Annotated in this window: 97 protein-coding genes and 1 tRNA gene (2 of these 98 only partly in view); 27 read left to right on the forward strand and 71 right to left on the reverse strand. The window is 70.5% G+C overall.

Annotation, left to right across the window (positions count from 1 at the left end):
* Window positions 1-638, forward strand: the 3' portion of a protein-coding gene (gene pgl / locus P2L57_RS14850) for a 6-phosphogluconolactonase (protein ID WP_275814101.1). Its footprint begins 169 nt before the window's first position; the window shows 638 of its 807 coding nt (coding positions 170-807); its start codon lies off the left edge, out of view; the stop codon is at window positions 636-638.
* A gap of 67 nt (window positions 639-705) precedes the next feature.
* On the opposite strand, the gene P2L57_RS14855 is transcribed toward pgl, so the two are convergent.
* From P2L57_RS14855 to P2L57_RS14905, 11 genes are all read right to left on the reverse strand, one after another.
* On the reverse strand, window positions 706-1,041 hold the full coding sequence (locus P2L57_RS14855) for an RNA polymerase-binding protein RbpA (protein ID WP_275814103.1): 336 nt from the start codon (window positions 1,039-1,041) through the stop codon (window positions 706-708).
* Between the two features lie 202 nt (window positions 1,042-1,243).
* A complete protein-coding gene (gene secG, locus P2L57_RS14860) occupies window positions 1,244-1,480 on the reverse strand; it encodes a preprotein translocase subunit SecG (RefSeq protein ID WP_275814105.1) in 237 nt (78 codons plus the stop codon).
* 106 nt (window positions 1,481-1,586) lie between these two features.
* A complete protein-coding gene (gene tpiA, locus P2L57_RS14865; protein WP_275814108.1) occupies window positions 1,587-2,372 on the reverse strand; it encodes a triose-phosphate isomerase in 786 nt (261 codons plus the stop codon).
* A 4-nt stretch (window positions 2,373-2,376) separates the two neighbouring features.
* Window positions 2,377-3,579, reverse strand: a complete 1,203-nt coding sequence (locus P2L57_RS14870) for a phosphoglycerate kinase (RefSeq protein WP_275814110.1) — start codon at window positions 3,577-3,579, stop codon at window positions 2,377-2,379.
* Window positions 3,580-3,671: 92 nt separating this feature from the next.
* Window positions 3,672-4,676, reverse strand: a complete 1,005-nt coding sequence (gap, locus tag P2L57_RS14875) for a type I glyceraldehyde-3-phosphate dehydrogenase (protein ID WP_275814113.1) — start codon at window positions 4,674-4,676, stop codon at window positions 3,672-3,674.
* A 482-nt stretch (window positions 4,677-5,158) separates the two neighbouring features.
* Window positions 5,159-6,136 carry a DNA-binding protein WhiA gene (gene whiA, locus P2L57_RS14880; RefSeq protein WP_109450922.1) on the reverse strand — a complete coding sequence of 326 codons (978 nt, stop codon included), beginning with the start codon at window positions 6,134-6,136 and terminating at the stop codon, window positions 5,159-5,161.
* Window positions 6,127-7,140 carry a gluconeogenesis factor YvcK family protein gene (locus P2L57_RS14885; protein WP_372515712.1) on the reverse strand — a complete coding sequence of 338 codons (1,014 nt, stop codon included), beginning with the start codon at window positions 7,138-7,140 and terminating at the stop codon, window positions 6,127-6,129. The genes whiA and P2L57_RS14885 overlap by 10 nt, the downstream gene beginning before the upstream one ends.
* The gene (gene rapZ / locus P2L57_RS14890) at window positions 7,137-8,078 is read right to left on the reverse strand and encodes an RNase adapter RapZ (RefSeq protein ID WP_275814118.1); all 942 of its coding nucleotides are present in this window, start codon (window positions 8,076-8,078) and stop codon (window positions 7,137-7,139) included. Before rapZ ends, P2L57_RS14885 begins: the two co-directional genes overlap by 4 nt.
* Window positions 8,075-10,144 carry an excinuclease ABC subunit UvrC gene (uvrC, locus tag P2L57_RS14895; protein WP_275814121.1) on the reverse strand — a complete coding sequence of 690 codons (2,070 nt, stop codon included), beginning with the start codon at window positions 10,142-10,144 and terminating at the stop codon, window positions 8,075-8,077. The genes rapZ and uvrC overlap by 4 nt, the downstream gene beginning before the upstream one ends.
* 90 nt (window positions 10,145-10,234) lie before the next feature.
* Entirely contained in the window at window positions 10,235-11,047 is an 813-nt protein-coding gene (locus P2L57_RS14900; RefSeq protein ID WP_275814615.1) for a hypothetical protein, read from the reverse strand.
* Window positions 11,048-11,052: 5 nt separating this feature from the next.
* Window positions 11,053-11,658: a papain-like cysteine protease family protein gene (locus tag P2L57_RS14905; protein WP_275814124.1), complete on the reverse strand. Its 606-nt coding sequence runs from the start codon at window positions 11,656-11,658 to the stop codon at window positions 11,053-11,055.
* A 270-nt stretch (window positions 11,659-11,928) separates the two neighbouring features.
* Here P2L57_RS14905 and P2L57_RS14910 point away from each other — a divergent pair, with 270 nt between their 5' ends.
* On the forward strand, window positions 11,929-12,921 hold the full coding sequence (locus P2L57_RS14910; protein ID WP_275814127.1) for a hypothetical protein: 993 nt from the start codon (window positions 11,929-11,931) through the stop codon (window positions 12,919-12,921).
* Window positions 12,922-13,122: 201 nt separating this feature from the next.
* Here the strand turns inward: P2L57_RS14910 and P2L57_RS14915 are convergent, their stop codons facing one another.
* Together P2L57_RS14915 and uvrA are read right to left on the reverse strand one after the other, a co-directional pair.
* The gene (locus P2L57_RS14915) at window positions 13,123-13,530 is read right to left on the reverse strand and encodes a Rieske (2Fe-2S) protein (RefSeq protein ID WP_275814130.1); all 408 of its coding nucleotides are present in this window, start codon (window positions 13,528-13,530) and stop codon (window positions 13,123-13,125) included.
* Between the two features lie 122 nt (window positions 13,531-13,652).
* On the reverse strand, window positions 13,653-16,706 hold the full coding sequence (uvrA, locus tag P2L57_RS14920; RefSeq protein ID WP_275814133.1) for an excinuclease ABC subunit UvrA: 3,054 nt from the start codon (window positions 16,704-16,706) through the stop codon (window positions 13,653-13,655).
* 288 nt (window positions 16,707-16,994) lie between these two features.
* Here uvrA and P2L57_RS14925 point away from each other — a divergent pair, with 288 nt between their 5' ends.
* Both P2L57_RS14925 and P2L57_RS14930 read left to right on the forward strand, forming a co-directional pair.
* Complete coding sequence (locus P2L57_RS14925) at window positions 16,995-17,726, forward strand: maleylpyruvate isomerase family mycothiol-dependent enzyme (RefSeq protein ID WP_275814136.1); 732 nt, start codon at window positions 16,995-16,997, stop codon at window positions 17,724-17,726.
* Between the two features lie 4 nt (window positions 17,727-17,730).
* A complete protein-coding gene (locus tag P2L57_RS14930; RefSeq protein WP_275814139.1) occupies window positions 17,731-18,387 on the forward strand; it encodes an MBL fold metallo-hydrolase in 657 nt (218 codons plus the stop codon).
* Between the two features lie 36 nt (window positions 18,388-18,423).
* Here P2L57_RS14930 and P2L57_RS14935 read toward each other — a convergent pair whose 3' ends face one another.
* The 4 genes from P2L57_RS14935 to uvrB all read right to left on the reverse strand — a co-directional run bounded on the left by P2L57_RS14935 (window position 18,424) and on the right by uvrB (window position 23,203).
* Window positions 18,424-18,759 (reverse strand): DUF3761 domain-containing protein, encoded by a 336-nt coding sequence (locus P2L57_RS14935; protein ID WP_275814143.1) that lies wholly within the window; start codon window positions 18,757-18,759, stop codon window positions 18,424-18,426.
* A gap of 175 nt (window positions 18,760-18,934) precedes the next feature.
* Entirely contained in the window at window positions 18,935-19,969 is a 1,035-nt protein-coding gene (locus P2L57_RS14940; protein WP_275814146.1) for a cytochrome c oxidase assembly protein, read from the reverse strand.
* A 94-nt stretch (window positions 19,970-20,063) separates the two neighbouring features.
* Window positions 20,064-21,026: a TerC family protein gene (locus P2L57_RS14945; protein ID WP_275814149.1), complete on the reverse strand. Its 963-nt coding sequence runs from the start codon at window positions 21,024-21,026 to the stop codon at window positions 20,064-20,066.
* 80 nt (window positions 21,027-21,106) lie between these two features.
* The gene (uvrB, locus tag P2L57_RS14950) at window positions 21,107-23,203 is read right to left on the reverse strand and encodes an excinuclease ABC subunit UvrB (RefSeq protein ID WP_275814152.1); all 2,097 of its coding nucleotides are present in this window, start codon (window positions 23,201-23,203) and stop codon (window positions 21,107-21,109) included.
* Window positions 23,204-23,331: 128 nt separating this feature from the next.
* Between uvrB and P2L57_RS14955 the strand changes: the two genes are divergently transcribed.
* The gene (locus tag P2L57_RS14955) at window positions 23,332-23,874 is read left to right on the forward strand and encodes a methylated-DNA--[protein]-cysteine S-methyltransferase (protein WP_275814156.1); all 543 of its coding nucleotides are present in this window, start codon (window positions 23,332-23,334) and stop codon (window positions 23,872-23,874) included.
* A gap of 77 nt (window positions 23,875-23,951) precedes the next feature.
* Window positions 23,952-25,388 carry a WGR domain-containing protein gene (locus tag P2L57_RS14960; protein WP_275814159.1) on the forward strand — a complete coding sequence of 479 codons (1,437 nt, stop codon included), beginning with the start codon at window positions 23,952-23,954 and terminating at the stop codon, window positions 25,386-25,388.
* A gap of 382 nt (window positions 25,389-25,770) precedes the next feature.
* On the opposite strand, the gene P2L57_RS14965 is transcribed toward P2L57_RS14960, so the two are convergent.
* On the reverse strand, window positions 25,771-26,502 hold the full coding sequence (locus P2L57_RS14965; RefSeq protein WP_275814162.1) for a DUF7873 family protein: 732 nt from the start codon (window positions 26,500-26,502) through the stop codon (window positions 25,771-25,773).
* Between the two features lie 115 nt (window positions 26,503-26,617).
* Window positions 26,618-27,010 carry a tetratricopeptide repeat protein gene (locus tag P2L57_RS14970; RefSeq protein ID WP_275814164.1) on the reverse strand — a complete coding sequence of 131 codons (393 nt, stop codon included), beginning with the start codon at window positions 27,008-27,010 and terminating at the stop codon, window positions 26,618-26,620.
* Window positions 27,011-27,389: 379 nt separating this feature from the next.
* Between P2L57_RS14970 and P2L57_RS14975 the strand changes: the two genes are divergently transcribed.
* Window positions 27,390-28,946, forward strand: coding sequence for a N,N-dimethylformamidase beta subunit family domain-containing protein (locus P2L57_RS14975; RefSeq protein WP_275814167.1), 1,557 nt, complete (start codon window positions 27,390-27,392; stop codon window positions 28,944-28,946).
* 169 nt (window positions 28,947-29,115) lie between these two features.
* Window positions 29,116-31,500 carry an alpha-L-fucosidase gene (locus tag P2L57_RS14980; RefSeq protein WP_275814170.1) on the forward strand — a complete coding sequence of 795 codons (2,385 nt, stop codon included), beginning with the start codon at window positions 29,116-29,118 and terminating at the stop codon, window positions 31,498-31,500.
* Here P2L57_RS14980 and coaE read toward each other — a convergent pair.
* Complete coding sequence (coaE, locus tag P2L57_RS14985; protein ID WP_275814172.1) at window positions 31,484-32,098, reverse strand: dephospho-CoA kinase; 615 nt, start codon at window positions 32,096-32,098, stop codon at window positions 31,484-31,486. The genes P2L57_RS14980 and coaE overlap by 17 nt on opposite strands.
* 170 nt (window positions 32,099-32,268) lie before the next feature.
* Window positions 32,269-33,201: a PAC2 family protein gene (locus P2L57_RS14990; RefSeq protein WP_275814175.1), complete on the reverse strand. Its 933-nt coding sequence runs from the start codon at window positions 33,199-33,201 to the stop codon at window positions 32,269-32,271.
* Between the two features lie 367 nt (window positions 33,202-33,568).
* Here P2L57_RS14990 and P2L57_RS14995 point away from each other — a divergent pair, with 367 nt between their 5' ends.
* The gene (locus tag P2L57_RS14995) at window positions 33,569-36,166 is read left to right on the forward strand and encodes a GH92 family glycosyl hydrolase (protein ID WP_275814178.1); all 2,598 of its coding nucleotides are present in this window, start codon (window positions 33,569-33,571) and stop codon (window positions 36,164-36,166) included.
* A 75-nt stretch (window positions 36,167-36,241) separates the two neighbouring features.
* Here the strand turns inward: P2L57_RS14995 and rpsA are convergent, their stop codons facing one another.
* The gene (gene rpsA, locus P2L57_RS15000; RefSeq protein ID WP_275814181.1) at window positions 36,242-37,741 is read right to left on the reverse strand and encodes a 30S ribosomal protein S1; all 1,500 of its coding nucleotides are present in this window, start codon (window positions 37,739-37,741) and stop codon (window positions 36,242-36,244) included.
* A gap of 360 nt (window positions 37,742-38,101) precedes the next feature.
* Here rpsA and P2L57_RS15005 point away from each other — a divergent pair, with 360 nt between their 5' ends.
* Window positions 38,102-38,935, forward strand: coding sequence for a class I SAM-dependent methyltransferase (locus tag P2L57_RS15005; RefSeq protein WP_275814184.1), 834 nt, complete (start codon window positions 38,102-38,104; stop codon window positions 38,933-38,935).
* Window positions 38,936-38,939: 4 nt separating this feature from the next.
* A complete protein-coding gene (gene hrpB / locus P2L57_RS15010) occupies window positions 38,940-41,498 on the forward strand; it encodes an ATP-dependent helicase HrpB (protein ID WP_275814187.1) in 2,559 nt (852 codons plus the stop codon).
* A 77-nt stretch (window positions 41,499-41,575) separates the two neighbouring features.
* Here hrpB and pgfA read toward each other — a convergent pair whose 3' ends face one another.
* The 3 genes from pgfA to P2L57_RS15025 form a co-directional block, all read right to left on the reverse strand.
* Window positions 41,576-42,568 (reverse strand): cell envelope lipid trafficking protein PgfA, encoded by a 993-nt coding sequence (pgfA, locus tag P2L57_RS15015; RefSeq protein WP_275814190.1) that lies wholly within the window; start codon window positions 42,566-42,568, stop codon window positions 41,576-41,578.
* A gap of 13 nt (window positions 42,569-42,581) precedes the next feature.
* Entirely contained in the window at window positions 42,582-42,716 is a 135-nt protein-coding gene (locus P2L57_RS15020) for an SPW_0924 family protein (RefSeq protein ID WP_275814192.1), read from the reverse strand.
* 146 nt (window positions 42,717-42,862) lie between these two features.
* Window positions 42,863-44,098, reverse strand: a complete 1,236-nt coding sequence (locus P2L57_RS15025; RefSeq protein ID WP_275814195.1) for a lytic transglycosylase domain-containing protein — start codon at window positions 44,096-44,098, stop codon at window positions 42,863-42,865.
* A 143-nt stretch (window positions 44,099-44,241) separates the two neighbouring features.
* Between P2L57_RS15025 and P2L57_RS15030 the strand changes: the two genes are divergently transcribed.
* The gene (locus P2L57_RS15030) at window positions 44,242-45,126 is read left to right on the forward strand and encodes a DUF4184 family protein (RefSeq protein ID WP_275814198.1); all 885 of its coding nucleotides are present in this window, start codon (window positions 44,242-44,244) and stop codon (window positions 45,124-45,126) included.
* On the opposite strand, the gene polA is transcribed toward P2L57_RS15030, so the two are convergent.
* Entirely contained in the window at window positions 45,057-47,861 is a 2,805-nt protein-coding gene (gene polA / locus P2L57_RS15035; protein ID WP_275814201.1) for a DNA polymerase I, read from the reverse strand. The two genes, P2L57_RS15030 and polA, sit on opposite strands and share 70 nt — an antisense overlap.
* Window positions 47,862-47,987: 126 nt before the next feature.
* Between polA and P2L57_RS15040 the strand changes: the two genes are divergently transcribed.
* Window positions 47,988-50,300 (forward strand): FdhF/YdeP family oxidoreductase, encoded by a 2,313-nt coding sequence (locus P2L57_RS15040; protein ID WP_275814204.1) that lies wholly within the window; start codon window positions 47,988-47,990, stop codon window positions 50,298-50,300.
* A 150-nt stretch (window positions 50,301-50,450) separates the two neighbouring features.
* Window positions 50,451-50,939, forward strand: a complete 489-nt coding sequence (locus P2L57_RS15045; RefSeq protein WP_275814207.1) for a PaaI family thioesterase — start codon at window positions 50,451-50,453, stop codon at window positions 50,937-50,939.
* 112 nt (window positions 50,940-51,051) lie between these two features.
* Here P2L57_RS15045 and P2L57_RS15050 read toward each other — a convergent pair whose 3' ends face one another.
* From P2L57_RS15050 to P2L57_RS15100, 11 genes are all read right to left on the reverse strand, one after another.
* Window positions 51,052-51,885, reverse strand: coding sequence for an inositol monophosphatase family protein (locus tag P2L57_RS15050; protein ID WP_275814210.1), 834 nt, complete (start codon window positions 51,883-51,885; stop codon window positions 51,052-51,054).
* Complete coding sequence (locus tag P2L57_RS15055; protein ID WP_275814213.1) at window positions 51,882-53,105, reverse strand: alpha-D-ribose 1-methylphosphonate 5-triphosphate diphosphatase; 1,224 nt, start codon at window positions 53,103-53,105, stop codon at window positions 51,882-51,884. The genes P2L57_RS15050 and P2L57_RS15055 overlap by 4 nt, the downstream gene beginning before the upstream one ends.
* Window positions 53,102-53,860 carry an ATP-binding cassette domain-containing protein gene (locus tag P2L57_RS15060; RefSeq protein ID WP_275814216.1) on the reverse strand — a complete coding sequence of 253 codons (759 nt, stop codon included), beginning with the start codon at window positions 53,858-53,860 and terminating at the stop codon, window positions 53,102-53,104. Before P2L57_RS15060 ends, P2L57_RS15055 begins: the two co-directional genes overlap by 4 nt.
* Window positions 53,861-53,867: 7 nt before the next feature.
* Window positions 53,868-55,727 (reverse strand): alpha-D-ribose 1-methylphosphonate 5-phosphate C-P-lyase PhnJ, encoded by a 1,860-nt coding sequence (locus P2L57_RS15065; RefSeq protein WP_275814218.1) that lies wholly within the window; start codon window positions 55,725-55,727, stop codon window positions 53,868-53,870.
* Window positions 55,727-56,845 (reverse strand): carbon-phosphorus lyase complex subunit PhnI, encoded by a 1,119-nt coding sequence (locus tag P2L57_RS15070; RefSeq protein WP_275814221.1) that lies wholly within the window; start codon window positions 56,843-56,845, stop codon window positions 55,727-55,729. The genes P2L57_RS15065 and P2L57_RS15070 overlap by 1 nt, the downstream gene beginning before the upstream one ends.
* A complete protein-coding gene (gene phnH / locus P2L57_RS15075) occupies window positions 56,845-57,474 on the reverse strand; it encodes a phosphonate C-P lyase system protein PhnH (RefSeq protein ID WP_275814224.1) in 630 nt (209 codons plus the stop codon). Before phnH ends, P2L57_RS15070 begins: the two co-directional genes overlap by 1 nt.
* Window positions 57,471-57,908, reverse strand: coding sequence for a phosphonate C-P lyase system protein PhnG (locus tag P2L57_RS15080; RefSeq protein ID WP_275814227.1), 438 nt, complete (start codon window positions 57,906-57,908; stop codon window positions 57,471-57,473). Before P2L57_RS15080 ends, phnH begins: the two co-directional genes overlap by 4 nt.
* Window positions 57,902-58,639, reverse strand: a complete 738-nt coding sequence (locus tag P2L57_RS15085) for a GntR family transcriptional regulator (protein ID WP_275814230.1) — start codon at window positions 58,637-58,639, stop codon at window positions 57,902-57,904. The genes P2L57_RS15080 and P2L57_RS15085 overlap by 7 nt, the downstream gene beginning before the upstream one ends.
* 171 nt (window positions 58,640-58,810) lie before the next feature.
* Window positions 58,811-60,247 (reverse strand): MFS transporter, encoded by a 1,437-nt coding sequence (locus tag P2L57_RS15090; protein ID WP_275814233.1) that lies wholly within the window; start codon window positions 60,245-60,247, stop codon window positions 58,811-58,813.
* A 191-nt stretch (window positions 60,248-60,438) separates the two neighbouring features.
* Window positions 60,439-61,605, reverse strand: a complete 1,167-nt coding sequence (locus tag P2L57_RS15095) for a PP2C family protein-serine/threonine phosphatase (protein ID WP_275814236.1) — start codon at window positions 61,603-61,605, stop codon at window positions 60,439-60,441.
* 417 nt (window positions 61,606-62,022) lie between these two features.
* Complete coding sequence (locus P2L57_RS15100) at window positions 62,023-62,715, reverse strand: ANTAR domain-containing response regulator (protein ID WP_275814239.1); 693 nt, start codon at window positions 62,713-62,715, stop codon at window positions 62,023-62,025.
* A 104-nt stretch (window positions 62,716-62,819) separates the two neighbouring features.
* On the opposite strand from P2L57_RS15100, the gene P2L57_RS15105 reads away from it, so the two are divergent.
* A tRNA-Leu gene (locus P2L57_RS15105) sits at window positions 62,820-62,894 on the forward strand.
* Window positions 62,895-63,002: 108 nt separating this feature from the next.
* Complete coding sequence (locus tag P2L57_RS15110) at window positions 63,003-63,761, forward strand: transcriptional regulator (protein WP_275814242.1); 759 nt, start codon at window positions 63,003-63,005, stop codon at window positions 63,759-63,761.
* Window positions 63,762-63,771: 10 nt separating this feature from the next.
* Here the strand turns inward: P2L57_RS15110 and pyk are convergent, their stop codons facing one another.
* Together pyk and P2L57_RS15120 are read right to left on the reverse strand one after the other, a co-directional pair.
* The gene (gene pyk / locus P2L57_RS15115; protein WP_275814245.1) at window positions 63,772-65,205 is read right to left on the reverse strand and encodes a pyruvate kinase; all 1,434 of its coding nucleotides are present in this window, start codon (window positions 65,203-65,205) and stop codon (window positions 63,772-63,774) included.
* A 129-nt stretch (window positions 65,206-65,334) separates the two neighbouring features.
* Window positions 65,335-66,048, reverse strand: coding sequence for an SIMPL domain-containing protein (locus P2L57_RS15120; protein ID WP_275814247.1), 714 nt, complete (start codon window positions 66,046-66,048; stop codon window positions 65,335-65,337).
* 160 nt (window positions 66,049-66,208) lie between these two features.
* Between P2L57_RS15120 and P2L57_RS15125 the strand changes: the two genes are divergently transcribed.
* Entirely contained in the window at window positions 66,209-68,026 is a 1,818-nt protein-coding gene (locus P2L57_RS15125; RefSeq protein ID WP_275814250.1) for a bifunctional metallophosphatase/5'-nucleotidase, read from the forward strand.
* Here the strand turns inward: P2L57_RS15125 and P2L57_RS15130 are convergent.
* The 3 genes from P2L57_RS15130 to P2L57_RS40200 form a co-directional block, all read right to left on the reverse strand.
* Window positions 67,998-69,467, reverse strand: a complete 1,470-nt coding sequence (locus tag P2L57_RS15130) for a lysine N(6)-hydroxylase/L-ornithine N(5)-oxygenase family protein (protein ID WP_275814253.1) — start codon at window positions 69,465-69,467, stop codon at window positions 67,998-68,000. The two genes, P2L57_RS15125 and P2L57_RS15130, sit on opposite strands and share 29 nt — an antisense overlap.
* Before the next feature lie 19 nt (window positions 69,468-69,486).
* Complete coding sequence (locus P2L57_RS15135) at window positions 69,487-70,989, reverse strand: pyridoxal phosphate-dependent decarboxylase family protein (RefSeq protein ID WP_275814256.1); 1,503 nt, start codon at window positions 70,987-70,989, stop codon at window positions 69,487-69,489.
* A gap of 176 nt (window positions 70,990-71,165) precedes the next feature.
* A complete protein-coding gene (locus tag P2L57_RS40200) occupies window positions 71,166-72,257 on the reverse strand; it encodes a response regulator (RefSeq protein WP_308292474.1) in 1,092 nt (363 codons plus the stop codon).
* Window positions 72,258-72,607: 350 nt separating this feature from the next.
* Between P2L57_RS40200 and P2L57_RS15145 the strand changes: the two genes are divergently transcribed.
* Entirely contained in the window at window positions 72,608-73,687 is a 1,080-nt protein-coding gene (locus P2L57_RS15145; protein WP_275814260.1) for a serpin family protein, read from the forward strand.
* Here P2L57_RS15145 and P2L57_RS15150 read toward each other — a convergent pair.
* A complete protein-coding gene (locus P2L57_RS15150; protein ID WP_275814263.1) occupies window positions 73,640-74,374 on the reverse strand; it encodes an MBL fold metallo-hydrolase in 735 nt (244 codons plus the stop codon). The two genes, P2L57_RS15145 and P2L57_RS15150, sit on opposite strands and share 48 nt — an antisense overlap.
* A 110-nt stretch (window positions 74,375-74,484) precedes the next feature.
* Between P2L57_RS15150 and P2L57_RS15155 the strand changes: the two genes are divergently transcribed.
* Window positions 74,485-75,438, forward strand: coding sequence for an RING finger protein (locus tag P2L57_RS15155; RefSeq protein WP_275814266.1), 954 nt, complete (start codon window positions 74,485-74,487; stop codon window positions 75,436-75,438).
* 30 nt (window positions 75,439-75,468) lie between these two features.
* Here the strand turns inward: P2L57_RS15155 and P2L57_RS15160 are convergent, their stop codons facing one another.
* The 13 genes from P2L57_RS15160 to P2L57_RS15215 all read right to left on the reverse strand — a co-directional run bounded on the left by P2L57_RS15160 (window position 75,469) and on the right by P2L57_RS15215 (window position 91,643).
* Window positions 75,469-76,428, reverse strand: a complete 960-nt coding sequence (locus tag P2L57_RS15160) for an alpha/beta fold hydrolase (RefSeq protein ID WP_275814269.1) — start codon at window positions 76,426-76,428, stop codon at window positions 75,469-75,471.
* A gap of 152 nt (window positions 76,429-76,580) precedes the next feature.
* Complete coding sequence (locus tag P2L57_RS15165) at window positions 76,581-78,059, reverse strand: glutamate synthase subunit beta (RefSeq protein ID WP_275814272.1); 1,479 nt, start codon at window positions 78,057-78,059, stop codon at window positions 76,581-76,583.
* A complete protein-coding gene (gene gltB, locus P2L57_RS15170) occupies window positions 78,052-82,626 on the reverse strand; it encodes a glutamate synthase large subunit (protein ID WP_275814275.1) in 4,575 nt (1,524 codons plus the stop codon). The genes P2L57_RS15165 and gltB overlap by 8 nt, the downstream gene beginning before the upstream one ends.
* Window positions 82,627-82,935: 309 nt before the next feature.
* Window positions 82,936-83,670: a VIT1/CCC1 transporter family protein gene (locus P2L57_RS15175; RefSeq protein ID WP_275814277.1), complete on the reverse strand. Its 735-nt coding sequence runs from the start codon at window positions 83,668-83,670 to the stop codon at window positions 82,936-82,938.
* Between the two features lie 228 nt (window positions 83,671-83,898).
* The gene (gene lgt, locus P2L57_RS15180; RefSeq protein WP_275814280.1) at window positions 83,899-84,930 is read right to left on the reverse strand and encodes a prolipoprotein diacylglyceryl transferase; all 1,032 of its coding nucleotides are present in this window, start codon (window positions 84,928-84,930) and stop codon (window positions 83,899-83,901) included.
* 74 nt (window positions 84,931-85,004) lie between these two features.
* Window positions 85,005-85,790 (reverse strand): DsbA family protein, encoded by a 786-nt coding sequence (locus P2L57_RS15185; RefSeq protein ID WP_275814283.1) that lies wholly within the window; start codon window positions 85,788-85,790, stop codon window positions 85,005-85,007.
* A 79-nt stretch (window positions 85,791-85,869) separates the two neighbouring features.
* A complete protein-coding gene (gene trpA, locus P2L57_RS15190; protein ID WP_275814286.1) occupies window positions 85,870-86,682 on the reverse strand; it encodes a tryptophan synthase subunit alpha in 813 nt (270 codons plus the stop codon).
* Complete coding sequence (trpB, locus tag P2L57_RS15195; protein WP_275814289.1) at window positions 86,679-87,923, reverse strand: tryptophan synthase subunit beta; 1,245 nt, start codon at window positions 87,921-87,923, stop codon at window positions 86,679-86,681. Before trpB ends, trpA begins: the two co-directional genes overlap by 4 nt.
* Before the next feature lie 763 nt (window positions 87,924-88,686).
* On the reverse strand, window positions 88,687-88,842 hold the full coding sequence (gene trpM, locus P2L57_RS40735; protein WP_372515715.1) for a tryptophan biosynthesis modulator TrpM: 156 nt from the start codon (window positions 88,840-88,842) through the stop codon (window positions 88,687-88,689).
* Window positions 88,843-88,848: 6 nt separating this feature from the next.
* Complete coding sequence (trpC, locus tag P2L57_RS15200) at window positions 88,849-89,658, reverse strand: indole-3-glycerol phosphate synthase TrpC (RefSeq protein ID WP_275814292.1); 810 nt, start codon at window positions 89,656-89,658, stop codon at window positions 88,849-88,851.
* Window positions 89,659-89,820: 162 nt separating this feature from the next.
* Window positions 89,821-90,408 carry a DUF2752 domain-containing protein gene (locus tag P2L57_RS15205; RefSeq protein WP_275814295.1) on the reverse strand — a complete coding sequence of 196 codons (588 nt, stop codon included), beginning with the start codon at window positions 90,406-90,408 and terminating at the stop codon, window positions 89,821-89,823.
* A gap of 260 nt (window positions 90,409-90,668) precedes the next feature.
* Entirely contained in the window at window positions 90,669-90,881 is a 213-nt protein-coding gene (locus P2L57_RS15210) for an HGxxPAAW family protein (protein ID WP_275814298.1), read from the reverse strand.
* A gap of 105 nt (window positions 90,882-90,986) precedes the next feature.
* Complete coding sequence (locus tag P2L57_RS15215; protein ID WP_372515717.1) at window positions 90,987-91,643, reverse strand: TIGR02234 family membrane protein; 657 nt, start codon at window positions 91,641-91,643, stop codon at window positions 90,987-90,989.
* 426 nt (window positions 91,644-92,069) lie between these two features.
* On the opposite strand from P2L57_RS15215, the gene P2L57_RS15220 reads away from it, so the two are divergent.
* Window positions 92,070-93,299: a S53 family peptidase gene (locus P2L57_RS15220; protein ID WP_275814304.1), complete on the forward strand. Its 1,230-nt coding sequence runs from the start codon at window positions 92,070-92,072 to the stop codon at window positions 93,297-93,299.
* A 55-nt stretch (window positions 93,300-93,354) separates the two neighbouring features.
* On the opposite strand, the gene P2L57_RS15225 is transcribed toward P2L57_RS15220, so the two are convergent.
* Complete coding sequence (locus tag P2L57_RS15225; protein ID WP_275814308.1) at window positions 93,355-94,863, reverse strand: anthranilate synthase component I; 1,509 nt, start codon at window positions 94,861-94,863, stop codon at window positions 93,355-93,357.
* A gap of 718 nt (window positions 94,864-95,581) precedes the next feature.
* Window positions 95,582-95,935: a phosphoribosyl-AMP cyclohydrolase gene (gene hisI, locus P2L57_RS15230; protein ID WP_275814312.1), complete on the reverse strand. Its 354-nt coding sequence runs from the start codon at window positions 95,933-95,935 to the stop codon at window positions 95,582-95,584.
* A 168-nt stretch (window positions 95,936-96,103) separates the two neighbouring features.
* On the opposite strand from hisI, the gene P2L57_RS15235 reads away from it, so the two are divergent.
* Complete coding sequence (locus tag P2L57_RS15235; protein WP_275814315.1) at window positions 96,104-96,973, forward strand: hypothetical protein; 870 nt, start codon at window positions 96,104-96,106, stop codon at window positions 96,971-96,973.
* Window positions 96,974-97,006: 33 nt separating this feature from the next.
* Entirely contained in the window at window positions 97,007-97,645 is a 639-nt protein-coding gene (locus tag P2L57_RS15240; RefSeq protein ID WP_275814317.1) for a TIGR03085 family metal-binding protein, read from the forward strand.
* A gap of 142 nt (window positions 97,646-97,787) precedes the next feature.
* Here the strand turns inward: P2L57_RS15240 and hisF are convergent, their stop codons facing one another.
* From hisF to hisD, 8 genes are all read right to left on the reverse strand, one after another.
* Window positions 97,788-98,558, reverse strand: a complete 771-nt coding sequence (gene hisF, locus P2L57_RS15245) for an imidazole glycerol phosphate synthase subunit HisF (RefSeq protein WP_275814320.1) — start codon at window positions 98,556-98,558, stop codon at window positions 97,788-97,790.
* Window positions 98,555-99,001, reverse strand: coding sequence for a RidA family protein (locus P2L57_RS15250; protein WP_275814323.1), 447 nt, complete (start codon window positions 98,999-99,001; stop codon window positions 98,555-98,557). Before P2L57_RS15250 ends, hisF begins: the two co-directional genes overlap by 4 nt.
* Window positions 98,998-99,723: a bifunctional 1-(5-phosphoribosyl)-5-((5-phosphoribosylamino)methylideneamino)imidazole-4-carboxamide isomerase/phosphoribosylanthranilate isomerase PriA gene (gene priA, locus P2L57_RS15255; RefSeq protein ID WP_275814618.1), complete on the reverse strand. Its 726-nt coding sequence runs from the start codon at window positions 99,721-99,723 to the stop codon at window positions 98,998-99,000. The genes P2L57_RS15250 and priA overlap by 4 nt, the downstream gene beginning before the upstream one ends.
* A gap of 8 nt (window positions 99,724-99,731) precedes the next feature.
* Window positions 99,732-100,367: an imidazole glycerol phosphate synthase subunit HisH gene (hisH, locus tag P2L57_RS15260; RefSeq protein ID WP_275814326.1), complete on the reverse strand. Its 636-nt coding sequence runs from the start codon at window positions 100,365-100,367 to the stop codon at window positions 99,732-99,734.
* Between the two features lie 63 nt (window positions 100,368-100,430).
* Complete coding sequence (locus P2L57_RS15265) at window positions 100,431-100,568, reverse strand: CG2302 family histidine operon protein (protein ID WP_504987177.1); 138 nt, start codon at window positions 100,566-100,568, stop codon at window positions 100,431-100,433.
* Window positions 100,569-100,579: 11 nt separating this feature from the next.
* Window positions 100,580-101,170, reverse strand: a complete 591-nt coding sequence (gene hisB / locus P2L57_RS15270) for an imidazoleglycerol-phosphate dehydratase HisB (protein WP_275814331.1) — start codon at window positions 101,168-101,170, stop codon at window positions 100,580-100,582.
* 158 nt (window positions 101,171-101,328) lie between these two features.
* The gene (locus P2L57_RS15275; protein WP_275814335.1) at window positions 101,329-102,435 is read right to left on the reverse strand and encodes a histidinol-phosphate transaminase; all 1,107 of its coding nucleotides are present in this window, start codon (window positions 102,433-102,435) and stop codon (window positions 101,329-101,331) included.
* Window positions 102,432-103,763, reverse strand: a complete 1,332-nt coding sequence (gene hisD / locus P2L57_RS15280; protein WP_275814338.1) for a histidinol dehydrogenase — start codon at window positions 103,761-103,763, stop codon at window positions 102,432-102,434. The genes P2L57_RS15275 and hisD overlap by 4 nt, the downstream gene beginning before the upstream one ends.
* Before the next feature lie 185 nt (window positions 103,764-103,948).
* Between hisD and P2L57_RS15285 the strand changes: the two genes are divergently transcribed.
* The 4 genes from P2L57_RS15285 (at window position 103,949) to P2L57_RS41245 (ending at window position 107,215) form a co-directional block, all read left to right on the forward strand.
* On the forward strand, window positions 103,949-105,736 hold the full coding sequence (locus tag P2L57_RS15285) for an oxidoreductase (RefSeq protein WP_275814341.1): 1,788 nt from the start codon (window positions 103,949-103,951) through the stop codon (window positions 105,734-105,736).
* Window positions 105,737-105,809: 73 nt separating this feature from the next.
* The gene (locus P2L57_RS15290) at window positions 105,810-106,529 is read left to right on the forward strand and encodes an LON peptidase substrate-binding domain-containing protein (RefSeq protein ID WP_275814344.1); all 720 of its coding nucleotides are present in this window, start codon (window positions 105,810-105,812) and stop codon (window positions 106,527-106,529) included.
* Between the two features lie 41 nt (window positions 106,530-106,570).
* Entirely contained in the window at window positions 106,571-107,038 is a 468-nt protein-coding gene (gene ybaK / locus P2L57_RS15295) for a Cys-tRNA(Pro) deacylase (protein ID WP_303656328.1), read from the forward strand.
* Window positions 107,039-107,140: 102 nt separating this feature from the next.
* A complete protein-coding gene (locus tag P2L57_RS41245; protein WP_442815729.1) occupies window positions 107,141-107,215 on the forward strand; it encodes a 50S ribosomal protein bL37 in 75 nt (24 codons plus the stop codon).
* 231 nt (window positions 107,216-107,446) lie between these two features.
* On the opposite strand, the gene P2L57_RS15300 is transcribed toward P2L57_RS41245, so the two are convergent.
* From P2L57_RS15300 to P2L57_RS15315, 4 genes are all read right to left on the reverse strand, one after another.
* The gene (locus tag P2L57_RS15300) at window positions 107,447-108,142 is read right to left on the reverse strand and encodes a DUF2567 domain-containing protein (RefSeq protein WP_275814349.1); all 696 of its coding nucleotides are present in this window, start codon (window positions 108,140-108,142) and stop codon (window positions 107,447-107,449) included.
* A 61-nt stretch (window positions 108,143-108,203) separates the two neighbouring features.
* Window positions 108,204-108,983, reverse strand: coding sequence for an ABC transporter permease (locus P2L57_RS15305; protein ID WP_275814621.1), 780 nt, complete (start codon window positions 108,981-108,983; stop codon window positions 108,204-108,206).
* 29 nt (window positions 108,984-109,012) lie between these two features.
* Window positions 109,013-110,053, reverse strand: a complete 1,041-nt coding sequence (locus P2L57_RS15310; protein WP_372515718.1) for an ABC transporter ATP-binding protein — start codon at window positions 110,051-110,053, stop codon at window positions 109,013-109,015.
* An 81-nt stretch (window positions 110,054-110,134) separates the two neighbouring features.
* Window positions 110,135-111,361 carry an NYN domain-containing protein gene (locus P2L57_RS15315; RefSeq protein WP_275814352.1) on the reverse strand — a complete coding sequence of 409 codons (1,227 nt, stop codon included), beginning with the start codon at window positions 111,359-111,361 and terminating at the stop codon, window positions 110,135-110,137.
* Window positions 111,362-111,616: 255 nt separating this feature from the next.
* Between P2L57_RS15315 and P2L57_RS15320 the strand changes: the two genes are divergently transcribed.
* Entirely contained in the window at window positions 111,617-111,790 is a 174-nt protein-coding gene (locus P2L57_RS15320; RefSeq protein ID WP_275814355.1) for a hypothetical protein, read from the forward strand.
* A 119-nt stretch (window positions 111,791-111,909) separates the two neighbouring features.
* Here the strand turns inward: P2L57_RS15320 and dnaE are convergent, their stop codons facing one another.
* A protein-coding gene (gene dnaE / locus P2L57_RS15325; protein ID WP_275814358.1) for a DNA polymerase III subunit alpha crosses the window boundary here: on the reverse strand, window positions 111,910-115,343 show its 3' portion. The gene runs 127 nt beyond the window's last position; 3,434 of the gene's 3,561 nt are visible here — the last part of the coding sequence; its start codon lies beyond the right edge, outside the window; the stop codon is at window positions 111,910-111,912.

Consider the following 115,343-nt stretch of genomic DNA (forward strand, 5'->3'; position numbering starts at 1 on the left):
CCCCGGCGCGGGACGCGGTGGACTGGTCGCGGCTCGACCTGTGGTGGGGCGACGAACGGTTCCTGCCGGAGGGCGACCCGGACCGCAATGTCACCCAGGCCCGTGCGGCGCTGCTCGACGCCGTCCCGCTGGACCCGGCCAGGGTGCACCCGATGCCCGCCTCAGACGGCCTGTTCGGCAACGACGTGGACGCCGCCGCGGAGGCGTACGCCGAGGAGTTGGCCACGGCGGCGGGCCCGCAGATCGCATCACCACCGGCTGGCGCCGGGGGCGGCCCGGTGCCGGCGTTCGACGTGCTGATGCTGGGCGTCGGCCCCGACACCCATGTCGCGTCGCTCTTTCCGGAGCACCCGGGCGTACGGGAGACCGAGCGGACCGTCATCGGGGTGCGCGGTGCGCCCAAGCCGCCGCCGACCCGTATCTCGCTGACGCTTCCGGCGATCCGGGCGGCGCGTGAGGTGTGGCTGCTGGCGGCCGGTGAGGACAAGGCGAACGCGGCGGCGATCGCCCTGTCGGGCGCGGGCGAGATCCAGGCCCCGGCCGCCGGGGCGTACGGCAGCAGCAGGACGCTGTGGCTACTGGACCGGGCCGCCGCGGCCCAACTGCCCAAGCAGCTCTACCCGCCGGCTTCCGCCTGACTTCTGCCGGAGGACGAGCCCGAAGAGAAGGGGTCCGGGGGGTATCACCCCCCGGACCCCTTCTGTGTCAGATCTCGCCGCGGAGCTTCGCGAGCGCTTCGGCGAGGATCGCCTCACCGTCCGCGTCGCTGCGCCGCTCCCGTACATAGGCCAGGTGGGTCTTGTACGGCTCGGTGCGCGGCGGGTCCGGCGGGCTGTTCTCGTCCTGCCCGGCCGGGAAGCCGCAGCGGGGGCAGTCCCAGGTGTCCGGGATCTGCGCGTCACTGGCGAAGCTCGGCTGGGTCTCGTGCCCGTTCGAGCACCAGAAGGAGATGCGAAGACGCGGCGCGGACTCACCGCGCTCTGCCTCCCCCATCGGCCCCGCTCCGACCCGACTACCACGGATCGCGTTGCCACTTGCCACGGTCGTAACTCCCTGCGTGATGGTGCTGCGAGGTCGTCCAGTTTACGGGGACCTTACGTCTCGTCCAGTGGCAGGCCTATGGCCGGGCGCCGCGAGGACGTCGTTCCATGATAAGCCGCCGAGGCGACGAGGCGTCAGTTATGCCCGAACGAGCGGGAGTAGGACGATCTGGGCGCTGTGTCCCCCAGCGGCCGCGGGCGGTTCAGTGCTGCAGCTTCAGCACCAGGCCGAGCCCGACAATGCACGCGAACCACAGCAAGCCGACGATGACGGTGATCCGGTCGAGGTTGCGCTCGGCCACCGAGGAACCGCCGACGGAGGACTGCATACCGCCACCGAACATATCGGAGAGGCCGCCGCCCTTGCCCTTGTGCATCAGGACCAGCAGCATCAGCAGCAGGCTGAAGACGATGAGGGCGATGGAGAACCCGATGACCACGGCTGGACCAACTCTCTCGGGGACGTAGAACGATGTAGAAGGGGCTCGGGGACCGGGCGGCGAGCTGCCGACCCAGTCCCCGACAGGGTACTTCGGAACGAGTCCGTCAGCCTACTGCCTGGTCACGGTAGCGGACGATCTTGACGAACTCCTCGGCGTCCAGCGAGGCACCGCCGACCAGCGCGCCGTCCACGTCGGGCTGCGCCATGATCGCGGCGATGTTGCCGGACTTCACCGAGCCGCCGTACTGGATGCGGACCTCGTCGGCCACCTCCTGGCCGTACAGCTCGGCCAGTCGGCCGCGGATCGCACCGCAGACCTCCTGCGCGTCCTCGGGCGTGGCGACCTCACCGGTGCCGATCGCCCACACCGGCTCGTACGCGATGACGATGGTGCGGGCCTGCTCGGCCGGGATGTCCTTCAACGCGCCGTCGACCTGGCCGAGGGTGTGGGAGACCTGGTTGCCCGCCTTGCGGACGTCCAGGCCCTCGCCCACGCACAGGATCGGGGTCAGCCCGTGCCGGTACGCGGCCTTCACCTTGGCGTTGACGAGTTCGTCGTCCTCGCGGTGGTACTGGCGGCGCTCGCTGTGGCCGATGACCACGAAAGCGCACTTGAGCTTGGCGAGCATGGCGCCGGAGATCTCACCGGTGTACGCGCCGGAGTCGTGCGCGGACAGGTCCTGCGCACCGTACTTGATCTTCAGCTTGTCACCGTCGACCAGCGTCTGCACGGACCGCAGGTCGGTGAACGGGGGCAGGACCGCGACCTCGACGGCCTCATAGTCCTTGTCCGCGAGGGCGAAGGCGAGCTTCTGGACGTGTGCGATGGCCTCAAGGTGGTTGAGGTTCATCTTCCAGTTGCCCGCCATGAGCGGAGTGCGAGTGCTCACTAGTTCAGTCCTCCAGTGCGGCGAGGCCGGGAAGCGTCTTGCCCTCGAGGTATTCGAGGCTGGCGCCGCCGCCGGTCGAGATGTGGCCGAAGGCGTTCTCGTCGAAGCCCAGGATGCGGACGGCGGCGGCCGAGTCGCCACCGCCGACGACGGTGAAGCCCTTGCTGTCCACCAGCGCCTGCGCGACGGCCTTGGTGCCTCCGGCGAAGTCGGGGTGCTCGAAGACGCCCATCGGACCGTTCCAGAACACGGTCTCGGCATCCGCGATCTTCGTCGCGAACAGCTCGCGGGTCCTCGGGCCGATGTCCAGGCCCTCCTTGTCGGAGGGGATCTGGTCGGCGTCGACCGTGATGAACTCCGCCGGGGCCTTGGTCTTCAGGTCCGGGAAGTCGTCCGCGGCCAGCACGTCGACCGGCAGGACCAGTTCGACGCCGTTCTTCTCCGCGCGCTCCAGGTACTCGTTGACGGCGGGGATCTGGTCTTCCTGCAGCAGGCTCCTGCCCACCTCGTAGCCCTTGGCCTTGAGGAAGGTGTACGCCATGCCGCCGCCGATCAGCAGGCGGTCCGCCTTGCCCAGCAGTTGGTCGATGACGGCGAGCTTGTCGGAGACCTTGGCGCCGCCGAGCACCACCACGTACGGGCGCCGCACGTCCTCGGTGAGCTTCTTCAGCACGTTGAGTTCGGTGGCGATCAGATCACCGGCGGCGTGCGGAAGGCGTGCCGGCAGGTCGTACACGGAGGCGTGCTTGCGGTGCACGGCGCCGAAGCCGTCGCCGACGTAGAGGTCGGCAAGCGCGGCCAACTTGTCGGCGAACTCGCCGCGTTCGGCGTCGTCCTTGCTGGTCTCGCCCGGGTTGAACCGGAGGTTCTCCAGCAGCGTGACCTCGCCGTCGGCCAGGGCGGCGACGGTGGCCTTCGCGCTGTCACCCACGGTGTCGGTCGCGAACGCGACCTGCTTGCCGAGGAGTTCACCGAGCCGCTTGGCGACCGGTGCGAGCGAGTACTGCGGGTCCGGCGCGCCCTTGGGGCGGCCGAGGTGGGAGGCGACGATCACCTTCGCGCCGCGCTCGGCGAGCTTGGTGATGGTCGGTACGGCGGCCCGGATCCGGCCGTCGTCGGTGATCACGTCACCGTCCAGCGGGACGTTGAGATCGGCGCGGACGAACACCCGCCGCCCTGCGACCTCAAGGTCGTCGATCGTCTTCATGGTGAAGGACTCCTAGGTCGTGGGACGGGGCCCGTACGACATACGCGTCGTTCGGGCCCCGTCTGTCACATCGCGGTGCGCCTACGTCTGCGTCAGAGCTGGCCGCCGATGAAGGTGGTCAGGTCCACCAGGCGGTTGGAGTAGCCCCACTCGTTGTCGTACCAGCCGACGACCTTGACGCTCTTGCCCTGGACCATGGTCAGGGAGGAGTCGAAGGTGCAGGAGGCCGGCCAGTTGACGATGTCCGAGGAGACGATCGGGTCCTCGGTGTACTCCAGGATGCCCTTGAGCTGGCCCTCGGCGGCCTTCTGGAACGCGGCGTTGACCTCGTCCTTGGTGACCTCGCGCTCCAGCTCGATGACGAGGTCGGTGACGGAGCCGGTGGGCACCGGAACGCGCATGGCGATGCCGTCCAGCTTGCCCTTGAGCTCCGGGATGACCAGGGCGGTCGCCTTCGCGGCACCCGTGGTGGTCGGGATGATGTTCTCGGCGGCGGCCCGGGCGCGGCGCAGGTCCTTGTGCGGGAAGTCCAGGATGCGCTGGTCGTTGGTGTAGGCGTGGACCGTGGTCATCAGGCCCTTGACGATGCCGAAGTTCTCCAGGAGCACCTTCGCCATCGGCGCCACGCAGTTGGTGGTGCAGGAGGCGTTCGAGATGACGTGGTGGTTGGCGGCGTCGTACTTGTCGTTGTTGACGCCCATCACGATGGTGACGTCCTCGTCCTTGGCCGGGGCCGAGATGATGACCTTCTTGGCGCCGGCGGCGAGGTGCTTGGCGGCGTCCTCACGCTTGGTGAAGATGCCGGTGGACTCGATCACGATGTCCGCGCCGAGCTCGCCCCACGGCAGGTTCGCCGGGTCGCGCTCGGCCATGGTCTTGAAGGTCTGACCGCCGACGGTGATGGTGTCGTCGGTGTGGCTGACCTCCTGCTTGAGGCGGCCAAGGATGGTGTCGTACTTGAGAAGGTGCACCAGGGTCGCGTTGTCGGTCAGGTCGTTGACACCGACGATCTCGAAGTCCGCACCCTGCTCAAGGGCGGCGCGGAAGAAGTTACGACCGATGCGGCCAAAGCCGTTGATGCCTACGCGGATCGTCACGAACCGATCTCCTCGTTGATGTACCGGATTAGACTCCGGCTGCGCCGTATGGGATGTCCCCGACCACCCACGACCCTACCTCGCCCCGGTGTCCCGGGTGACATCGAGCACGCCAGGAACGCGGCGCCGCAGCGCCGCGTGCTCGTTGCCCGGCCACCCGCGCGTGGGCGCGAGCCCGGGGCGCGCGGTCCGCGGCAAGCGCCGGTGTGTGGCCCGAGTTCCGGACCGGGCGGTGCGTGGCGGAGGCGCGCGGCCGGGCCCGCCTCGCGGGGCGGGTCGGCTTACGGCTGGTTCGAAACCACCCGCCAGCGCCGCGAGACGACTCGCCGCCGCGGCGGCAACAACCCCCGGCGCAAGGAAGGGGACCGGCGGTCAATCGACCACCGCGGCGGACCGCCCGTCCGGCGGATCGTCGTCGGCTTACGGCTGGTTCCAGACCACCGGTCACCGGATCCGGGGCGCCCTGGAGAGGACCACCCGGGCTAGCCGACCATCTCCTCGGTCAGGTTGGACTCCGTGCCGGGGATGCCCAGATCGGCGGCGCGCTTGTCGGCCATCGCGAGCAGCCGCCGGATGCGGCCGGCCACGGCGTCCTTGGTCAGCGGCGGGTCGGCCAGCGAACCCAGCTCCTCGAGCGACGCCTGCTTGTGGTCCATCCGCAGCCGCCCGGCCGCCGCCAGGTGCTCGGGCACCTCGTCGCCGAGGATCTCCAGCGCCCGCTGGACACGGGCGCCCGCGGCGACCGCGGCACGGGCGGAGCGGCGCAGGTTGGCGTCGTCGAAGTTGGCCAGCCGGTTGGCGGTGGCCCGCACCTCGCGGCGCATCCGGCGCTCTTCCCAGGCCAGTACCGACTCATGCGCCCCAAGCCGGGTCAGCAGCGCGCCGATCGCGTCACCATCGCGTACCACCACGCGGTCCACGCCGCGTACCTCGCGGGCCTTGGAGGGGATGCCGAGCCTGCGGGCCGCGCCGACCAGAGCGAGCGCCGCCTCCGGCCCCGGGCAGGTCACCTCCAGGGAGGACGAGCGGCCCGGCTCGGTCAGCGAACCGTGCGCCAGGAAGGCGCCGCGCCAGGCGGCCTCGGCGTCACAGGTGGCCCCGGACACGACCTGCGGCGGCAGCCCGCGGATCGGGCGGCCCCGTCCGTCCACCAGCCCGGTCTGCCGGGCCAACTGGTCACCCCCGGCGACCACCCGCACCACATAGCGGCTGCCCCTGCGCAGCCCGCCGGGAGCCATCACCACCAGGTCGGAGGGGTGGCCGAAGATCTCCAGGATGTCCTTGCGCAGGCGCCGGGCCGCGATACCGGTGTCCAGCTCCGCCTCGATCACGATGCGGCCGCTGACGAGGTGGAGCCCGCCCGCGAACCGCAGGATCGACGACACCTCCGCCTTGCGGCAGCAGGTACGGGTGACGGGGAGCCGGGAGATCTCGTCCTTCACCGCTGCCGTCATCGCCATGGGCCGATCCTTCCATGCATCCGAAAAATCCGGTCATACGCGGCGGCCAGCTGCTCGGGGTCGTGTCGCGGCCCGTCAGGGGCGGCGACCGCGGCCAGCTCGACCGTGCCGCCCAAGCGCGCGGCGGCCTGGTCGAGGCTCTCGCGGTCGGGTACGGCGGCCTCGTCGGCCAGCACCACGTCGATGGTGAGTTTAGGGGCGTGTCGGGCCAAAACCTCCAAGTGACGCTGCGGAGAAAAGCCTTCGGTTTCTCCGGGCTGCGGTGCGAGGTTGAGGGTGAGCACCCGGCGGGCGCGGGTCTGCATCAGCGCCTCGGCCAGCTCCGGCACCAGAAGGTGCGGTATGACCGAGGAGAACCACGAGCCCGGGCCGAGCACCACCCAGTCCGCGTCCAGCACGGCCTGTACGGCCTCCGGAACCGCCGGGGGGTCCGTCGGGACCACCTGTACCTCCTGCACCTCGCCCGGGGTGAGTGCGACCGTCGCCTGGCCGCGCACCGTGCTGGTGACATCGGGGTGCGCCGGGTCATGTCCGCGGACGGTCGCCTGAAGCTCCAGCGGCACTGCGGACATCGGCAGCACCCGGCCGTGCGCGCCCAGCAGCCGACCCACCCACTCCAGGGCGGCCACCGGATCGCCCAGCTGCTCCCACAGGGCGACGATCAGCAGATTGCCGACCGCGTGCCCGTGCATCTCACCCTTACTGGTGAACCGGTGCTGGATGACCTGTGACCAGGTACGCCCCCACTCGTCGTCCCCGCACAGTGCCGCGAGCGCCTTGCGCAGGTCTCCGGGGGGCAGCACGCCCAGCTCGTCGCGGAGCCTGCCGCTGGAGCCGCCGTCGTCGGCGACGGTGACCACGGCGGTCAGGTCCTGGGTGATACGGCGCAGCGCGGCGAGCGAGGCGGACAGACCGTGGCCGCCGCCGAGCGCCACCACCTTGGGGGTGGCGCCGGAGCGGCGGGTGGTGCGGCGCAGCCGTCTCGCGGTCCTGGATGTGATCACTCGCGCCCCATGTCGCGATGGACCACGACGGTCTCCACGCCGTCCGAGGACAGCCGTCGGGCAAGGCGCTCCGACATGGCGACGCTGCGGTGCTTGCCCCCGGTGCAACCCACCGCGATGGTCACATAGCGCTTGCCCTCGCGCCGGTATCCGGCGGCGATGATGTGCAGCAGCTCCGCGTAGCGGTCCAGGAACTCCTTGGCACCCGGCTGGTTGAAGACGTACGTGGCCACCTCGTCGTTGAGACCGGTGAACGGACGCAGCTCGGGAACCCAGTGCGGGTTGGGCAGGAAGCGGCAGTCCACCACAAGGTCGGCGTCGACCGGCAGCCCGTACTTGAAGCCGAACGACATCACGGTGGCCCGCAGCTCCGGCTCCTCCTCACCGGCGAACTGGGCGTCCATCTTGGCACGCAGTTCGTGCACGTTGAGGCTGGAGGTGTCGATGACCAGATCGGCCTCGCCGCGCAGCTCGCGCAGCAGGTCACGCTCCTGGGCGATGCCGTCGACGATCCGGCCGTCGCCCTGCAGCGGATGCGGGCGGCGGACCGACTCGAAACGGCGCACCAGTGCTTCGTCGGACGCCTCGAGGAACAGCACCCGGCGCTTGACGCTCTTGGTGTCCAGGTCGGCGAGCGACTCGCGCAGATTGTCGAAGAAGCGACGGCCACGCACGTCCACGACCACCGCGATCCGGGCCACGTTGCCCTGGGACCGGGCGCCCAGGTCGACCATGGTGGGGATCAGCGCGGGCGGCAGGTTGTCGACGACGAACCAGCCGAGGTCCTCCAGGCACTTGGCCGCGGTGCTGCGGCCCGCTCCGGACATGCCCGAGATGATCACCAGTTCGGGGATGGCCTCGGCAGCTTCGCCCGCTCCGCCCGTCGTCACCTGTGCTCCGTACGTGTCGTGGTCATCGGTGTGATTTACCTGGTTCATCTTTCCTGCCCCCGTTCCTCCCCCAGCTCCGCCGGGGGGACCCGCTGGGCGGTCCCCTGTCCGGCCGCCACCTCGTCTTCCATGATCTCTCCTGTGGCGGTGTTGACAGCGGGAACAGCGGGTGAAGCCTGGGCGAGCGTCGCGGCCACAGCTTCCGCCGTCTTGCGGCCTATGCCCGGTACCTCGCAGATCTGGTCAATGGTCGCCGAGCGCAGCCGTTTCAGCGAGCCGAAGTGTTTCAGCAGCGCCTGCTTGCGGCTCTCCCCGAGTCCGGCGACGGCGTCGAGGGCACCGGTCTTCATCGCCTTGCCGCGCTTGCTGCGCTGGTACCTGATGGCGAAACGGTGCGCCTCGTCACGTGCCCGCTGGAGCAGATACAGGCCCTCGCTGGTGCGCGGCAGGATCACCGGATCGTCCTCGCCCGGCAGCCAGACCTCCTCCAGGCGCTTGGCAAGGCCGCAGACCGCGACATCCTCGATGCCGAGCTCGTCCAGGGCCCGCTTCGCCGCCGCGACCTGCGGCTGGCCGCCGTCCACCACGAGCAGCTGCGGCGGGTAGGCGAACTTGCGGGGCCGACCCGTGTCGGGGTCGATCGGGCCGCCGACCGGTTCGTCCGAACCGTCGTGGGCATCCGCGGCGTCCTGCTCCTGCCACTCCCCCGCCTTCTGCATCTCCCGCAGATAGCGGCGGAAGCGCCGGGAGACCACCTCGTGCATGGACCGTACGTCGTCCTGCCCCTGGAACGTCTTGATCTGGAAGCGGCGGTACTCACTCTTACGAGCGAGCCCGTCCTCGAAGACGACCATGGACGCCACGACGTCGTCGCCGTGCAGATGCGAGATGTCGAAGCACTCGATGCGCAGCGGCGCCGAGTCGAGGTCCAGCGCCTCGGCGATCTCCTCCAGGGCGCGCGAACGGGTGGTCAGGTCGGAGGCGCGCTTGGTCTTGTGCAGCGCGAGCGCCTGCTGGGCGTTGCGCTGGACCGTGGCCATCAGGTCCTTCTTGTCGCCGCGTTGCGGTATGCGCAGGCTGACGTGGGATCCCCGGCGTTCGGTGAGCCACTGCGAGACCGGCTCGACGGGCTCTGGCAGCGCCGGGACCAGCACCTCCTTGGGCACCGCGTCGCCGCTCTCCTCACCGTAGAGCTGCTGGAGCGCGTGCTCGACGAGCCCCGCGGTGTCGACCGCCTCGACCTTGTCGGTGATCCAGCCGCGCTGGCCGCGTACCCGTCCGCCGCGTACGTGGAAGATCTGGACGGCGGCTTCGAGCTCGTCCTCGGCGACCGCGATCACATCGGCGTCGGTGGCGTCGGCGAGGACGACCGCGTTCTTCTCCATCGCTCGCTTGAGCGCCTCGATGTCATCGCGCAGCCGGGCCGCCTTCTCGTACTCCATCTCGGCCGCCGCGTCCTGCATCCGCCGCTCCAGGCGACGCAGATAGGCACCGGTGCGCCCGGCCATGAAGTCGCAGAACTCCTCGGCCAGTTCACGGTGCTCCTCGGCGCTGACCCGGCCGACACAGGGCGCGGAGCACTTGCCGATGTAGCCGAGCAGACAGGGGCGGCCGATCTGCTGCGAGCGCTTGAACACCCCAGCGGAGCAGGTGCGTACGGGGAAGACCCGCAGCAGCAGGTCGACGGTCTCCCGGATCGCCCAGGCATGCGCGTACGGACCGAAATAGCGCACGCCCTTGCGTTTGGGACCGCGCATCACCTGAACACGCGGGAATTCCTCGCCCATCGTGACGGCGAGCGACGGATAGCTCTTGTCGTCGCGGTACTTGACGTTGAACCGCGGATCGAACTCCTTGATCCACGAGTACTCCAGCTGCAGGGCCTCGACCTCGGTGGTGACCACGGTCCACTCCACGGAGGCGGCCGTGGTCACCATGGTCCGCGTGCGCGGGTGCAGGCCCGCGAGGTCCTGGAAGTACGAGGAAAGCCGCTGCCGCAGGCTCTTGGCCTTCCCGACGTAGATCACGCGGCCGTGCTCGTCCCGGAACTTGTACACCCCGGGGGAATCGGGGATCTGCCCCGGCTTCGGGCGGTAGCTGGAGGGGTCGGCCATGAGATCAACCCTACTGGCGACCGCCGACAATCCCGGCCCCGGCGGCGCGTGGGGGCGCCGCCGGGGCCGGGGTGCGGGGGTCGTACGTCGTCAGGCGGCGCGAGACCGGTGCCACCGGCGGACGCCCAGGGCGCCGGCCCCGGCGAGCAGCACACCCGCGACGGCGGCCATACCGGCCGTCGCCGCCGACGAGCCGGTGGAAGCCGCCCGTTCACGGACTGCCTCACGGCCCGCCGCCGTTGGCGCGGCCTGCCCGCCGTAGCCACCTGCCTTGCCCGCGCGGTCATACGCGGAACCGGGCAGCTTGTCGCCGTACTCGCGGTGCACCAGCTTCTGGTAGTCGGCAAGGGTGACGCCGTGGTTGCCCACGGCGCGCCGTGCCTCGGTGTCGAGCGGCCGGACCCGGCCGGAGCGCAGCACATACCACGCGTCGATCTGCGGCTCGCGGAACACGGTCCCGTCGCCGTGCGCCATGGCAACGTGATCGGTCTCGTCACCGCCGGTGGCGATGTTCACGACCTGCCAGCCGGACGCGGTGTGCACCGTCCAGAGGGAGGCGACCTGGCCGTCCGCGGAGACCGCCTTGCTGGCGAGGAAGTCCGGGTCGGCCACCGGGGCGCCCTTGCGTCCGGCGACGAATCCAGGATCGAGGGTGAACACGGTGACCGTCGGTCCCGTCAGGTGCGGCTCGGCGGCCGCCGGGTGCTTGCCGTCGCGGTTGAAGAAACGCGAGAGGGTGGCCAGCGTGGCCGGGGCGGACGCCGCCGCGCGCGCCTGGGCGGTCTGGGCGGCGGTGAACGGGGTCGGGACGGACGGGGAGTCGGCATGCGCACCGGAGGCGGCGCCGAGGGTGAGCGCGGTGGCCGCCAGCAGGCCCGCGGCGGACGCACGGATCGGGATCATGTCGGTCACGCTCCGATCCGGTAGAGCGAGTGGGTCCACGTGAACGAGTCATTGCTCACGTAGTAGTGGTAATCCGCCCAGTTGTAGCGGTCGTTGGACGGCCAGGGGTCGCCCCAGTACACCCAGTTGTTCGAGGGGTCGTAGCCGTACAGCACGTGCATGTGGCCGCCACCGGAACTCCACTCGATACGGGTCTCGATGGGGCGGCCGGCGTTGATTTCGCTCTGCACGGTGCTGTAGCCCAGATAGCCGCTCACATACGAACCGGAGTTGATGCCCATCCAGTTCAGGGCGTTCTGCACGTCGTCCAGCGCCGCCTGCCAGTTGCCGCACTGGGAGCCCTGCGGCTCGTTGAAGGCGGCGTCGCAGAACTGGTTCTGGGTGTAGTCGCGACCGAACCACGTGGCGATGGTGTTGCCGCTCGCGGCCCAGCACCAGTTGGACCGCTGCTGCGCCTGCATGGTGATGTCGAGCTGCTTCGAACCGTTGTCCGCACTGGCGCCAGGGGCCGTGGCGACGCCTGCGGTCAGCGCGGCGACAAGCGCCAGGGCCGCGGCCGCGAGGCGTCTGCGGCCTCGACCGCGCAGCCGGAGGTGGGGGGTTTTGAACATGGCGTTCCTCGCTGTCAGGGCTGATGGAGGAGCGCGTCCGGACGCTGCGACAGAGCATCAGGCAGTTGTCGGGGTCAGGTCAACGAGGTTATCCACAGGGGTGGCTGGGATGTGAACGCGAGCCGTACTTTGTGAACACCACCACCGATACCAGCAGTTACCCGCGACGCGGGATGTCGTCCTCATGCGTCCGGGAGTAAACGTTCACATCGCGCCAGTGCGGCCAATTGGCTGTCGGCGCAACGGAATTGACAGACGCGGGAAGGAACCATGGCAGCACAGGAAGGCTTACAACAAGAGAATCCAAAGGGCAATGCGGAGCGGCTGGGATCACGCCGGCCCACACGTCACACCAGCCGTCTGGAGGCCGAGTTGGCCGAGGCGCTGCGCACCGGGCCGTTCCCCGTCGCGCTGCGGGCCGCGCTCGCCGCCCGGGGGCTGGCCCTCAACCGAGTCCAACACCGGCTCGCGCAGCGCGGCGTACGGGTCGGGGTGACCAGCCTCAGCTACTGGCAGCGGGGCGTCCGGCGGCCGGACCGCCCCGAGTCGCTGCGCGCCGTCACAGCGCTGGAGGAGGTACTGGAGCTGCCCGCACACGCTTTGACCCGGCTGCTGGGACCGCGCACTGCCGAGCAGCCGGTCGCCCGCCCGTATCGCACCGTGCTGGAGTCCGCCTCGGCGCTCGAAGGCCTGCTGGCGGGCCTGGAGGCCCCGGCGGACGGCGGGCTGCACACCGTCGTCCACTACGAGCAGGTGCGCATCGGCGCCCATCGCGAGCTGCTGAACCGCGATTCGCACCATGTGGTGCGCGCCCACCGCGACGGTGTCGACCGCTACCTCGCCATCCACCAGGGCGACCCGGACTGCGACGTGGAGCGAATACGGGTCGCGGCAGTCGAGAACTGCCGCGTGGGACGGGTGCGGCGGCACGCCGACTCGGGGGTGATCGTCGCCGAGCTGCTCTTCGACGGCCGTCTGCGGTCCGGGGACACCGCGGTACTCGGGTACCGCTTCGAGGACGGCACGGGGTCGCTCTCGGACGAGTACGTTCGGGGGTTCACCTACGGGGGCGGCGGCTATGTGCTGCAGATCGCCTTCGACCGCGGTGCGCTGCCGGTCCGCTGCCGCCGCTTCACCCGGGCGTCGGCGGGGGCGCCCCGCACGGGGCTCGTTGAGCTGACGCTCAACGGCCATGGGACGGCGCATTTGGTTGAGCGGGAGGTGCGGGCGGGGGTGCTTGGCATTACGTGGGACTGGGATTAGCCCTTCCCCCGTTGCCGGGATCGTGATGGGTGCCGTTGCGCGCTGTGGGTTCGTGGGGCGGGGTCGGGGGCGGAGGGGTGGGGAAACCCCAAGCAAACCACCGCAAGCGAACCCCAAAGGGGGCCAGCGGACGAAAGAAAAAGGGAGAAGGAAAAAGGGAAAAGGGAAAGAGGAAGAGAAAGGGGAGGGGAAATTAACACCTTACCCCGTGATGATCTTGCCGCCCTGTATCCGTACCGGCACCTCCGCGAGGGGTGCCCCCGCTGGGCCCTGTTCAACCGCACCGGTCAAGGCGTTAAAGCGGCTGCCATGGCACGGGCAGGAGATCACCGCGCCCTCGACGTTGTCCACCACGCACCCCGCATGCGTGCAGACCGCGCTGAACCCCTTGTACGTCCCCTTCGACGGCTGAGCGACGACAACCTTGTCGTCGCGAAACAGCTTGGCCCCGCCGACCGGAATCTGATCAGCCGCCCCCAGATCGGTCGGCGAGCTCGGCGTCGCCGAAGACGTGCCGCCGCCGCCGCAAGCCGTAAGGCCAATACCGGCCACTCCGGCTAGGGCTGCTCCCTGGAGCAGGGTGCGGCGGCAGGTGGGCTGTTCAGTCATGGTGAAGCTCTCCGCGCTCGGTACCAGGGCGCGCGCGACAACGCGCGTCCGTACTCGCTGACGGGCGGGACCAGCCACGTCAGCGAGTCGTACCCTACGCCCCGCTCGGATGAGCTACCGGATCAGCCCTTACCGGTGCTACCGCCAGTCCGCTTGCGCGGCGCGGGCACCTTCTTGGCCGTGGCCACGGCGCGCCCGGCCGTCTTCTTGGGGGCGGCGGCGGTCTTGGCGGTGCTCGCGCGCTTGGTGGTCTTCGCGGCCTTGGCGGCGGGCGCCGTCGTCGCGGCCTTCCGCCTCGTGGCCGTGCCAGGCTGCGAGGCGCTCGCATCACTGACCCGGTCGCCCAGGATCTCCCTCAGGAACTTGCCGGTGTGGCTGGACGGAACACCCGCGACCTGCTCGGGGGTGCCCTCGGCGATCACCAGGCCGCCGCCGCTGCCGCCTTCGGGGCCCATGTCGACGACCCAGTCGGCGGTCTTGATCACATCGAGGTTGTGCTCGATGACGATGACCGAGTTGCCCTTCTCGACCAGCCCGGACAACACCCTGATGAGCTTGCTGATGTCCTCGAAGTGCAGACCGGTGGTGGGTTCGTCCAGTACGTAGACCGTGCGGCCGGTGGATCGCTTCTGCAGCTCGCTGGCGAGCTTGACCCGCTGCGCCTCGCCGCCGGAGAGCGTGGGTGCGCTCTGGCCGAGCCGAACGTATCCCAGACCCACATCGTTGAGCGTGCGCAGGTGCCGGGCGATGGCGGGCACGGCCTCGAAGAACTCCAGCGCCTCCTCGATCGGCATGTCCAGCACCTCGGCGATGGACTTGCCCTTGTAGTGCACCTCCAGCGTCTCGCGGTTGTAGCGAGCGCCATGGCAGACCTCGCACGGGACATAGACGTCCGGGAGGAAGTTCATCTCGATCTTGATGGTGCCGTCGCCCGAGCAGTTCTCGCAGCGGCCGCCCTTGACGTTGAAGGAGAAGCGTCCCGGCAGGTAGCCACGGACCTTGGCCTCCATCGTCTCCGCGAAGAGCCTGCGGACATGGTCGAAGACGCCGGTGTAGGTGGCCGGGTTGGAGCGCGGAGTGCGGCCGATCGGCGACTGGTCGACATGGACGACCTTGTCGACCAGGTGGTCACCGTCGACCCGGGTGTGCCGACCGGGCACCGCGCGGGCACCGTTCAGCTCGCGCGCCAGATGGGTGTACAGGATGTCGTTGACCAGCGTGGACTTGCCGGAACCGGAGACTCCGGTGACCGCCGTGAACACACCGAGCGGGAACGACACCGAGATGTCCCGCAGGTTGTTCTCCCGCGCGCCGTGAACCGTCAACTGCCGCTTGGGGTCTACCGGTCGACGGATCTCCGGCGTCGCGATCTCCCGCTTGCCGGACAGGTACTGGCCGGTCAGCGACTCCTTGTTGGTCAGCAGCTTGTCCAGCGATCCGGAGTGCACGACCTTGCCGCCGTGCTCGCCGGCGCCGGGACCGATGTCCACGACCCAGTCGGAGGTGCGGATGGTGTCCTCGTCGTGCTCGACCACGATGAGGGTGTTGCCCAGGTCGCGCAGCCGTACCAGGGTCTCGATCAGCCGGTGGTTGTCGCGCTGGTGCAGTCCGATCGACGGCTCGTCCAGCACGTACAGCACGCCCACCAGGCCGGAGCCGATCTGGGTGGCCAGCCGGATTCGCTGTGCCTCACCGCCGGAGAGGGTGCCGGCCGCACGGTTGAGCGAGAGGTAGTCCAGGCCGACGTCGACCAGGAACCGCAGCCGCTCGTTGACCTCCTTGAGCACCCGCTCGGCGATGGTCTTCTCACGCGCGGTGAGCTTGAGCGAGCGCAGGAACTCGGCGCAGTCGCTGATCGACATCCCCGAGACATCGGCGATCGACCGATCCGCGATGGTGACCGCCAGGACGATCGGCTTCAGCCGGGTGCCGTCGCAGGTGGGGCAGGGCACCTCGCGCATATAGCCCTCGAAACGCTCCCGGCTGGAGTCGGTCTCGGCTTCGGAGTGGCGCCGCCGGACGAACGGGATCACGCCCTCGAAGGACGTGGTGTAGGAACGCTCCCGGCCGTACCGGTTCTTGTAGCGCACCGCGATCTGGGTCTTGTGACCGTACAGCAGTGCCTTCTTGGCGCGCTGCGGCAGACCGGCCCAGGGGATGTCGGTACGGAAGCCGAGTTCGTCGGCGAGTGCGCCGACGAGCCGTGCGAAGTAGTCCCGGGTATGGCCGAGCGACCAGGGCGCGATCGCTCCGTCGTCGAGCGACTTCTCCTCGTCGGGGACGATCAGCTCCGGGTCGACCTCCATCCGGGTGCCGATGCCGGTGCAGTCCGGGCAGGCGCCGAACGGCGAGTTGAAGGAGAAGGAACGCGGTTCCAACTCCTCGAAGGACAGGTCGTCGTACGGGCAGTAGAGGTGCTCGGAGAACATCCGCTCGCGCTGCGGATCGTCTTCCGGCAGGTCGACGAAGTCCAGGATCACCATGCCGCCGGACAGGCCGAGCGCGGTCTCCACCGAGTCGGTCAGCCGCCGCTTGGCGCTCTCCTTGACGGTGAGGCGGTCGACGACCACCTCGATGGTGTGCTTCTCCTGCTTCTTGAGCTTGGGCGGGTCGGTGAGCTGGATCGTCACACCGTCTACCCTGGCCCGGCTGTATCCCTTGCTCTGCAGGTCGGCGAAGAGGTCGACGTACTCCCCCTTGCGCTCCCTGACCAGCGGCGAGAGGACCTGGAAGCGGCTGCCCTCCTCCAGCTCCAGCACCCGGTCGACGATCGCCTGCGGGGACTGCCGGGAGATCGGACGGCCGCACTCCGGGCAGTGCGGCTTGCCGATGCGGGCGAACAGCAGTCGCAGGTAGTCGTAGACCTCGGTGATGGTGCCCACGGTCGAGCGCGGGTTGCGCGAGGTGGACTTCTGGTCGATCGAGACAGCCGGGGAGAGCCCCTCGATGAAGTCCACGTCGGGTTTGTCCATCTGCCCCAGGAACTGCCTCGCGTAGGAGGAGAGCGACTCGACGTAGCGGCGCTGTCCCTCGGCGAAGATCGTGTCGAACGCCAGGGAGGACTTACCGGATCCGGAGAGTCCGGTGAAGACGATGAGCGAGTCCCGGGGAAGGTCCAGTGAGACGTTCTTGAGGTTGTGCTCGCGAGCGCCGCGGACAGTGAGTCGATCGGCCACGCCGGTCCGTACCTTTCGTAGAAACGGAGGGGCAGCACCCCCCGATCAGCGTAGCCGGGGCGCCATCCGTTCTTCCTGTCGAATGCTTCGAGTCTGTCATCTACGTGCTTCCACCGAGCCTATAGCACGCGCATTCGATTTACGGCCGCCGCATGCCATGTTCACCCGACCGAGTGAGCCGCGCTAGCGTCGTACGTGATCGGGACCGTTCCGCGCTGACCTTCCGCCGAAGATCGGCAGGGACGACGAAGATCGCCGAGCCAGAGAGCCGACGAGCAGGAGGCCTCCGTGTCCGTCCAACGACCTGATCCCGTCAGCGATGCGGCCGCCGTGCGCGAAGCCACACAGCAGCTGGTCGAGGCGGTTTCCGCGCTCGACCCCCCAGCGGTCGCCGAGCCCTCCCTCCTAGCGGGCTGGAGCCGCGGTCATGTACTGACCCACCTCGCCCGTAACGCCGACGCCATGGTCAACCTCCTCACCTGGGCACGCACCGGCGAGGAGACGCCGATGTACGTCAGCGACGAAGCGCGCGAGAAGGACATCGAGAACGGTGCGAGCCGGCCGCTGCCCGACCAACTGGACGATCTGCGGCAGAGCGCCGAGCGGTTCACCCAGGCCGTGGACGCGATGCCCCCGCAGGCCTGGGCGGCCCAGGTGCGCACCCGGCACGGCGGCGTCGTCCCGGCCGCCGAGCTCCCGGCGAAACGACTCGCCGAGATCCACCTGCACCATGTCGACCTCGGCATCGGCCGCAGCTGCGCCGATCTGCCCGCCGACTTCGCCGCCCGCGAACTCGCCGTGATCATCGACCGGCTGACCGGCCGCGAGGGCATCGCGGCGGTCCGCCTGCAGGACACCGAGACCGACGAGACCTGGGAGATCGGCGCGGCCGAGCACCCCGACCTCACCGTGAGCGGCACCACCCACGCCCTGCTCGCCTGGGTCAGCGGCCGCAGCGGCGGCGAGGAGCTGAGCCGCGAGCCTGGCCTGCCCCTGCCCACACTCCCACCGCTAGGGTGACGCCATGTCATACACCGGAGCAGTAAAGGTCGGCGGCCCGCCCGACGTGCACGAACTCACCGACCTCATAGTCTCCAAGGTCGCCGTGGGCCCGATGAACAACAACGCCTATCTGCTGCGCTGCCGCGCGACCGACGAGCAGTTGCTGATCGACGCCGCCGCCGAGCCGCACACCCTGTTGTCGATGTTCGGCGACAGCGGCATCTCGTCGGTGGTCACCACGCACCAGCACGCCGACCACTGGGGCGCGCTGCGCGAGGTCGTGGACGCCACCGGCGCCCGTACCTACGCGGGGCGCTACGACGCCGATGGCATCCCGGTGCCGACCGACGTCCTTGTCGAGGACGGTGACACAGTGCGCGTCGGGCAGGTCGAGCTCACCGCACGCCATCTGGTCGGGCACACCCCCGGCAGCATCGCCCTGGTCTACGACGATCCGCACGGCCACCCGCATGTCTTCACCGGCGACTGCCTGTTCCCCGGCGGTGTGGGCAACACCCACAACGATCCGGCGGCGTTCGCGCGTTTGATCGACGATGTCGAGACCAAGCTCTTCGGCGAACTCCCCGACGAGACCTGGGTCTACCCCGGCCACGGCGACGACACCACACTGGGCACGGAGCGCCCGCATCTGGCGGAGTGGCGCGCACGCGGCTGGTGATCCCGCCGCGCTCCGCGCCACCCCCGCCGCGGTGTCCTACTTGAACCAGTAGCGCACACCGCGGTGGTGCGAGCAGGTGCCCGAGAAGTGCGCGGAGTAGCTGAACGTGCCGTCCTTGCACTGCGCGGTGGCGCCGCGCGGGTGCCTGGCCCAGGGGGCGCAGACGCCGGTGGTGTGGTGCGCGCAGCGGGCCGCCGGGCGAGCGGTTGCCGCATGTGCTTCGCCCGCGGGTACGAGGAGGGCCGTCGCGACCAGGAGAGCCGCGGTGGCCCTCTTGACCTTCCGCGCCCTGTGGCGGGCGCCGCCGGGTACGGCGGTGGATATGGCGACGGGTCGCGGCACGGACTCGGACGGCAGGCTGGTGCGGCTCATGGGGTCCCCCTTCGGATGGTTCGATGGGGGCCCGATCCTCGCGCGGTGGGTGGCTGGGCCGCGGGCAAACGCATCACCTGTGATGGTTCGGTGATGAGGCTGCGACCGTGTTGTGGCTGATTGAAGATCGCCTTCCGTAACCAGCGCGCCCCGCCGCCCGCCCCATCGGGCTCGGTCAGCCGTTGCCGCGGCGGCCGGTGTTCCTGCGGACGCGTTCGGCCACCTCGCCGCCCTCGGTCTCCCACCAAGGACGGACCATCTCGGGCGCGGGTGCGGCAGCCGTCGGCAGCGGCGCGTCGGTGGCCGGGGCGGCCGCCGGAACGGGGACGGTGACCAGCTCACGGTCCAGCCGCGCGTCCAGTTCGGCGGTCTTGGCGCGTTCGGCGCGCCACCACTCCGCGAACACGGCGATGAGGAACGGCAGTCCGACCAGTTCGGCGATGGTCAGCATCAGCCCGCCGCCGATCTGCTGGTCCCGCTGCAGGCTGGGACCCCAGGTCCGGGGGTGGGTGGCGTACCAGTGGCCGGCCACCAGCGTGCCGCTGAGCATCACCACGATGCCGGGGACCGAGTCGAAGAGCCCGTCCAGGAACACCAGCACCGCCCGTACCGGATGGGTGCACCAGCGCGGCAGCATCTCCTGCCGGGTGAGCATCGGCAGCACGAACAGGCAGCCGGTGAGCAGCAGTTGCAGATGCATCAGCTGGCGCACGCCGCCGTTGCTCAGCGCTGTCTGGAAGTACGGCGTGAAGTAGATGGACAGTTCGGAGACCAGTACCAGCACCGAGCTGACGAACGGGAAGGTGAGCAGCCGGACCACCCGGCTGCCCATCACGGTGTCCAGCCGCCGTCGCGCCGGATCCGACAGCGCCCGCCCGGCCAGTGCCAGCGGGTCGCCGAGTGCGAGGCCGAGCGGCGCGATCAGGTCGAGCACGATGTTCTGCACCGCGGCGGGCCAGAACAGCACCCGGCTGTACACCGACAGGGCGGACATCGTGGCGAAGACGATCATGCCCAGGCCCAGTACCGCGAAGGTGAGCGTGCGGGCCACCGGCCATCGCTCGCCGCGCCCGCGCAGCCGCAGCACCGCCGTCGCGTACAGCGCGCAGAGCACCACGACGAACACGAGCGCCACCAGGTCCAGCTCCCAGCTGTCCAGGAAGCGGGAGCCCGTCAGTTCCGGCAGACCCTCCACCGCCAATGTGCGCACCGGTGTCCACCTGCCCTCTTGTCGGATGCCCTCATATCGGCTCGATTTGCCGCAACCACGTTAGACGCTCGGCGGTGCCGAACCGTACGCGGCCCTACCGCTGGGCGCCGGTGGCGGACTTCTTGGAGGCCAGCAGGCTGGTGGTGGTGGTCACCGCGAGGACGACGACGATGACGCCGAGCGAGACCGGGATGGAGATCTCGGGTACTGGTACGCCGGACTCGTGCAGGGCGTGCAGCACCAGCTTGACGCCGATGAAGCCGAGGATGACGGACAGCCCGTAGGACAGGTGCACCAGCCGCTGCAGCAGACCGCCGATGAGGAAGTACAGCTGGCGCAACCCCATCAGGGCGAAGGCGTTGGCGGTGAAGACGATGTAGGGGTCCTGGGTGAGGCCGAAGATGGCGGGGATGGAGTCGAGGGCGAACAGGACGTCGGTGCTGCCGATCGCCAGCATGACGATGAGCATCGGCGTCATCAGCCGCCTGCCGTGCTGGACGACGAAGAGCTTGGTGCCGTGGTACGTGTCGGTGGACGGCACCCGCTTCTCGATGGCCTTGAGGAGCTTGTTCTCCTCGTACTCCTCGTCGTGCTCATCCGCTCGGGCCTCCTGGATCAGCTTCCATGCGGTCCAGATGAGGAAGGCGCCGAAGATGAAGAAGACCCAGGAGAACGTCGAGATGATGGCGGCGCCCGCGGCGATGAAGGCCGCTCGCAGAACCAGCGCGATCAGAACACCGACGAGCAGCACGCGTTGCTGGTACATGCTCGGCACGGCGAACTTGGCCATGATCAGGACGAAGACGAAGAGGTTGTCGACGCTGAGCGACTTCTCGGTGATGAAGCCCGCGAAGAACTCTCCGGCCGGCTGTCCGCCCTTGAAGACCAGCAGGCCGATCCCGAAGAGTACGGCGAGCGCGATCCAGATGACCGTCCAGACCGCGGCTTCCTTGATCGAAACATCGTGCGGCTTACGGCCGCCGATGAAGAAGTCGACCGCGATCAGGACGCACAGCCCGAGGATGGTGGCAAGCCAGAGGGCGAGGGAGACGTCCATCCCGGAACAGTACAGGAATCACCAAGTACAGGTAAAACAAAAGCCAAATCCGCAGGTCGGCGTCGGCGTGTCGAGATCGGTCAGACCATCCCCGCCTCCTTCATCTGCCGAAGCTCCTTCTTCAGCTCCCCCACCTCGTCACGCAGCCGGGCCGCCACCTCGAACTGCAGGTCGGCGGCGGCGGTGTGCATCTGCTCGGTCAACTCGCCGATGAGGTCCGCGAGTTCTTCGGCGGGCAGGCTCTTGGCGGCACGCTTCTCGCCCGCCTTCGCCGACAGCCCGGGCACCGGGGCCTTGCCGCGCGAACGCTGCCGGCCGGATCCCAGCAGTTCCTCGGTGTCGGCGTCCTCGCGGGCGAAGGAGTCGAGGATGCCCGCGATCTTCTTCCGCAGCGGCTGCGGGTCGATGCCCTTCTCCTTGTTGTAGGCCATCTGCTTCTCGCGGCGGCGGTTGGTCTCCTCGATGGCCCGCTCCATACCGGGGGTGATCTTGTCCGCGTACATATGGACCTGGCCGGAGACGTTGCGCGCCGCGCGGCCGATGGTCTGGATCAGCGACGTGCCCGACCGCAGGAATCCCTCCTTGTCCGCGTCGAGGATCGCCACCAGCGACACCTCGGGAAGGTCCAGGCCCTCACGGAGCAGGTTGATACCGACCAGCACGTCGTACTCGCCCGCCCGCAGCTCACGCAGCAGCTCGACGCGGCGCAGGGTGTCGATGTCGCTGTGCAGGTACCGCACTTGGATACCCAGTTCGAGCATGTAGTCGGTGAGGTCCTCGGCCATCTTCTTGGTGAGCGTGGTGACCAGGACGCGCTCGTTCCGCTCCGCCCGCACCCGGATCTCGTGAACGAGGTCGTCGATCTGGCCCTCGGTCGGCTTGACGATGACCTCGGGGTCGACCAGACCCGTGGGGCGGATGATCTGCTCGACGACGCCGTCGGAGCGCGAGAGCTCGTAAGGCCCCGGGGTGGCCGACAGATAGACGGTCTGCCCGATCCGCCCCAGGAACTCCTCCCACTTCAGCGGCCGGTTGTCCAGCGCGGACGGCAGACGGAAGCCGTGGTCGATGAGGGTCCGCTTACGGGACGCGTCACCCTCGTACATCGCGCCGATCTGCGGCACGGTGACATGCGACTCATCGATGACCAGCAGGAAGTCCTCGGGGAAGTAGTCAAGGAGGGTGTTGGGCGCGGAGCCGGGGTCACGGCCGTCGATGTGCCGTGAGTAGTTCTCGATACCGGAGCAGGTGCCGATCTGCCGCATCATCTCGATGTCATACGTGGTGCGCATACGCAGCCGCTGGGCCTCCAGCAGCTTGCTCTGCTTCTCCATCGTCGCGAGCGTGGTCTCCAGCTCCTTCTCGATTCCGCCGATCGCCCGCTCCATGCGCTCCGGCCCCGCCACATAGTGCGTCGCGGGAAAGACGTAGAGCTCCTGGTCGTCGGTGATGACCTCACCGGTGAGCGGGTGCAGGGTGGAGAGCGCCTCGATCTCGTCGCCGAACATCTCGATACGCACGGCCAGTTCCTCGTAGACCGGGAAGATCTCGATCGTGTCGCCACGCACCCGGAAGGTGCCCCGGGTGAACGCCACGTCGTTGCGCGTGTACTGGATGTCGACGAAGCGGCGGAGCAACTGGTCACGGTCGGTCTCGTCGCCGACGCGCAGCCGCACCATCCGGTCCACGTACTCCTGCGGGGTGCCCAGGCCGTAGATGCAGGAGACCGAGGCGACCACGATCACATCGCGCCGGGTGAGCAGCGAGTTCGTGGCCGAGTGGCGCAGCCGCTCGACCTCCTCGTTGATCGAGGAGTCCTTCTCGATGTAGGTGTCCGTCTGCGGGACGTAGGCCTCTGGCTGGTAGTAGTCGTAGTAGGAGACGAAGTACTCGACCGCGTTGTTCGGCAGCAGCTCGCGGAACTCGTTGGCGAGCTGCGCGGCGAGCGTCTTGTTCGGCGCCATGACGAGGGTCGGCCGCTGCAGCTTCTCGATCATCCACGCGGTGGTCGCCGACTTGCCGGTGCCGGTGGCGCCGAGCAGCACGACATCCTTCTCCCCCGCGCGGATCCGCCGGTCCAGCTCGGCGATGGCCGCCGGCTGGTCCCCGTTGGGCTGGTAGGGGCTGACGACCTCGAAGGGCGCCACCTTGCGTTCGATATCAGATACGGGCCGCATGGAATCACCGTACGACCCGCCACTGACAATGGCCGGGCCAAGCCCATGCCTTGTGATGCTGGTGGGTCTGGAGTGACGAATGTGAATTCGGGCGGGCGGCTGTCGGTGCCCGGTCCTAGGCTGGCCGAGTGACGGAATCGAACCGGACCGTGAGCTGGTCCCTACAGGACACACCGATCGGGCCGCTGCTCCTCGCCGCGACGGAGGACGGCCTGGTCAACGTCGTCTTCCGGGCCGACGGGCGGACCGCGCGCGGCGCCGTGGCCCGGCTCGCCGCCCGCTTCGGCACCGAGCCGGTCCAGTCCGACACCCATCACCTGGCCCAGGCGATACGCGAGCTCGACGAGTACTTCGCCGGTACGCTGCGCGACTTCTCCATTCCCCTCGACTGGTCGCTGTCCACCGGCTTCAACCGCCGGGTGCTGCATGAGCTGACCGAAGGCGTCCCGTACGGCACGGTCGTCGGGTACCAGACGCTCGCCAACCGGGTGGGCGAGCCGGGAGCCGCCCGCGCGGTCGGAGTGGCGATGGGCTCCAACCCGCTTCCGGTGGTCGTGCCGTGCCACCGCGTCGTGGAGAGCGACGGCGGTATCGGCGGCTTCGGCGGCGGTCTGGAGATCAAGCGCACGTTGCTGGCGCTGGAAGGCGTACTGCCAGAGCCGCTGTTCTGATCGATTGTCAGTGGCAGGCCCTAGCGTTCCCGACCAGTGGGGGTGGGCCGCTGTGGCTCCCCGGAGAGGGGCTGGTCGTGTCGCGTACGCAGACGTATCTGGAGCTGTCCGAAACCGGCGGCGGAGCACACAAGTTCTACGAGGTGACGGTGGACGGCGTCACCGTCTCAGTGCGCTACGGACGCATCGGTGCCGCCGGGCAGGCGCAGACGTCCACGTTCCCGACGGTCGAGAAGGCGCAGGCAGCGGCGGCCAGGAAGATAGCCGAGAAGGTCCGCAAGGGATACGCGCCAGCCGTCCAGGGCCAGCGGGCAGCCCGCCCGGTGACCCGCCGCCAGGTGACGTCCGCGCCGTCCACGGCGCGTGCCGTGGCTCCCGTGCTGTGGCGGTTCCGCACCGGCGCCTCGGCGTTCGGCATCCACATCGGGGAGGACCGGTGCTGGGTGGGCAACCAGTCAGGTGACGTCTACACGTTGGGTCACGACGGCGAGGTGCTGGCCCGCTACCAGCTCCCGGACGGCGTCAAGTGCCTGGTCGCGGACGACTTCTGGATCTACGCGGGCTGCGACGACGGCGCCGTCTACGACCTGTCCGGCAAACTGCCCTTCGCCGCTTACGAGATCGCCTCGGATGTCGACATCTTCTGGCTGGACATCCACGAGGGCGTGCTCAACGTCGCTGACCGCAACGGCGGGTTGACGGTCATCGACCACGAGGACGAGTACCAGTGGTCGCGGAAGAGCTCCGGTGCCCACGCCTGGATGGTGCGGGCCGACGAGTCCGCGGTCTACCACGGGCACCAGCGCGGTGTGACCGCCTACGCGCCCGACGGCGGCGGGGAGCTGTGGCACACACCGACCACCGGCGCGGTGCTGTTCGGCTGGCAGGAGGACGAGTCGGTCTACGCGGGCACCGACCGCCATGTCGTACAGCGGCTGTCGAAGGCGACCGGCCAGGTACAGGCCAGGTACTCGTGCGACGCCGCGGTGTACTCGTGCGCCACCGCTCCCGGCGGGCGCCATGTCTTCGCGGGGGACTCGGCATCCTCCGTGTACTGCTTCGACCCGGACGGCAACCGGCTGTGGAAACTGGGCACCGGCGGCGGTTCGGCCCTGTCGATGCAGTACCTGGACGAGAAGCTCTACATGGTCACCACCGACGGCTCGCTCGTCTGCGTCGACGCCGGCGCCGGGGCGATCGCCGCCGCCCAGTCCGGCACGGTCCCGACCGCCGTGGACATCAAGTCGGCCGCCGCCCTGCCCACGTACACCCCGAGCACCACCGTGTCGACGGTTTCGGCCGCCGCCGGGGTGGGCGGCGGCGTCCTGGTCGAGTGCGTCCAGGACGGCGGACGGCTACGGGTGCACGTGGTCTCCGACGGCTACGACCCGGCCTGGAACGTGCAGTTCCCACGGCACATACGGCAAGCCGGAGCCCGCTATGTCGTCGACGCGGTCCACCCGTCCTCGGGCGGCTTCTACCGGGTCCGGGGGGACATCAGGCGGTTGGTGTGACCGCTGTCCGACGAGCGGCGCAAACGGGAGCGGGCCCGGGGGCGTAGCCTGCCCCCGAGCCCTGGAATGCCGCCGTCTTGGGCACGCCGGACCGGTTGAGAGCTCGGATCAGTCTTATGTCGTCGTGTTCTGCCTTTGAACTACCACGCATCGATCAGCTGCGCGGGCCGGACTTGAACCGGCATCCGACGACCAAGCCCGGCTCGGTCGGTTCGGCGATCGGCGGCGAATGCTGAGTCTGGAGCGAGAGTCTGAGATTGATCGCGATCCGGGTTCAGTGCCCGGACCGCGCCGTCACGACAAGCTTCAGATTCAGCTTGCGCTCCTCGCGCACCCCAACCGCACTCGGGCGGCCGGGGAGTTCACAACGGTATACGAGGCGCTACCCGAAGAGGTAGCCGAAGACCGCGTCGCCGACGTGCTGGTCGGTGACCTCGGTTCCGTTCGCCTCCTCGCGGGCGAACTTCACGGCCTGCTGCAGCTTCTCCACCCGGGCCAGCAGTTCGTTGACCCGCCGCGCGGGAAGTGCGCCGGAGAACTTCACGGTCGTCCAGTAGCCGACCGGCACGTCCTCGTAGTACACCTCGACCTGCGCGGGGTGCTTGTCGGTGGCCTCGGCCTTGACGTGGTTGCGCGGCACCTTCTTCGTACGCACCGTGCGGACCGGCTCGGTGCGCCACCAGTCGGTCGACGGGTCGAGGGACCAGGACTCGGCCCCGTCCAGCACCGGCAACTTGCGTACGAAGGCGCCCAGTTCGGCCAACTGCTTCTCCAGGAAGAGCAGATACGACACCGGGACCTCGCGCAGCAGAACACGGCCGTCGACCGTGATGTCGGCGCGCGCGGCGCAGTTCGCCCAGTCCTTGGTGGCGGTGACGTCAAACAGCCGGGTCAGCGTGGTAGCCGTGTCCCGGAGCACATCCTCGGCCTTGACCTGCACCCGGGTGGATTCCGGGGGCAGTTGCTCGCCTTCCTCGTCCTTCGGCTGGTAGGTGCGGGATATCCCGGCGAGCAGCGCGGGTTTGGACAGTCCGTGGTGAGCGGTGGTCAGGTCCTGGTGGGAGGTGGACTTGACGCCCTTCTCGACTGCGATGATCTGGTTGAGTTTCGCCACGGCATGGACGGTAGCAGCCGCGGCCGTTCCGCTTCGAATGGATATCCGTCCGATGATCGCGCAGGCCGCGCGCCCACCCAGGCTGCGGGGTCCCCGCCGCAGGTCCGGCGGCCGCTCAGCTCTCCTCGTCGAACCCGGCCGCGCCCTCGCCGTCGAACCCGGCCGCCTCGACGTACTCCGGCTTGGGGTCGAGCGCCGCGGCGAGGCGGAAGTGGCGTTTGGCCTCGTCGGCGCGGTTCGCCCGCTGCAGGGTGCGGGCCAGGGCGAAGTGTGCGAAGGCGTTGGCCGGTTCACGTTCCAGGACTATCTGGAACTCCAGCTCAGCGGCGCGCAGTTGGGCGGCCATGAAGAAGGCACGGGCGCGCATCAGGCGGGCCGAGGTGCTCTCCGGATGAACGGCGATCAGCGCGTCGAGCAGCTTCACCGCACCGCGGGGGTCGTTGGCAGCGAGTAGTTGTTCCGCGGCGCGGTAGTCGATGACGTTGGTCTCCGGGGTGCGCTCGGGCACGTCCGCCTCCTTCCAAGGGCGCGGTCTGTCTACGGCCGTCCACCGTCCCAGGAGTACCCAACATCGACCCGCGCAACCGCATTCCCGGCCCGGCATCGCCCCCGGCCTGGCCCCTCGATGGCATTGCCTATCTGGAGCAATGCCCATACCGCTCGCCCGGGACGGCCGCCGGAGCCGGAACGGGCCCGGTCGTGGCCGCACCGCGCCCGCCGCACGTCCGCTCAGCCGCTGCGAGCTGCGAGGAGCGCGCGCTCACTGCACGGTGGATCCCATGGGACGGAACCGAATTCATCACCGAGTGCACACGCCAGGGTGCACAGAGTGACCGATGGCCGGTGATGCGGTCGGTATCCGCCGGGCAACCGTTGAGGAGCGCCTCATGGACAACGCGGACTGGGACCGTCGGCACTTCCTCGGCACCACCGCGGGCGTGGGCGCGGGCGCGCTCGCGGCCGGATTCGCCTCGGGCAGCGGACGCACCGGTGCGCCGCGGCCGACCGCCCCGGCCCCGGTGGCCGCCGAGAACAACCTGCCCGGCGACCGCGACTGGGGGCTGAGGCACCGCGGCGCCGACCGGGCGGTGGAGGGCTACCCGGACCAGGTCAGCGTGCTCCCCGGCGAGACGTTCCATCTCCATGTCTCCACGATCGCCAAGGGCTTTCGCGCCGAGGCCTTCCGCCTGGGCTGGTACGGCGGCGCCCAGGCGCGCCAGGTGTGGTCCTCGGAGCGAACATCCGGCGGCGCCCAGCCGATTCCGGCGGCGCAGAGCGGTACCCGTACCGTCTTGGCGGGATGGCAGCCGTCCATGGCGATCAGTACCCGGGGATGGCCGGAGGGCGCCTATCTGATCCGGCTCACCGCCGACTCCGGAGAGCAGCGGTATGTGCCGATCACCGTCCGGTCCGCGTCCACCGCGGGCAAGCTGGTGCTGGTCAACGCGGTGGGCACCTGGCAGGCGTACAACACCTGGGGCGGCCGCAGCCTCTACCGGGGCCCCGGCGGCAAGTCCGACTACGACAACCGCTCGCTGGCGGTCAGTTGCGACCGTCCGTACGACAACAACGGCGCGCCGCTGTTCACCACCTACGAGCAGCCCGTCATAGCCCTCGCGGAGAAGCTGGGGCTGCCGCTCGGCTATGTGACGACCATGGACATCGACCGCGACCCCCAGCTGCTGCGCGGCGCCCATGCGATCGTCTCGCTCGGACATGACGAGTACTGGACCCCGGCGATGCGCGATCGGGTCACCGCCGCCCGGGACGCGGGATGCAACCTCGCCTTCCTGGGCGCGAACGCCTGCTTCCGCCGGATCCGCCTTGAGCCCACGCCGGGCGGCGATCGCCACCTGGTGGTCTGCTACAAGACCGACTGGCCGCACGACCCGATGAACGGGAGGGACGACGCGGCCGTCACCACCGACTGGCGCGAGGTGCCGCACGCCCGCCCGGAGAACTCGATGACCGGCACGTTGTACGAGTCGAATCCGACGTCCGCCCCGTATGTGGTGGCCGACCCGGGGCACTGGCTGTTCGAGGGGACCGGCGCCACCCGGGGGACGGCATTCCGCAACCTGGTCGGCACCGAATACGACCGGGTCAACGCCGGGCAGAACACTCCGCGTCCCATCGAGATCGTCGCCCACTCCAAGGTGGTGTGCCGGGGAGTGCGCTCCTTCGGGGACTCCGCTTACTACACCGCCGCCAGCGGTGCGGGGGTGTTCAACACCGGCACCATGCGATGGGTGGAGTCGCTCACCGACGATCCGGGGCACGGGATACCGCCGCACACCGCCGAGTTCACCTCACGGGTCACCGAGAACCTCTTCCGCGTCTTCGCGGCGGGCCCCGCCGGACGCACCCATCCGGCGAAGGACAACCTGGAGAACTTCCACCCGTACGACGGCGACCCGATCTGGGCCAAGCAGGACCTGTGGTGACACCTCCGATGTGAGGCCCTCACCAGCTTCATCAAACATCAGATCTCTGCGCCAACAATCGGTGCTGTTCGGTCTATTGACACCCCTTAGTGCCCTCCCAAAGATGAGTCATCGGATGAATCCATCCGGTTGAGCCACTCCATGCGACAACGCACCCATCGGAGGGCACATGAACGACTCCCCCGGACGCAATGACTCCGGCGGCCTTCCCCGGCGCCGACTGCTCGGCACGGCGTTGGGCGCGGCAGCCGCCGCCCCGTTCGCCACCTCCCTCGGCACCGCCGGAACCGCGTACGCCGCGGCCGCGCGGCCGACCGGTGCCGGTGACCTCTGGGTCACCGTTCCCGAAGCGATTCCGGTGCCCCTCGGCAGCTACTTCGACAACGACGGCATCGACACCGCGGCCGCTCGCGGCGGTGACTTCGACGGTTCCGGTTACACCTTTCCCGGCGAGCAGTTGCCACCCGCCGGGCGCACGGTGGTGGGCGGCGTACCGTTCCTGTTCCCCTCGTCGGCCGCGGGCGCCAAGAACAACCTGGTGGCGACGGGCCAGCGGATCACCCTGCCAGCGCCGGGCCCCTGTCTCTCGGCCCAGTTCCTGGTGGCGTGCAGCTACGGTGACGCGTCCGGCACCGCCACCGTGACGTACCAGGACGGCAGCACATCACAGGCCCAACTCGGCGGCACCGACTGGTACTCGGGCGGCAGCGGTGTGCTGACCACGGCGTTCCGCTACGCCCCGGGCGGCACCGACCAGCATCCGGTCTCCATCGGCACCGCGGAGCTCTGGCTGGACCCGGCCCGCCACGCGGTCGCGATCACCCTGCCCGTCATCGGTCCCGCCAAGGCCAACTCCCCGGCGCTGCACGTCTTCGCGCTGTCCCTGCAACCGGCCGCCCAAGGCCGGGCGTTGCAGCTGCGAACCGCCGCCTCCACCAACTCGCTGCTGGATCCCCGTACGCAGAGCGTCGAGGCGACCGTGGTCAACGCGGGCACGGTGTGGATCGGCGCCGCCGACGCGGTGACCGTGGGCGTCGAGGTGAACGGCGCCCGGACCGCGGCTCCGGCCCGGGTCACCACACTGGCCCCCGGCGAGCAGGCCCGGGTCCGGGTCGGCATCCGCAACTCCGCCGGCACGAAGCCGGGTACGGGCGGCACCGGCACGGTCACCGTCAACGGCAGGGGCGGGCAGGCCGCCGCCCGGCGCACGGATCTGACCCTCGGCACACCGGACTACCAGCCGACGGACCCATCCCTCGGCAGCCATCAGGCCCCTTACTGGTTCGACGACGCGAAGTTCGGGATCTTCATCCACTGGGGTGTCTACTCGGTGCCCGCCTGGGCGCCGGTGGGCGGCACCTACGCCGAGTGGTACTGGAACTCGCTGCAAAGTCCGTCGAATCCGGTGTACTCCTACCACGCGCAGAAGTACGGCGAGGGGTTCGCGTACGACGACTTCATTCCGATGTTCACCGCGCGGCGCTTCGACCCGCGCAGCTGGGTGGAGCTGTTCCGGGACGCGGGCGCCGAGTACTACGTACTGACCTCCAAGCACCACGAGGGCTTCGCGCTGTGGGACACCAAGGTCTCGGACCGCAACGCGGTACGCATGGGTCCGCACCGGGACCTGGTCAAGGAGTTGTTCACGGCCTCGCGTACGTACACTCCGCAGCTGCACAACGGGCTGTACTTCTCGATGCCGGAGTGGTTCAACCCGGACAACCCGTGGATGGGCCACGCACCGCGCAATCCGTACACCCTGGCACCGGTTCCCTACACCGGATACACCGCGGGCAAGGACTACGTGAAGGACTACCAGGCCCCGCAGATGCGGGAGTTGGTGCACGGCTACGACCCGGACATCATCTGGTGCGACATCGGTGGTGTGAACGACAGCCACGACGTGCTGGCGGAGTACTTCAACCACGCCAAGAACCGGCCGCACCCGAAGGACGTGACCGTCAACAACCGCTCCGGCATCGCCCCGCACGACTTCAGCACGCCCGAGTACACGACGTACAACAACACCGTGATCGCCAAATGGGAGGCGAGCCGGGGCCTGGATCCGCACTCCTACGGCTACAACCAGGCCACTCCCGACGACAAGTACATGACGGCCGAGGAGATCGTGCACACCCTCGTCGACATCGTCAGCAAGAACGGAAACTTCCTGCTGGACATCGGGCCGCGCTCGGACGGCACCATTCCGGAGATCATGCAGACCCGGCTCCGCCAGACCGGTCGCTGGCTGGCGGTCAACGGCGAGTCGGTGTACGGCACGACGTACTGGTCACGGATGGCGCAACTCGGGGACCTGCGGTTCTCCGTCAAGCAGAACCAGGCGTTCTACATCTCCTCGCTCACGGATCCGGGCAGCAAGCTGGTGGTCCAGGCGCCGGTGCCCATCCGCAAGGGCGACAAGGTGACCATGCTCGGCCACCACGCCGCCCTGGACTGGGAGTTCACCGGTGGCACGCTCACCGTCCAGGTCCCGGCGGCCGCGCGGGCGGCCGGGGAGTACGCCTGGGTGTTCAAGGTCAGTTGGGGCGGCTGATCCGGGAGGCCCGCTCCCGCAGCGCCTCCCAGACCTTCCGCACCTGCGGCTCCAGGGCTTCCAGCGGACCGTCGTTGTCGATCACCAGATCGGCGACGGCGAGCCTCTGCTCCCGGGTGGCCTGCGCGGCCATCCGGGAGCGCGCCTCGTCCTCGGCCATCCCGCGCAGCCGGACCAGCCGGTCGAGCTGGGTGCCCGGGGCGGCGTCCACCACGACCACCACGTCGTACAGCGGTGCCAGGCCGTTCTCGGTGAGCAGCGGTACGTCGTGGACGGTGATGGCATCGTCGGCCGCGGCGGCCTCCAGCTCCGCGGAGCGGCGGCCGACCAGTGGATGCACGATCGCGTTGAGCGCCCCCAGCCGGTCCGGGTCGGCGAAGACGATGCCGCCGAGCTTCGGCCGGTCCAGACTGCCGTCGGCGTTCAGCACCTCTTCCCCGAACTCGGCCACCACAGCGGCCAGCCCGGGCGTCCCCGGCTCCACCACCTCGTGGGCGATCCGGTCGGCGTCGATCACGACCGCGCCATAGGAGGCGAACAGCCGTGACACCTCACTCTTGCCGGCGCCGATACCGCCGGTCAGTCCCACCTTCAGCACGGGCTCAGCCTAGGACCCTTCCGGCGGATCTGTGCTTCGGGGTACGGCCGGTTCGGGATGCGCCGGGTTCGGCGCCACCGGGCGACCTCGGCGGCGAGCCACCGCGCCGGGGCGGAGCCGCGGCGCCAGGCCCGCCGCAACCCCGGCCACGATCGGCCGGACGGGCAGGCTCACCCCCCGTCGGCCTCGCGCTCGGCGAGGAAGCGCTCGAACTCGGCGCCCAGGTCATCGGCGGAGGGCAGGTCGACGGGCTCGGCGATGAGGTTCTCCCGGCCGCCGGCGCCCGCCAGGGCGTCGTACTGGTTCTCCAACCCGCGTACCACCGAGGTCAACTCGGCATCGCCTTCGGAGATCTGCCGCTCGATCTCGGACTGGACCGTGTACGCCTGCGCGCGCAGCTCGTGGGCGGGGCCGGGCAGCACCAGGCCGGTGGCGGCGGTGATCGCCTCCAGCACCGCGAGCGAGGCGTCCGGGTACGGAGAGCGGGCCAGATAGTGCGGCACATGGGCGGCGACGCCCAGCACATCGTGCCCCGCTTCCGCCAGCCGCAGTTCGATCAGCGAGTCCGCGCTTCCGGGGACCTGTGCCTCGTCGAACCAGCTGCGGTGGCCCGGCGTGAGGTCGGTGCGGTTGCCATGCGGCGTCAGCCCTACCGGGCGGGTGTGCGGCACGCCCATCGGGATGCCGTGGAAGTTGATCGACAGACGGACACCGAACCGCTCGACCAGCCCGCCGACCGCCTCGGCGAACCGCTCCCACTGCACATCCGGCTCCGGCCCGGACAGCAGCAGGAACGGGGTGCCCGTGGTGTCACTCATCAGACGCAGCGCGAGCTCGGGCGTCTCATAGCCCGACCAGTGGTCGCGGTGGAACGTCATGAGCGGGCGGCGAGCCCGGTAGTCGAGCAGCTGGTCCACCTCGAAGCGGGCCACGACCTGGTGTTCGAGATTCTCCAGGAGCTCGTCGACGAGTTGCTCGCCGGTGTCACCCGCGTCGATGAAGCCCTCCAGGTGGTAGAGCAGCACCAAGCCGCCGGCGTCCGCGGAATCGACCGCTTCGACGCCTTCCGGCTCCAACTCATACAAACCCTGCGGATCCAGCACCGTGACCGTCCCTTCCCACTCTCCCCTGCTACCAACGTACGGGTCCGCACCGACATTCCCGCGCCGTCAACCACAAGACCGTCACCTTGAGTTGACGCGACCTTGACAGTGCAGGCCGGCGAGGCCGAAGATCCACCGAGTTGCCGTGCGCAGCCCCCGGACTGACAACGATGTCATGATGAAGGGACGCCGAGCCTTGAGCCATCCACCGACGCATCGCGGCACAACGAAACCACCCAGAACACCACGTGGCAGAACCCCGCGCGGAGCGGCAGCTCTGCGCGGCGTGAGATCGCTCGGCCCGCGCCTGCGGGCACCTTTGGTCGCCGTCTTCGCGGCGGCCTTCTTCACGGGCACACTGACTTCCATGGCACACGCCTCCCCCACCTCAGGCGGCCAACTCACCGACCTGGTCAACCCGTTCATCGGGACGCAGAACGCGGGGAACACCTACCCCGGCGCCGCCGTGCCGTTCGGAATGGTGCAGCTCTCCCCCGACACCGGGCACGACACCGGCTACGACTACGACCAGAGCAGCATCCGCGGGTTCAGCGCGGTGCATCTGTCCGGGGTGGGCTGCGGGCTCGGCGGTGACCTGCCGGTGCTGCCCACCACCGGCGATATCTCCTCGACCGACTACGCGAAATACGCCGCCTCCTACTCGCACACCCAGGAGAAGGCATCGCCCGGCTACTACCGGGTGGGGCTGTCCTCCTACGGCGGCATTACCGCGGAGCTGACGGCCTCCACCCGCACCGGGTGGCAGCGCTACACCTTCCCGGCCACCACCAAGGCCAATGTGCTGCTCAACAGCGGCCAGGCGCTGCACAGCGTCACCTCCAGCACGGTCACCGTGCTGGACAACCGCACGGTGGCCACCGCGATCACCGGGCACGGCTTCTGCCAGGACACCAGGCCGTACACGGTGTACACGGTCACCCGCTTCGACCGGCCGTTCACCGAGCACGGCACCTGGACCGGCGGTACGGTCACCGCTGGATCCGGCTCCTCGTCCGGCGGCGGGCCGCGCGGCGCCTACGTCCGCTTCGACACCACGGCCCAGCGCACGGTCACCGCCACCACCGCGATCAGCTATGTGAGTATCGACGGGGCCAAGCGCAACCTCGCCCAGGAGGGGCGCGGAACCTTCGACAGCACCGCCCGGGCAGCCCAACAGGCCTGGGAGCGGCGGCTGGAGCAGGTACGGGTGCAGGGCGGAACCGATGAGCGCCGCCGCAGCTTCTACTCCTCGCTCTACCGCGCCCTGCTGTCACCCAACACGGGCAGCGACGTGGACGGCTCCTACACCGGTTGGGACGGCCGCGTACACAAGACCGACGGGTTCACCTACTACCAGAACTGGTCGCTGTGGGACACCTACCGCACCCAGGCGCAGCTGTTGTCCCTGCTCGCGCCCGCCGAGATGCGGGACATGGCGATATCGCTACTGAAGGTGAACGCACAGGGCGGCTGGCTGCCCAAGTGGGGCTACGCCACCGTCGAGACCAACATCATGACCGGCGACCCGGTCACCCCGTTCCTGGTGAACGCCTACAACCAGGGGCTGTTGGCCGGCCACGAGGACGAGGCGTACCAGGCGCTGAAGAGGAACGCCGACTCGGTGCCGCCCGCCGGCTCCCCCTATGAGGGACGCGGCGGCAATTCGCGCTATCTGGTGGACGGTTACGTACCGCTGGACCCCAACGCCCCGCACAAGCCGGGCGACTTCGACTACGACCACGGGCCGTCGGCCACGCTGGAGTACGCGCTGGCGGACGCCGCCCTGGGCACCATGGCGCACAAGCTCGGCCATGAGGCGGATGCCCGGCGCTACTTCGCGCGCGGTCAGAACTACCGCAACATCTTCGACCAGCGCACCGGGTTCTTCCGGGCGCGTGACCCGCAAGGGGTCTTCACCGGGCCGGCGGACCCCAAGAGCAGTGTCGGATTCCACGAGGGCACAGCCTGGCAGTACCTGTGGCTCGTCCCGCAGGACATGCCGGGACTGGTGAAACTGATCGGCGGCGCGGACGCCACCAACAAGCGGCTTGACTCCTTCTTCGCCTACCCGCAGTTGCTCCAGGACCCGGCCGGAACGGCCCGCAACGTCTGGGTGAACGGCCCGTACACCTACTACAACCAGGACAAGTACAACCCTGACAACGAGCCGGACCTTCTCGCCCCGTACGCGTATCTGTCCACCGGGCAGCCGTGGAAGACCACGGATGTGGTGCACGCGGCGCTGACGCTGTTCTCCAACTCCCCGGACGGCATCACCGGAAACGACGACCTGGGGACGATGTCGTCATGGGACGTGCTCTCCTCGATCGGGATCTTCCCGGTCACGTCCGGCATGGACACCTGGGGCCTGACGACCCCGGTGTTCAACCGGATCGACCTCACCTTGGACCGGCGGTACTACCCGCACGGCCGTCTGACCATCAGCGCGCCGGGCACCTCGGACAGTAAGCGGTATATCCAGTCGGTGCGGATCGGCGGCCGGGCGCGTTCGGCGACGTATGTGACGACGGCCGATCTGCGCGCGGGCCGGGATTTCGCCTTCACGGTGGGCAGCACACCCTCCGCATGGGGGACGAAGTCCGCCGACGCTCCTCCGGCGATCGACAGCCATCCGGTCCCGCAGCACCATCTGGCGCTCGGGGTCGCTCCGCCGACCGCCACCGCGTCCGCGGGCAGCAGTGTGACGCTGACCGCCGACGCGGTGCTGACCCATCCGGGAACCGCGACCGGCACGCTGACCATCGCGCCCAGCGGTCCGCTGACCGCCAACCCGGCGCAGCGGCAGTTGAGTCAGCGTTCCGACAACCTGCCCGCCACCGCCGAGGTACCGGTCCAGGTGACGGTTCCTCCGGGCACCGCGGCCGGGACGTATCAGGTGGCGGTCCGGGTGAAGGACGGCGACGGCGCCACCATCACCCGTACCGTGACCATCACAGTCACCTGATCGAGTGAACGACGAAGCCCGCTCCCCCTTCCGGGGGAGCGGGCTTCGTACTAGCTAACCCTCAGCGGGAGCCGTTCAGCTCTGGCCACCGGCCAGCTTCTCGCGAAGCGCGGCCAGCGCCTCGTCCGAAGCCAGGGCGCCGGAGGTGTCGGCCGACTCCGAGGAGTACGAGCCACCGGACGCCTGGCCGCCGCCCTGCGGAGCGGCCTGGCCGCCCTCGGCCGCCGCCTCGGCGTCGGCCTCGCGGGACTTGATGACCTGCGCCTGGTGCTGCTCGAAGCGCTGCTGCGCCTCGGCGTACTGGCGCTCCCACTCCTCGCGCTGCTTCTCGTAGCCCGGCAGCCAGTCGTTGGCCTCCGGGTCGAAGCCCTCGGGGTAGATGTAGTTGCCCTGGTCGTCGTAGGACGCGGCCATGCCGTAGAGGGTCGGGTCGAACTCGACCGAGGCCGGGTCGGCGCCGAAGGACTCGTTGGCCTGCTTCAGCGAGAGGCTGATGCGGCGGCGCTCCAGGTCGATGTCGATGACCTTGACGAAGATCTCGTCGTTGACCTGGACGACCTGCTCCGGGATCTCCACGTGGCGCTCGGCCAGCTCGGAGATGTGGACCAGGCCCTCGATGCCCTCGTCGACGCGGACGAACGCACCGAACGGAACGAGCTTGGTGACCTTACCCGGGACGACCTGACCGATCTGGTGGGTCCGGGCGAACTGCTGCCACGGGTCTTCCTGGGTCGCCTTGAGCGACAGGGAGACGCGCTCGCGGTCCATGTCGACGTCCAGGACCTCGACCGTGACCTCCTGGCCGACCTCGACGACCTCGGACGGGTGGTCGATGTGCTTCCAGGACAGCTCGGAGACGTGCACCAGACCGTCGACGCCACCCAGGTCCACGAAGGCACCGAAGTTGACGATGGAGGAGACGACGCCGGAGCGCACCTGGCCCTTCTGCAGGGTGGTGAGGAAGGTCTGGCGGACCTCGCTCTGGGTCTGCTCCAGCCAGGCACGGCGGGACAGGACCACGTTGTTGCGGTTCTTGTCCAGCTCGATGATCTTGGCCTCGAGCTCCTTGCCGACGTACGGCTGCAGGTCGCGGACGCGGCGCATCTCGACCAGGGAGGCGGGGAGGAAGCCACGGAGGCCGATGTCGAGGATGAGACCACCCTTGACGACCTCGATGACGGTACCGGTGACGATGCCGTCCTCTTCCTTGATCTTCTCGATGGTGCCCCAGGCACGCTCGTACTGAGCGCGCTTCTTGGAGAGGATCAGGCGGCCTTCCTTGTCCTCCTTCTGGAGAACCAGGGCCTCGATCTCGTCACCCACGGCGACGACCTCGTTCGGGTCGACGTCGTGCTTGATCGAAAGCTCGCGGGAGGGGATGACGCCTTCGGTCTTGTAACCGATGTCGAGCAGGACCTCGTCCCGGTCGACCTTCACGATGACGCCGTCGACGATGTCGCCGTCGTTGAAGTACTTGATCGTCTCGTCGATCGCGGCGAGGAAGGCTTCCTCGGAACCAATGTCGTTGACCGCCACCTGCGGGGTGGTGCGAGGGGCCTCGGTGCTGCTCGTCATTAGGGAAAGGACTCCGGTACGGACAGTAAGTCGTAGGTACTGCTACGCCGAGAGCCCGTATCGCCTCTGCCGATTCCGGACAGCTTCGAGGCGGGGGATCCGTGATGTGGAATCTACGGACATCGCCTCAATAACCGAGAGGTCTACAACAGATGCGAGCGCGGCCTGCTCCGTCCGAGGCGCGCAGGCCCGCAGCGCAACTTGTAGCATACGGGGGCAGCCGGGCACGGTCAATGCGCGAAGAGGCATACCAAGGACGCAACGCCCCATACCTGGTGCAAACCGCCCAGCCGCAGGTGTTCGAGGGCTTCCGACCTCTGACACCCCGAATCCTCCGATGAGAGTACGACGACTGCCGCGATGATCCAAGACTCCCCGTTTGACACCGTCGACGAACCCGAGTCCGAGCCGGAGGCGACGCGGCGCACCGCGGGTGCCGCCGAGAGCAGCCGGGCGAGCCGGGGATGGTGGGACCGCAATGCCGACGACTACCAGACCGAGCACGGCGCCTTCCTCGGCGACGACCGCTTCGTCTGGGGCCCCGAGGGGCTGGACGAGGCCGACGTCGGGCTGCTCGGCCCGGCGCAGGAGCTCGCGGGCCGGTCGGTGCTGGAGATCGGCTGCGGCGCGGCGCAGTGCTCGCGCTGGCTGGCGGCGCGCGGTGCCCGGCCGGTCGCACTGGACCTGTCGTACCGGCAGTTGCAGCACTCCCGCCGGATCGGCGGCGCCTTCCCCCTGGTGCAGGCGGACGCCGGAGCGCTGCCCTTCGCGGACGGCGCGTTCGAACTGGCGTGCTCCGCGTACGGCGGGGTGCCCTTCGTCGCCGACTCGGCACGCGTGATGCGGGAGGTGCACCGGGTGCTGCGGCCGGGCGGCCGCTGGGTCTTCTCGGTCACCCATCCGATCCGCTGGGCCTTCCCCGACGAGCCGGGCCCCGAGGGGCTGACGGCCGGCGCGTCCTACTTCGACCGCACCCCGTACGTCGAACAGGACGAGCGCGGCGCCGCCGTCTATGTGGAGCACCACCGCACCATCGGTGACCGGGTGCGGGAGATCGCGGCGGCCGGTTTCCGGCTGGTGGACCTGCTGGAGCCGGAGTGGCCGCGGTGGAACAGCCAGGAGTGGGGCGGCTGGTCCCCGCTGCGCGGCGCGCTGCTGCCGGGCACCGCGATCTTCGTGTGCGTACGGGACTGACCGCGTGATCCGGACCGCCGCACTGGACCTGCCGGTACGCGGCGCGCTGCCCGCGCTGCGGTCGGCCTTGGACGAGCACGGTGGCGCGGTGCTGGCGGCGCCGCCGGGGACGGGCAAGACGACCCTGGTGCCGCTGGTGCTCGCCGGGCTGCTGGACGACACGCCGGTACGACGGGTGCTGGTGGCCGAGCCCCGGCGGATGGCGGCCCGGGCGGCGGCACGCCGGATGGCGTGGCTGCTGGGCGAGGAGGCCGGGGACCGGGTCGGGTTCACGGTGCGCGGCGAGCGGAGGGTTTCGCGGCGCACCGTCGTAGAAGTGGTGACGACCGGCGTGCTGCTGCAGCGGTTGCAGCGCGACCCCGAACTGCCGGGCGTGCACACGGTGCTGCTGGACGAGTGCCATGAGCGCCATCTGGACGCGGACACCGCGATGGCGTTCCTGCTGGATGTGCGCGCCGCGCTGCGGCCGGAGCTGCGGGTGCTGGCGGCGTCCGCGACCACGGACACGGCGGCCTGGGCGCGGCTGATGGGCGGGGTGCCGGTGGTCGAGGCGCAGGACGTGCTGCACCCGGTGGAGGTGGTGTGGGCTCCGGCGACGCGGCCGGTGCGGCCGCCGCACGGGATGCGGGTGGATCCGGCGCTGCTGGAGCATGCGGCGGCCGTGGTGCACCGTGCGCTGCGCGAGCGCGAGGGGGATGTGCTGTGCTTCCTGCCGGGCGTCGGAGAGATCGCCCGGGTCGCCGGAATGCTCGGCTCCGTTCCCGGCGTCGAGGTGCTCCAGGTGCACGGGCGGGCGCCCACCTCGGTGCAGGACGCGGCGCTCGCCCCGGGGACCCGGCGACGGGTGCTGCTGGCCACGGCGGTGGCCGAGTCCAGCCTGACGGTGCCCGGCGTGCGGGTGGTGGTCGACTGCGGTCTGGCGCGTGAGCCGCGTACCGACCACGCGCGCGGGCTGGGCGCGCTGACCACCGTACGGGTCTCGCGCGCAGCGGCCCGCCAGCGCGCCGGGCGGGCGGGCCGCGAGGGCCCGGGAACGGTCTACCGCTGCTGGTCGCAGGCCGACGACGCGGGCCGTCCGGTCCGCCCCGCGCCGGAGATCGCGGTGGCGGATCTGGCCGCGTTCGCCTTGCAGGCGGCGTGCTGGGGCGATCCGGAGGCGACCGGGCTGGCGCTGCTCGACACCCCCGCGGCGGGCGCGATGGCGGCGGCACGGGACACGTTGCGGGCCGTGGGAGCAGTCGGCCCGGACGGCCGGGTGACGGAACGGGGTGTGCGGATGGCCAGGCTGGGCCTGCATCCCCGGCTGGCGCGGGCGCTGCTCGACGGGGCGCGGACGACAGGCGTGCGCCGGGCGGCCGAGGTGGTGGCACTGCTCAGCGAGGAGCCGCCACGGGAGTACGGGGACGACCTGGCCGCGGCGTGGCGCTCGGCCCGCCGGGGCGGTGACGCCTACGCCGGACGCTGGCGGGCGGAGGCCGGCCGGCTCACGGCGGCGATGGCGGAATCCGCCGCGCCACAGGCACCGGACGCGGCCGTGGGCGCGGCGGCACGGCAGGGCGGCGCCGAAGAGGAGGGCCAGGTCACCGATGACCTCGCGGCCGGGCTGATAGCCGCGCTGGCCTTCCCCGAGCGGGTGGCCAGGCAGCGTGGCGGCGGGTATCTGATGGCCTCGGGCACGGCGGCCGAACTGGCCGACGGCACCCGGCTGTCGGGCTCACGATGGCTGGCGGTCGCGGTGGCGGACCGCCCGGTGTCGGCTTCCTCGGCCCGGGTGCGGATGGCCGCGGTGATCGACGAGGCGACGGCTCGTACGGCGGCGGCACCGCTGCTGTCCTCCTACGAGGAGGTGGTGTGGGACAGCGCGGACTCCGGGGACGTCGTGGCGCGCGAGGTGCGGCGGCTGGGCGCGATCGAGCTGTCGTCGCGGGCACTGCGCTCCCCCGGCCCGGACGCGGTCCGGGCGGCGCTGCTCGACGGGCTGCGCCGGGAGGGCGTCGGTCTGCTGCGCTGGAGCCGGGAGGCGGAAGGGCTGCGGCAGCGGATGGCCTTCCTGCACCGGGAGTTGGGCGCTCCGTGGCCGGATGTGTCGGACGAGGCGCTGCTGGACCGTGTCGATGAGTGGCTCGGCGTGGAGCTGGGCGCGGCACGGCGGCGCGCGGATCTGGCCCGGGCGGACGCGGGCGCCGCGCTGTCCCGGCTGCTGCCGTGGGCAGGCGGGGAGGCGGTGCGGTTCGAGGAGCTGGCGCCGGAGCGGATCGAGGTGCCCAGCGGGTCCCGGATCCGGGTGGCGTACGGCGACGGCCAGCCGGTGCTGGCGGCCAAGCTCCAGGAGTTGTTCGGCTGGCAGGAGACGCCGAGGATCGCGGGCGGCCGGGTGCCGCTGCTGGTGCATCTGCTCTCCCCCGCCGGACGTCCGGCGGCGGTCACCGCGGATCTGGCGTCGTTCTGGCGGGACGGATACCGGTCGGTACGCGCCGAGTTGCGCGGGCGCTACCCCAAGCATCCCTGGCCGGAGGACCCTTCGACGGCGCAGCCGACGCTGCGTACGAACCGCCGGGCATAGCGTCCCCGCCCGACGGCCGCGGTCACGCGACCCACGCCACACGTCACCGGGGGTGTCAGGAGATCCGCCGGACAGGCCTAGGCGGGCACCGGTTCGGGTGCCGGTTCGGCGCTGTCGGCCGACGAGGACGCGCCGGGGCGGCGGCTGCGGGCCTCCAGGACCAGTGACGTGGTGAGCAGTGCGGCGCCCAGTCCGAGGAAGCCCCACGGCAGATAGCTGGTGAGTGCCAGTACCAACTGTCGCTGGGACTTGACGAGTTTGACGGTCGAGTCGACATAGTCGGGCCGCATTCTGACATCGCCCGCGAAGGCGATGAGCGGCGGCTTCTCCGGGTGGCCGATGAAGCGCATCTCCTCCTGGTGGACTTCCTCGCCGTTGACCGGTGCGCCGGTGGTCGGGTCGACCCAGAACATTCGCTTGGTGGTGTACCAGCGCTCCATTCCGGCGGCGGTGACGACGGCGGGTGTCACACCGAGCGGCATCTTCTTCGGCAGCGGCACCTTGGTCCATGGGACGGTCTGCTCGAAGTAGTAGACCTTCAGGCCGTGGAAGGTCCGCGTGCCCCGGTAGTGGATGGGGGCGGAGGTGCGGGTCTGGGCGTCGAAGTAGTAGTAGTCCCGTTTCCGGGTGAGGAAGGGCCATTTGAACTCGATGCCCTGGCGGCGTACGGGGTCGCCGTCGACGTTCTCCCCGGCCGCGTGGACCGGCGCCTGGGAGTGGGCGTCGAAGACGTAGCGTTCGGGGATCTCGGAGACCATGGCGCCGTGTGAGTCGGCGATGTAGGAGAGGGCGTCCCAGACGACGACATCGCGGCCGGTCTCCTTCTTGACCTGTTGCGCCGCCGCCACATTGCCGCGCAGCGTCTGCACGATGTTCACTTCGGGGACGGTGACGTCCTTCATCTGGTTGTAGTCGAGCAGGGTCGCGTTCTTCGCTTCGAGAACGGCGACCTGGTATTCGCTGGGCGGGATCTTCGCCAGCCGGGGAAAGGCGTACCAGCGCAGCAGTGGCGACAGCGCGGTGAAGAACACGGCGAATCCGAGGAGCACCAGGCTGGCTTTACGGCGCATTTCCCGGTCCCCCTTACGGATGCCGCGGGACGGTGGTCAGCAGCGGTTTCGGCGAGGTCCTGCCCGCCGGCACTCCGATCGCGGTGATCGTCAGGACCAGGGCCAGCGCGGCGGCGAGTCCGATGGCCGCGGCGGTCAGGGCGCGCATGGACAGCCTCCCGGTGTTGGCTGCGGGGCGCGGGCACCGTAGCAACCGGAACGCCAAATGAGAACAGGTTCTGCTGACGGCATGTCAGCGGGGTCGGGTCGCACCGGCGCTGGTGCGACCCGGCCCCGCTGAGGTGGCGCCGCGGGTCAGTGCGCTTGGCTGGGCGCGGCGGACGGCGACGGGCCGGCGCTCCTGCTCGGCGACGGCGTGGGGCACGGCCCGCCGGTCGGGGACGGCGAGGGCGACGGCGAAGCGGACGAACTGCCGCTCGGCGAAGGGGTCGGCGACGGGGTCGGGCTGGGCGACGGGCTGCCGCTGCCGGACGGCGAGGGCGACGGGCTCGGCGACCCGGTGGGGCACCCTCCGGTCGGCGACGGGCTCGGGCTGCCGCTGCCGGACGGCGAAGGCGACGGGCTGCCGCTCGGGCCGGGGCCGATGCTGCCGCTGGCCGAGGCGGTGGGCAGCGGGCTGTGCGAGGGGGACGCGGACGGCCCGCCACCAGGCCTGCCGCTCGCGCTGGGCGAGGCCGAGGGCGACGGTGTCGCCGACGGCACACGACCGCTTCCGGGACCGGGCGCCGGACCACCGGAGCCGTCCGGGATCTGGTGCGTACCGTTCAGGTAGTACTGGTACCAGTCCTTGACGGTGTTCAGGTAGTCCTGCGAGTGGTTGTAGCCCAGGATGGCGCGGTCCAGGCCGCTGGAGTCGGACAGATCGCCGCCCGCCGCGCACAGGTAGTCGCCCGCGGCGAGTGCGGCGTCGTAGATGTTGTTGGGGTCCTTGATGCCGTCACCGTTGCCGTCCGCACCCCACTGCGCCCACGTCGACGGGATGAACTGCATGGGCCCGACGGCCCGCGCATACGCCAGGCCGCCGTCGTAGTAACTGGTGTTGCCTGCCGCGATGCTGGCGTTGCCGCCGCTACCGTCGAGGACCGGGCCGAGGATCGGCTTGAGGGTGGTGCCCGAGGCGTCCACGTTCCCGCCGTCCGCCTGGCCGGATTCGACCTCGCCGATCCCGGCGAGCAGCTGCCAGCGCAGATGGCAGCCGGGCTGGCTGCCGCGGAGCGCCGTCTCGGCCTTCTGGTACGCGGCGAGTACGGTCGCGGGGATGCCCGCGCCGCCCGCTCCCGTCCCCAGCCCGGTGCCGGGCTGCCCGCTCGGACTGCCGGGCTTCACCGGGGAGTTGAGCGGAGGCAGATTGGTGACGTACGGCTTTCCACCGTCGATCGGCGGTCCGGGAGGCGGGGCCACCGAGGCTCCGTGTGCCACTCCCAGGGCCACACCCGGGGCCTGTGAGGCGGTGAGCGCCGCCATCGCCAGCGCCGCGACAGCGGTGCCCGCCGCACCCTTGCGTATCCGTCGGCCGAACGGCACAGACATACGCCCTTTCCCTCCCGATGGTGTGTCGTATGCGCTCCCCAGCGCGACAACGAAACGGACACTACGTCAACTTGTGCACCGGAGCCACCGTCCGTGACGGAGATGGTGATGAACAGTGCGAAACTCAGCGATGGGAAGACCGAATGCCGTTCACCTTCAGCCATCCCGCGGCGGTGCTGCCCCTGCTGCGGGCCGACGGGTCGGGTGCCGTACGGGGGCGCGGACGGCTGCTCGCGGCGGGCCTGGTCGCCGGGTCACTCGCGCCCGATGTTCCGTTCTTCCTCGACTCCGTCATCCCCGGCACGTACGGATACGGCCGCGCCGCACACCACTTGGCCGGGGCCGCCGTACTCGATCCGCTGCTCGCGGCCGGACTGGTGGGCGGCTGGGTGGCGGTACGCGGGCCGCTGACCGGGCTGCTGCCGCCGGGGGTCGGCGGCAGGGCGGCCCGGCTGCTGGGTGTGGCGCCGGTCGAGGCGGCGCTGCCGACGGCACGGGACGCCGGATGGTTCTGGCTGTCGGCGGTGACCGGCACGGCCACGCATCTTGGCTGGGACGCCTTCACCCACCACGGGCGTGGCGGTGTACGCCTGCTGCCGGTGCTGAACCGCACGGTGTGCGGCGTACCGCTGCACCACTGGGCGCAGTACGCGAGTTCGGCCGCGGGACTGGCTGCCCTCGGGCTGTGGACGGCGCGCGAACTGCGCCGCGCCCCGCGGGTCCCGCCGCCGCCCTCGGTGCCCCAACTGACCACACGCGGCAGGCGGACGGGCGCCTGGGCGCTCGCCGCCTCCGCCATGACCGGGGCGGCGCTGCGGTGCCTACGGGACCGGCCCCGCGGCTCCTCGTCCCTGATCGCCTCCGCCACCTTCGGCGCGGGCGCGGGTCTCGCGCTGGCCGCCCCGGCGATCACCGCCGTGATCCGCGCCAGCCACCCGCGCCCGCGCCGTCGAGGCGGTCAGTGCGCCGCGGACTCCCAGTCGGCGCCGTGCCCGACCGAGACATCGAGCGGGGCGCGCAGCGGGTAGGCACCGGCCATTTCCCGGCGGACCAGCTCCTCCACCTGCTTGCGCTCGCCGGGCGCCACCTCCAGCACGATTTCGTCATGCACCTGCAGCAGGGTGCGCGAACGCAGTTGCTCCCTGGTGAGGGCCTCGTCCACCCGCAGCATCGCGATCTTGACGATGTCGGCGGCCGAACCCTGGATCGGCGCGTTGAGCGCCATCCGCTCGGCCATCTCCCGGCGCTGCCGGTTGTCGCTGTTGAGGTCCGGCAGATAGCGGCGGCGGCCCAGCAGCGTCTCGGTGTAACCGGTGACCCGGGCCTCCTCCACCACCCGCTGCAGATAGTCGCGCACCCCGCCGAACCGCTCGAAGTAGGTGTCCATCAGCGTCCGCGCCTCGGCCGCCTCGATGCCCAACTGCTGGGAGAGGCCGAACGCGGACAGTCCATAGGCCAGCCCGTAGGACATCGCCTTGATCTTGCGCCGCATCTCGGCGTCCACGTGCTCCCGGGGCACGTCGAAGACGTACGAGCCCACCGTGGTGTGCAGGTCCTCGCCGGAGGTGAAGGCGGCGATCAGCCCCTCGTCCTCGGACAGATGAGCCATCACCCGCAGCTCGATCTGGCTGTAGTCGGCGGTCAGCAGCGACTCGTAGCCCTCACCGACCACGAAGCCCCGGCGGATCGCCCGGCCTTCGTCGGTGCGGACCGGAATGTTCTGCAGGTTGGGGTCGGTGGACGACAGCCGTCCGGTGGCGGCGACCGTCTGGTTGAAGGTGGTGTGGATCCGGCCGTCGGGCGCGACGGTCTTGATCAGGCCCTCAACCGTGGAGCGCAGCCGGGCCTGTTCACGATGGCGCAGCATGATCACCGGCAGCTCGTGGTCGGTCTGCCCGGCGAGCCAAGCCAACGCGTCGGCGTCCGTGGTGTACCCGGTCTTGGTCTTCTTGGTCTTCGGCAGGCCCAACTCGCCGAACAGCACCTCCTGCAGCTGCTTGGGCGACCCGAGGTTGAACTCGTGCCCCACCGCGCGGTGCGCCTCGGACACCGCCTGCTCGACGGCCCCGGCGAACTGCTGCTCCATCCGGTCCAGCCACTCGCGGTCGGCGGCGATACCGTGCCGCTCCATCCGGGCCAGCAGCGCCGAGATGGGCAACTCCACATCCCGCAGCAGATCCAGCGCGCCGTCCGCGGCCAGCCGGGCGCTGAACACCTCACCCAGGTCAACCACCGTACGGGCCTGGGCCATCAGCGCCTCCGCCTCGGCGCCGTCCTCCACCCCGAACGCCAACTGCCCGCTGTCGTCGTCCGACTTGTCCAGCTCACGGCCGAGATACTCCACCGAGAGCGCGTCGAGCGCGAAGGAGCGCCGCCCGGGCTTGATCAGATACGCGGCCAGCGCGGTGTCCATCACCACGCCGTCGACCGTCCAGCCGTGCTCGGCGAAGACCCGCATCGCGCCCTTGGCGTTGTGCAGCACCTTGGGATGCCCGCGGTCCGCGATCCACTGTGCGAAGGCCTTCTCGTCCTTCTCCACCAGCTGCGCCGGATCGAACCAGGCGGCCGGGCCCTCCTCGATCGCCAGGGCGATCTCGGTGACCGCACCGGAACCCAGCGCCCAGGTGTCGACCGTGGCCACACCCACCGTGCCGCCGCCGTGCTCCTTCAGCCAGTCCGCCAGCTCGCCCGCGCCCAGCAACTGCCCGTCGATCTCGACACCGTCGCTCATCACCTCGGCGGCGGCCTCGCTGGTGCCGGGATCCGCCGCGTAAAGCCGCTCACGGAAGTTGGAGTGCCGGAACTCCAGCGCCTCCAGCACCACATCGAGCGAGGCCCGGTCGTACGGCTGGCGGGCCAGCCCGTCGGGGCCGACCGGCAGATCGACGTCCCGCACCATCTCGGTCAGGCGGCGGTTCAGCTTGACCGCCTCCAAGTGGTCCCGGAGGTTCTGCCCGACCTTGCCCTTGACCTCGTCGACCCGCTTCACCAGCTCCTCGAAGGAGCCGAACTGGGTGATCCACTTGGCGGCGGTCTTCTCGCCGACGCCCGGAATCCCGGGCAGGTTGTCGGACGGGTCGCCGCGCAGCGCCGCGAAGTCCGGGTACTGCCGGGGGCTGAGGCCGTACTTCTCCTCGACCTTCTGCGGGGTGAACCGGGTGAGCTCGGAGACGCCCTTGGTCGGGTACAGCACCGTCACGTGGTCGCTGACCAACTGGAACGAGTCCCGGTCACCGGTGACGATCAGCACCTCGTAACCCGCCTGCTCGGCCTGGGTGGCCAAGGTGGCGATGACGTCGTCGGCCTCGAAGCCGTCCACGGCGAACCGCGGCACCCGCATCGCGTCCAGCAGCTCGCCGATCAGCTCGACCTGGCTGCGGAACTCGTCCGGGGTCTTGGAACGGGTCGCCTTGTACTCCGGATACTCGTCCATCCGCCAGGTCTTGCGGGACACGTCGAACGCCACCGCCAGATGCGTCGGCTGCTCGTCACGCAACGTGTTGGCCAGCATCGACGTGAACCCGTAGATCGCGTTCGTCGGCTGGCCGGTGGCGGTGTTGAAGTTCTCCACCGGCAGCGCGAAGAACGCCCGGTACGCCAAGGAGTGCCCGTCCAGCAGGAGCAGGCGCTGCCGGCCTGCCTCCCGGCCCCCACCGCCCGACGCGGTGGCGCCGGTCGCCCCGGTGGTCTTCGCGGTCTTCTTCGCCGTCGTCTTCGATGCCTTTGCTACCACGCCTCCGATCCTCCCACGGACCACTGACATCCCCGTCCGCGACGCCGCACGCCGGGCCCCGCCGTCAGCGGCACGTGGCAGGATCGAGTGAAAAGCATCGGATACGCGAGGCCGGACACGCCGCAGGCGTACCGAAACGTAGCGAAGGGGACGACGATGGCAGGCAAGCCGCCCGCAGGGGACCCGGTCCAGGACGCGCCCGACGTCACCGCGCCGCAGCACGCCGCCGCCGGGCTGCCCGCCATCGGGCACACACTGCGGATCGCCCAGCAGCAGATGGGCGTGCGCCGCACCGCGCTCACCCTGCTCAAGGTCAACCAGAAGGACGGCTTCGACTGCCCCGGCTGCGCATGGCCGGAGCCCGCCAAGCGGCACCGCGCGGAATTCTGCGAGAACGGCGCGAAGGCCGTCGCCGAAGAGGCGACGCTGCGCCGCGTCACCCCCGACTTCTTCGCCCGGCACCCGGTCTCCGACCTCGCCACCCGCAGCGGCTACTGGCTGGGACAGCAGGGCAGGCTGACCCAGCCGATGTATCTGGCCGACGGCGCGGACACCTACCAGCCGGTGCCCTGGGAGCGCGCCTTCGAGATCATCGCCGAGGAACTGCACCAGCTGGCGTCGCCGGACGAGGCGGTGTTCTACACCTCGGGGCGCACCAGCAACGAGGCCGCGTTCCTCTACCAGTTGTTCGCCCGCGAACTGGGCACCAACAACCTGCCCGACTGCTCCAACATGTGCCATGAGTCGTCGGGTTCCGCGCTCACCGAGACCCTCGGCGTCGGCAAGGGCAGCGTGCTCCTCGAGGACCTCTACCGCGCCGACCTCATCATCGTCGCGGGCCAGAACCCCGGCACCAACCATCCGCGGATGCTCTCCGCGCTGGAGCAGGCCAAGGCGGGCGGCGCGCGGATCGTCACCGTGAACCCGCTGCCCGAGGCCGGACTCGAGCGGTTCAAGAACCCGCAGACCGCCCGCGGACTCGCCGGATCCGGCACCGCGCTCACCGATCTGTTCCTGCAGATCCGGATCGGCGGCGACCAGGCGCTGTTCCGCGCGCTGGGCCGGCTCATCCTGGAGACCGAAGGCGCCGTCGACACCGCGTTCGTCGACCAACACACCCATGGCTTCGAGGAGTTCGCGAAGACCGCCCGCGCCACCGACTGGGACGAGGTGCTGCGCGCCACCGGCCTGGACCGCCGGGAGATCGAGCGGCTGCACGAGATGGTCCTGGGCGCCCGCAGCATCGTGGTGTGCTGGGCGATGGGCCTCACCCAGCACAAGCACGCGGTGCCCACCATCCGCGAGGTGGTCAACTTCCTTCTGCTGCGCGGCAACATCGGCCGCCCGGGCGCCGGGGTCTGCCCGGTGCGCGGCCACAGCAACGTGCAGGGCGACCGCACCATGGGCATCTTCGAGCGGCCCGCCCCCGCCTTCCTGGACGCGTTGGAGAAGGAGTTCGGCTTCGCGCCACCGCGCGAACACGGGCTCGACGTGGTGCAGTCCATCCGCGCGATGCGCGACGGCACGGCGAAGGTGTTCTTCGCCATGGGCGGCAACTTCGTCGCCGCGTCCCCCGACACCGAGGTCACCGAGGCGGCGATGCGCCGGGCCCGGCTGACCGTCCATGTCTCCACCAAGCTCAACCGCTCCCATGTGGTCACCGGCGCCCGGGCGCTGATCCTGCCCACGCTCGGCCGCACCGAGAAGGACGTCCAGGCCTCGGGCGAGCAGTTCGTCACCGTCGAGGACTCCATGGGCATGGTGCACGCCTCCCGCGGCGGCCTGGCACCGGCGAGCGGCCAGCTGCTCTCCGAGCCCGCCATCATCTGCCGGCTCGCCCGCGCGGTACTCGGCCCGGACAGCGTCATCCCCTGGGCGGAGTTCGAGGCCGACTACGACCGGGTACGGGACCGGATCTCCCGGGTCGTCCCGGGCTTCGCGGACTTCAACACCAAGGTCCGCCGCCCCGGCGGCTTCACCCTGCCGCACGCCCCGCGCGACAGCCGCAGCTTCCCCACCGCCACCGGCAAGGCCAACTTCACGGCGGCGCCCATCGAGTACCCGCAGGTGCCGGAGGGCCGCCTGCTGCTGCAGACCCTGCGCTCGCACGACCAGTACAACACCACCATCTACGGCCTCGACGACCGCTACCGGGGCATCAAGGGCGGCCGCCGCGTCGTCCTGCTCCACCCCGAGGACGCCACCGCCTTCGGTCTGGCCGACGGCGGGTACGCCGACCTGGTCAGCGAATGGTCCGACGGCGTCGAACGGCGTGCCGAGGGCTTCCGCGTCGTCCACTACCCCACCACCCGCGGCTGCGCCGCCGCGTACTACCCGGAGACCAACGTCCTCGTGCCGCTGGACCACACCGCCGACACCAGCAACACCCCGGCGTCGAAGTCCGTCGTCATACGGCTGGAGGCCACACGTGATCAAAACCACCCCGCGCCGGCCACGCCAGCCGTCTGAACACCTGATAGGACGCTGCTACCGCAGTTTCCGAGGGCTGTGACACCAAAGGCTGGCGCCGCAGGCCCCCGGGCCCCCAGAGCGGTGCCGGCCCGGGCTCCGTGCCCGGACCGCACCGCGACCGACCGAAGACGATCGGAGCCGACCGACATGGGCGAGCAGGCCGCCACCCAGGCCCCCACCAAGTTCCCGCCGGAGATCATCGAGCAGTACGCCGGGCTCGGCATCGACCTGCCGTCCCTGTTCTCCGCCGGAACCCTGGGCAACCGTATGGGCATCCAGGTCATCGAGGCCTCCGCAGAGCGGGTCGTCGGCACCATGCCGGTCGAGGGCAACACCCAGCCGTACGGGCTGCTGCACGGCGGCGCCTCCGCGGTGCTGGCCGAGACCCTCGGCTCGGTCGGCGCCATGATGCACGCCGGCCCCCACAAGATCGCGGTGGGCGTCGACCTCAACGCCACCCACCACCGCGGCCTCCGCTCCGGCACGGTCACCGGCGTAGCCACCCCGGTGCACCGCGGCCGCTCCAGCGCCACCTACGAGATCGTCATCTCCGACGAGCAGGACCGCCGCATCTGTTCGGCCCGGCTGACCTGCATGCTGCGACCGTCCGCAGCCAACGGCAACCAGAGCGCCTGACCGGCGCGGCGGCCGATCTCGGGGGTACGCCCCCAAAGAATCCGCCGCCGCGGCGAGCACGCCCACGGCGTGGTCCGGCGCTGCGGGATCACCACAACCCGCCGGACCCGCACTACTGGCCGCGGATGGCCGCGGCCAGTTCCTCGGCGAGGTCCGGTGTCGCCGCGATGACACCGGACCAGCGGCGGTGCAGATCGGTGTCGATCTCCAGCGGCCTGCCGTACGCGTCCACGACGGCTCCTCCCGCCGCCGGGACCATCACCATCGCCGCGGCGAGGTCCACGATCCGGTGCGTCTGCGAGCCCGCGTCGGCGAAGCCGTCGATGGATCCCTCGGCGACCAGTGCCGCCTCCAGGCAGCTGGTCGACAAGATCCGTATCCGGCTTGCCCGTTGGGCGACCCGCCACCAGGCGGCCGCCTGGTCCGGGTCGTGCGGATGCGGCCGCAGCAGACTCACCGCCGCCCCGTCGAGCGCGGTGCGCCCGGTGGTGCGGTACGCGGTGGGCTGCCCGGCGACCGCGTGCCAGCAGCGGCCGGTGTCGAGCCAGCAGGTCAGCGACTCGGTGGGCACTCCGTCGTGCACCAGCGCGGCAGCGAAGGCGGAAAGCGGCACCCCGGCCGCGGCGTTCGCCGTGCCGTCCACCGGGTCGGCCACGAGCGTGACGGCCGACCCGTTGTCGATGACGCCGATCTCCTCGCTGAGCAGGTTGACCCGGTGCGCGTCGACGACCTCGGCGATGGCGGTGTCGACCAGGATGTCGAGCCGCATCGTGGGCGTGCCGTCGGCCCCGACCCGTACCCGCTCGGCGAGTCCCGCCCGGTCGTACCTCTGCCGGGCGGCCCGAAAGGCGCCGGCGGCCGCCCGGGTGGCGGCGGCGAGCACCGGGTGGGCCGCCGCCGGAACCTCGGGGTCGGGGACCGGCCACGGGATCATCGTCGGGTTCATCGCGTACCGCCCTCGCACTCCACGTCCACGGCCGCCCGCAGCACGGCCCACACCTCGGGCCACGGCGAACCGGGCCGCACCAGCGCCAGGTCGGCGCGCAGTCCCGGCCGCAGCGAGCCGCGGTCGGACAGCCCGGCCACCTCGGCCGGCCCCGCGGTCACCAGGGCGACCGCCGTCGGCAGGTCGGCGAGTCCGGCCGAGACGAGCTGGAAGGCCGCCGCCAGCAGCCCGGACGGCAGGTAGTCCGAGGCCAACGCGGTCACCAGGCCGAGCCCGACCAGTTCCCGCGCCGAGACGTTGCCGGAGTGCGAGGTGCCGCGCAGCACGTTCGGCGCGCCCATCACGATGGGCAGGCCGTGTTCCCTGGCGGCCCGCGCGGCGTCGACGGTGGTCGGGAACTCGGCGACCGCACCGCCCCTGGCGCACAGCGCCCCGACCGCTTCGGCCGAGTCGGGGTCGTGGCCGAACAACCGGATCCGCCCCGCCCTGGCCGACTCGCCCAGCCAGCTGAGGTTCCGCTCCAGCACCGCACCGTACTGCGAACGCTCGGCGATCAGCCCGTCGACGTGCTCCCTCGCCTGCTCCGCCGACATCCCGTCAGCACCGACCAGGTACTCCTCCATGTAGCGGCGGTCGGTGTACTGGCCCTGCCCCGGCGTGTGGTCCTCGTGGGAGACCAGCGGTGTGCCGACCGCCGCGGCCAGTTGCTCGCGCAGCGCCGCCGCGCCTTCCGCGGAACGTACGTCGAGCCGGTAGAGGAGCCGGTGGTCCACCGGCGCCGCGGTCCGGCCACCGACGGTCTCGCACAGCGCCTTTGCCGACCCCGGTGTGCGCTCGGTGCCGCGGCTGGTCTTGTGCTGGAAGCCGGCGCCGTGGAACACGGTGGTGACCCCCGCCGCCCGCAGCTTGCCCTCAAGCGACAACAGCGCGAAGTCCCACGGCAGTCGGGCCGACGGCCGCGGCTGGTGCTCGCGCTCCAGCGCGTCGCTGTGGACGTCGATCAGCCCGGGCAGGCACAGCAGGCCACGGCCGTCCACATCGCAGCCCGACCCGGCCACGTGCGGTTCGACGGCGGCGATCCGGCCCTGGCGGACCACGACGCGGGCGTCGTCGAGCACGGCGTCCGGCAGGACCGCGCGGACGTGCCCGAGGACGTAGTCCCGTGGCGGCGGGCCGAGCGGCCAGCCGGTCATCTGCGCTGCCAACGCGACGTCGCTCATGCCACCGCTCCCAGGATGTCCCGTGCCGGTCCCTCGGCGACGATCCGGGCATCCGTCATCTGTACGACGCGGGTCGCCAACTGCCGCATCGCGTCGAGGTCGTGGAAGACCGCCACTACCGCGACGCCCTGATCGGTGAGCGACGCGATCAGTTGCAGCGCGCGCTCCCGGTTCCGCGGGTCGAGCGCGGACACCGGCTCGTCGAGCAGCAGCAGCCTGGGGGGCCGTACCGTGCCGGCCGCCAGGTTGATGCGCTGCCGTTCGCCGCCGGAGAGCACGCCGCAGTCCACGTCCCACAGCGCCTCGTCGAGGCCGAGCCGGTGCAGTGACTCGGCGGCGGCGTCCCGGGCCTCGGCCGGGGCGAGGCCCCTGCGGCGCGCGGCGGCGGCCACCACGTCCAGCGGGCCGGTACGCGGCGGCGGGGTGAGGAACTGCGATACGTAGCCGATCTCCCGCCCGCGCAGCCGGGCCAGCGCACGGTCCGGCAGCGCGGTCAGCTCCACCGGCCCGTCCGGGGTGTGCAGCAGCACCGAACCGGAGTCCGGCAGGTAGCTGCGGTGGATGCAGCGCAGCAAGCTGGACTTGCCCGCGCCGCTGGGCCCGGCGACCGCCACGTGCTCGCCTGCCGCGACGTCGAGGTCGACGCCGTCGAGCGAGACCACCGTGCGGCCGTCGATGGTGTGCAGGGTGAACGTCTTGCGCAGCTCACGGACGGTCAACACGGCGCCGGGCCGGTCGGGTTGGGGTGTCGGCATGGTCTGCTCACCTTCGTGCCGCGGCGACGAGCCGCTGGGTGTAGGGGTGGTGCGGATCGCGGAAGAGCTGGTCGGTCAGACCGCTCTCGATGACCCGGCCGAGCTGCATCACGACGCTGCGCTCGGTCAGCGCCTCGATCACCGCGAAGTCGTGGCTCACCACCACCGCGGCCACGTTCCGTTCGATCAGCAGGCCGCGCAGCAGGTCGAGCACTCCGGCGGCGACCGAGGCGTCGAGTCCCGTGGTGGGCTCGTCGAGCAGCAGCACCGGAGGTTCGGTGGCCAGTGCCTTGGCGATCTGCACCCGCTGGCGCATTCCGCCGGAGAACGTGCCCACCGCGTCGTCCATCCGCGACAGCGGCACCTCGACCCGGTCCAGCAGTTCGGCGACGCGCCGCCGTATCGCGTGGTATCCGCGCCAGCCGGCGGCGGTCAGGCGTTCCGCGATGTTGCCGCCCGCCGTCACGTTCAGGTCGAGGCCCGCCGCGGGGTCCTGGTAGACGACCGCCATGGTGTCGACCCGCAGTCCGCGCCGGGCCGACGGGTCGAGTGCCAGCACATCGGTGCGTCCGCCGTCGACACCGGACAGCCGGACGCTCCCAGCGGTGGCCGTCTCGTCGCCGATCACGCAGCGCAGCACGGTGGACTTGCCGGAGCCGGACTCGCCGATCAGCCCGAGCGCCTCACCGGGCGCGACATCGAAGGACACGTCCCACGCCGCGACGACCGCACCGGTCGCGGGGCTGATCGCGGTGGCGTGCTCGGGACCGGTGCCCGGTACCGCGGCCGCGCCGCCGGGACCGTGCACCTTGCCTATGCCGTCCACCCGCAGCGCCCATTCGGGACCGTCCGCCGCGGCCGTCGGCCGCACGCCTGCGGCGGGACGGGGGGCTTCGGCGGTGTCCCGCGCCGTGGCCGCCACCCGGCGGCGCGGGTCCGGCAGCCAGGCGAGCGGTACCCGCTCCCGGTGTGCCGCGCGGTCCACGTCCCCGTCGGCGGCCCTGCCGCACCAGTCGGAGTCGCTGCACACGTACTGGCCGCCGCTCGCCTCGACCAGGAAGGTGTCGTCGCTGCCGCAGTACGCGCACGTCCCGTCCGGTATGTGCTCGACCTCGAACGGGACGTCGTCGAAGGTCAGCGGTTCGACGGCGGTGTGCGGGGGGATGGCGTAGATGCGCTTCTCCCGGCCCGCTCCGTACAGGTTGAGGTGTTCCGACATGTGCAGCCGTGGTACGTCCCAGCGCGGCACCGGGCTGGTCGCCATGACGTAGCGCCCGCCCACCAGCACCGGATAGCCGGTGGACTTGGTGATGACGCCGTTGCGCACCAGGTCCTCGTAGAGGCTGACCCACATCGCGGAGTAGTCCTGCTCGGCGTGCATCCGGGCGCACTCGGCCACCGACTTCTCCACGCCGCGCAGCGGTTCGGGCACCGGGACCTGGTAGACGACGATCTGCTCGGCGCCCAGCGCCTCCTCGGGAACGCGATGGCGGGTCTGTACCACGGTCGCCTCCCGGGTGTCCGTGGTGGCGGCGCAGCCCATGGTCGAGGAGATCATCCGGCGCAGGTTGGTGGCGTTGACCCCGCCGTCGTCGCCCTGGTCGATCACCTTGAGGACATCGCCGGAACCGACGACGCCGAGGGTGACCTGCAGTCCGCCGGAGCCCCAGCCCCGGGCGACCGGCATCTCGCGGGAGCCGAAGGGCACTTGGTAGCCGGGGACGCAGACCGCGGTGAGGGTGGCACGGCGGATCTCCCGCTTGGCGCCCTCGTCGAGGATGCCGGGCGGCGCGTCCGTACGGCCGTCGTCGAGCAGACTGAGCACACGGGTCGAGCCGGTGCGCGGCTCGCTGAGGCGCGCGGCCATCAGCACTCCTTCCCAAAGGGTTCTGGTAGGCGGGGATTCGGGTCATCGGTGCCCCGCGCTTCGCGGCCCGCGAGCTTGCGGTCCATCATCGAGCGGAACGTCACGTAGTGCGGCAGCTTCAGGTGCTCGAGGAAGCCGCCCGAGTCGAGCCCGTCCGTGGTCAGCAGCAGCAACTGCTCCAGCGAGCCCTCGTCCCCGAACCGGCGGTGGGCGATGTCGAGGTTGGCCATCGCGATCGCCTTGCGCTCGTTGTGGCCGAAGCACATCCCGTAGCCGATGTCGAACCGGGTGCGGTCCTCGTCGGCCCCGTCGAGGTCCTCGATCGCCTCCGCCTCGGTGGCGCGGAAGACCCCGACCACGACCGGGTTCCCGGTGTGCGGGTGGATCACCCGCAGCGGCAGTCGGCCGTGGCGCAGTTCGCCGAGCGTCACCTCGTGGACGGCTCCGTCGGGGCCGAGGATCGACCGGTACCACAGGCCCACCAGCGCGCCGGTCTCGGCCCGGGCCATGCTGGCCAGCACGGCGGAACGCGGCGCCGGCGGCCGGGCCGGCTCGCGCGCCACGTCGACCGGTTCGGGATCCGCCGCCGTGCCGTGGCGGTGCTCGACCAACAGGTCCAGCTCGCGCAGCAGGTCGCTGAAGCGGCCCGGGTGGCGCTGCTCGCAGGTGCGCTCCGGCGGGACCTGAGCGCCCGCGTCGTCGGCGGCAGGCGGCGGCCCGTCCGGCCGCTCCAGCAGCCTGCCGGTGTAGTCGGTGGTACGGCCGAGCAGTTGCGGTCCGCCCGGTGTCCGGTGGGCCGACACGATACGGCGCAGCACCACCATCTCCGCCGGTTCGACCGGCTCGCTCACCGCCAGCCTGGGCAGCGTGGAGCGGTGCGCCCGTACCAGATGGGCGGCCTCCAGCACATCGCCCTCGGCCTGCCGGAACGCGTCCGCGGCGATCGCCTCGTCGTACAGTCCCGCCTCGCCCATGATCCGGTCGACGGCGAGCCGGAACCGCAGCAGGATCTGCTCGGTCGACGCCCATGGAGTGGCAGCGTGGTCCCGCGCCCGGCGGACCAGCCCCTCGGCGGCGAGAATGGCGGACATGCCGCCGCGTACACCCGAGTACCCCATCAGATGACCTCCTCGCCGACCCGGGTGGTCCGCGGCAGCCCGGCCAACCGGCCCCGCGCGGTGACGAAGAGCAGGTCGATTCCGGTGGGGAAGCCGCTGCCCAGCCGGTCGCGCCAGGAGACGAAGCCGTCGGGCAGCCCGGCCACCCGCAGCAGGCGGGATCCCGGCACACCGGGTCCTTCGAGGCGCCACACCGGGCCGGGGCCCGCGGGCTCGGCCTCGATCTCGGGCACCCGGACACACACCAGCGCCGCGTCCTGCGGTGCCGCCGCGCTGCCGGTCCGGAAGGCGACCGGCTCGCCGTCGGCCAACTGCCGCAGCACGGCGACGAGTCGGGCGTCCGCCGGGCCGGTCATCGGCGCCGACGTCATGGTGCGCACGGTCCGCGCCCACCGGTCGCCGTTCTCCAGCACACAGGTCGGCGTCGCCAAGTCGCTGAGCGCCAGCACCGGAAGGAGCGCGGACGGCAGTTCGGCGAGTGGCCGCTCGGGCAGTTGCCGCGGTGTTCCCGGCCGGGCGAGTGCCTCCAGCACCGCCCGGAAGACCAGCTGCACCTCGGCGGGCGACAGCGTCGGCGCCTGTCCGGGCCTGCGCGCTGCCGCCTCGGGGCTCATCACGTTGGTGGTCACAGTTCCTCGAATTCGACGATGGTGGGCGCCAGCTGGGCCCATTCCTCGGCTTCCTCACATCGCATGCGGGCCGCCACCCGCTCGCAGAGCCGGGCGATCCCGCCCGCCGCGTCCCGCCCGGACTCGGCGGCGGCGTCCAGGACCGCCATGGCCAGCGCGGCCGCCCGGTCGTCGCCCAGCCGCATCGCCCAGCCCCGTACGCCGTCCAGCTCCACCTCGGCACGGCAGGCCAGCACATCGCCGATCAGGAACCGCTGGCGCACGATGGGCTCACGGACCTGGGCCGAAACGCAGCCCACTTCCGGCGCCACCACCACCACGGGATCCGGCCCCTCGGCCAGGCAGATATCCGCGAGTTCGATCAGTTCATCGGCAGTGGCCGCGGCGAGCAGTGCGCAACGCTCCTCGCGCGACAGTCTTCCGTTACTCAACATTGCCCTTTCGCCGATGGCCACGGCCCGTCCATCTCCACGACGATCCGCGAAGCGTCCGGACGCGACCACGAATTGCTGCACATCACAGGAGTGCCGTCCTGGGCGTCCCGGCTCACGCTTTCCACCAGCCACACCTGCCGCCCCTGTTCGATCTCCAGATTCGCGGCGACCTCGGGAGTCGCAAGATCGAAACTCACCCGGCACCAGGCGCGCACCGGCGCGACCCCGGCCATCTGGCGCAGAATCAGGTCGATTGACTCCACGGAATGCACCGCGGCATCGGCCTCCATCAGGACATCGGCCGGTATCCATTCATTGGTCCATGTCGCGAGCAGCCCGTCGACGTAGTACTGGCGCACCAGCAGGTGTGCCGGGTCGCCCGGCCGCCGTTCGAGCCGCTCCGCCAGGTCCTCCGGGAGCGGCTCCCGCCGTACGTCGCGGACCACCGCCCGCGGCGTACCACCCGCGTCCCGCACCGTCTGGTGCCACGACGGCGCCTTCCGCGAGGAGATGACGTAGTCGATCCGGCGGCTGACGAACGTCCCCGAACCCCGTACCCGGCGGACCAGCAACCGGCTCTCCAACTCCTGGACGGCCGCCCTGGCCGCCGCCCGACTCACTCCGAAGCGCGCGGCGATCTCATGCTCGCTGGCCACCCGGGTACCGGGCGACAGCCGCGCGAGCTCCACCGCGAGCGTGTCGACGATCTCGCCGTACCGGTTCTTGCCCATGCCTGGAGTCTTCGCGCCCGGCTTGTCCGGACAACTTCCCGAAAACCAACGGACGCGGCAGGGAAGATGAACGCCACCGGCAGTTGTCGCGCGTTTCTCCCGGCCCACCGCTGGCGCATACGGAAAGACCCCCGGGGAAATCCCCGGGGGTCTTCGGCAAATCGCCGCGGATTAGGCCCGTGACATCTCCGGAGCCGCGCGAACCTCCTTGTCCGCCTGCTTCGGCAGTGTGCAACTCCCGATTTCCTCAAGGCTGCGCCTGGCCGGCTCGGCGAGCAGCAAGGTGAAAAGAACGCCGAGCAGATAGAACCCGGCCGCGATGATCTCGGTGTCCCGCAGGCCGATACCGGCGAGCAGGATCGGCGACGCCAGCGCCCCTATATACGCGCCCAGCTTGCCGAAACCAGCGGAAATACCGTGCCCGGTCGTGCGCATACCGACCGGAAACGACTCGGCGGACAGGACCATCGTCCCGGCGTTGGGTCCCAGCGTGGTGCCGAACGACGCGAGTCCGAAGACCAGTGCGAAGGGCAGCACACTGCCGGTCAGGCCCGGCACCAGACCGATGGCGAGCAGCGCCGCACCGGACACCAGGAATCCGGCGATCTGCAGGCCCTTGCGGCTGACCCGGTCCATCAGCAGCACACAGCAGACGACACCGGTGACGCTGAACAGCACGGCCAGAATGAGGTTGATCGCGGTGACACCGCTCGCCGTGGCGTTCGGAGCGATGCTCTTCACGATCTCGGGCTGCGAGATGGAGTTTCCGTAGACCGCGACGTCATAGGCGAACCAAGCACCAGCCGTACCCAGCAGCGTGACGACAAGCCGCCGGTTCGTGAGGATCTCCCGCAGGCTCAGCCGCTGCCGCTGCCCAGGCGCGGCCGCGGTGACCCGCACCGCCCCCGCCGCGAACGCGTTCAGTTCACTGGCGGCCCGCTCGTGGTCGCCGACCACGGCCGCCGTGAAGCGCGGCGACTCCGGCATCCGCCGCCGGTTGTAGAGGACGGCGAGCGCGGGCAGCGCCCCGAGGCCGAGCATCAGACGCCAGGCCAGATCATGGTCGACACCAGCGGCGAGCAGGGTGAGCGCGACGATGAACGCCACCACCTGCCCGGCCGTGTAGGTGGAGAACATCAAGGCCACCTGGCGCCCGCGACTGCGCCGGTTGGCGTACTCGGTCATGATCGTCGCCGAGATCGGGTAATCGCCACCGATCCCGATGCCGAGGATGAACCTGGTGACGAGCAGCCAGGTGAAGTCGGGCGCCAGCGCGGTGAGGATCGCACCCACCGCCATGATCAGCGCCTCGATGCCGTAGACCCGCTTGCGCCCCACGATGTCGGCGATCCGACCGAAGACGATCGCACCGATGAACGAAGCGATCAAAGAGGTGCTGCCCACCAGTCCTACCTGGTCAGCCGACAGATGGAACTCCGGCTTCAACAGCAGCAGCGCTGTGGAGATGATGTTCAGGTCATAGGCATCGGTGAAGAACCCCATTCCCGATGTGATCGCGGCCTTCACGTGGAACATGCTGGACGGCGCTTCGTCGAGCGCGCGCCCGACCGGATCGGCCGCATGGGCGCTCGTAGCGGGAGCAGGCACAGCTTCCTCCTTCGGCTGTCGCATCAGATCGACAGGCGTACTGGCGGCACCAGGCTTCGACCGAACGGTTGCGTACACACGGCCGGCAGAAGTCGACGCACCAAACCCTCCCGGTCCGGCTCAGCCGGTTGTCCGGTACGCGCGCCCCCGCGCGACCGACCGCGACCGACCGCCGCGGCACCCGCCGGTGCCTACGGCCGCCCGTGCGGGGCGATGGCGAGGATGGCGACGTCGTCGTGCAGCGCCCGGGCATGCCGGGGCAGATCGACGTCGAGGAAGTCGATGACGTCGATGGGGGCCGGGGCCGGCCGACCGGCGAAACGGTGACGCAGCCGGTCGATCAGCGGGTAGAAGGACCCGGAGTGGTCACGGGCCTCCACGAGCCCGTCGGTGCAGAGCAGCAGGACGTCCCCGCGGGTGAACCGGTGGGTGTAGGCGGCCGGCGGGTCGGCGGACAGGGTGCCCAGACCGAGCGGCAGGGCGGGCGGCCCGGTCAGCGCGTGGACTTCGCCGCAGGAGATCAGCACTGGCTCGATGTGGCCGTGGTTGATGATCATCACATGGTTCGCGCGCGCGTCGTACTCGAGCAGGGCGGCCGTGACGAACAACTCGTCGTCAAGGACGGCGTCCGCCTCACGGGCGATACGGCGCTCCATGCTGACGGCGACCTGCAGCAGGTCGCCGGGTTCGTAGGCGGCCTGGCGGAAGCTGCCGAGGACGTCGGCGACGGTCCGCACGGCCTGCAGGCCCTTGCCGCGGACATCACCGATGATGGCGCGCTCCCCCGCCTCGGTCGCGCAGATGTCGAAGAGGTCCCCGCCGACCATGGTGCCCGCCTCGGCGGGGTGGTAGAGGCTGGCCGCGAGCACATGGCCGACCTGGTGCGGCACCGGCCGGAGCAAGGTGTGCATCAGCGCCTCGGCGACCGAGTTGGCGTGCAGCAGATGGGCTTCCTGGCGTTTGCGGTGGGCGGCCAACGCGGTGCCGAGGATGCCGACCAGGGTCGTGGAGACGTAGGAGGCGACGTAGTGCCGCTCCCACAGATCGTGCGCGCTGCGGCCCGCGCAGCACGGGGTACCGGCCAGCACCGCTTCGAACGAGACGGCGAAGACCGTGACGGCGGCGACGCCGACCGGGCCGCGGGTGAACGCGGCGATCGCGGGCAACGCGATGAGCAGGAAGCTCACCGGCCACTGTACGGGAGTCAAGGGCTCCAGCATCAGGATGGCCGCGACATACCCGGCGGGCAGCCAGCGCATCCAGGTCGGCGGACCGGGCACCTGCAGGCCCGCGTTGCTCAACCTCGCCGCGCGGCGGTGTTCGGCGATGCCGACGTCGCCGCGGTGTTGCTGGTTCACCTGTCACTCCCAGCGGTGGTGCAGCGGGTGTGCGGTGCCCAGAGAGAAGGTGAAGGCGTAACTCATGGCACCTGTGGCGTGGACGGAACTCCTGGGCGGCGGCATCTTCCTCGTGGCGGCGCCGGACGGGCCAGCGCTTTCACCATCATGTTCCCCGGCATCCGGTCGCGCACGGCCAGCGTCCGCCCCTGGGGCGTCGGGTGCACCCGACGCCCCAGGCGGAATCCCTCGAAGATCCACCCACCTGGTCCGTACACACGGGCTCCTGACACGACCATGATCAAGGCCCACAGCCTGACGCGGTAAAAGCGCCCAACCCGACCATTACGCCATCAGCGGCATGCCGCACCGTCAGGGACACCGGCCGTTCGAGCCGTCGCCGGACATCCCCACGCGTTCACCAGGCGGGCGTCGGCCTCAGCCCACGCCGCCCCGGCCGCTCTTGTCGTCGCCACCGCTGTTGCCGCCGACCTCGTCGATGACGGCCTGTGCCACCTGCTGCATCGACATCCGGCGGTCCATCGACGTCTTCTGGATCCACCGGAACGCGGCCGGCTCGGTCAGCCCGTACGCCGTCTGCAGCACGCTCTTGGCCCGGTCCACCAGCTTGCGGGTCTCCAGGCGCAGGGAGAGGTCGGCGATCTCCGCTTCCAGGGCGCGCAGCTCGGTGAAGCGGGAGACCGCCATCTCGATGGCCGGGACCAGGTCGCTCTTGCTGAACGGCTTGACGAGATAGGCCATCGCGCCCGCCTCGCGCGCCCGGTCGACCAGCTCGCGCTGCGAGAAGGCGGTCAGCATCAGCACCGGAGCGATGCGCTCCTTGGCGATGCGCTCGGCCGCCGAGATCCCGTCCAGAATCGGCATCTTCACATCAAGGATCACCAGATCCGGCCGGTGCTCCTCGGCGAGCTCCACCGCCCGCTGCCCGTCTCCGGCCTCGCCGACGACGGAGTACCCCTCCTCCTCGAGCATCTCCTTCAGGTCGAGGCGGATCAGCGCCTCGTCCTCGGCGATGACGACACGCGTCGTGTGCGGCGGGACGTGCGTGGGCTCACCTTCGACAGCGGCAGCCGGGGGCGTCGTCTCATCGGGGGCGTCAGCGGCGGTCACTGGGCTTCGGCTCCTCATTTCAGGGCGGGGGTGCATGCATGAGCCTACCTACGTCCTGTAGGTTTGAGTCATGGCGGGTATCCGCTATCCTTCATTTCGAAGGGGCCCCGGTAGCCCAACTGGCAGCAGGCAATGGATTCAAAACCCATACAGTGTCGGTTCGAATCCGACCCGGGGCACTCGCCTTCTTTTCCAAGGTCATCACATCGTTGATGATCTTCACCGGTTAGAGTGAACAACCCTTCGATTCGGCCATAGGTCATTGACTTTCCGCCAAGGTCGATCGCATGTACGACCTTGAGACGCGCAAACGCACACTGGCCCTCGTCGGCCAGGGCCGCAGCCTCAATTCGATCAGCAAGCAGACGGGGATCTCCCGCGCCACCATCCGCGCCTGGCAGGCGCGGATCGAGCCGCTACGGCAGCCAGGCGAGTGCCCTCGATGCGGGGATCAGCCCACCGCACCCCAACCCCCTCGTGCCTACGCCTACTTACTGGGCCTGTACCTCGGCGATGGCTGTGTCAGTCCCCACCCGCGCGACGGCCACTACCTCCGGATCGCCTGCGCCGACGCCTGGCCCGGGCTCATCGATGCCTGCGCCGACGCCATGCACGCCGTTCACCCGACAGGATCCGTTCACCGCCTGCAACGCGAGGGGTGCGTGAGCGTGGTGAGTTACAGCCGGCATTGGCCGTGCCTCTTTCCGCAGCACGCCCCCGGGAAGAAGCACGAGCGTCACCTCCAACTCACGCCCTGGCAGCGGGAAATCGTCAACGCCCACCCGTGGGATCTCGTCCGAGGGCTGGTCCACTCCGATGGCTCCCGGATCACCAACTGGACCGAGCGGACCACCGCCGGGGTGCACAAGCGCTACGAGTACCCGCGCTACTTCTTCACCAACAAGTCGGCGGACATCCGACGGCTGTACACGGACACCCTCGACCGCCTCGGCGTCGAGTGGAGGCAGGCGAATGCCTACAACATCTCGGTAGCCCGCCGCCCCTCGGTAGCCCTGATGGACCGGCACATAGGCCCCAAGTACTGACCCCAGCCGACTACTTCGGCGAATCGTCCTCGCCGATGCGGTGCACCCGCACCATGTTCGTCGTGCCCGGTACCCCCGGAGGCGAGCCCGCCGTGATGACGACCACGTCGCCGCGCTTGCAGCGGCCGATGCGCAGCAGCTGCTCGTCGACCTGCTCGACCATCTCGTCGGTCGTCTGGACCATCGGGCCGAGGAAGGTCTCCACGCCCCACGTCAGACTCAGCTGCGAACGGGTCGCCGGTTCCGGGGTGAACGCCAGTACCGGGATGGGCGAGCGGTAGCGCGACAGGCGGCGTGCGGTGTCGCCGCTCTGCGTGAACGCGACGAGGAACTTCGCGCCGAGGAAGTCACCCGTCTCGGCGGCGGCGCGGGCGACCGCTCCCCCCTGGGTCCGGGGCTTGCCGCGTTCGGACAGCGGCGACAGACCGGCCGCGAGCATGTCCTCCTCGGCCGCCGCGACGATACGGCCCATGGTCTTGACGGTCGCCACCGGATACTTGCCCACACTGGTCTCACCGGAGAGCATCACCGCGTCCGCCCCGTCCATGACCGCGTTGGCGACGTCGGATGCCTCGGCGCGCGTCGGCCGGGACGCGTCGATCATGGAGTCGAGCATCTGGGTCGCCACGATGGCCGGTTTGGCATTGCGCTTGGCGAGTTTGACGGCGCGCTTCTGCACCATCGGAACGGCTTCCAGCGGCATTTCGACGCCGAGGTCGCCGCGGGCGACCATGATCCCGTCGAACGCGTCGACGATCTCGTCCAGATGCTCGACGGCCTGCGGCTTCTCGATCTTGGCGATCACCGGGATCCGCCGCTGCTCCTCCGCCATGACGCGCAGCACGTCCTCCGCGTCGCGCCCGTTGCGTACGAAGGACAGGGCGATGACGTCGGCGCCGATCCGCAGTGCCCAGCGCAGGTCTTCCAGGTCCTTGTGGGACAGCGCGGGAACGCTGACGGCCACGCCCGGCAGGTTGAGGCCCTTGTGGTCGGAGATCAGCCCGCCCTCGATGACCATGGTGTGGACGCGCGGGCCCTCGACATCGGTGACTTCGAGGGTCACGCGTCCGTCGTCGACCAGAATGCGCTCGCCTCGGCTGACATCGGCGGCCAGGCCCTTGTAGGTCGTACCGCAGATCTGCCGGTCGCCTTCGATGTCGTCGACGGTGATGGTGAACTCGTCGCCACGTTCAAGGAGTACGGGTCCTTCGGCGAACCGGCCCAGGCGAATCTTCGGGCCTTGAAGGTCGACCAGGATCCCGACGCTGCGCCCGGTCTCCTCGGCCGCCTTGCGGACGCGGTGGTAGCGCTCCTCGTGTTCGGCGTGCGAGCCATGGCTGAGGTTGAACCGGGCGACGTCCATTCCCGCCTCGACCAGGGCCTTGATCTGGTCGTACGAGTCTGTGGCGGGGCCCAGAGTGCAGACGATCTTTGCTCGGCGCATACTGTCGAGCCTACGACCTACCTGCCAGTAGGGAGCCGTCTCCCGGAGAAGGGGGAACGTCCGCTCCGTTAAGGGTTGTTGACGTGAATCGCAACGGTGTACGCACACCGCAAGGCCTCTCAGTGGGACTCAGCGCGCACGCAGATCGGGGCGGGTCATGGTGAAGTGCGCGGTGACCTGGGCATGGACGGTCTGGCGCTCCGGTTCGAGGGTGATGGCCGGGGTCGGCCCGGCTCCGGCCGCGGCGCCGGGGGCGGCGGGCCCGAACGCCCGCGCACGGTAGGGAGCGGGTGACTCCACGCCGGTGTCGGAGAGCTCGAGGAGGGCGGTGACCTCGCCGCCGAGCGCCTCCGCGTACTCCCGGGCGCGCTGTACGGCGTCCCGTACCGCCTGGGTTCTGGCGGTGCGGTAGGCGGGCGAGTCGGGGCGCAGTGACCACCACGGGCCGTCGACCCGGGTGAGGTCGAGTTCCGCGAGGCGGCTGATGAGTTCGCCGAGGGCGGTGAAGTCGGTGAGGGTGACTTCGAGGTGGACGCGGCCGTGGTAGGAGCGGACGCGTTCGCCGCGGCCCTTGGTGAGTTCCGGGGTGATGACCAGGGCGCTGGTCTGCGTCTTGTCGACGGCTTCCGCATGCGCCCTGACGAGTTCGAGGACGGTGGTGTTGCGCCGGGTGAGGTCGTCGAGGGCGCTGCGGCGGTCGGTTCCTCGGGCGCTGACGGTGATGGCGATGCGGGCGAGTTCGGGTTCGGCCTCGATGTTCGCTTCGCCGCGTACGCCGATGCGCGGCGCGTCCGCACTCGGCTGCTCCGGGTGTGCCGTGGGTGTCGTGGGTGTCGTGGTCATGTCTCCACTGTGGCAGGCGGGTTGGACACCGGTGGGTTACCTGTTGGTCACGTGCGGGGGGTGTTGCGTACGGCTTCGCTAGGCCAGAATCTACGCGCGTTTAACGCGACTCGTCACGAGACCGGTGGCGAGCTTGTCAGGTGCATGTGGGGAGTAGTGGATGTCGATCGACCGCAGGACCTTCATCAACCGCTCGGCGGCCACGAGCGCCGGCGTCGCGCTGGCCGGGGCCGCGGGCACCGCGGCGGCCGAACCCGCGCAGGCGCAGGAGCGGGGGCACCAGCCGAAGCGGGCCTCGTTGCGTGTCCTGGGCACGACCGATGTGCACGGCCATGTCCTCAACTGGGACTACTTCACGGACAAGGAGTACGACGACAAGGACCACAACGACGTGGGCCTGGCGAAGATCGCCACCCTGGTGGAGCAGGCACGGGCGGAGAAGGGCCACCACCGCACGCTGTTGATCGACGCGGGTGACATCATCCAGGGCACCCAACTGTCGTACTACTACGCCCGAGTTGAGCCGATCACCGGCCGTCATGACAAGCACGCGCCGAAGCATCCGATGGCGCTGGCGATGAACCACATGCGCTACGACGCCGCCGCGCTGGGGAACCACGAGTTCAACTACGGCATTCCGGTGCTGCGCGCGTTCCAGGCGCAGTGCGACTTCCCGCTGCTGGCGGCGAACGCGCTGGACGCCAAGACGCTGAAGCCCGCCTTCCCGCCGTATGTCGTGAAGCACATCCGGGTACCGGGCGCCCCCGATGTCAAGGTGGGCGTTCTCGGGCTGACCAACCCGGGCATCGCGATCTGGGACAAGGGCAACGTGCACGGGAAGATGACGTTCCCCGGCCTGGTGGAGCAGGCGAAGATCTATGTGCCCAAGCTGCGGTCGCTGGGCTGCGACGTGGTGATCTGCACGGATCACTCGGGGCTGGACGGCAGCACGTCGTACGGTGACGCCCTGCCGTATCCGGAGAACGCCTCGTCGCTGGTGGCCGAGCAGGTGCCGGGGATCGACGCGATCCTGGTGGGGCACACGCATGTGGAGCGGCCGTGCACGATCGTGGCGAACGCGCAGACGGGCAAGAAGGTGGTGTTGTCCGAGCCGCTGATGTGGGGAATGCGGCTGAGCGTCTTCGACCTCGATCTGCAGCTGCGGCACGGGCGTTGGGAGGTCGTCTCGGTCACCGCCGAGGTGCGCAACGCCAACACGGTGCCGGAGGACCCGCAGGTGGCGAAGCTGGTGCGGGCGGAGCACCAGCGGGTGGTGGCCTATGTGAACCAGGTGATCGGCACCTGCAAGGAGGCGATGTCGGCGGCGCAGGCCCCCTACCGGGACACGCCGATCATCGATTTCATCAATTTCGTGCAGGCGGCGACGGTGAAGGAGGCACTGGCGAAGACCGCTTATGCCTCGCTGCCGGTGCTGTCGCAGGCGGCGTGCTTCTCGCGGTCGGCGTCGATTCCGGCGGGGAAGGTGTCGCTGCGGGATGTGGCGGGGCTCTATGTGTACGAGAACACGCTGGATGCCCGCGTTCTGACGGGCGCGCAGGTCAAGGACTATCTGGAGTGGTCGGCCCGGTACTTCGTGCAGACGCCGGTCGGCGCTCCGGTCGATGTGGCCAAGTTGACCAACGCCAACAGCACGCCCGACTACAACTACGACGTGCTGGGCGGTGGTCTGACCTACGACATCGACGTTTCGCAGCCGGCGGGCTCGCGGATCGTGAAGCTGGCCTTCCAGGGCAAGCCGATCGATCCGAAGGCGCAGTTCGTCTTGGCCGTGAACAACTACCGGGCGAACGGCGGGGGGAACTTCCCGCATGTGGCGTCGGCGAAGTCGGTGTGGTCGGACTCGGATGAGATCCGCAACACGATCATCGCGTGGGTGAAGGCGAACAAGACCATCGATCCGGCCGTGTTCGCCTCCGGTGGCTGGCGGCTCACCCGCGCGGGAGTACCGCTGTTCTGATGGTGGGGGTGGCCGTCCCTGGACGGTGTCCGGCGCTCGGCCCACCGCGGGCCGGGCGCCGGTCGCGTTGCCGGTCCAGGCCGAAGGTGGTGAAGGCGGTGCGCTGCGGCAGCTCGTAGGCGGGCTCGTCGGTCAGGGAGTTGAGGATGACAGCGGAGCGCCAGGCGCCGAGACCGAGGTCGGGAGTGCCGACGCCATGGGTGTGGAGTTCGGCGTTCTGTACGTGGATGGCGCCGCGGATGGACGGGTCCAGGACGAGGCGGTGCCGTTCGTCGACGCGTGGGCGGCCCGCGGAGTCGCGGCGCAGGTACGGGTCGATGGGTGCCAGGAGCGGGTCGAGGGGGCGCTGCCGGTAACCGGTGGCGAGTACGACGGCGTCGGTGGTGATGCGGCTCTGGGTGCCCTGTTGGACGTGTTCGAGGTGGAGTTCGACGCGGTCGGCGCCCATCCGGCCGGCGGTGCGGACCGAGACTCCGGGCGTCAGGGTGACGTCGGGCCAGGACGGCTGTCCTGACTCGGTTGTCAGTGTGCGCTGGTACAACTCCTCATGGATGGCGCTGATGGTCTCGTGGTCGATGGCTTTGTGGAGTTGCCATTGGTGTGGCAGGAGTTGGTCGCGTACGGGTTCTGGAAGGGCGTGGAAGTAGCGGGTGTAGTCGGGAGTGAAGTGTTCGAGGCCGAGTTTGCTGTATTCCATGGGGGCGAAGGCCTCGGTGCGGGCGATCCAGGTGAGTGCTTCCCGGCCGTGCGGGCGGTTGCGCAGCAGGTCGAGGAAGATCTCGGCGCCGGATTGGCCGGATCCGACGACCGTGACGTGGCCGGCGGCGAGCAGGCGGTCGCGGTGGTCGAGGTAGTCGGCCGAGTGGAAGACGGGGACGCTGGGCGATTCGGCGAGCGGGCGTAGCCGGTCGGGTACGTGGGGGGTGGTGCCGATGCCGATGACGATGTTGCGGGTGTGGACGCGGCCCACGCCCGTGGCTTCGCCGTCGGGGTCGAGTCGGGTGTAGTCGACCTGGAACAGGTCGCGTTCCTGGTTCCAGCGGACGGCGTCGATCTGGTGGCTGAAGTGGCAGGTGGGGAGTGAGTCGGCGACCCAGCGGCAGTAGGCGTCGTACTCGGTGCGGGGGATGTGGAAGCGCTCGGCGAAGTAGAAGGGGAACAGGCGGCCGCGGGCTTTGAGGTAGCAGAGGAACGACCAGGGGCTGGCGGGTTCGACGAGGGTCACCAGGTCGGCCAGGAAGGGGACTTGCAAGGTGGTGCCCTGGATGAGCTGCCCGGCGTGCCAGCTGAACGCGGGGCGTCGGTCGTAGAAGGCGGTGCGCAGGTCGGCGGCGCCGTCGGCGAGGGCGGCGAGGGAGAGGTTGAACGGTCCGATGCCGACGCCCAGCAGGTCCAGTGGTTCGTCGGTGGAAGGGCTGTCGGCGGGATCGACGGTGTTCATGGGGGGGTCCTTCCGTGGGTTACTGACCGGTCCGGGGTGTGTTGCCGCCCGGCGGGTCTTGGCCGGTGGAGGGTTCCTGGCCGTTCGACGGCGGTCGGCCGGTTCGGGTTTCCCGTCCGGTGTGGGCGACGAGGTCGAGCAGGGCGGTGAAGTCGGCCGGTCCGATGGTGGGGTTGAGGAGGGTGGCCTTGAGCCAGAGCCGGTCGGCCGCGTGGGCGCGGCCCAGTACCGCTGAGCCCGAGGTCATCAGGGCGAGGCGGCTGGTGGCCAGTTCGGAATCGGTGAGATGGCTGGGACGGAACAGGACGGTGGTGATGGTGGGGCGCGCATAGAGGGTGAGGCCGGGGTGGGCTTCGATGAGGTTGGCGAGTTGTTGTGCCTGCTGGCAGACGTCGTCGACGAGTTGGGCGAGTCCGTCGCGGCCGAGTGCCCGCAGGGTGACGGCGATCTTGAGGATGTCGGCGCGGCGGGTGGTGCGCAGCGAGCGGCCGAGCAGGTCGGGGAGCCCGGCTTTGGTGTCGTCGTCGGCGTTGAGGTAGTCGGCGCGGATGGCCAGTGGCCGTAGTGCGGTGGCGTCCGGTACCGCGAGCAGTCCGGCGGCGATGGGTTGCCAGCCGAGCTTGTGCAGGTCGAGGGCGACCGAGGTGGCGGACTGCAGGCCGGTCAGCCGGGCGCGGTGGCGTCTGCTGAACAGCAGCGGCCCGCCGTAGGAGGCGTCGATGTGGAGTTCGGCGCCGTGGGCGGTGGTGACTTCGGCGATGCCGGGCAGCGGGTCGATGGCGCCGCTGTCCGTGGTCCCGGCGGTGGCGATGACCAGGGCCGGGCCGTGGAGTTCGGCCAATGCGCGCTCGACGGTGGCGGGGTGCAGGGTGCCGTCGGGGGTGGGGAGGGTGCGGGGTTCGGGGAGGCCGAGGAGCCAGGCGGCGCGGTGGATGCTGTGGTGGGCGTTGGCGCCGCAGACGATATGGACTCCGGGGGACCCGGCGGCGCGGGCGCGTTCCCGGGCGAGGAGCAGGCCGAGTTGGTTGGACTCGCTGCCTCCGGTGGTGACTAGGCAGTCGGGTTGGGGCAGGTCGGGGTAGACGAGGGCGGCGAGTGCGGCGGTGGTCTCGGCTTCCAGGGTGCTGGCGGCGGGGGCCTGGTCCCAGGAGTCCATGGAGGGGTTGAGCGCTGAGACGGCGAGGTCGGCGGCGACCGCGAGGGCGAGCGGCGGGCAGTGCAGATGCGCGACGCAGTAGGGATCCGCCGGGTCGGCGGAGCCTTCGGTGACGGCGCGTACCAGGGTGTGGAGCGCTTCTTGGGCGCCGGTGCCGCCGGTGGGGAGGACGGGGGCGGCCAGGGCACGCAGCCGGGCGGCGACCGCTTGTGGGCCGCCGTGCGGGATGGGGCCGCCGCGGGCGGCGGCTCCTTGGGCGAGTGCGCCCAGCACGGTGTCGATCAGGGGCCGCAGGTGGCTGGGCCCGGAGGCGCCTCCCGCGAGTGCGGGCGGACGGTAGGCCCCGGGGTCGTACGGCGTCGGCATGGCTGCGGTGCCCTTCGGGATGGCGGCTGGGGAGGCACGGGCGTCCCCAAGTCTTCTGGCTCGGAGGTGTGTTCACCCGAAGAGCACAACGATCTCGACCCGAAAGTGGTATTGCCGATTTGTGGGCAGGCGCCGGGTTTGGTATGTGGCAGTGCGCCGCCCGGGTGTCAGTTCCGTTACGGGCGCACCGCTTTGGGCTTGCGCGGCGGTTGACGCCGCCGGGTCCTGTCCGGCGGGACTCGGCTGTCGAGCTGTCCTGGGCCGCGGCAGCACGGCGCCGCTCCGTGCGTGGTGACCGCGGCCTGCGGCGATGCGGTTCGGTTCAACGGCAGTACGGCGGCGACCAACCAGCCGCCTTCGGGGGCGGGGCCGGCTGCCAGCCGTCCGCCGAGGGCTTCGGCGCGTTCGGTGAGGCCGACCAGGCCGAAGCCGCCGCCGCGCGCCGATTCGGTGAGCCTGGCGGCCTTGGTGCCGTCGTCGGCGATCCGCACTTCGAGGCCGTCGGGGACGGGGCGGATCGCGATGCGTACGGCCGTGGCGTCGGCCGCGTGCTTGACGACGTTGGTGAGCGACTCGCGGACGATGCGGTGCACGCCCGCCGCGACATCGGGCGGGACGCGGGCGGCGAGGCCGTTCTCCACGTGGAGGAGCACGGGCGGGCCGGTCCGGAACAGTTCGGAGGCGATCTCGGCGTTGGTCAGCCCCCTGGCCAGGCAGCGTGCGACATCCGCCGCACGGTGGGTGAGCGCCTCTGACGGCTGCCTGGTGGCGCTGCCGGTGGCGGCCGAAGCGGCCATGGTCCGCAGCAGCCGCACGGTGATCGCCGGTGAGATCAGCGAGTCGCCGACGGCTGCCGCGCGGACCGCCTCGACCAGCATGGCCGGGCTGGAGTCCTTCCGCAGGAAGCCGCTGGCGCCGTGGTGCAGCGCGGTGTGTACGTATTCGTCGAGGTCGAAGGTGGTGACGATGACGATCCGCGGCGGGGTGCCCTGCCAGTACGAGGCGGCCTCGGGGGCGAGCAGGCGCCGGGTGACCTCCAGACCGTCCACCTTGGGCATCCGGATGTCGAGCAGGCAGACGTCGGGGCGGTTGCGGCGCGCTCGACTCGGGTGATGTGGAGGCAGACGTGCGTGCCGTCGGCCGGGAGGCCCCGATGGCGTCGTGCGGCCGCAGCCGGGGCAGCTCGTGGAAGACGCGACGGTCGCCGACGATGACGGAGCGTCCCGGTTCGCCGGGGGGCCGCGCTGCCGTCGTACCACCCGGCGCACTGCTCCGGCAGGCCGCGCGCGGCGGCGCCGACCGCGACCGTCCCGGCGTGTATCCCGGCGCCCGGGATGTCGGGCCGTACCGGTGCGCTGGTGCTGGTGGCCGCCGGGGCGTACCGGCCGTGGACCCGGGTGCCGTAGCCGTCGGGGCCGTGCAGTAGCGCCCAGGCGGCGAGGGCGGCCGAGGTCATGAGCAGCAGGAGGACGGCACCGTTGACTCGGAGCTCGGAAGAACGGGCGGTGGTCCTGCGCATGCCGTTGACGCTACGCAGCGGGCGGCGACGCGGCGTCGACCATGTGGCCATCGCGGCATCGTCCGAATGGACGATGCCGCGGCGCCGTAGGGTGACGGTATGCGCCAACTCACGCATCGCTGGCTAGAGTCCGTCGCGAGCACCCCCGGCGGGGACTTCGCCGCGTCCCCGGCAGGGCTGTGGCTCGCTCTGGCCACCATCTCGGTGGGCGCGCGCGGTGCGACGGCCGCCGCGTTCGAGGAGTTGCTGGAGACCGGCCCGGATCCGGCCGCCGCGGTGGCCGAGACGGTGCGGGGTCTGGAGAAGACCGACGCCCTGGCCATGGCGACCGGGGTGTGGAGTCGCTCGCCGCTGTACGAGGAGTTCCGTGCCGCGCTGCCGGACGTCGGTTTCGGGGAGCTGGACGCCGCTTCCCCGGCCGCGATCGACGCCTGGGTGCGTGAGGCCACCGGTGGGCTGATCGAGCGGCTGCCGTTGGATCTGCCGTCCAGCACCCTTCTGCTGCTGGTCAACGCGCTGGCGCTGAAGGCCCGTTGGGCCGATCCGTTCGACATGGCGGAGACCCGTGACCGTCCGTTCACTGATGCGGCCGGGGCCGTACACCGGGTACCGACGATGTGCAAGACGTTCACGGCGCACGCGGCGTGGACCGTGCCGGAGTCGTCCGGCGGTCTGACCCGGGTGGTCGAACTGCGGTGCGCGGCAGAGGGGTTCACTCCGGCCGTCGTACGGTTCGTGATCGGTTCGCCCGGCCGCACCGCGACCGAGGTGCTGCCCGCGGCGTGGGCGCCGTCCGGGGTGCGCGGCCGGATCGACGCCGCTCAGGTGCGGGTGCTGCTGCCGCGGCTCACGCTGCGTACAACGCTGGAGGTGACCGATCACCTTCCGGCGCTGGGGCTGGACATCGCGGCCCGGGACGACGCCGATTTCTCCCGGCTCTCGCCGGATCGCCTCAAGATCGACCAGGTGGTGCAGGAGGCGGTGGTCAAGGTGGCCGAGGAGGGCATCGAGGCGGCCGCGGCCACGGCGGTCACGATGCGGCTCGCGAGCATGGTCACTTCACGACCGCGCATCGAGGAGATCGCGTTCGACCGGCCGTTCGGGCTGGTGGTCCTGGATTCGGCCGGTGAGCTACCGCTGTTCACCGCCTGGCAGGCGACCGCGCCGCGCTTCGTCTGAGCCCTGGAGCGACACCGCACGCAGCGCGTCGCCCGCCCCGTGCGGGATCGGTTCGCCGTGGCCGAAGCAGGCGATGTCCACGTCAAGGTCGGCGAGCCTGCGGAAGGACGCCGCCGCCTGGTCGCGGTCGACGTTGAACACCCCGAGCATCAGCTGTTCCACGTTCGCGACCGTGTCACCGGTGAACACCGCCCGCGCGTCAGGGAGATGGACGGCAATGCTGCCCGCGGTGTGGCCGGGGATGTGCAGGATGCGGGCCGGATAGCCCCAGTCGAGTTCGTCGCCGTCCATCAGCTCGCGGTCGACACGGCAGCGCGGCATGGGCGGGAGGTTCGGGACGACGCTGTCGTACAGCGGACGCTCCCAGTCCGACAGCACCGGCGGCGGCTCCGGCACGTCGCCCCGGATGACGGGCGCGTCGGCGGCTCCCGCCGCGACCGTGGCGCCGGTGGCGGCGACGAGCGCGGCGGCCGAACCCCCGTGATCGTTGTGCGAGTGGGTCAGCACGATCTGCCGTAGCTCCTCCGGGCGGCCGCCGAGTCCGCGCAGGGCGTCGAGGATGTCGCGCTCGGCGCCCGCCGCGCCGCAGTCCACCAGGGCGAAGCCGTCTGCGGTGCGTACGGCGTACGCCTGGCCGATGGCGAATCGGAACATCCAGATGTCAGAGGCGAGTTGTACGGTCTCCATGAGCCGACGGTAGGCCGGGGGAGGCGGTTTCGCGGCATGGTTGAGCCAAGGGCGAAACCCGGCGGCGGCACGTAGTCTCGTAAGGGGCGAGAGTCCTTGGGGAGGTGCCCGTGACACGTCACGCCGGACCCGCGGACCGGTCAGGACCGGCTTCCGGGGAGATCCTGCACGGTTTCCCGCACCTGCAGACGATCCAGGCCTCGCTGACCGCGCTCTACAAGCGGTTGTCGTACGACACCGTCAGCACGTTCGCGCGCAGCGTACTGCCGGACGAGGTCCGCATACCGCCGGACGCCGACATCTATCTGGGTACGCAGCAGGTCGCCCGGACCATCGTGCAGCATCTGCGGCTGCCGGACGCGCGGATGATCGTGGCGTTCCGCGACATGGTGCACGCCGGGAACGTGGAGCTGGAGGCCGGGCCCGAGTACTTCATCGAGCTGAACTCGCGGTTCAAGGACGACCGGCGCGACATCGGCGCCTGTCTGGCGCATGAGGTGATGCACGTCTATCTGCACCGGCTTGGCCTGGGGTTTCCCGGGACCCGGGACAACGAGATACTGACGGACACCGCGACCACCTATCTCGGTGCGGGCTGGCTGCTGCTGGACGCCTACCGGGAGGAGAGCAATGTGCGCGGGGACCGCCTGGTGCGGTCGGCGTCGAAGCTCGGGTATCTGACTCCGGAGGAGTTCGGGTACGTGCTGGCCAAGCGGGCGCTGGCCTTCGGTGACGACATCGAGCCGTGGTTCTCCAGCGCGCAGGCCCGCGACGCGTATCGGGCCGGTCTCGCCCAGGCCGAGGCGGACCTGCGGCAGCCGCCGCTGGTGAGGTGCGGGTGGGCCAGCCGTCGGCGGTACGCCGCCGAGCGCCGCTATGTGCAGCGGGGGGACTGGAGCGGCGGGACGTCGGTGCGGGCTGGCGGGTACGCGTTCGAGAGCGGGTCGCCGCTGCGGGTGTCGTTCCCCTGCCCCACGTGCCACCAGCGGATCCGGGTGCCGGTGCGGGGGCGGTTCACGGCTCGGTGCGGGTTGTGTCGCACCGAGTTGCAGTGCGACACATAGCCCGCCCGACTTCTTACGGTGGTCGCCTTCTTACAGCGAGTCCAGGAACTCCAGCAGCGCCGCGTTGACCTCGTCCGGGCGTTCCTGCTGGGTCCAGTGGCCGCAGCCCGGCAGGACGACGGGCTCGCGGAGCTGGGGGTGCAGAGTGGTCAGCGCGGGCAGCAGCTGGTCCATGCCGGGGAAGTGGTAGACGAGGTCGCGGTCGCCGGTGATGTAGAGCGCGGGGATCTGGATCGTGGCGTCGGCCCAGGCGGCGGTCAGTTCCCAGTTGCGGTCCAGGTTGCGGTACCAGTTCAGGCCGCCGGTGAAGCCCGCTTCGGCGTATTCGGCGGTGAAGACGTCGATGTCCTCCTCGGTGAGCCAGGAGGGCAGCTTCTCCGGGGCCTTGACCCGGTCGAGGAAGCCGCCGCCGGGCTGGACCAGCGGCTGGCCCGGCGGGTCGTTGTGCGGGTTGTCGCCGCTCGCGCCGTACAGCGTGCGGCGGAACGTGGCGCGGGGGTCGGCGGCCAGCTCGGCGTCGGCGACGCCGGGGGTCTCGAAGTAGTTCCAGTAGAACTGGCCGTCGAACCGCTCACGCATGGCCCGCAGCGGCGGTACGGAGCCGCGTGGCTGCGGTGGGACGCTCAGGCCCGCGACGGCGGTCACCACGTCGGGGCGCAGCAGCGCGGTGTGCCAGGCGACCGGTGCGCCCCAGTCGTGGCCGATGACCACGGCGTGTTTCTCGCCGAGGGCGTGGATCAGGCCGATGACGTCGCCGACCAGGTGCAGGATGGTGTACGCCTCGACCTCCTGCGGGTGGTCGCTGCGGCCGTAGCCGCGCTGGTCGACGGCGACCACGCGGTATCCGGCGGCGGCCAGCGGCGCGAACTGGTGCCGCCACGAGTACCAGCACTCGGGAAATCCGTGCAGCAGCACGACCAGTGGCCCTTCGCCCTCTTCGGCGATGTGCAACCGGATGCCGTTCACGTTGACGCTGTGGTGCTCTACCACCCTGGTGCCTCCCCAACTACCGTCCGGTGAACCAGGTTCAGGCTACGCCTGCGCGCGGACATGGCGCGGCGCCCGGCCCCCCGGTCGGGGTTGGGGGGCCGGGCGCCGCCTTGCCAGCCGTACGGCGTTGTACGGCTCACTCGTGGCCGCCGTCAGACCGCCAGGGCGCGGTCGGTCGGGCGGATCGGTGCCGGAAGCGAGCTGGCTCCGGTCAGGTAGTGGTCGACGGCGCGGGCGGCCGAGCGGCCCTCGGCGATCGCCCACACGATCAGTGACTGGCCGCGGCCCGCGTCACCGGCGACGAACACGCCGTCGACGTTGGTGGCGAACTCCTTGTCCCGGGCGATGTTTCCGCGGGCGTCCAGTTCCAGGCCGAGCTGCTCCACCAGGCCGTTCTCCTGGTCGGTGCCGGTGAAGCCCATGGCGAGGGTGACCAGTTGGGCCGGGATCTTGCGCTCGGTGCCGGGCTTCGGCTCGAACTTGCCGTCCTTGAACTCGACTTCGACCAGGTGCAGGAACTGCACGTTCCCGACGTCCTGTCCCTCTTCAGGGGCGGACCCCTCGAACCTGACCGTGTTGACCGCGTAGACGCGCTCGCCGCCCTCCTCGTGCGCGGAGGTGACCTTGTACGTCATCGGGAACGTCGGCCAGGGCTGGTGGGCCGGGCGCTCGTCCGCCGGACGCGGCATGATCTCCAGCTGGGTGACGGAGGCCGCGCCCTGGCGGTGCGCCGTGCCGACGCAGTCGGCACCGGTGTCGCCGCCACCGATGACCACGACGTGCTTGCCCTCGGCGGACACCGGCGAGCTGACGTAGTCGCCTTCCTGGACCTTGTTGGCCAGCGGCAGGTACTCCATCGCCTGGTAGATGCCGCGCAGCTCGCGCCCCGGCACCGGCAGGTCGCGGGCGGTGGTGGCACCGGCCGCGATCACCACCGCGTCGTACCGCCGCTTCAGCACGGCGGCGTCCAGGTCGGCGCCGATCTGCACCCCGGTACGGAACTTGGTGCCCTCCGCGCGCATCTGCTCGATACGGCGGTTGATGTGCCGCTTCTCCATCTTGAACTCGGGGATGCCGTAGCGCAGCAGACCGCCGATGCGGTCGGCGCGCTCGTACACCGCGACCGTGTGCCCGGCGCGGGTGAGCTGCTGGGCGGCGGCGAGTCCGGCCGGTCCCGAGCCGATCACCGCGACGGTCTTGCCGGAGAGCCGGTCCGGCGGCTGCGGGGTGACAAGGCCGTTGTCCCATGCCTTGTCGACGATGGTGACCTCGACGTTCTTGATGGTGACGGCGGGCTGGTTGATGCCCAGCACGCAGGCGGCCTCGCACGGCGCGGGGCACAGCCGACCGGTGAACTCCGGGAAGTTGTTGGTCGCGTGCAGCCGCTCGTAGGCGGCCTTCCAGTCACCGCGGTACGCGTAGTCGTTCCACTCCGGGATGAGGTTCCCCAGCGGACAGCCGTTGTGGCAGAACGGGATGCCGCAGTCCATGCAGCGTCCGGCCTGCTTGCTGATGATCGGCAGCAGGGAGCCGGGCGCGTAGACCTCGTTCCAGTCCTTGACCCGGTCCTCGACCGGGCGGGAGGTGGCGACCTCGCGGCCGGTGGTCAGAAAGCCCTTCGGGTCAGCCATGAGCCGCCTCCATCATCTTCGCCGTGGTCTCGGACTCGGAGAGTCCCGCTTGCTCGGCGGCAACCTTGGCGGCGAGCACTGCCTTGTAGTCCCTCGGCATGACCTTGCCGAAGCGGGTGAGTGTGGTGCCCCAGTCGGCGAGCAGCGCCTCGGCGACGGTGGAGCCGGTTTCCTCCTGGTGGCGGCGCACCACGTCGTGCAGCCACGCGATGTCGTCGGCGTCGAGCGGTTCGACGCCGACCATTCCGTTGTTGACCCTGGACGGGTCCAGGTCGAGGACGTAGGCGATGCCGCCGGACATTCCGGCGGCGAAGTTCCGTCCGGTTTCGCCGAGGACGACCGCGCGTCCGCCGGTCATGTACTCGCAGCCGTGGTCGCCGACGCCTTCGGCCACCACCGTGGCGCCGGAGTTGCGGACGCAGAACCGTTCGCCGACCCGGCCGCGCAGGAACAGCTCACCGCCGGTGGCGCCGTAGGCGAGGGTGTTGCCCGCGATGGTGGAGTACTCGGCGAGGTGGTCGGCGCCCCGGTCCGGGCGGACGATGACCCGGCCGCCGGACAGTCCCTTGCCGACGTAGTCGTTGGCGTCGCCCTCCAGGCGCAGCGTGACGCCCTTGGGCAGGAACGCGCCGAACGACTGTCCGGCGGAGCCGTTGAAGGTGACGTCGACGGTGTCGTCGGGCAGGCCCGTGCCGCCGTACCGCTTGGTCACCTCATGGCCGAGCATGGTGCCGACGGTGCGGTTGATGTTGCGGATGGGGACCTGGGCGCGCACCGGCGTACCGCTCTCCAGCGCGTCGGCGGCCAGCTTGATCAGCTGCTTGTCGAGCGCCTTCTCCAGCCCGTGGTCCTGGACGGTGACCTGGTGGCGGGCCGCGCCGTCCGGCAGCTCGGGCACGTACAGCAGCGGGGCCAGGTCCAGGCCCTGGGCCTTCCAGTGGTTGACCGCGCGGGTGCTGTCGATCAACTCGGCGTGGCCGACGGCCTCTTCGACGGAGCGGAAGCCCAGCTCGGCGAGGATCTCACGGACCTCTTCCGCGATGAACTCGAAGAAGTTGACCACGAACTCGGCCTTGCCGCTGAAGCGTTCGCGCAGCACCGGGTTCTGGGTGGCGATGCCGACCGGGCAGGTGTCCAGGTGGCACACCCGCATCATCACGCAGCCGGAGACCACCAGCGGCGCGGTGGCGAAGCCGAACTCCTCGGCGCCGAGGAGTGCGGCGATGACCACGTCCCGGCCGGTCTTCAGCTGGCCGTCGGTCTGCACCACGATCCGGTCGCGCAATCCGTTGAGCAGCAGCGTCTGCTGGGTCTCGGCGAGGCCCAACTCCCAGGGGCCGCCCGCGTGCTTGAGCGAGGTCAGCGGGGAGGCGCCGGTTCCGCCGTCGTGGCCGGAGATCAGCACGACGTCCGCGTGCGCCTTGGAGACGCCCGCCGCGACCGTGCCGACGCCGACCTCGGAGACCAGCTTCACGTGGATGCGGGCGGCCGGGTTGGCGTTCTTCAGGTCGTGGATCAGCTGGGCGAGGTCCTCGATGGAGTAGATGTCGTGGTGCGGCGGCGGCGAGATCAGGCCGACGCCGGGGGTGGAGTGCCGGGTCTTGGCGACCCACGGGTAGACCTTGTGGCCGGGCAGCTGGCCGCCCTCGCCGGGCTTGGCGCCCTGGGCCATCTTGATCTGGATGTCGTCGGCGTTGACCAGGTACTCGGAGGTGACGCCGAAGCGGCCGGAGGCGACCTGCTTGATCGCCGAGCGCCGGGCCGGGTCGTGCAGGCGCTCCGGGTCCTCGCCGCCCTCGCCGGTGTTGGACTTGCCGCCCAGCTGGTTCATGGCGATGGCGAGGGTCTCGTGTGCCTCGCGGCTGATCGACCCGTACGACATGGCGCCGGTGGAGAACCGCTTGACGATCTCGGAGACCGGCTCGACCTCGTCGAGCGGGATCGAGGGCCGGTCGCCCGTCTTGAGGTTGAACAGGCCGCGCAGCGTCATCAGCCGCTCGGACTGCTCGTTGACCCGCTCGGTGTACTTCTTGAAGATGTCGTAGCGGCGAGAGCGGGTGGCGTGCTGGAGCCGGAAGACGGTCTCCGGGTCGAACAGGTGCGGTTCGCCCTCGCGGCGCCACTGGTACTCGCCGCCGATCTCCAGTCGGCGGTGGGCGGCGGTGATGCCGGAGGCCGGGTACGCCTTGGCGTGCCGGGCGGCGACCTCCTTGGCGATGACATCGAGTCCGGCGCCGCCGATCTTCGTGGTGGTGCCGTGGAAGTAGGTCTCCACGAAGGCCTCGTCCAGGCCGACGGCCTCGAAGACCTGGGCGCCGCGGTAGGAGGCGACGGTGGAGATGCCCATCTTGGACATCACCTTCAGTACGCCCTTGCCCAGCGCCTTGATCAGGTTCTTGATCGCGTCCTCGGGCTCGATGCCCTGCAGGAACGTCCCTGCACGCACCAGGTCCTCAACGGACTCCATGGCCAGGTACGGGTTGACGGCCGCCGCGCCGTAGCCGACGAGCAGCGCGACATGGTGCACCTCGCGCACGTCACCGGCCTCGACCAGCAGGCCCACGTGGGTGCGGGTCTTGGTGCGGATCAGGTGGTGGTGGACCGCGGAGGTCAGCAGCAGCGACGGGATCGGCGCGTGCTCGGCGTCGGAGTGCCGGTCGGAGAGCACGATCAGCCGGGCGCCGTCCGCGATGGCGGCGTCGGCCTCGGCGCAGATCTCGGCGAGCCGTGCGGCGAGCGCCTCGCCGCCGCCCGCGAGCCGGTACAGGCCGGAGAGCGTGGCGGCCTTCAGGCCGGGCATGTCGCCGTCGGCGTTGATGTGGATGAGCTTGGCCAGCTCGTCGTTGTCGATCACCGGGAACGGCAGGGTGACGTTGCGGCAGGTCGCGGGCGTGGGCTCCAGCAGGTTGCCCTGCGGGCCGACCGCGGAGATCAGCGAGGTGACCAGCTCCTCGCGGATGGCGTCCAGCGGCGGGTTGGTGACCTGCGCGAACAGCTGGGTGAAGTAGTCGAACAGCAGCCGCGGCCGCTCGGAGAGCGCGGCGATCGGCGAGTCGGTGCCCATCGAGCCGATCGGCTCGGCGCCGGCCTTGGCCATCGGCGCGAGGATGACCCGCAGCTCCTCCTCGGTGTAGCCGAAGGTCTGCTGGCGGCGGGTGACCGAGGCGTGGGTGTGCACGATGTGCTCGCGCTCCGGCAGGTCCTTGAGGTGGATCAGCCCGGCCTCGAGCCATTCGGCGTAGGGCTTCTCGGCGGCGAGCTGTGCCTTGATCTCGTCGTCCTCGATGATGCGGTGCTCGACGGTGTCGACCAGGAACATCCGGCCCGGCTGCAGCCGGCCCTTGCGGACCACCTTGTCGGGAGCGATGTCGAGCACGCCGACCTCGGAGGACAGCACCACCAGGCCGTCGTCGGTGACCCAGTAGCGGCCGGGGCGCAGACCGTTGCGGTCCAGCACCGCGCCGACCAGGGTGCCGTCGGTGAAGGTGACGCAGGCCGGGCCGTCCCAGGGCTCCATCATCGTGGAGTGGTACTGGTAGAAGGCTCGCCGGGCCGGGTCCATCGAGTCGTGGTTTTCCCACGCCTCCGGGATCATCATCAGCACGCTGTGCGGCAGTGACCGGCCGCCGAGGTGCAGCAGTTCGAGGACCTCGTCGAAGGTGGCGGAGTCCGAGGCGTCCGGGGTGCAGACCGGGAAGATCCGCTCCAGGTCGCCCTTGATCAGGTCGCTGGCCAGCTGCGACTCGCGGGCGCGCATCCAGTTGCGGTTGCCCTTGACGGTGTTGATCTCACCGTTGTGCGCGACGAACCGGTACGGGTGGGCGAGCGGCCAGCTGGGGAAGGTGTTGGTGGAGAAGCGGGAGTGGACCAGGGCGATCGCGGTGGCGAACCGGCGGTCGGACAGGTCGGGGAAGAACGGCTCCAGCTGCCCGGTGGTCAGCATGCCCTTGTAGACGATGGTGCGCGCGGACAGCGACGGGAAGTAGACGTTCACCTCGCGCTCGGCGCGCTTGCGCAGCGCGAAGGCGAGCCGGTCCAGGTCGAGTCCCTGCCGCCCTCCGGTGGCGTCCGCGACGAACAGCTGCGAGAAGTACGGCATGGTGGTGCGGGCCGAGGCGCCCAGCAGTTCGGGGGCGACCGGCACCTCGCGCCAGCCGAGGAGCTCCAGGCCCTCCTCGGCGGCGATCCGCTCGATCGAGTCCACCGCCTTGGCGCGGGCCTCGTCCTCGACCGGCAGGAAGCCGATGCCGACGGCGTAGGAACCGGCCGTGGGCAGGTCGAAGGAGACGGCCTCCCGCAGGAAGCTGTCCGGGATCTGGACAAGGATTCCGGCGCCGTCGCCTGAATCGGGTTCCGAGCCGGTGGCTCCGCGGTGCTCCAGATTGCGCAGGACGGTCAGCGCCTGTTCCACGAGCGCGTGGTCCGCCTCGCCGGTGAGGGTGGCCACGAAGCCGACGCCGCACGCGTCGTGCTCGTTGCGGGGGTCGTACATCCCCTGCGGGGCGGGACGCCCGTCCATGTGGGCCCAGCGGGTGCCGGGCTCGGAGTGCGTGGACGCGGAACGCATCGGCTCTCCCGTCGTCGTGGCATGTGTATTGCCGGAGTGATGTCACGGCGCAACAGGGACGACGCTGGCCCTCTGCGATTTCGTGCAGGTTACATGATGGGCCGGATCCCGAACAGTGGATATCGGCTTCCAACATGTGGACGCAAGGCTGCGAGATACGGGCGTACGCGGCGGTCGCCCGGCGCTTGGTGGGCGACACTGCCCCGGTGCGCGTGTACCTCATGCCCTGCCGCAAGCGCGCCGAAACGAGCGAGTAACGCAACGGGCTGTCGGCAGCTTGTGGCCTGCGTCACTGCCCGGCTGACCAGGCTAACCGACCGCGGTACCGAACAGCGAGCCCAGAACGAAGGTGACCCCGGCCGCCGCGCCGCCCAGGACCAGCTGCCGCAGCCCGCTGAACCACCACGACCGGGCCGTCACCCGGGCCACCACCGCGCCGCAGGCGAACAACCCCAGCAGCGCCAGCACCAGCGCGGGCCACAGCGCGCTCGCACCCAGCAGGTACGGCAGTACGGGCAGCAGCGCACCGGCCGCGAACGATCCGAATGACGAGACGGCGGCGACCACCGGCGACGGCAGGTCGGAAGGGTCGATGCCCAGTTCCTCGCGGGCGTGTATCTCCAGCGCCTGCTCGGGGTCGGCCGACAGCTGCCGTGCGACCTCCAACGCCAGCTCCGGCTGCACACCACGGGATTCGTAGAGCTTGGCCAGCTCGTACAGCTCGTCCTTCGGGTTGCGCCGCAGTTCGAGCCGCTCCAGCTCCAGCTCGGCCTGCACCAGCTCACGCTGCGAGGCGACCGAGGTGTACTCACCCGCGGCCATGGAGAACGCACCGGCCGCGAGCCCGACAAGACCGGCGATCACGATGGTCTTGTTGGAGACATGGCCGCCCGCGACACCGGTCATCAGCGCGAAGTTGGACACCAGTCCATCCATCGCTCCGAAGACGGCCGGGCGCAGCCAGCCGCCGTTGACATCCCGGTGGCTGTGGTGCGGTACGTGGTAGTCGAAGCGCTCGGCCTCGTTCTCGATGACGGTGGACATCTGCTCGGTCTCCCTTCCGGGCCAGGTGCGGACCGCCCGGTCCCCTCCCCAACGCATCGAAGATACGCACGATTCTGTGACCGCTGCCAGCAAGGAAAGCCTGGCCAAAGCGGGTGCGTACCCCCGCGGGGGCGGTTCCCTCGCCACGGTCCGGGTACGCGGGAAGGCCGCCGGATCCGTCAGATCCGGCGGCCTTCCCGTGGTACGCGTCGGGCCCTGTCGGGGGCCTCAGGCCTTCTTGGGCGCCCGGTCCGCGGGCCGCGCCTCGCCCGCCGTGCGGGCGTCCTGGGCGGGCGCCTCGTCCGGCTCGCCGGACGCGCCGATGGTCGGCGCGTCGCCGGCCTGCGTCCCGGCTCCGGCGTCCGGGTCCGCCTTCTGGTCGGCCTTCTGGTCGGCGGGCGCGTCCGTCGCTTCCGGTCCGCCGTCGGGGCCGGCGGCGCCCGGTTCCACGACCGCCTCACGGCCGGGCCGCAGGCGCACCGAGATCACGATGTAGAGCACCGCTGCCAGGAAGACGATGATCGCCGTCCAGTCGTTGAGCCGCATGCCCAGGATGTGGTGGGCGTAGTCGACCCGCATGTGCTCGATCCAGAACCGGCCCACCGTGTACGCGGCCACGTACACCGCGAAGGCCCGGCCGTGGCCGAGGCGGAATCTGCGGTCGGCCCACATCACCAGCAGCGCCACGCCGACGCACCACAGCGACTCGTACAGGAACGTCGGGTGGTACAGGCCGATGTCCGGGGTGGCCGCCGGGCGGTGCGCCGGATCGATCTTCAGCGCCCACGGCAGCTTGGTCGGGCCGCCGTACAGCTCCTGGTTGAACCAGTTGCCCCAGCGGCCGATGGCCTGGGCGAAGGCGATGCCGGGGGCCACCGCGTCCGCGTACGCGGGCAGCGGGATGCCCCGGCGGCGGCAGCCGATCCACGCGCCGAGCGCGCCCAGCGCGATCGCGCCCCAGATGCCGAGACCGCCGTCCCAGACCTTGAAGGCGCCCACCCAGTCGCGGCCCTTGCCGAAGTACAGCTCGTAGTCGGTGATGACGTGGTAGAGCCGCCCGCCGAGCAGGCCGAACGGCACCGCCCACACCGCGATGTCGGCGATGGTGGTCTTCTGCCCGCCGCGTGCGGCCCACCGCTTCCCGCCCAGCCATACGGCGACGAAGACGCCGATGATGATGCAGAACGCGTAACCGCGCAGCGGAATCGGGCCGAGGTAGAGGACGCCCCTCGACGGGCTGGGAATGTATGCGAGGTCCATGGCGTACCCGACGCTACCGTGCCGGACGGGGGCGGGCGCAATCCGCCCGGCAACGGGTCCGTAACAGGGGCCGGTCAGCTGCTGGGGATCGGCTTGCCCTTGTTGGCGGCGGCGACGTCGGACTTGAGGATGTCGGGCGTGAGGGGCTGGTTCTCGCCGAAGATGCTCTTGCCGTTGAGCAGGATGGTCGGGGTCGAGCTGAAGCCGGAGCTGTTGAAGTCGGCGTTGGACTTGTCGACCCACCCGTTGTACGTGCCGTCGTGCACACAGGAGGTGAAGGCCGGCGTCTTCAGGCCCGGCACCTTGTCGGCGAGCTGCAGCAGGTAGTTCTTGTCGGCGAACTTGTCCTCCCGCTCGTCGGGCTGGTTGTCGTACAGCACGTCGTGGTACTCGCGGAACTTGCCCGCGTCCTGGGCGCACGCCGCCGCGTTGGCCGCGTTCAGTGAGCCGGTGCCGCCGGTGTTCCCGTCGATCAGCCGGACCAGGTGGTACTCGCCCTTGAGCTGGCCGCTGTCCATCAGGCCGTGCACGGTGTCGCGGAAACTCTTCTCGAAGGCGTCGCAGGCCGGGCAGCGGAAGTCCTCGTACACCGTGAGCGTCGAGGGCGCACCGTTCCTGCCGACCGGAATGGCGAGACTGTTCTTGCCGACGGCGCCCTTGGGCGGGGTCACCGTGCCGCTGGTGCCGCTCTTGGTGTTGGAGACCACGATTCCGACGGCCGCGGCGATCGCCAGTACGGCGATGATCCCGCCCGCCACCACCAGGGCTCTCTTGCGCTTGCCCCGGGCCTTCTCCCGTTCGCGTTCCGCCTGCAGCCGCTCACGGGCGCTGCGCTTTCCCTCGCTGTTCTTGTCACTCACGCCCCTGCCTAACGCGCCGGGGACGCGTCATCGCGCGTCCCCGGCGGTCAATTCCCCCGAACGGATCACCGTCCGCGGCTCAGCGCTTACGCACGCCGGTCGCCAGTTCCCCGGCCAGGCCGCGGACCGCGGCGATACCGGACTGCGTGTCGGGTGCGTCCAGCAGGCGCTTGACGAAGGCCGAGCCGACGATCACGCCGTCGGCGAATCCGGCCACCTCGGCTGCCTGCTCGGCGTTGGAGACTCCGAGGCCGACGCAGACCGGCAGGTCGGTGCTGGCGCGAGTGCGGCGCACCAGGTCGGCGGCCTGCGCACCGACCGAGGCGCGGGTGCCGGTGACGCCCATCAGCGAGGCCGCGTAGACGAAGCCGGAACCCGCGGCCGTGATCTTCGCGAGGCGCTCGTCCCGGCTGCTGGGCGCGACGACGAACACGGTGGCCAGACCGTGCCGCTCGGCCGCCGCACGCCACCCCGCGGACTCCTCCACCGGCAGGTCGGGCAGGATGCAGCCCGCTCCCCCGGCGTCGGCCAGTTCCTCGGCGAACCGCTCCGCGCCATGGCGGTCGACGGGGTTCCAGTAGGTCATGCACAGCACCGGCGCACCGGTCGCCGCGTGCACCTCGCCGACCGTGCGGACCACGTCGACGATCTTGACGCCGCCGCGCAGCGCGATGTCGTCGGCGGTCTGGATCACCGGCCCGTCGAGCACCGGATCGCTGTGCGGCAGCCCGATCTCGACGATGTCGCAACCGCCTTCGACCATGGCGATCGCGGCGGCGGTGCCCTCGTCCACGGACGGGAAGCCCGCCGGGAGGTAGCCGACCAGCGCGGCGCGGTTCTCGGCCTTGGCGGTGGCCAGCGCCTCGTTCAACAGCTGGATGTTCCCGCTCACTTGGCGTCCCCCTCAGGTGCGTCGTACAGCCCGAAGTAGCGGGCGGCGGTGTCCATGTCCTTGTCGCCGCGGCCGGAGAGGTTGACCAACAGCAGTCCGTCGGGGCCGAGTTCACGGCCGAGGTCCAGGGCGCCCGCGAGCGCGTGCGCGCTCTCGATGGCCGGGATGATGCCCTCGGTGCGGGAGAGCAGCCGCAGTGCCCGCATCGCCTCGTCATCGGTGACCGGGCGGTACTCGGCGCGGCCGACGTCCTTCAGGTACGAGTGCTCGGGGCCGATGCCGGGGTAGTCGAGCCCGGCGGAGATCGAGTAGGGCTCGGTGATCTGGCCGTCCTCGTCCTGCAGTACGTAGGAGCGCGAGCCGTGCAGGATGCCGGGCTCTCCCGCGGTCAGCGTCGCCGCGTGCTCACCGGACTCGACGCCGTGTCCGGCCGCCTCCAGACCGACCAGCCGTACGTCCTCGTCGGGCAGGAAGGCGTGGAAGATGCCGATCGCGTTGGAGCCCCCGCCGACGCAGGCGCAGATGGCGTCCGGCAGCCGTCCGGCGCGCTCCAGGATCTGCCGCCGCGCCTCCACCCCGATGACCCGGTGGAAGTCGCGCACCAAGGCCGGGAAGGGGTGCGGTCCGGCGACCGTGCCGAACAGGTAGTGCGTGGAGTCGACGTTGGCGACCCAGTCGCGGAACGCCTCGTTGATGGCGTCCTTGAGGGTACGGCTGCCCGACTTCACGGCGATGACCTCGGCGCCGAGCATCCGCATCCGGGCGACGTTGAGCGCCTGGCGCTGGGTGTCCACCTCGCCCATGTAGATCGTGCAGTCGAGGCCGAACAGTGCGCAGGCGGTCGCCGTGGCGACGCCGTGCTGCCCGGCGCCGGTCTCGGCGATCACCCGGGTCTTGCCCATGCGCTTGGTGAGCAGCGCCTGGCCCAGCACGTTGTTGATCTTGTGCGAGCCGGTGTGGTTGAGGTCCTCGCGCTTGAGGAAGATCCGCGCGCCGCCCGCGTGCTCGGCGAACCGCTTGACCTCGGTGAGCGGGCTGGGGCGTCCGGTGTAGTGGACCAGCAGGTCGTTCAGTTCCGCTGCGAAGGCCGGGTCGCCCTTGGCCTTCTCGTACTCGGCGGCGACCTCGTCGACCGCGGCGACCAGCGCCTCGGGGATGAACTTCCCGCCGAACGCGCCGAAGTAGCCCTCGGCGTTGGGGACTTGACCCTCCGGGTCCGGGATGAAGAAGTCGGTGGACATTCGGTGTACTCCTCGACGGGGCTGGCGCCCCGTACTCCGTGATCTGCGGCGAATGCGGTGGTTTACCCGGTGAGTGCGACTTTAGGGCTTGCGGGGTCCCTGCGGGCTCCCTGCGGGATGGCGGTACAGCGGTTCGGCGGTTCGGCGGGGTTGCGGTGGGTTCGGCACCGCCGGGCCACACTGTGGTGGTTGCTCGCCGTCGCGGCGGGAACTGATCAACGTCACAGTTGCGAGCCGTGTGGCGGAATCCGACTGACATCGCGACTGCGCGCCCCGGCGGCGGAAACCACTGAGGCCGTGGGTTACGCACCGCGGCGGCGAAAACCCACCGACGCCGTCGGTTACCCGCCGCAGCGACGGAAAACCGCTGACGCCGTCGGTCACGCACCGCAGGGCGGAAACCGCTGACGCCGTCGGTCACGCACCGCGGCGGCGAAAACCCACCGACGCCGTCGGTTACCCACCGCAGCGACGGAAAACCGCTGACGCCGTCGGGCACGCACCGCGGTAGCGGAAACCCACCGACCACGTGGTCGCTCGCCGCCGAAGGCGAATTCCATTCCGCCGCAACGGTGAGCAACCACCACCGCGGAGTCCGGCGGGACCGAACCCACCGCAGTGACAGAGGCATCCTTTCGCCGCCGCGACGGAAAGATCTTCACCGCTACGGCATGCAACCACTACACGTGGCCCGGCGATGCCGAACCAACCGCAACCCGCGAAGATCAGCCGGACGGAACCGGGGCCGTACCCCGGAACGTGTTCAAGCCGTCGCGGAGCGACGGCGCCATCGCATGCCGTTCACCTGGCCCGGCTCGCAGCCGATGACATACCGCACGCGCCGCCCGAGCACCCGCCGTGCGGGTGCCCGGCAGCCGCGCGGACGGCAGCCGCGAGCCAGACGGACGCAGACGGCCATGGGCGGTCAGTCCCTGCCGTGGCGCAGCGCGGGGTGCGCGCCCGCGGCGACGAGGTCGGCGACAGCGGCCTTGGGGTCGCGGCCGGTGACCAGGGACTCGCCGACGAGTACCGCGTCGGCGCCGTCGTTGGCGTAGGCGATCAGGTCGTGCGGGCCGCGTACGCCCGATTCCGCGACCTTCACGATGTGGCCGGGGATTTCCGGCGCGACCCGGGCGAAGTTGCCACGGTCGACCTCAAGGGTCTTCAGGTTGCGGGCGTTGACCCCGATGATCTTCGCCCCGGCGTCCACCGCCCGCTGGACCTCGTCCTCGTCGTGCACCTCGACGAGCGGAGTGAGCCCGATCGACTCGGCGCGCTCGATGAGGGAGACCAGCGCCTCCTGCTCAAGGGCCGCGACGATCAGCAGCGCGAGGTCGGCGCCGTACGCCCGTGCCTCCCAGAGCTGGTAGGCGGTGACGATGAAGTCCTTGCGCAGGACCGGGATGTCCACCCTGGCCCGTACCGCCTCAAGGTCCGCCAGGGAGCCGCCGAACCGGCGCTGCTCGGTCAGGACGCTGATCACGGCCGCGCCGCCCGCCTCGTAGTCCGCGGCCAGGCCGGCCGGGTCGGCGATCGCGGCGAGCGCGCCCTTGCTGGGGCTGGACCGCTTGACCTCGCAGATCACCTTCACGCTGTCGCCGCGCAGCGCGGCGACACCGTCCTTCGCCGGCTGGGCTTTGGCCGCCCGCTCCTTGAGCTCGTCGAGGGAGACACGCGCCTGCCGTTCGGCGAGGTCGGCGCGGACTCCGTCGATGATCTCGTCGAGCACACTCACGCGAGCGGCCCCCTTCCGGTGGCGGTTGTCGAAGTTCCGAAAACCTACTGGTGGATCTGTGGAGCTCAGGTAGTGCGATGGTATCCGCCGCGGGCCGAAGAGACGGCATCCGGTTGCCGCTAGTCCCATCACCTGGACAAATACAGCTACTCGGAGCAGTGCCTAGGGCGCCAGGAACGCCCCGAACGACAGGTTCCGGACAACGCTGAAGACCAGTACGACGGCGCCGAGCCCCCACCACACCGCCCGCGGCACGCGCAGCGCGGCCGGGCGGCCGCGCACCTCGCGGGAGAGCCAGAGCGCCCACAGCACGGCGGCGGTCCCGTAGCCGACGACTGCCAGCGCGTTGTCGCGCAGCGCGCCGCCGAAGTCGCCGTGCACCACGGCGTACGCGCTGCGCAGTCCGCCGCAGGCGGGGCAGTACCAGCCGGTCAGGTACAGGAAGGGGCACACCGGGTAGTGCCCCGGGTGGTTGGGGTCCACGGACCCCACGTACCCGAAGGCCCCCGTGACCGCGGCCAGCAGGCCGACGGGAGCGCCGACACGCCGGAGCAGGGTCCGGGGGGCCGGTCGCCCACCGGATACGCCACCCCGCGGGGGTGTGGCGAAGCCGTGTGCCGCGGACGGGGGTGCGCTCGTCGCCGTCCGCCCGGCGCGGGCGTCCGGCCCGCCGTACCCCATGGGCGCGGCGGTCGGGCGCTGTGCAGGGCCACCGGAATCGGCCGGGCTGATCGGTTGGCTGGACGACACGAGCCGATTCTCCCTGGAAACACCGGCAGGCGCAGCACCGGGGCGATGCGCTCCCGACACTGCGCCTGACGCGCTGTCGCGTGGCCGCTCAGCCGACTCGTCGCCGGGCATCGGCGATCACGGGAGCCGGTCCGCGCTGTGGGATTGGTCACCGCCCTGGCGGCAGGCCCTGCCGGGACGCGCGACCACGGTGCCGGGCGGCGGTACGGAGACCGCCACACCCCACGGCGCTCAGGCGGTGAACAGCCGCCGGACGGGCCTCAGCGACCGGCCTTCTGCGGCGTGGGGGCGCCGAGGCCCGCCGCGCGCATGCCCAGGGTCACGACGCCGCCGAGGGCAACCACGGCCATACCCGCCCAGAAACCGACCGGCTCGGCCGCGACGGTGAAGACACCCGCGACACAGAAGCCGATGAAGGTGATGATGACGCCGGTCCAGGCGGCAGGCGTGTGTCCGTGGCTGTTTCCCGCCATTTCTACTCCTTGCATGTGCTCTGGCGCCGACTGAGGGCGCATTGATCCTCAGGCCATTGTCACCCGTCCGCAGCAGTGCTCGTCATCGGGGGCCCGGCACCGGGTTCAGTCGGCGGTGGGGTCCTCGCCGCGGTCCAGTGCCTTCCACATCTCGCCGGGCTGCTCGGGGTCGGGCGCGCGGCGGGCGGCGCGCTGGGGGCGGGGGCCGCCGGCGCGCTCGTAGCGGCTGGACATGGTCGGCCAGGCGGCGCCCCGCACGATGGCCAGTGCCCCGGCGAGCAGCAGGAGCAGCCCGCCCACCGCGGCGACCCACGGCCAGCCGGTGTGGCCGACGTGCTGGACGGCGGTGCCGGTCAGGCCGCTGGCCTTGGCGGCGGCGGCGTTGAGCGCTTTGGTGTCGGCGGCGCCGGTGACGCACGCCGCAACGGTCCCGGCGCCGCACAGTGCGAGCAGGGCCGAGACCACCAGGCGCCCGACCCGGCGCACCGCGAAGACCGCGACCAGCGCGGCCAGTCCGACCAGTGCCAGGGCGTCCGGCAGCCCGGTGACCGCCTTGCCGGTGGCGGTGACCGGAATCACACTGCCTGCCGACGGTGCCGTTCCGGTCGACCAGGTCTTGCCCGCCGCGAGCAGTACGAGCGCGGCGCCCGCCGCGCCGAGCAGCAGCGCCACGGCAAGGCTGCGCCGTCCGGAACCGCGGCTCGGCGGTTCGGCGGCGGATTCCTCGGCGGGGCGGGGCGGGGGCACTGCGGCGACACTCACGCCTTCCACTATCTCGTCCCCGCGCGGCCGTCCGGCACCCGGGGGCCACGGACGGCGATTTGTAGTGGCTACCCCGCGGGCGGCGCTTCGAAGCGCCGCCCGCCCCCATGAGCGGGCAATTTCTTCCCCCCGGAACCCCATCCACCGGCAAAGCGGCGGTACAGAGTCGCGCGTGCGCTCTTGTTGACGTGCGCCGGTCACATTACGTTTTCCGGCAATCCGCCTCCGGATATCGGTCGACGGGCCGAATGCGGAGCTCCCGCCCCGCACGGAGGTTGAGGAGATTTTCCGGGAGCTTCGCCCCCGGACCCCGGCACCACACCAACGCGCAAGCAGGCCATGGCTCGCCCCCCCTGTCCGCCGTGGCCTGTCCCCCCTCATGACTCCGGGTCACCAGCCACAGGAGGCAGTACATTGCGCAGATCCATGCCCAAGGCGCTTTACCGCGCCGGGCTTTCCCTGACCGCCGCGGCGGGCCTCGCGCTCTCCGGCTTCGCCGCCGCACCCGCCGCCAACGCGCAGCAGTCCCCGCTGACTTCCGGCGCGCACGGCGTTCGTACCATCCACTCCTGCGCCATCCCGAACAAGGCCGACTGGGCGGCGTGCAACGCGCTCAAGGTGGTCGGCGGCACGGTCGCCGCCAAGGCGACGGGCGTCTCCCCCGAGGCCGCCCCCTCCGGCTTCGGCCCGAGCGACCTGCACAAGGCCTACTCGCTTCCGTCCAGCGGCGGTTCCGGCGCGACCGTGGCGATCGTCGACGCGCAGGACAACCCCAACGCCGAGAAGGACCTGGCCGCCTACCGCAAGCAGTTCGGGCTGCCCGCCTGCACCAGCTCAGGCGGCTGCTTCAAGAAGGTCGGCCAGACCGGCAGCACCACCAACCTCCCCGCGCCTGACGCCGGTTGGGCCGAGGAGGAGTCGCTGGACGTCGACATGGCCAGCGCGATCTGCCCCAGCTGCCACATCCTGCTGGTCGAGGCCAACTCGCCGTCCATGGCCGACCTCGGCGCGTCGGTCAACGAGGCCGTCAAGCTCGGCGCGAAGTACGTATCCAACAGCTACGGCGGCGGCGAGTCCTCGTCCGACCCCGGATACGACAGCAAGTACTTCAACCACCCCGGTGTGGCCATCACCGTGAGCTCCGGCGACTCCGGCTACGGCGTCGAGTACCCGGCCGCCTCGCGGTACGTCACCGCCGTCGGCGGCACCCACCTCACCACGGCGTCCAACAGCCGCGGTTGGACCGAGACCGCCTGGAGCGGCGCCGGATCCGGCTGCTCGGCGTATGACGCCAAGCCCGGTTGGCAGAAGGACAGCGGCTGCGGCAAGCGCACGGTCGCCGATGTCTCGGCGGTCGCCGACCCGGCCACCGGTGTCGCGGTCTACGACACCTACGGCGGCGACCCGGGCTGGGAGGTCTTCGGCGGTACGAGCGTCTCGTCGCCGATCATCGCCAGCGTGTACGCGCTCGCCGGAAAGCCGTCTTCCGGCTCCACCCCGGCTACGTTCCCGTACGCCCACACCTCGGCGCTGAACGATGTGACGAGCGGTTCCAACGGCTCGTGCGGCGGTGGCTACCTGTGCACCGCCAAGCCCGGCTACGACGGCCCGACGGGCCTCGGCACCCCGAAGGGCACCGCGGCCTTCAAGGGCTGACCCCGTTGAGCGGGTTGGGCCGCCCACTCCCGGGGGCGGCCCAACTCACCTGCGTTCAGAGCCGGTTGGCGGTGGCGACCGCCCGTAGCACCGCCGCCGCCTTGTTGCGGCATTCGGTGTCCTCGGCCACCGGATCGGAGTCCGCGACGATGCCCGCGCCCGCCTGCACGTACGCCGTGCCGTCGCGCAGCAGCGCGGTCCTGATGGCGATCGCGGTGTCGGAGTCCCCGGCGAAGTCCAGATAGCCCACGCAGCCCCCGTACACGCCCCGGCGGGTGGGCTCCAGTTCGTCGATGATCTGCATCGCGCGCGGCTTGGGCGCACCCGACAGGGTCCCGGCCGGGAAGCAGGCGGTCAGCACGTCGAAGGCGGTACGGCCCTCGGCGACCTTTCCGGTGACCGTCGAGACGATGTGCATCACATGGCTGTAGCGCTCGATGGACATGAAGTCGACCACCTCGACACTGCCCGGCTCGCAGACCCGGCCCAGGTCGTTGCGGCCGAGGTCGACCAGCATCAGGTGCTCGGCCCGCTCCTTGGGGTCGGCCAGCAGTTCCTCGGCGAGCGCCTGGTCCTCCTGAGGGGTGCCGCCGCGCGGCCGGGTTCCGGCGATGGGGTGCACCATCGCCTGCCCGTCCTCGACCTTGACCAGCGCCTCGGGCGAGGAGCCAACGATGTCGAAATCGTCGAAGCGCAGCAGGTACATGTACGGGCTGGGGTTGGTCGCCCGCAGTACCCGGTACACGTCGAGCGCGCTCGCCGGGCACGGTGTCTCGAACCGCTGCGAGGGCACGACCTGGAACGCCTCACCGGCGCGGATGCGCTCCTTGATGTCCTCGACCACCTCCTGGTACGCGGCACCGCCCCACAGCGCGGTGAACTCCGGCAGTTCGGAGGGCGGCAGTTCGACCGGGGAGCTGTCCAGCGGACGGGCCAGGTCGGCGGCCATGTTGTCGAGCCGTGCGACGGCGTCCGCGTAGGCCTCGTCGACACCGGTGTCGAGGTCGTTGTGGTTGATCGCGTTGGCGATCAGCAGGACGGTGCCGTCCCAGTGGTCGAGTACGGCCAGGTCCGAGGTGAGCAGCATGGTCAGCTCGGGCAACCGCAGGTCGTCCTTGGCGTGCTCGCCGATGTGCTTCTCCAGTCGGCGTACGACGTCGTAGCCGAGGTAGCCCACCATTCCGCCGGTGAACGGCGGAAGGGCGCCGCTCGAGTGCAGGTCGCGCGGGGTGTGCAGGGTCTCGATGGTGGCCCGCAGCGCGCTGAGCGGATCGCCGCCGGTGGGTACGCCGACCGGCGGCGTGCCGAGCCAGTGCGCCTGCCCGTCGCGCTCGGTCAGGGCGGCGTCGCTGCGTACCCCGATGAAGGAGTAGCGCGACCAGGAGCGGCCGTGCTCCGCGGACTCCAGCAGAAACGTCCCGGGGCGCTCGCCCGCCAGCTTGCGGTACAGCCCGACGGGAGTGTCGCCGTCGGCGAGCAGCCGCCGGGTGACCGGGATGACCCGGCGGTCCCGGGCGAGGTCGCGGAACGTTTCGAGGTCGGGGGTGACATAGCCCGTGGTCATGGGCGGAAGCCTAGGCCCTGCCCGGGCGGGGGATCACACAGCCCGCACCCCGACGCGCCCCGGCCACCACGACACCGGATGCCGCCGGGGGATTTCGGTTGCGGGTCGCGGTGGTTCGGCACCGCCGGACCCCGCCGTAGTGGTTGCTCGCCGTCGCGGCGGGTTCTCTCGCCTGGCGGCAACGAAGCGACGCGGAGCGCCGGAAGGCTGCGCGCCCAGGGGAGACACCGGATCCTGGCCGCGGTTGGTTCGGCACCGCCGGGCACCACCGTGGTGGTCGCTCGCCATGGCGGCGGAATTCTTTTGCCAGACGGCAAGGAAGCGACGCGAGGCACGCCAAAGAGGAAACCCCACGCGGCAAAGACTGCCGCAGGCAAAAACATCCGCCGCAACGGCAAGCAACCACGGCGATGCAGACCGGCGGAGCCCAAACCGGCCGCAAACCGGATCCGAAGCCACCCGACGGAGCCCAAACCGACCACAACCCGGCGGCGCCAAACCGACCGCAACCCGAATCCGAAGCCACCCGGCGGCGCCGAACCGGCCGCAAACCGGATCCGAAGCCACCCGACGGAGCCCGAACCGACCACGACCCGGCGGCGCCGAACCGAGCACAACCCGGATCCGAAGGCGCCCGGCGGGGCCGGACCAGCCGCAAACCGCGGTAGCCCGCTCCGCACCGGGGCGGGGGCGTACGGGGCCGGCCCCGGAGTGCCCGCTAGCCCAGCGGCAGCGGATCCGCGTCGAAGCAGGTGCGGTCGCCGGTGTGGCAGGCGGCGCCCACCTGGTCGACCTTGACCAGCAAGGTGTCGCCGTCGCAGTCGAGGGCGACCGACTTCACGTGCTGCACATGGCCCGAGGTGTCGCCCTTGACCCAGTACTCCTGGCGGCTGCGGCTCCAGTAGGTGCAGCGGCCAGTGGTCAGGGTGCGGTGCAGCGCCTCGTCGTCCATCCAGCCGAGCATCAGCACCTCACCGGTGTCGTACTGCTGGGCGATGGCGGGGACCAAGCCGTCGGCGGACCGCTTCAGGCGGGCGGCGATGGCGGGATCGAGACGGGAGACGGCCGGCATGCCCCCCATTGTGGATCAGCCGCGCCGGATACGGAAAACGTCCCTGCCATGGTGCGGCACGGACGGCTGTGTCCTGTGCGGCGGAACGCAACAGCCGCCGCTGAGCTGGGAGTCACGACTTGGCATCCTCCACGATCGACTGTCAGTCCTATGGGGCATGCTTCGGTCATGAGTTTCCCTCCGCCGCCGAATGACGCTCCACCCCCGGGTTCAGGGGGTGGCTTCGGCCCGCCGCAGGGCTTCGGCCCGCCGCCTCCGCCCGGCCATGGCGGATACGGTCCGCAACCGCCCGCTTCCAGCGGCTTCGGCGGCTATGGACCGGGCACGCCCGGCGGCCCCGCGGGGCCCGGTGGATACGGCCCCGGTGGCCCGGGCGGATACGGCCCCTATCCGCCGCCTCCGCCCGGCCCGGGCGGCAGCCCGAACGGCGGCGGCAACGGCCCGAAGGTCGCGGGCATAGTGATCGGCGCCGTGGTCGTGCTGGCCATCGTGATCGGTGGCATCGTGTGGCTCGGCAGCAGCCACAGCGACAAGAACAGCGCGGCGCAGGACAACGGCTCCGCCTCACCGTCCGCGTCCTCCTCACCGTCGCCGTCGGACTCGTCCGGCCTGCCGAGTGAGAACCCGTCCGACGGCGCCTCGCTGCCCGGCATACCCGAGCCGTCGGCGAGCCACCATCTGACGTATGTGAAGCTCTCCCCCGGCGACTGCTTCAACTCCCCCAGTCTGGACAGCCATGTCCAGGACATCACCAAGGTCTCGTGCGGCTCCGCGCACGACGGCGAGGTCATCGCCAACGAGACCCTGAAGGGCACCATCAGCACCGAGGACGATCTGAAGACCAAGGTTCTCGACCTGTGCGAACCGGATGCCAAGAAGCGGCTGGAGTCCATACCCAGGGACGGGCAGACCTACTACAACTACGCGCTCTACCCGGACCTGACTACCTATCAGTTCCAGGGGGAGAACACGGTCTCCTGCTCGCTGACGTTGAGCAATTCGATGGACGGCAAGCAGCTGACCGGCCCGTTGCCGTAGCCGCCCGGGCCGGGGTGGACGTACGCTGCCGCCATGTCGACTCATGCGCAGCGTGAACGTCTCCTCCTCGCCGACCTGTTGGAGAGCGCCGGCCCCGGGGCCCCGACGCTGTGCGAGGGCTGGACCGCACGCGACCTAGCCGCCCATGTGGTGGTCCGGGAGCGGCGCCCCGACGCGGCCGCCGGAATCCTGCTCAAACCGCTGAAGTCCCGACTCGACCGGGTTCAGCAGGAGTTCACGGCCAAGCCGTACGAGGAACTGATCCAGCTCATTCGCACCGGACCGCCCCGCTCCTCACCGTTCGCGCTGAAGCAGATCGACGAGGCCGCGAACAGCGTCGAGTTCTATGTGCACGCCGAGGACGTCCGCCGGGCCCAACCCGACTGGACGGAACGGACCCTCGACCCGGTCTTCTCGGACGTGCTGTGGAAGCGGCTGGAGCGGGCGGCGCGGGTCCTCGGCCGCAAGTCCCCGGTCGGCCTGGTGCTGCGCCGCCCGGACGGCCAGACGGCGGTCGCGCACAAGGGCGCGCCGGTGGTCACCGTGACGGGAGAACCCGGCGAGTTGACGCTGTTCACGTTCGGGCGGCAGTCCGTCGCACACGTCGAGTTGGACGGCGAACCGGACGCGATCGCCAAGGTGCGGGGCACCAAGCTCGGCATCGACGCCTAGGGCCTGTTCGGCGGACCTTCGGCCACCGGGCTGCCGTGGGCAGCCGTACGACCGCAGGGCCGCGTCCTCGTGGTCGCTCGTCGTCGCGGCGGCACCACGGCGACGCCACGTGGCCCTGCGGCGCGACCGCCGCCCGGTCCCGCTAGCGGACCGGGTGGCCCGCTTCGCGCAGCGTCCGCTTGACCTCGTTGATCCGCAGGTCGCCGAAGTGGAACACGGAGGCGGCCAGGACCGCGTCCGCGCCCGCCGCGATGGCGGGCGGGAAGTCGCTGAGCTTGCCCGCGCCGCCGCTGGCGATGACCGGGACGGTGACGTGATTGCGGACCGCCTCGATCATCTCCGTGTCGTAGCCGTCCTTGGTCCCGTCGGCGTCCATCGAGTTGAGCAGGATCTCCCCGGCGCCCAACTCGACGGCGCGGTGCGCCCATTCGACCGCGTCGATCCCCGTGCCACGGCGACCGCCGTGCGTGGTGACCTCGTATCCCGACGGGGTGACCGTGCCTTCGGGGCATCGGCGGGCGTCCACCGACAGCACCAGGACCTGGCTGCCGAACCGCTCGGCGATCTCCCGGATCAGCTCCGGGCGGGCGATCGCCGCGGTGTTGACCCCGACCTTGTCGGCGCCGGCCCGCAGCAGCTTGTTGACGTCCTCGGCGGTGCGCACCCCGCCGCCGACGGTCAGCGGGATGAAGACCTGCTCGGCGGTGCGGCGCACCACCTCGTACGTGGTCTCCCGGTTGCCTGAGGAGGCGGTGATGTCGAGGAAGGTGAGCTCGTCGGCGCCTTCCGCGTCGTACACCTTCGCCATCTCGACGGGGTCACCGGCGTCCCGCAGGTTCTGGAAGTTGACGCCCTTGACGACGCGGCCGTCGGCCACGTCGAGGCACGGAATGACCCGGACGGCCAGGCTCACGGCGTATCTCCACTCGGTTCATCAGCGCGGCGGCCATCGGGGCGGGCCGCCGGACGCACTGCTTCGACTTCCACCTCGACCAGCACCCGCGAGTCGACGAAGCCGGAGACCACCACCAGGGTGGCGGCCGGCCGGATGTCGTCGAACAGCTCCTTGTGGGCGCGGCCCGCCGCGTCCACATCGCGGGCGTGGGTGATGTACATACGGGTACGGACGACGTCCGAGGCTCCGAGACCCAGCGACTCCAGTGCCGCGAAGGCGTTCTGGAAGGCCGCCTTGGCCTGCAGATACGGGTCGCCTTCGGCCTGCAGCACCCCCTTGACCAGTGGCATCGTGCCGGACACCAGAACCCGGTCGCCGACCGCGACGGCTCGGGCGAAGCCGATGGTCTCTTCCCAGGGGCTGTCGGTCTGCACACGCCGCACGGCGGGGGTTTCGGTCATCGTGACACTGCCTCCAACGCTTCTTCCAAGGTGAATGCCTTGGCGTAGAGGGCTTTGCCCACGATGGCACCTTCCACACCCTCCGGGACGAGGGCGGCGATGGCGCGCAGGTCATCGAGCGAGGAGACGCCGCCGGATGCGACCACCGGCGCGTCGGTCGCGGCGCAGACGTTGCGCAGCAGTTCCAGGTTGGGGCCCTGCAGCGTGCCGTCCTTGGCGATGTCGGTGACGACGTAGCGGGCGCAGCCCTCGGAGTCGAGGCGGGCCAGCGTCTCGTACAGGTCGCCGCCGTCCCGGGTCCAGCCGCGGCCGCGCAGCGTGGTGCCGCGTACGTCCAGGCCGACCGCGATCCGGTCGCCGTGCTCGGCGATGGCCTTGGCCACCCACTGCGGGCTCTCCAGGGCGGCGGTGCCGAGGTTGACCCGGGTGCAGCCGGTGGCGAGCGCAGCGGCGAGCGAGGCGTCGTCGCGGATGCCGCCGGACAGTTCGACCCTGATGTCCATGGAGCGCACGACCTCGGCGATCTGCTCGCGGTTGTCGCCGGTACCGAACGCCGCGTCCAGGTCGACCAGGTGCAGCCACTCGGCGCCCGCCTGCTGCCAGGCGAGCGCGGCGGCCAGCGGGTCGCCGTAGGAGGTCTCGGAACCGGACTCGCCGTGCACCAGGCGGACGGCCTGGCCGTCCCGTACGTCGACGGCGGGGAGGAGTTCGAGGTTGGACATCTGACGGCTCACAGGGTCTCGATCCAGTTGGTCAGCAGCTGGGCACCGGCGTCGCCGGACTTCTCGGGGTGGAACTGGGTGGCCCACAGCGGCCCGTTCTCGACGGCCGCCACGAACCGCTCGCCGTGCGTCGCCCAGGTCACCTTGGGGGCACGGATGGCGTCGTTGGTGACTTCCAGCTGCCATTCGCGTACCCCGTAGGAGTGCACGAAGTAGTAGTGCTCGTCCCTGTCGAGCCCGGCGAACAGCCGTGAGTCCTCGGGCGCCTCGACGGTGTTCCACCCCATGTGCGGTACGACCGGCGCCCGCAGCGGCTCCACGGTGCCGGGCCACTCGTCGCAGCCCGCGGTCTCCACACCGTGCTCGACGCCGCGCGCGAACAGGATCTGCATACCGACGCAGATGCCCATGATCGGCCGTCCACCGGCCAGTCGCCGCCCGATGATCCAGTCGCCGCGTGCCGCCTTCAGCCCGGCCATGCAGGCGGCGAACGCGCCGACGCCGGGCACCAGCAGCCCGTCGGCGGCCAGCGCGGCGTCGTAGTCGGCGGTGATCTCGACGTCGGCGCCGACCCGGGCCAGCGCCCGTTCGGCGGAACGGATGTTGCCGAAGCCGTAGTCGAAGACGACCACGCGCTTGCTCATCGCTTGTCCCTTTCCCAGTTCCGCGGTTCCGTCGGCTTCACGGTTCCAGCGCTTCGCACGGCTCTAGAGCCGCAGCAGTCCCGCGGCCAGCGACATCGCCGAGCCGAGGCCGAGCAGTACGACCACGCTCTTCGGCATCTTCTGCTTCCAGAAGGAGTAAACGCCTCCGGCGAGGAACAGCCCCAACAGGATGAAGAGCATCGCCGCCTTGTTCACAGCGCACCCTTGGTCGACGGGATCCCGGTCTGCCGCGGATCGATCTCCGAGGCGTAGCGCAGTGCGCGGGCGAGCGCCTTGAACTGGCACTCCACGATGTGGTGCGCGTTGCGCCCGTAGGGGACGTGCACATGCAGGGCGATCTGCGCCTGCGCGACGAAGGACTCCAGTATGTGCCGGGTCATGGTGGTGTCGTACGTGCCGATCATGGGCGCGATGCCCTCCGGCTCGGTGTGCACCAGGAACGGGCGGCCGGACAGGTCGACGGTCACCTGGGCCAGCGACTCGTCCAGCGGGACCGAGGCGTTGGCGAACCTGACGATGCCGCGCTTGTCGCCGAGCGCCTGCTTGAACGCGGCACCGAGCGCCAGCGAGGTGTCCTCGATGGTGTGGTGGGTGTCGATGTGCAGGTCGCCGTCGGTCTTGACGGTGAGGTCGAACAGGCCGTGGCGGCCCAGCTGGTCGAGCATGTGGTCGTAGAAGCCGACGCCCGTCGACACATCGACCTGTCCGGTGCCGTCGAGATTGATCTCGACGACGACCGAGGTCTCCTTGGTGGTGCGCTCCACGCGGCCCACGCGGGTCATGCCCTCCCGTCGCCCACCACCGCCCTCAAAGGAGGTGCCATGCACCGCTGCCACTCCCTCTCGTCGCCCACCACCGCCCTCAAAGGAGGTGCCATGCACCGCTGCCACTCCCTCTCGTCGCCCACCACCGCCCTCAAAGGAGGTGCCATGCACCGCTGTCACTTTCCGTTCTCCTTCATCAGCTCGCGTACCGCGTCGAGGAACGCGTCGTTCTCGGCCGGGGTGCCCGCGGTGACGCGTAGCCAACCCGGTACTCCGTTGTCACGGACCAGTACGCCGCGATCCAGCAAACCCTGCCAGGCGGCGTGCGCGTCCTCGAACCGGCCGAACTGCACGAAGTTGGCGTCCGAGTCCGTCACCTCGCAGCCGATCGCCCGCAGCTCGGTGACCAGCCGGTCCCGCTCGGCCTTCAGCTGCTCGACGTACCCCAGCAGAGTATCCGTGTGCTCCAAAGCGGCGAGCGCGGTGGCCTGGGTGACGGACGACAGGTGGTACGGCAGCCGCACCAGCTGGACCGCGTCGACCACGGCGGGGTCGGCGGCCAGGTAGCCGAGGCGCAGTCCGGCGGCGCCGAACGCCTTGGACATGGTGCGGGACACCACCAGATTCGGACGGCCTTCGATGAGCGCCAGCAGCGACGGGCGGTGCGAGAACTCGCCATACGCCTCGTCCACCACCACCAGCGAGGGCTTGGCGGCCTGCGCCGCGTCGTGCAGCGCGAGCACGGTTTGGGCGTCCACGGCGGTGCCGGTGGGGTTGTTGGGCGAGCAGATGAAGACCACATCGGGCCGGTGCGCGGCGATCTCGTCCTTCGCCGCCTCGACGTCGATGGTGAAGTCCGCGGTGCGGGGCCCGGAGATCCAGCCGGTTCCGGTGCCGCGGGAGATCAGCGCGTGCATCGAGTACGAGGGCTCGAAGCCGAGCGCGGTGCGGCCGGGCCCGCCGAAGGTCTGCAGCAGCTGCTGGATGACCTCGTTGGAGCCGTTCGCCGCCCAGACACCGGCGAGTCCGATCCGGTGGCCGGTGGTCCGGGTCAGATAGGCGGCCAGCTGGGTGCGCAGTTCCACCGCGTCCCGGTCCGGGTAGCGGTTGAGCCCGCGGGCCGCCTCGCGGACCCGCTCGGCGATCCGCTCGACCAGCGGCTCCGGCAGCGGGTACGGGTTCTCGTTGGTGTTCAGGCGCACCGGGACGTCGAGTTGGGGGGCGCCGTACGGGGTCTTGCCGCGCAGCTCGTCCCGGATCGGGAGATCGTCGATTCGGGTCACTGGCCGGGCACCTGCCAGTCGAAGCGAGCCTTCAGGGCGGCGCCGTGCGCAGGCAGGTCCTCGGCCTCGGCCAGGGTCACCACGTGGTGGGCGACCTCGGCGAGGGCGTCGCGCGTGTAGTCCACGACGTGGATGCCGCGCAGGAAGGACTGCACCGACAGGCCCGAGGAGTGGCAGGCGCAGCCGCCGGTGGGCAGCACGTGGTTGGAGCCCGCGCAGTAGTCGCCCAGCGAGACCGGGGCGTACGCGCCCACGAAGATCGCGCCCGCGTTGCGCACCCGGGCGGCGACATCGGCGGCGTTCTCGGTCTGGATCTCCAGGTGTTCGGCGGCGTAGGCGTCCACCACCGCCAGGCCCTGCTCGATGGTGTCGACCAGGACGGTGGCGGACTGCTTGCCGGAGAGCGCCTCGGTGATCCGCTCGGTGTGCTTGGTGGCCTCGACCTGTCGGTCGAGCTCCTTGTCGACCGCGTCGGCGAGGTCGGCGGAGGTGGTGACGAGCACGGCGGCGGCCAGTGTGTCGTGCTCGGCCTGGCTGATCAGGTCGGCGGCGACGTTCGCCGGGTCGGCGGTGTGGTCGGCGAGGACGGCGATCTCGGTGGGTCCGGCTTCGGCGTCGATGCCGATGCGTCCCTTGAGCAGCCGCTTGGCCGCGGCGACCCAGATGTTGCCGGGGCCGGTCACCAGGTTGACCGGGCGGCACTCCTCGGTGCCGTACGCGAACATGGCGATCGCCTGTGCGCCTCCGGCCGCGTACACCTCGTCCACGCCCAGCAGCGCGCAGGCGGCGAGGATCGTGGGGTGCGGCAGGCCGTCGAAGTCCGCCTGCGGCGGGGAGGCCACGGCGAGCGATGTGACGCCCGCCTCCTGGGCGGGCACCACGTTCATCACCACGGAGGACGGGTAGACGGCGCGCCCACCAGGCACGTACAGCCCGACGCGCTCCACCGGAACCCATCGCTCGGTGACCGTGCCGCCGGCCACGACCTGGGTGGTGTGGTCGGTGCGGCGCTGCTCCCCGTGCACCAGACGGGCGCGGCGGATGGACTCCTCCAGCGCGGCGCGTACGGCCGGATCCAGTTCCCGCAGCGCGCGCTTCAGCGCCTCGGCGGGCACCCGGGTCCGGTCGATCTTCACACCGTCGAACCGCTCCGCGTAGTCGATCAGCGCAGCGGTGCCACGATGCTTCACGTCGTCGCAGATCGGCCGCACCTTCTCCAGAGCGGCTTCCACGTCGAGTTCGGCACGGGGAAGCAGGTCACGGTCGATCCCGCCGTCGAGGGAGGCCTCGGCGAAGGCGGCGCCGCGCAGATCAATTCGGGAGATCACGGTGTCAAGTGTAGAGAGCGCGTATGCCGCACGCGGCGGGCCTCCACTCCGTGAGACGCGGCGCGTCCCGAAAAGCCTGTCATGCTCCGGGCAGATCGCTGGCCGAATTCAGCCATCTGGAGGTGGCCGGCCCTATACCGTGCGACCTGGGTGATCACCCGCTGTCGACGGGAAGGGACCACACCGTGAGCCAGCCCGCCATGCCCGCAGACCTGACCCCCGCCGAACTCCGCATGTGGCATGCCTTCCGCCGCGGCGCGACCTGCGACCTGCGAACCGGCTCACCGGTACCCGGCGAGCCGGGCACCCGGCCGGGCCCGACCGACGACACCGGACGCGTGACGGCGGCCGGTACGACCGGCGGTACCGCTGGCGCTACGGCTGACGGCGCCACCGAACGCACGGTGCCGAGGCCGTCCGGCACCACGTCCGGCCGCCCCCCGACCGCTGCCGCGGACGACACGGCACCGGAGCCCGGAGTGCCGGGGCCGCGCGGGTCGGAGCCCGGCCGGGACGGGGACGGCGCGGAGCCCGGCTTTGGGGAGGCGGAGCCCGGCCGTACCGTCCGGGCGGAGATCGTCGCGCTGCTGCTGCTCGACGGGCCGCCCAGCGAGCCCGGGCGGGTCGCCGCCCTGAAGCTGACGGGGGCGTTGATCACCGGGTTGCTGAACCTGTCGGGCGGCCAAGTCCAGCCCTATGTGGAGCTGCGGGAGTGCCGTTTCGACAACCAACTCCTGCTTCCCGCCTGCCACTTCACCACCGCGCGGCTGATGCGCTGCGTGGTGCCGCGGATCGAGGCCGCCCGGCTGAACAGCGAGGGCGATCTACATCTGCCGCAGTGCACGGTGCCGGGCGGGATCCGGCTCACCGACGCGCACATCGGCACCGACCTGGTGCTCAACCAACTCACCGTGGGCCAGAGCCGCAGCGGCCACTCCATCGCGGCGGACGGGCTGACCGTCGCCCAGGACGTGGAGGCCGAGCTGCTGGAGTCGACCGGTGAGATCAGCCTGCGCAGCGCGCGGATCGGCGGCCGGCTGAGCCTGCGCGGCAGCGCACTGCACAATCCGTACGGCCGGTACGCGCTCAACGCCGCGCGGGTCACCGTGGAGCACACGCTGTATCTGAGCTCGGGCTGGTTCAGCGGCTACTCCGGCGGGGGCACCCCGCCCGCCGGCGTGCACACCCAGCGCTTCACCTCCGAGGGCGGAATCCGTCTCGACGACGGGCGGTTCGGCAACGCGGTGATCGCGGACAAGGCGCACTTCCGGCTCACCGGCACCCAGCAGTTGTCACTGCGCCGGATCCAGACGCCCGAGTTGCGGCTGACCCTCGACGAACCCCCGTCGGGACGGATCTCGCTGGCCGGTGCCCGGATCGGCAACCTCACGGACCGGCCGTCCAGTTGGCCGGGCCGGGGCGGTATCGACCTCGCCGGGTTCAGCTACGAGTCGCTGTCCTCGCCCGGCCCCGTCCCGCTGGAGCAGCGGATCGCCTGGCTGGCCGACGCGACGCCCGAGTACAACCCGGAGCCGTACGAGACCCTGGCGCAGGTGCTGCGCCAGGGCGGCGAGGACTCGCAGGCCCGCGAGGTGCTGCTGGCCAAGCAGCGCAGGCGCCGCGAGACGCTGCCGCCGGCGGGCGTGGTGTGGGGCTGGGTGCAGGACATCACGGTCGGCTACGGATACCGGCCGGGCCGGGCGGCACTGTGGATGGCGGTGCTGTGGGCGGCCGGGACGCTGTACTTCGGGATGGGACCGAGGCCCGAGCCGGTGGACGACCAGGCGTGGCCGCACTGGAACCCGGCGCTGTTCGCGCTGGACCTGTTACTGCCGATCGTCGATCTCGGCCAGAGCCACTCCTGGCGGCTGGCCGGAACGGCGCAGTGGGTGGCGGCTGCCATGACCATGGTCGGCTGGATCCTGGCGTCGACTGTGGTGACCGGCGCGTCACGGCTGCTGCGCCGCGGGTAGCGATCGCTCGCCCGTCCCCCTACTCGGGAAAACTGGTCTTGACGCCCGGGGCCTGCGCTTAGGCTTACCTGTTGTGACCGCACGACTTCCGCTGTTCCCGCTCGGCTCGGTGCTCTTCCCGGGCCTCGTGCTGCCGCTCAACATCTTCGAGGAGCGGTACCGCGCGCTCGCCCGGGATCTGCTCGCGCTCCCCGAGGACGCGCCGCGGCACTTCGGTGTGGTGGCGATCCGGGACGGGTACGAGGTCGCCCCGAGCGGCCCGGGAGCCCCCGACGACGGTGCGGCGGCCGGCCTCGGGCCCGATCTGGGCAAGGCGTTGTACGAGGTCGGATGCATCGCGGACGCCGCCTCGCTGCGGGAAAAGGAGGGCGGCGGGTACGAGATGGTGGCCACCGGCACCACCCGGTTCCGGCTGCGGTCGGTGGACGCGACAGGGCCGTATCTGGTGGCTGAGATCGAGGAGTTGCCCGAGTTGCCGGGCGCGGGCGCGGGGCCGCTCACCGCGGAGGTGGAGCGGGCGTTCCGTACGTACCAGAAGCAGCTCGCGGGCGCGCGGGAGCGGACGCTGTCCACTGCCCAGGAGCTGCCCGCCCAGCCGTCGGTGCTGTCCTATCTGGTGGCCGCCGCGACGGTGGTCGAAGTTCCGGTCAAACAGGAGCTGTTGGAGGCTGCGGACACCGCGACCCGGCTCACGGAGGAGTTGAAACTGCTGCGCCGGGAGACGGCTGTGATCGGTAAGCTCCCGTCGCTGCCCGCCGTCGAGTTGACCCGGCAGCCGACCAACCGCAACTGACCGGGAGCGTGGCGGAGTTGGCCAGGAAGGCGAAGTCCGGAATGACTCCGGCGACGGTCGCGCTGGGCGCGGCCGGTGTGCCGTTCACCGTGCATTCCTACGAACACGATCCGGCCGCCGCGTCGTACGGCGAGGAAGCCTCGCAGGCGATGGGCGTCGCACCGGAGCGCGTGTTCAAGACGCTCGTCGCGGATGTGGACGGCGCGCTCACGGTCGCGGTCGTCCCGGTGGCGGGGTCGCTTGACCTCAAGGCGCTCGCCGCGGCGGCCGGCGGCAAGCGGGCGGCGATGGCCGATCCGGCCGCCGCGGAACGCACCACGGGCTATGTACGCGGTGGGATCTCGCCGCTCGGCCAGCGCAAGCGGCTTGCCACGGTCATCGACGCGTCGGCGCTCGGGCATCCCACCGTCTTCGTGTCGGCGGGCCGCCGTGGGCTGGAAGTGGAACTGGCCCCGCGGGATCTGGTGCGGCTCACCGGCGCCGTGACGGCGCCGATCGGCCGGGGCTGATCACCCCGACTCCGGCCTGTCTGACGTCTCGACAGATCCGCCCACCGGGCGCACGCTGACCGCACAGCGCGGGGGCGGACCCGCGCGGAGGGGCCGGGCACCATGTCGAAACGTACACGTAAGCGGAAGTGGCGGATCAAGAAGCGCAGCGCGAATCACGGCCGTCGACCGGCGTAGCCCTTCCGGCGGTCTCGGGGGCGGGGACGCGGTTCCCTGGACACCGCCGGTCGGTGTCGTCGTGGTTGCTCGCCGTCTCGGCCGGGATTTCTTACCGGGCACGGGCCCGACCCCGGCCGCCGATCTCCGAAGGCGCGGTTGTCCGACCCCGTCGGTCCACGACGTTGTGGTGGCTCGCCGCCGTGGCGAGGGGGGCCAGGGTGCCGGGAGGGGGACCTGCCGGGAAGCGCCCTACGGGTGGTCCGGGCGGTCCGGGCGGTCCGGGTGGTCCGGGGGTGGCGTGGTGTCGCCTTGGGGGTGGGGGTTGGGCGGCGGGGCCGACCAGCCGTCCCAGTGTGGTTGTGGGTGGGGTTCGCGCGGGCCGAAGGCCGAGGTCAGGGCCAGGAAGGCAGCCATCGCGGCGACCGGCCAGGCCAGTAGGGCGCCCTTGGCACGCAGTTCCAGGGGCGCGTAGAAGACCTTGTTGGGACCGACCGCCTTGGCGTGCGCCACCACGTTCTGCGTGGGGCCGAGCCACACGCCCAGCCGCCAGGCGATCAGCGAACCGAGCACCGCGCCGACGGCCAGCCCGACGACGATCGCGACTCCCCCGGCGCGCCGCCACAGGAAGACCGCCGCCGCGGTCAGCACGCCGAACCCCAGGCCCATCAGCGCGAACCAGCCGTCGGCGCCGATCGCCTGCTCGCCCTCGGAGTTCTTCAGGTAGACGGCCGAGCCGTCCGAGATCAGCGGTACCTGCGGGGCGAGCCACACCCACAGCAGCCCGAACAGGACTCCGCACACCGCCACCGCCGCCGCGACGATGCCCCCGTCGCGCAGTTCCCGGCCGAGGCTGGGCCGCTCGTCCGGGGCCCCGCCGTGCTCGTCCGGAACGGGCGGGTTCGGCGGCTGCTGATCGTGGTCGTGCGGGGTCAACGGTGCGGTCACCCGCATATGGTGCCAGGTCCCGCCGGGCTGGCGGCGGGAGGCCCGGCTGTGACGGGTCCGCTCAGCGGTACGCGGCCCTGCGGTACGCCCAGGTGGCCACCGCCAGCGACACCACGCCCACCGCGGCGCACACGGACAGGTCACCCAGCACGGCGGGCCAGTCCGGCGAGACGTCGAAGGTGCGGGCGAAGGCCTGCACCCCGTACGTGGACGGCAGCGCGTCCCGCGCCCAGCCCACCGGGCCCGGTAGATGCCCGGGCGGGAGCACACCGAGCAGCAGTGCCGCCGACATGCCCAACTGGCCGAACAGCGTGGCGAGTTCCTGGCGCGGCGCGAGCAGCCCGAGGGTCGCCCCGAGCCCGGACAGCGCGGCGCCCGCGAGCGGTACCACCGCCCCGAGCACCCACAGGCCGCCGAGCGGCAGATGGAACAGCACGCAGCCGACGGCCGCGGTCGCCACTGTGCCCGGCAGGGTGAACGACGCGTACGCCGCCGCCGCACCCAGCACGACCGAGGCCGGTGGCACCGGCAGCGTCGCGTAGTGGTCAAGTCCGCCGGACGCCCGTAGCTGCCCGAAGTACTGGGCCAGCAGGTTGAGCGCGACGAACGCCACCACCAGGACGCTGGAACCGGAGACCACCGCGCGGGCGGCGTCGGAGCCGGTCGAGACGACCCCGCGCATCAGGATCATGATCCCGACCGACTGGAACGTCGCCACGAACAGCAGCGGGATGCGCGCGACCTTGGCCCGGGACAGCTGGGCCCGGTAGACCGCGCCCAGCGCGGGCCACAGCCGGGCGCGCGGCGCGAGTCCGGTGGGGTCTTCCACGGCGCCGCGCATCACCGGCACCCTCCGAGCGGACACAGTGGTCACGCCTTGACCAGTCCTTTCTGGCTTCCGCCGAGCGCCAGGTAGACGTCCTCCAGGCTCGGGGTGGCGAGCGTGAAGTCGTCGAGGGCCGCGAACGCGGGTCCCGCGGTGACCGAGGCGACCACGGCCCGCGCCCGGTCCTGGGGCAGCCGCAGCGTCCAGCGGCGCCCGGCGGCTTCCGCGCCTTCCCGCAGCACGGCGATCTCGGGCAGGTCCAGCGGCGGCTCGTCCCGCCACACCAGGTCCAGTCGTACGTCGCCGTCGACCATCGTCTTCAGCCCGGCCGGGGTGTCGCAGGCGATGACCTTGCCCCGGTCGATGACGGCGACCCGGTCGAGCACGGTCTCGGCCTCGAGCACGTTGTGGGTGACGAGCAGCACGGTGGTGCCGCGTTCGGCACGACGGCGGTCCACGGCGGTCCACACCGCGCGGCGCGCGACCGGGTCCATGCCGGTGGTGGGCTCGTCGAGGACGAGCATCGGCCGCTCCCCCACCAGCGTGGCGGCGAAGCAGGCCAGCCGCCGCTGTCCGCCGGACAGCCGCTTCAGCGGTCGCTGGGCGATGTCGGTCAGGCCGAGTTCTTCCAGTACGGCGTCCCGCTCGGCGCGTGCGGTACGGGAGTCGAGGCCGCGCAGCCGTCCGGTGGTCTCGGCGGCGAGGGCGACGGTCAGCTCGTCAAGGGCGGTGGACTCCTGGCCCAGGTAGCCGATCAGCCGGGCAGCACGCTCGGGGTGGGCCACCAGATCGTGGCCGAGGAGGGTGATGCTGCCCGCGTCCGGCCGCAACAGCCCGGTGAGCTGGCGGACCAGGGTGGACTTGCCCGCGCCGTTGGGTCCGAGCAGGCCGAAGATCTCACCGCGCCGGATGTCCAGGTCGATGCCGTCGTTGGCGCGGACCGCAGCCGCGGGCGCGGCAGCGGCCTTACGGCGCCGGAACGCACGCCCGGCGGGGTAGCTCTTGACCAGCCCGCGGACGGTCCACATCGCCTCGCGGGCCACGGCGGCGGGGCTGGGTGCCGCCTGTTCAGTGCCCGTACTCACGAGCACTGAGGGTACGCGGTCCCTCGGGCCCGGGTGGGCCTGGGCCCCGGTCAGGGGAGTCGCCCGAACGCCCGGCGGGCGCTACTCGGCTGACGACGTCTGATCGGCGGAGACCGATCGGGCGTCCACCTCGCGCCAGAAGCCCGCTCGGATGGCGTAGCGGTCGTGTTCGTCGATCTGGTCGTCCTTGTGGGCAAGCAGGCCGAAACGGGCCGCGTAGCGCAGCAGTTCGCCGTCGATGCGGTGCGGCACCCGGGGGTACTCGGCGGAGAGCGCCTGTAGCGCGGCGGAGTCGGTGAGGCGGTCGATCCAGCGGCGGGCGAAGACCTGTCCGACCTCGAACGGGTCGCCGCTGACGGCGGTGATGTCCTCTTCGCGGTCGGCCCAGCGCTGTTCGGCGCTGGTGAGTTGGGCGAGGGTGGGCAGCCCGGGGTCGGCGGCCTCACTGCCGGGGCCGCGTTCGATCCAGCCCTTCTCGGACGACCAGCGCAGCGTGGCGGCGGGGGGCGGGTGCGGGGTGGGGTGGCCGCCCGCGGGTCCCCGGCCGCCGCCGAGTCCGGCGAGGTCCTTGGGGGTGGGCACGCCGGTCTTTCCGGCGGCGGTTTCGGCGGGCGCCGGGCCGTGGCCGTTCTTGACCGGTTCCGGGGGCTCGGCGGGCGGTTTGGCGGCCGGGGCGCGCATCGCGGATTCGGGGAGCGGCGCGGACAGGATCGCGGCGATCTCCGGGCGAGGTCCGGGCGGCGCGCACACCGCCCCGGTGTCCCGGGCCTGCACCGCCTGGGTGATCCACTCACGGTCAAGGACACGGCGCTCGTCGGCCTCGGCGACCAGGTCCTCGGACTGGTTGTAGTCGCCGTCGGCGGCCTGTACTGCCCACAGGTGGACGGCGACGCCGTGCTCCTTGGCGGACATCATTCCGGGCAGCAGATCGCCGTCTCCGGTCACCAGGACCACATCGGAACAGGCGCGGTTGCGGGCGAGCTCGGACAACTCGGCGTGCATCGCGGCGTCGACGCCCTTCTGCGCCCAGCGCCCGTCGGTGCGGGTCAGCGCACCGAGCCGTACGGTGACCCGCGGCATCACCCGCAGCCGCCGGTGTTCGGGTTGGGGAACCCGGTCCGGGGCACCGTCGAACCAGTAGATCCGCAGCAGCGGCTGGCCGGTCTCACGTTCCGCGCGTTCTCGCAGGCCTTGGACGACGGCGGCATGGTCCACGGTGATCCGCGACCGAGAGGGTTCTCCGGCCAGCAGGCTCGCGGCGGCGCCGAGCAGATAGCCGGCGTCCACGAGGACGACGCAGCGGTCCACGTTCCACCCTCTTTTCTACATCCGGTCGCCCCCCGGCACGATGTTGCCTTGAGTCTGCCCGACCGCGCCGGGGATATGAGCCGGAACTCGATCATCGGCGTGGCGGATGCGGGATCCGGGCACTCCTTCCCTCCTACAAACGCCCGAAATGCGACTTTCGTTCCGCCGTGCGAGTCTGTGTTCCACCCCGGGAGCCGTCTCGGGACTCACGCATCTCAGGCCATTGTCCGAGATCCCCCGACAGGAGGCACGATCGTGGCCAAGAACAAGAACAGGAAACAGGAACGTCGGCAGTCGGAGAGCAGCCGGAGTGCGGCCGAGCGCGGTGCGGAGCAGGCGAAGACCGCCGCGATGGAGGCCCAGCAGGAGGCCATCCCGAACATGTCGATCGCGCACAAGGGTCGGCAGAAGCGCTTCGGTCACAACTGACCGCCGCAGCCGACCGCTTCGGCGGGCGGCCCGACCGGCCCGCTCAACCGCCCGGCCCCGTAAGGCCGTCGAGAGGCGCAGCCGGAAACCCGGGTGCGCCCCTCGTAGTGTGCCGGTGGTCAGCTGGCCTGTGAGTTCTGCGCCGCGCCCAGGCAGGCCGGGCCGAGCAGCGCCTTGAGATCGCCGAACAGCGCGGGGTCGGGGGCGACCCGGTGCCGGTCCAGGCGGAGCACGGTGGTCTTGCGGGCGCCCTGCAGCCGTACCCGTACCTCGGTGTTGCCCCGGTGGCTGTCGAGCACCTCGCCGAGGCGGGCGACCAGCGGCGGGGTGACCTTGACGGTGGGGATGGAGATGGTCACCGGGGCGTTGGCGGACGCCTCGGAAAGGTCGGGGACCTGGAGTTCCATCGCCACCAGCCGGGGGACGTCCTCCCGCTTGTCGAGACGGCCCTTGACGAAGACCACGGCGTCCTCGATGAGCTGGGTGGAGACCAGTTGGTAGGTGGCGGGGAAGAACATGCAGTCGATGGAGCCCGCCAGGTCCTCGACGGTGGCGATCGCCCAGGCGTTGCCCTGTTTGGTCATCTTGCGCTGCAGGCCGGAGATGATGCCGCCGATGGTCACGATCGCCCCGTCGGCGTAGTCCCCGCCGGTCAGCTGGGCGATGGCGGCGTCCGTCTTGTCGTTCAGCACATGCTCGATGCCGAACAGGGGGTGGTCGGAGACGTACAGGCCGAGCATCTCGCGTTCCTGGGCGAGCAGATACGCCTTGTCCCACTCGATGTCGGAGAAGGTCACATCGAGGCCGAAACCGGGCTCGTCCTTGGCGTCGTCGTCGCCCATACCGCCGAAGAGGTCGAACTGGCCCTCGGCTTCCTTGCGTTTGACCTGCACCACGTTGTCGATCATCGCTTCGTAGTGCTCGGTCAGACCCCGCCGGGTGTGCCCCATCTCGTCGAACGCGCCCGCCTTGATCAGCGATTCAACGGTCCGCTTGTTGCACACCACCGCCTCGACCTTGTCCAGGAAGTCCGGGAACGAGGTGTACTTCCCCTTGGCCTTGCGGCAACGGATGATCGAATCCACCACGTTCGCACCGACGTTGCGTACCGCGGTGAGGCCGAAGAGGATCACGTCATCACCCTGCGCGGTGAAGTTCGCATCCGACTCATTGACGTTCGGCGGCAGCACCCTGATACCCATACGACGGCACTCGTTCAGGTAGATCGCCGACTTGTCCTTGTCGTCCCGCACCGAGGTCAGCAGCGCGGACATGTACTCGGCCGGGTAGTTGGCCTTCAGATACGCGGTCCAGTAGGTGACCAGCCCGTACGCCGAGGAGTGCGCCTTGTTGAACGCGTATCCGGCGAACGGGACCAGGACGTCCCACACCGCCTGGATCGCCGCGTCGGAGAAGCCCTTGGCCCGCGCGCCCTCCCGGAACGGGATGAACTCCTTGTCCAGGACCTCCTGCTTCTTCTTGCCCATCGCCCGGCGCAGCAGGTCGGCCTGGCCGAGCGAGTACCCGGCGAGCACCTGGGCAGCCTTCTGCACCTGCTCCTGATACACGATCAGGCCGTAGGTGATGTCGAGGACCTCCTTGAGGGGCTCCTCGAGCTCCGGGTGGATCGGGGTGATCTCCTGCTGCTTGTTCTTGCGCAGCGCGTAGTTGATGTGCGAGTTCATGCCCATCGGCCCCGGCCGGTACAGGGCCGAAACCGCGGAGATGTCCTCGAAGTTGTCGGGCTTCATCATGCGCAGCAGGGAGCGCATCGGCCCACCGTCGAACTGGAAGACACCCAACGTGTCGCCGCGGCACAGCAGTTCGTAGGTCTTCGGGTCGTCGAGCGGCAGCGAGAGCAACTCGATGTCGATGCCCTTGTTGGCCTTGATGAGCTTGACCGCGTCATCCATGATCGTCAGGTTGCGCAGGCCCAGGAAGTCCATCTTCAGCAGGCCGAGCGACTCGCAGGTGGGGTAGTCCCACTGCGTGATGGTGACGCCGTCGCTGTGCCTGACCCAGACCGGGATGTGCTCGGTGATGGTCTCGCTGGACATGATCACGCCCGCGGCGTGCACGCCCATCTGCCGGACCAGGCCCTCGACGCCGCGGGCGGTGTCGATCACCTTCTTCACATCCGGCTCGTTCTCGTACATGCCCCGGACCTCGCCCGCCTCGCCGTAGCGCGGGTGCTGCGGGTCGAGGATGCCGGACAGCGGGATGCCCTTGCCGAGGACGTCGGCGGGCATCGCCTTGGTGATGCGGTCGCCCATCGCGTACGGGTAGCCCAGCACCCGCGCGGAGTCCTTGATCGCGTTCTTCGCCTTGATGGTGCCGTAGGTGCCGATCATGGCGACCTTGTCGGCGCCGTACTTCTCGGTGACGTACCGGATCACCTCGGCGCGCCGACGTTCGTCGAAGTCGATGTCGACATCGGGCATGGAGACGCGCTCGGGGTTGAGGAACCGCTCGAAGATCAGCCCGTGCTCGATCGGATCGAGGTCGGTGATGCCCATCGCGTACGAGACGATCGAACCGGCCGCCGAACCTCGGCCGGGGCCCACCGCGATGCCGTTGTTCTTCGCCCACATGATGAAGTCGGCGACGACCAGGAAGTACCCCGGGAACCCCATCTGGATGATGATGTCCATCTCGTACTCGGCCTGCTTCTGCCGGTCCTCGGGGACACCCCCGGGGTAGCGGCGGGCCATGCCCCGCTTGACCTCCTCGCGGAACCAGGTCACCTCGGTGTACCCCTCGGGCACGTCGAAGCGCGGCATCAGGTCGCGTTTTTCGAACCAGCCCGTGGTGTCGACCTGCTCGGCGACCAGCAGGGTGTTGGCGCAGCCCTCCTGCCAGGCGTCGGAGGAGTCGATGGCGTACATCTCGTCGGCCGTCTTCAGGTAGTAGCCGGTGCCGTCGAACTTGAAGCGGTCGGGGTCGGTGAGGTTCTTGCCGGTCTGGATGCACAGCAGCGCGTCGTGCGCGTCGGCCTCGTGCGCATACGTGTAGTGCGAGTCATTGGTCACGATCGGGCGGATGCCGAGCTTCTTGCCGATCTCCAGAAGCCCGTCGCGGACCCGCCGCTCGATCTCGATGCCGTGGTCCATCAGCTCCAGGAAGTACCGGTCCTTGCCGAAGATGTCCTGGTAGTCGGCGGCGGCCCTGACCGCCTCGTCGAACTGCCCGAGCCGCAGCCGGGTCTGCACCTCACCGGACGGGCAGCCGGTGGACGCGATCAGCCCCTCCGACCACTGGGAGATGGTCTCCTTGTCCATCCGCGGCCACTTCTGCAGCCAGCCCTCGGCGTACGCGTCGGAGGAGAGCCGGAACAGGTTGTGCAGACCGGTTTTGCTCGCCGCCCAGATCGTCTTGTGGGTGTAACCACCGGAGCCGGAGACGTCGTCGCGCTTCTGGTGCGGCTGGCCCCACTGGACCTTGCGCTTGTTGCGCCGCGACTCGGGCGCCACATAGGCCTCGATGCCGATGATCGGAGTGATCCCCGCGCCGGTCGCCTGCTGGTAGAAGTCGTACGCGCCGTGCAGGTTGCCGT

Origin of the sequence: Streptantibioticus ferralitis (genome assembly GCF_029223525.1) — a bacterium.
Lineage (GTDB): Bacteria > Actinomycetota > Actinomycetes > Streptomycetales > Streptomycetaceae > Streptantibioticus_A > Streptantibioticus_A ferralitis.

What these genes read in the sequence shown, in the direction of transcription:
- rapZ (WP_275814118.1), bottom strand. Translation starts at nt 8,078, where the DNA reads ATGAACCAGGTAAATCACACCGATGACCACGACACGTACGGAGCACAG.
- P2L57_RS15235 (WP_275814315.1), top strand. Translation starts at nt 96,104, where the DNA reads ATGAGTTTCCCTCCGCCGCCGAATGACGCTCCACCCCCGGGTTCAGGG.
- P2L57_RS15210 (WP_275814298.1), bottom strand. Translation starts at nt 90,881, where the DNA reads ATGGCGGGAAACAGCCACGGACACACGCCTGCCGCCTGGACCGGCGTC.
- P2L57_RS15165 (WP_275814272.1), bottom strand. Translation starts at nt 78,059, where the DNA reads ATGGCTGACCCGAAGGGCTTTCTGACCACCGGCCGCGAGGTCGCCACC.
- P2L57_RS15175 (WP_275814277.1), bottom strand. Translation starts at nt 83,670, where the DNA reads ATGTCCACCGTCATCGAGAACGAGGCCGAGCGCTTCGACTACCACGTA.
- P2L57_RS15145 (WP_275814260.1), top strand. Translation starts at nt 72,608, where the DNA reads ATGCGCCAACTCACGCATCGCTGGCTAGAGTCCGTCGCGAGCACCCCC.
- P2L57_RS14910 (WP_275814127.1), top strand. Translation starts at nt 11,929, where the DNA reads ATGGCAGCACAGGAAGGCTTACAACAAGAGAATCCAAAGGGCAATGCG.
- polA (WP_275814201.1), bottom strand. Translation starts at nt 47,861, where the DNA reads ATGTCAGTGGTCCGTGGGAGGATCGGAGGCGTGGTAGCAAAGGCATCG.
- P2L57_RS15080 (WP_275814227.1), bottom strand. Translation starts at nt 57,908, where the DNA reads ATGTTGAGTAACGGAAGACTGTCGCGCGAGGAGCGTTGCGCACTGCTC.
- hisH (WP_275814326.1), bottom strand. Translation starts at nt 100,367, where the DNA reads ATGAGCAAGCGCGTGGTCGTCTTCGACTACGGCTTCGGCAACATCCGT.
- ybaK (WP_303656328.1), top strand. Translation starts at nt 106,571, where the DNA reads ATGACTCCGGCGACGGTCGCGCTGGGCGCGGCCGGTGTGCCGTTCACC.
- P2L57_RS15025 (WP_275814195.1), bottom strand. Translation starts at nt 44,098, where the DNA reads ATGTCTGTGCCGTTCGGCCGACGGATACGCAAGGGTGCGGCGGGCACC.
- P2L57_RS15005 (WP_275814184.1), top strand. Translation starts at nt 38,102, where the DNA reads ATGATCCAAGACTCCCCGTTTGACACCGTCGACGAACCCGAGTCCGAG.
- uvrB (WP_275814152.1), bottom strand. Translation starts at nt 23,203, where the DNA reads ATGCGGCCCGTATCTGATATCGAACGCAAGGTGGCGCCCTTCGAGGTC.
- P2L57_RS15135 (WP_275814256.1), bottom strand. Translation starts at nt 70,989, where the DNA reads ATGCCGACGCCGTACGACCCCGGGGCCTACCGTCCGCCCGCACTCGCG.
- trpB (WP_275814289.1), bottom strand. Translation starts at nt 87,923, where the DNA reads ATGTCCACCGACTTCTTCATCCCGGACCCGGAGGGTCAAGTCCCCAAC.
- whiA (WP_109450922.1), bottom strand. Translation starts at nt 6,136, where the DNA reads ATGGCGATGACGGCAGCGGTGAAGGACGAGATCTCCCGGCTCCCCGTC.
- P2L57_RS15055 (WP_275814213.1), bottom strand. Translation starts at nt 53,105, where the DNA reads ATGAGCGACGTCGCGTTGGCAGCGCAGATGACCGGCTGGCCGCTCGGC.
- pgfA (WP_275814190.1), bottom strand. Translation starts at nt 42,568, where the DNA reads ATGCGCCGTAAAGCCAGCCTGGTGCTCCTCGGATTCGCCGTGTTCTTC.
- P2L57_RS15060 (WP_275814216.1), bottom strand. Translation starts at nt 53,860, where the DNA reads ATGCCGACACCCCAACCCGACCGGCCCGGCGCCGTGTTGACCGTCCGT.
- P2L57_RS15220 (WP_275814304.1), top strand. Translation starts at nt 92,070, where the DNA reads ATGCCCAAGGCGCTTTACCGCGCCGGGCTTTCCCTGACCGCCGCGGCG.
- P2L57_RS15130 (WP_275814253.1), bottom strand. Translation starts at nt 69,467, where the DNA reads ATGAACACCGTCGATCCCGCCGACAGCCCTTCCACCGACGAACCACTG.
- P2L57_RS15045 (WP_275814207.1), top strand. Translation starts at nt 50,451, where the DNA reads ATGGGCGAGCAGGCCGCCACCCAGGCCCCCACCAAGTTCCCGCCGGAG.
- rpsA (WP_275814181.1), bottom strand. Translation starts at nt 37,741, where the DNA reads ATGACGAGCAGCACCGAGGCCCCTCGCACCACCCCGCAGGTGGCGGTC.
- P2L57_RS15250 (WP_275814323.1), bottom strand. Translation starts at nt 99,001, where the DNA reads ATGACCGAAACCCCCGCCGTGCGGCGTGTGCAGACCGACAGCCCCTGG.
- P2L57_RS15110 (WP_275814242.1), top strand. Translation starts at nt 63,003, where the DNA reads ATGTACGACCTTGAGACGCGCAAACGCACACTGGCCCTCGTCGGCCAG.
- P2L57_RS14975 (WP_275814167.1), top strand. Translation starts at nt 27,390, where the DNA reads ATGGACAACGCGGACTGGGACCGTCGGCACTTCCTCGGCACCACCGCG.
- P2L57_RS15070 (WP_275814221.1), bottom strand. Translation starts at nt 56,845, where the DNA reads ATGGGGTACTCGGGTGTACGCGGCGGCATGTCCGCCATTCTCGCCGCC.
- P2L57_RS14980 (WP_275814170.1), top strand. Translation starts at nt 29,116, where the DNA reads ATGAACGACTCCCCCGGACGCAATGACTCCGGCGGCCTTCCCCGGCGC.
- P2L57_RS15125 (WP_275814250.1), top strand. Translation starts at nt 66,209, where the DNA reads ATGTCGATCGACCGCAGGACCTTCATCAACCGCTCGGCGGCCACGAGC.
- P2L57_RS15150 (WP_275814263.1), bottom strand. Translation starts at nt 74,374, where the DNA reads ATGGAGACCGTACAACTCGCCTCTGACATCTGGATGTTCCGATTCGCC.
- lgt (WP_275814280.1), bottom strand. Translation starts at nt 84,930, where the DNA reads ATGGACCTCGCATACATTCCCAGCCCGTCGAGGGGCGTCCTCTACCTC.
- P2L57_RS15030 (WP_275814198.1), top strand. Translation starts at nt 44,242, where the DNA reads ATGCCGTTCACCTTCAGCCATCCCGCGGCGGTGCTGCCCCTGCTGCGG.
- P2L57_RS14945 (WP_275814149.1), bottom strand. Translation starts at nt 21,026, where the DNA reads ATGGACGTCTCCCTCGCCCTCTGGCTTGCCACCATCCTCGGGCTGTGC.
- P2L57_RS15065 (WP_275814218.1), bottom strand. Translation starts at nt 55,727, where the DNA reads ATGGCCGCGCGCCTCAGCGAGCCGCGCACCGGCTCGACCCGTGTGCTC.
- hisB (WP_275814331.1), bottom strand. Translation starts at nt 101,170, where the DNA reads ATGACCCGCGTGGGCCGCGTGGAGCGCACCACCAAGGAGACCTCGGTC.
- P2L57_RS15225 (WP_275814308.1), bottom strand. Translation starts at nt 94,863, where the DNA reads ATGACCACGGGCTATGTCACCCCCGACCTCGAAACGTTCCGCGACCTC.
- uvrC (WP_275814121.1), bottom strand. Translation starts at nt 10,144, where the DNA reads ATGGCCGACCCCTCCAGCTACCGCCCGAAGCCGGGGCAGATCCCCGAT.
- P2L57_RS14935 (WP_275814143.1), bottom strand. Translation starts at nt 18,759, where the DNA reads ATGAGCCGCACCAGCCTGCCGTCCGAGTCCGTGCCGCGACCCGTCGCC.
- pyk (WP_275814245.1), bottom strand. Translation starts at nt 65,205, where the DNA reads ATGCGCCGAGCAAAGATCGTCTGCACTCTGGGCCCCGCCACAGACTCG.
- P2L57_RS14995 (WP_275814178.1), top strand. Translation starts at nt 33,569, where the DNA reads ATGGCACACGCCTCCCCCACCTCAGGCGGCCAACTCACCGACCTGGTC.
- P2L57_RS14900 (WP_275814615.1), bottom strand. Translation starts at nt 11,047, where the DNA reads ATGATCCCGATCCGTGCGTCCGCCGCGGGCCTGCTGGCGGCCACCGCG.
- hisI (WP_275814312.1), bottom strand. Translation starts at nt 95,935, where the DNA reads ATGCCGGCCGTCTCCCGTCTCGATCCCGCCATCGCCGCCCGCCTGAAG.
- P2L57_RS14870 (WP_275814110.1), bottom strand. Translation starts at nt 3,579, where the DNA reads ATGAAGACGATCGACGACCTTGAGGTCGCAGGGCGGCGGGTGTTCGTC.
- P2L57_RS14905 (WP_275814124.1), bottom strand. Translation starts at nt 11,658, where the DNA reads ATGTTCAAAACCCCCCACCTCCGGCTGCGCGGTCGAGGCCGCAGACGC.
- P2L57_RS15265 (WP_504987177.1), bottom strand. Translation starts at nt 100,568, where the DNA reads ATGCTCTTCATCCTGTTGGGGCTGTTCCTCGCCGGAGGCGTTTACTCC.
- P2L57_RS15050 (WP_275814210.1), bottom strand. Translation starts at nt 51,885, where the DNA reads ATGAACCCGACGATGATCCCGTGGCCGGTCCCCGACCCCGAGGTTCCG.
- P2L57_RS15020 (WP_275814192.1), bottom strand. Translation starts at nt 42,716, where the DNA reads ATGCGCGCCCTGACCGCCGCGGCCATCGGACTCGCCGCCGCGCTGGCC.
- gltB (WP_275814275.1), bottom strand. Translation starts at nt 82,626, where the DNA reads ATGCGTTCCGCGTCCACGCACTCCGAGCCCGGCACCCGCTGGGCCCAC.
- P2L57_RS15305 (WP_275814621.1), bottom strand. Translation starts at nt 108,983, where the DNA reads ATGCGCGGCGCCGTGGAAGACCCCACCGGACTCGCGCCGCGCGCCCGG.
- P2L57_RS14915 (WP_275814130.1), bottom strand. Translation starts at nt 13,530, where the DNA reads ATGACTGAACAGCCCACCTGCCGCCGCACCCTGCTCCAGGGAGCAGCC.
- trpM (WP_372515715.1), bottom strand. Translation starts at nt 88,842, where the DNA reads ATGGCCGTCTGCGTCCGTCTGGCTCGCGGCTGCCGTCCGCGCGGCTGC.
- P2L57_RS15085 (WP_275814230.1), bottom strand. Translation starts at nt 58,639, where the DNA reads ATGGGCAAGAACCGGTACGGCGAGATCGTCGACACGCTCGCGGTGGAG.
- priA (WP_275814618.1), bottom strand. Translation starts at nt 99,723, where the DNA reads ATGTCCAACCTCGAACTCCTCCCCGCCGTCGACGTACGGGACGGCCAG.
- P2L57_RS15240 (WP_275814317.1), top strand. Translation starts at nt 97,007, where the DNA reads ATGTCGACTCATGCGCAGCGTGAACGTCTCCTCCTCGCCGACCTGTTG.
- P2L57_RS15120 (WP_275814247.1), bottom strand. Translation starts at nt 66,048, where the DNA reads ATGACCACGACACCCACGACACCCACGGCACACCCGGAGCAGCCGAGT.
- P2L57_RS14930 (WP_275814139.1), top strand. Translation starts at nt 17,731, where the DNA reads ATGTCATACACCGGAGCAGTAAAGGTCGGCGGCCCGCCCGACGTGCAC.
- P2L57_RS15040 (WP_275814204.1), top strand. Translation starts at nt 47,988, where the DNA reads ATGGCAGGCAAGCCGCCCGCAGGGGACCCGGTCCAGGACGCGCCCGAC.